Source organism: Bradyrhizobium sp. 63_E2_N1_3, assembly GCF_052076005.1.
Lineage (GTDB): Bacteria > Pseudomonadota > Alphaproteobacteria > Rhizobiales > Xanthobacteraceae > Bradyrhizobium > Bradyrhizobium barranii.
Genome location: NZ_CP197235.1, coordinates 3,855,260 through 3,966,916, shown reverse-complemented (window position 1 = coordinate 3,966,916; position 111,657 = coordinate 3,855,260). Strand labels below are relative to the sequence as shown.

Sequence of the window (111,657 nt, the reverse complement as noted above, 5' to 3'; positions counted from 1 at the left end):
CCCGATCAGCCATTGCGCCAGATAGAGACTGCCGCCGTCACGCTCGGACAGGCCGAGCACGGCGGTGAGCTTTGCCTTGCGTACGGCGTCGCGCAGCCGCTCGGCCTGCGGACTGTCATAGGACAGCGAGTTGTCGAAGTAGCGCTGCACGAAGCCGCGGCCGATCGCCCAGGCCGGCGAGTCCATCCAGATATGCCAGGGGTAGCCGGGGATGAAGGCCTCGGGAAAGGCGATCAGCTTGGCGCCCTTCTCGGCGGCGTCCCCGATCAGCGCGATCGACTTGTCGATCGAGGCGTCGAGATCCAGCCAGGCGGGCGCCGCCTGCACCACCGCGACCTTGTATTTCGGATGTTCGATGCCCATTCCCGCCTCCATTGCCGGTTGATCGGAAGCCACGTCCGATGCAGTCTATTTGGCCAAGCCACCCGGCCGGGCGCTCGACCGCAGTGGAACAAAAACTCGACTGGCCGGGATCGCCGACGGGTACGGGACTTGCCTTCGGTCTGGCTGGATCTGCGCCAACATGCGGTTTTGCTGGATGTGACAGGGAGGCTTGCCGATGCCAATCCAGTTCACGACAGACGGCAGCCCCGGCTACCGCCGGCTGGCGCTGTGGCAGGACATCGTCTGCGACGTCTTCGTCGGGCTCGACTGCAAGTCCGACCTCGGCAGCGCCTTTCGCGGCTCGGTCACGCAGGCCCCGCTCGGCAGGGCCGTGTGCTCCGAGGTCTGCTCCGACCGCCAGCACGTGTTCCGGACGCCGTCCCGCATCGCGCGTTCGGATCAGGATTTTGTCCTGGTCGCACTCGGCAATCGCGGCGACGGAGGCGTGGTGCAGGACGGCCGCGAGACCGTGATCCATCCCGGCGAGTTCGCGCTCTACGACACGACGCGTCCCTATGAGCTGAAGTTCAACCACGCCTTCGCGCAGACCATCTTCAAGGTGCCGCGCGAAATGTTGCAGCGCCGGCTCGGCGCCACCGAGACGCTCACCGCGATGTCGTTCGGCGCCGATGTGCCGCTCGAACGGCTCGCCTATGATTTCATCTTCAGGCTTTGCCAGAGCGCGGACCGACTTACCCCGGACAACGCTGCGGCGTTGTCGGAGCAGGCCGTCGATCTGCTCGCGATGGCGCTGAGCGAACGGCTTGGCAAGACATCGCTGCCGTCCTCCACCCATCGCTCCGCCCTGCTCTATCGCTTGAAGGCCCACATCCGCACTCACCTAGCGGATCCCGACCTCTCGCTGTCGGAGGCCGCTGCTGCACTCGGCATCTCGCCACGCTATGTGAACGATCTCCTCGCCGACGAGGATACCTCGTTCCAGCGCCACGTGCTTGCCGAGCGTCTGGCCCAATGCCGGCGTGACCTCGCCTCGCCCGTGCTGGCCCATCGCCACGTCAGCGAGATCGCCTTCGCCTGGGGCTTCAACGACCTCTCGCATTTCGGCCGCGTTTTCCGCGAGCATTTCGGAATGTCGCCACGCGACTTCAGGCAGAGCCAGTTGCGGCACTGACATCCAGCCAGCTATCACCTTGAGCCTTCGCTGCAGGCGAAGGCAAGGCTCGTCAATTCCAGATTGCCTTGTCCAGCTGCGCGCATCAGGCTGGCGTGCATGAGGACTCACGCCACCATAAGCGGCTCGGAGCTATTGCTGGGTGTGATCGCGATCAGGCTCGCGGTGCTGGTCCTGGTGGGCTGGGGCCTGACGCTGCTGCCGCGGCAGGCGCGTGACGGCGAAGCTGCCTGCTTCCCCTCGCCCGCAACCAGGGTCGAGGTTCAGTCATCGGTGAAGTCGCCCGGCGCGCGCCTTGCCGATGCAGCATTCGATGACATGCGCCTGCACGACTAGGCCATTCCCGAGCAAGGCCGGTATGTGAGCGCGTGATAGGACGCGGCCCGCGCTTGCATTACCATCGCACCCCAAGGCCGCACCGATCAACCAGCGGCCAGCCGAGGAGCATATCGATGGAATACCGACGCTTGGGCCGATCCGGCCTCATGGTGCCCGCTTTGAGCCTGGGAACGGGCACCTTCGGCGGCGTCGGCCGCCTTGCTGCATGGGGTACAACGGACGCGACCGAGGCGCGGCGCCTTCTGGATATCTGCCTCGATGCCGGGGTGTCGATGTTCGACACCGCCAACGTCTATTCCCTCGGCGAATCCGAGCGCGTCCTCGGCGAGGCCATCAAGGGTCGCCGCGACAAGGTTCTGATCTCGACCAAGGCCACCTTCCGCTTCGGCGATGGACCCAACGACATCGGCTCGTCACGGCAGCATCTGCTCGCGGCCATCGACGGTTCGCTGAGCCGGCTCGGCACCGATTACATCGACCTGTTCCAGCTTCACGGCTTCGACGCGTTCACCCCGCCTGAAGAGGTGCTTGCGACTCTCGACGTGCTCGTGCGCGCCGGCAAGATCCGCTATGTCGGCGTCTCCAACTTTTCGGGCTGGCACCTGATGAAGTCGCTCTCGGTTGCCGACAAGCATGGCTTCCCACGCTATGTCGCCAATCAGACCTACTATTCCCTGATCGGGCGCGACTACGAATGGGAGCTGATGCCGCTCGGCGTGGACCAGGGGCTCGGCGCGGTGGTCTGGTCGCCGCTCGGATGGGGGCGCCTCACCGGAAAAATCCGACGGGGTCAACCGAAGCCCGAGGTCAGTCGCCTGCCCAAGACCGCCGATTTCGGCCCGCCCGTGCCCGATGAGCACGTCTATCGCGTGGTCGAGGCGATCGACGAGGTCGCCAAGGAAACGGGCAAGAGCGTCTCGCAGATCGCGCTGAACTGGCTGCTCCAGCGTCCGACGGTCTCGACGCTGATCATCGGCGCGCGCAACGAGACGCAGCTGCGCGAAAATCTCGGCGCGGTTGGGTGGACGTTGACCAAGGACCAGATCGCAAAGCTCGATGCCGCGAGCAAGGTGACCTTGCCCTATCCCTACTGGCACCAGCGCACCACCTTCACCGACCGCAATCCGCCGGCGGTGTAGGGACGGCTAACTGCCCGACCGCTCGGCTCCCCGAGCCCTCGCGAGAGCGGTCCCGACCCGTTTTCCTGTGCCGGAAGGCCTGCTTCCGGCACAGGAACTGTCCGGGTCCTGCCGGGTTGCGATCCATCCTGCAATTTCCTAATCCGGGGATGAATCACGGCTCCAATCAGGCTCGCCTCCATCATGTCGTCTGCCCCGATCGAGCATGCCGACGGCCTGCCGCAGCCGCTGCGCAACCAGGCGGTGCTGACGATTGCGCTCGGCATCATCATGGCGGTCGTCGACAGCGCCATCGCCAACGTGGCGCTGCCGACGATCGCAGCCGACCTCGATGCGAGCCCGGCCTTCTCGATCTGGATCGTCAATGGCTACCAGCTCGCGATCACGATCTCGCTGCTGCCGCTGGCGTCGCTCGGCGAGATCGTCGGCTATCGCCGCGTCTATCTGGCCGGGCTCGTCCTGTTCACGCTCGCATCCGCCTTCTGCGCGCTCGCGCATACGCTGCCGCTGCTGACGATCGCGCGCATCATCCAGGGTTTTGGCGCCGCCGGCATCATGAGCGTCAACGCGGCACTGGTGCGCTTCACCTACCCGCGCAGCCAGCTCGGCCGCGGCATCGGGATCAACGCGCTCGTCGTCGCCTTCTCGGCCGCGGTCGGCCCGACGCTCGCCGCGGGAATCCTGGCGGTCGGAACCTGGCCCTGGCTGTTCGCCATTAACGTCCCGCTCGGTGCAGTGACGCTGGTGCTCGGCCTGCGCAGCCTGCCGCACACAAAACCCGCCGGCCGTTCCTTCGACTGGCAGAGCGCAGGGCTGTCCGCGATCACCTTCGGCGTCGGCATCGCGGCCGTCGACAGCGTCGGTCATGGCGAGGCCGCCATCACCTGTCTCGTTCAATTCGCCATCGCCATCGTCGCGGGCGCGCTGCTGATCTACCGCGAAACCCACATGACCTCGCCGCTCTTGCCGGTCGACCTGTTGCGCATCCCGGTGTTCGCGCTGTCGATTGCGACCTCGATCGCCTCGTTCTGCGGGCAGATGCTGGCCTTCGTCGCTATCCCCTTCTACCTCCAGAGCCGCTTCGGTTATTCGGCGGTGCATATGGGACTTCTGATCACGCCATGGCCGATCGCGGTGGCGTTCGCAGCCCCGCTCGCCGGCCGCCTGGTCGAGCATTATCCGGCCGGCCTGCTGGGCGGCATCGGGCTCACGCTGTTTGCCTGCGGCCTCGGCGCACTCGCCTTCCTGCCTGCAAGCCCGACGCCGCTCGACGTGATCTGGCGGATGGCGCTGGCGGGGGCCGGCTTCGGCCTGTTCCAGACCCCCAACAACCGCACCATGATCGCGGCCGCCCCGCGCGAGCGCGCCGGCGGCGCCAGCGGCATGCTGGGCACGGCGCGCCTGCTCGGCCAGACCACCGGCGCGGCGCTGGTGGCGCTGCTGCTCGGCCGCTATCCGACCGAGGGAACCAGGATCGCGCTCCTTGTCGGCGTCGGATTTGCGCTGTGCGGTGCAGTGCTGAGCATGCTGCGGCTGTCGCCCGCGGGCGCGCGCGGCGCCGAGCACGTCCGGGTACAGGACGACCAACGCCTGCGCGGCGAATAGCTCACGTCCAGGTTCAGCTGTCCTCACGCGCAACTTGTGCGTGGCTTAACTATCTGGACCAATGACGTATTGCCTGCGCTTCATTGACGCGGGGAATAAGGGGCATTTCATGCGTTCATTTGGAATTGTGGCGCTCAGCGTCATGCTGGGCGGCTGCGCGTCTGTCACGCGGGGCACGACCGAAAACATCAGCATCTCATCGACACCGTCGGGCGTGGAAGCCGTCGTCAGCGGAATGGAAGTTCCGACCACCTGCACGACGCCGTGCTCCGTGGTCGTCAAGCGGAACGCCGACATTTCGATCACCTTCCAGAAGGAAGGCTATGAACCGCAGATCGTGCCGCTCAGCCGGGACATACCGACCTCCGGGGCCGCCGGCTTCGCCGGAAATCTTTTGCTCGGCGGTGTCGTCGGCATGGGCGTCGATGCTGCCACCGGGGCGGCAACCGATCACAAGCCAAACCCTGTCATCGCGACCATGCAGCCGTCAGCTCCTGCCCGCGCGCGGCCACCCGCGCCGAAGAAGCCGCGGCCGCCGGCGGCGCCTGCGCCTGACACCGGCACCTAGCGCCTCGCAACGGCCACGCAAACAAAAAGGCCGGCTTTTCAGCCGGCCTTTTCATTTCATATCGCTCGCAATCAAGCCTTGACCAGCGGGCCCTTCGAGGTCGGCCCCTTCGAACCGCCGGAGCCACCACCGCCCGGCTTGGACTTGCCCGGCGGACGCTTGCGGGCGCCGGGCAGCTTCTCCTGCTTCGGCGTGATCGGACCGTCGAGGAACTCGAACCCGATCTTGTCCTTGGTCTCGTCGGCCTCGTCCTTGACCAGGACGACGCGGACGTGGCCGCCACCCTTGAGCTTGCCGAACAGCACCTCGTCAGCCAGCGGCTTCTTGATGTGCTCCTGGATGACGCGGGCCATGGGCCGTGCGCCCATCTGCTCGTCGTATCCATGCTGGACCAGCCAGGTCTTGGCGGGCTCGGACAGTTCGATGGTGACGTCGCGATCGCCGAGCTGCGCCTCGAGCTGAAGCACGAACTTCTCCACGACCGTGCCGATCACCTCGACGCTGAGATGGCCGAACGAGACGATGGCATCGAGACGGTTGCGGAATTCCGGCGCGAACTGCCGGTTGATCGCCTCGTGGTCGTCGCCTTCTCGCTTCGAGCGGGTGAAGCCGAACGCCTGCTTGGCGAGATCCGAAGCACCCGCATTCGTGGTCATGATCAGGATCACGTTGCGGAAGTTGACCTGCTTGCCGTTATGGTCGGTGAGTCGGCCGTGATCCATGATCTGGAGCAGCACGTTGTAGAGGTCGGGATGCGCCTTCTCGATTTCGTCGAGCAGAACCACGCAATGCGGATGCTGATCGACGCCGTCAGTGAGCAGGCCGCCCTGGTCGAAGCCGACATAGCCGGGAGGCGCGCCGATCAGGCGCGACACGGTATGCCGCTCCATGTATTCGGACATGTCGAAGCGCAGCAGCTCGACGCCGAGCGACGCCGCGAGCTGCTTTGCGACTTCGGTCTTGCCGACGCCGGTCGGACCCGAGAACAAATAGCAGCCGATCGGCTTCTCCGGCTCGCGCAAACCGGCACGCGCCAGCTTGATCGATGCGGCAAGCGACTCGATGGCCTTGTCCTGGCCGAACACGGTGCGCTTCAGGGTCTGCTCGAGATGCTTGAGCACCTCGGCATCGTCCTTCGACACGCTCTTCGGCGGGATCCGCGCCATCGAGGCGATCGTGGTCTCGATCTCCTTGATGCCGATCGTCTTCTTGCGCTTGTTCTCGGCCACCAGCATCTGCGCCGCGCCGGACTCGTCGATCACGTCGATCGCCTTGTCGGGCAGCTTGCGGTCGTGGATGTAGCGCGAGGAGAGCTGCACCGCAGCCTCGATCGCCTCGTTGGTGTACTTCAGCCGGTGGTAGTCCTCGAAGTAAGGCTTGAGGCCCTTGAGGATCGCGATCGCGTCCTCGACCGTCGGCTCGTTGATGTCGATCTTCTGGAAGCGCCGCACCAGCGCGCGGTCCTTCTCGAAGTGCTGGCGGTATTCCTTGTAGGTGGTCGAGCCCATGCAGCGGATCGTGCCCGAGGCAAGCGCCGGCTTGAGCAGGTTCGACGCATCCATCGCCCCGCCCGACGTCGCGCCCGCACCGATCACGGTGTGGATCTCGTCGATGAACAGGATGGCGTTGGGATGAGCTTCGAGCTCCTTCAGCACCTGCTTCAGGCGCTCCTCGAAGTCGCCACGATAGCGCGTGCCCGCGAGCAGTGTGCCCATGTCGAGCGAGAACACGGTCGCAGCCGCAAGAACCTCCGGCACCTCGCTGTCGACGATGCGCTTGGCGAGGCCCTCCGCGATCGCGGTCTTGCCGACGCCGGCCTCGCCCACGAACAGCGGGTTGTTCTTCTGCCGGCGGCACAGCACCTGGATCGCTCGGTTGATCTCGGAATTGCGTCCGATCACCGGATCGATCTTGCCGTCGCGCGCCTTCTTGTTGAGGTTGACGCAATAGGTCTCGAGCGCTTCGCCCTTCTTCTTGGCGTCCTCGGTACCCTTTGCCTCGGTCTCTTCGTCGACGCCGCGCACCGGCCGCGCCTCGGAGACGCCCGGCCGCTTGGCGATGCCGTGGCTGATGTAGTTGACGGCGTCATAGCGCGTCATGTCCTGCTCCTGCAGGAAGTACGCGGCATGGCTCTCGCGCTCGGCGAAGATCGCGATCAGCACGTTGGCGCCGGTCACCTCTTCGCGACCGGACGACTGCACATGGATCACCGCGCGCTGGATCACGCGCTGGAAACCGGCGGTCGGCTTGGCGTCGTCGGCGCCATCCGTCACCAGATTCTCGAATTCGGTTTCAAGGTAATTGACGAGGCTCGTGCGGAGCTTGTCGAGATCGACGCTACAGGCGCGCATGACGGCGGCTGCATCGGAGTCGTCGATCAGGGAGAGCAAGAGATGCTCGAGCGTCGCGTATTGGTGATGACGCTCGTTTGCGATCGCCAGCGCACGATGCAGGGATTGTTCAAGGCTTTGGGAAAAAGTCGGCATTCGCGTCCTCTATGGCCCCCACCATCATGATCGCCATCGCCCGGTCAGGCAACAACAACCTTTGTCACATATAGTTATACAAGACCGCGGCGAAAGACCGGTTCCGCGACTCAAATGGGCATTACGCGCCCACGGCATGCTCGATGCAAAACCCGTTCCGATTTGGGCAGAACTACCCATTTGGGCAGGATTGACGCCGCTGATTTTCGCGGGATCACGCAGCAGGATGTGCTGCCATCACATACCGCGCAACCAGAACCGATCTAAATAACTCTGGATGTGAACGCGCAGTTATTTCTTTTCCATCACGCATTGCAGCGGATGCTGGTGCTTGCGGGCGAAGTCCATCACCTGCGTCACCTTGGTCTCGGCGATCTCGTAGGTGAATACGCCGCACTCGCCGATGCCGTGATGATGGACATGCAGCATGATCTTGGTCGCGGCCTCGATGTCCTTCTGGAAGAACTTCTCCAGCACATGGACGACGAATTCCATCGGCGTGTAGTCGTCGTTCAGGATCAGCACACGATACAGGTTCGGCCGTTTGGTCTTCGGCTTGACCTTGGTGATGACAGACGTATTCGGCCCCGTCGGTCCGCCCGAACGGTTCTCGTCATTGCTCATACGAGGAGCGTGGGCAGCGGCTTGCGCGGACAGGTCTAGTCTGAAAGTCAGGTGCGGCATGGCTCAGGCGTTCAAATTCCCCACGGAAGCGAGTGACGGTCAGCCGCGCGGCCCCGCCCTTCGGAGCTTTGCACGGGCGCGCCGCCTTGTTGGATCACCGCTTCCAACCGGTCCGGTCAAGCCCGGCTCGATTGTAGGGAATATGGGCCCGCCCCCGGCTCGCCGCAAGCGTGCAACGGTCTGGCCAATATGGTCGAGGCAGTCCCGATTCCCGGTCCGGCGATCCTGACCAAGGTTAGTCAATCCGGACCGATTTGACAAAAGTTTCGGCCGGCACCGTTTAGAACATCTTCACCGGGAATCCGGCCGTTAAGCGGCAGCGGCGGTTTCGCGGGATACCTCCGGTTTTCTACGGTCCAATCGAGCTGCCGTTCAATCGCGTGGCCCCTGGTGCGCATGCGCGTCGCCATGCTGCTCGACAACGCCGGCTCGATGGCCCAGGACGGCAAGATGTCGGCGATGCCGACGGCCGCGAAGAACCTGGTCGATCAGCTCAGTGGCCTCGTGCTCCTCGCCGGCGGTCTCGATGCGCAGAATCGCTGGTGGTACAGCAATGCCTCGCAGATCGACACGCGACGGAAGAAGCTGCGCGACGACGCCAAGGCGAACGGCATCGACACGTTCTGTCCGGTGATGTCGGCGAGTCAGACCGTGTGGGGTTGACGTCGGTACGTCGCTGTCGAAGCTGCGCGTGGCGCGCTGAACCGGATCTTTGTCGCGACAACAAAAAAACCCGGCTGAACCAGCCGGGCTTTTCGATTCCAGGAGTTCCAGAGGACGTTAGTTGGCAGCCGGGGTGAACTTCGAAACGATGGTCTCGACCGGCTTGAACGCCTGCTTGGCGAGGTCGCTGTAGAGGCCGGCGATCTTCTGCGATTCCGCAACGAAGGTCTCGTAGCTGGAACGGGCGAAGTCGGTCTGCGCTTCCACGGCCTTGTCCAGCGACTTCACGCCGGAAAGCTTCTCGACGAAGGACTTGGTGTCTTCAAACGACTTCTTGGTGTAGTCGCCATACGCGCTGGCGATCGCCTGGAGGCCATGCTGCATCGAGGTCGCGGAAGCAACGCACTGCTCGAACTGCTCTTTCCCGTAGCTCTGAAAGTCTTCAACCTTGAACATTTCGGAATCCTTTTTCCCTGGCTTTGGTCCGGAAGCCCCGGCTCCCTGACTCCGCCCAAAAATAGTGCAACGCACAAAAAAGTCAAGAATCTTGTGCGACGCACAAAATTAGATGCAAATCGCTGAGATTCCCGGGGTTTCCCGCAATGGTTCCTTAAGCTTTTGGAAACCGCGGACCCCTACCCTGATTCCCTGGACGTGTTCAGCTTCCGCGAATGGTCAAAAGCCGTTCGAGAACATCACCTTAGCCAGAACAGCGGCTCAGGCCCAACGTTTCCCGCAGCGAACACCAGCGGAGAGACAGCCTGAGCAGGTAATGATCCCGGGTCGAGTGGGCACAATTTCGCCTCACGGGCCGGTGATCAAGTCAGAAACGGGGACGGGGTTTCATGCTTCGTAAAAACTTGTCTTCCTCGCGCTTGGCGCGGGTTGGCGTTTTCGGGCTTCTTACGGTCACCGCCGTAGTCATCTTCACCGATGCTGCCGAGGCACGGCGTCACCGGCGCAATTACGCGCACCACCGGGTGCAGCGCGATGTGTCCGACAGCTCCAGCCCGAAATTCGCATCGATCATCGTCGACGGCAATTCCGGCTCCGTGCTCCAGGCAACGAGCCCAGACGGAATCCGCCACCCCGCCTCGCTCACCAAGATCATGACGCTCTATCTGCTGTTCGAGCGCCTCGAGTCCGGCAGGATGAAGCTCGACACCGAGATGCCGGTGTCGCAGCACGCCGCCGATCAGGATCCGACCAAGCTGAACCTGCGTGCCGGCCAGACCATCCGCGTCGAGGACGCGATCAAGGGCCTCGTCACCCGCTCCGCCAACGATGCGGCCGTCGTGATCGCGGAAGCGATCGGCGGCGACGAGGACGACTTCGCCCAGATGATGACGCGCAAGGCGCGCTCGCTCGGCATGTCCAAGACGGTCTACCGCAACGCCAACGGCCTTCCCAACGACGAGCAGGTCACGACCGCGCGCGACCAGGCCACGCTCGGCCGCGCCATCCAGGAGCGCTTCCCGCGCTACTATCGCTATTTCGCGACCTCGACGTTCAATTGGCGCGGACAGTCGATCCGCAACCATAACCACCTGCTCGGCAGCGTCGAGGGCGTGGACGGCATCAAGACCGGCTACACCCGCGCCTCCGGCTTCAACCTCGTGACCTCGATGCGTCGCGGCAACCGCCACCTGATCGGCGTGGTGCTCGGCGGCCGCAGCGGCGGCTCGCGCGACGCCACCATGCGCAACCTGCTCGCGGAGAACCTCGAGAAGGGCGCCACCACCCACACCGTCGTCGCTGTCACCGAGCGCAACGGCGCAGATGCCAATACCGACGTCGCCGATGCATCGGAGACCCCGGCCCGCCCCGCTCCGCAGGTCCAGCAGGCCGCGGCCGCCCCTGCCCCCGAGACGGCCCCGCAGCGTCTCGCCTCGCGCCTGTCGGCGCTGGCGGCCGCGACCGCCGCGATGCCGCCGGCTCAAGCCAGGCCTGACACCAGCAAGCCCGAGGTTCGGCCAACTGAATCCAGGATCGAGCCCGCGCCGCTCACAAATGGCGTGATCTCCAGCCAGCCGCTCTCCATCATCCCCGGCTCGTCCGAGCCGATGAAGCCGGTCCGGGTGAAGACGGTTCAGGTCAAGGCCGGCACCGTGAAGGTCGCCTCCGCCGCCCCGGCTCAGGTCGCACCGCAGGTCACGAGCACGATTGCGGCCCGCTCCGACGTCGCGGAGACCTCCGGCGCCGTCGTCGCCCGCGCCGATCTCATCAACAAGCCCGAGATGGCGAGCCAGCCGGAAGCGCCGAAGGCCGAGCTCGCCCGCACCGAGATGCCCCGTCAGCCGGCGGGCTTCGGCACCGGCAACGGCATCCTCGGCGTGCTGCCGGCCGCAACGGCCACCGCGCCCACACCGGCTGCTGCGAAGCTCGCTTCGGCCGATCCTGTGCCGCAGCCGATCCAGATGAGCGCCACCACCAAGCCGGTCGTCACCCATAGCGGCTGGATCGTCCAAGTCGGCGCACTCGAGAGCGAGAACGAAGCCCAGCAGCGCATCGACGCCGCCCGCAGCTCCGCCCGCGGCCTGCTCAGCAAGGCCGACCCGTTCACCGAGCCGGTCCTCGCCAAGGACAATCGCAAGCTTTACCGGGCCCGTTTCGCCGGGCTCGAGCGGGACCAGGCCGAAGCCGTCTGCCGCGCCCTGAAGCGCGCCGACATCTCCTGCATCACCGTCCGCAACTGATCTGTCGTACCGCTCCAATCAAAATGCCCGCGCCTTGCGCGGGCATTTTTGTTTGGGGGATGCGGCGATGCCAGTTCCGCGACAACCTCTCGTCAAGGATTTACGGTTAAAACTTTACTCAAGGGATCGACCACGCCGACAAAGGCGGGCATCGGGGCGACGGCAGACAGAGCAAGCGGAGCTTACGCGGTACGGGCGTTTGTAGCGTAGTGCCGGAGTTAGCCGTTATGCGTGCGAAGCAGAGTATCCTTGGCCTCGTTCACACGGGCAGCGAGATACGTCGAGCCCCCCTGGTCGGGATGGAGTTTCTTCATCAGGGACTTGTGCGCCCGGCTGATGTCGTCGCGCCCCGCGCCCGGCTGCAGGCCAAGGATCTGATAGGCTTCCTCCGCCGTCATTTTGCCGCTCGGCGCCGTGCGGCGCTGCCGCCCTGCCGCATCGCCCTGCGCGTTCTGACGCCAAGCGGGAAACCGGCGGTCCAGATAGCTTTCAAGTAGGGCCACGCTCTCGGCGTCGAACGCCGGAGCCATCGCCAGCAGGCCAGCGAGATCGAACTCCTGGAGATCGCGCCCGGCGTGAGGACCGGCGACGATCTGGCCGGCGAGCTGCCCCGAATCGTGGTCGAGCCGCATGTCCAGGAATTGCGAGCGTACGCGCGAGGCCTGTCCGGCCGGGCGCGTTGCGCCACCGCCGAACAGCCCGCCGATATTGCCGAAGCCGGCATTCGCCAGCGGCGTCCAGCCCAGGAGCCCGGCGCCGAAAATCCCGAGCGGGATCGCCACCGCCAGCTCGCCCCGCAGGCCAGTGAACGCTGCGACCGCGAGCGCCACCACGCCGCCACCGAACTTGATGGTGCGCGCCAGCACCGCCGGATTGGCGGAGCGGAACATCTGGAGCAGCAGATAAAGCGTGATAACGGCGATGGCGCCGGCGATCAGGGTCATGGCCGGAATATAGTCGCCCTCACGGCAAAATGCATGGCGTCCGTCTCCGACGCGGGCCGCTACTTCATCTGCCCGATCAGCTTGGCCGCACCGCTCGCACTCTTGGCGAGTTTCAACAGCGCCTCCCGGCCGCCGGCGGCATAAGCCGCGGCCGCGCGCAGCAGCTCGCGAAGCTGCGCCGCCGCGCCGGGATCGAACCGGCACCAGGCCCCGCCGGTCAGCCGCGCGATCTCGCGAAAGGCCTGCTCGGCCACGGCGTCGGCGCCTTCCTGAAACACGAACACGGGGACCTTGAGCATGCCGAGCTCGCCGGCCTTGGCGCAGAGCTCGTCGACCTTCTCCTCCATGGCATCGCCGACGAAAACGACCGCACGCACGCCCGAAGCGACCGCCTCGCGCCGCACGTCGCTCAGCACCTTGCCGATCTGGGTGTCGCCGCCGCGACAGTCGATCTTGCTCATCAGCGTCGCGAGCTTCGCGCTGTCGGAGATCCAGCCCGTGGCGCGACACTCGTTCAAGCCGCGATAGTAGACGAGCCGGATGTCGAGGCTGCCGATCGCTGCGGCCTCGCGGAACATGTCCGCCTGGAGCGCGCAGGCCATGTCCCAGGTCGGCTGCCGGCTCATTGTCGCATCCAGCGCAAAAATCAGCCGCCCCTTCGCGCCGGGGGCATGCGGCGACAGCGCACGCGCCTTGGCGACGAACGCGGCGATGTCCTCCGCGGTGCTGGCTTGAGGCAGCGTGCCGCCGGTTTGGCTCGAGACGGCATCACGGCCACGCGGTTTGACGGGTTCGCCGGACATCCCTGCTCGCTTCTTGCGTGAGCGGCTAATGTGGATAGCGCCTGCGGCCCGGTCAATGTGCAAAGCCTCCGCGGGCGGATGCCGGCGGAGGCTTTGCGGGTCGTGCAGACGATCGGAGCGGTGTCGGTGTCAGCCTATGTCGGTGTCAGCTCTTGGCAGGCGCCATCAGAGCAACCGGACCGGGCTCCAGGATATTGGGCGGGGCCGAGCGCGTATCGACGGGCGCCACGGCGCTGTCGCCGTCGCTCAGGAACTTGTCGAGCATGCTCTGGATCGAGTTCTTCGCCGCATCCGGACCGGTGTCGCGCATGTCGTTGTGCTGGAATTCGGTCTTCACGACCTGGATGCCGGCCTTCTCGCATTCCTCGTCGGTCGGGATGACACCCGCGTCGGTCTTGAACTGCGGATCCTGCGAACGGAACGACAGGATCTTGAACTTGCCGGCAGTGACGAAGGGCACGCGCAGATTGTCGAGCGTGACGACCTTCTTGACCTCATCGGGATACTGCTTGGCGAAATACATCGTGATGTCGCCGCCCATGGAGTGGCCGACCATCGTCACCCTGTCGTAATCGGCGTTGGGCTGAACCTTCTTCATCTCCTGCATGGCGAGATGGATGTTGGCAACGCCGCGCAGGATCTGCGGCAACCGGCCGACATAGAGCTCACCGGGCTTGGTCACCATGGGAGGATCGGTCGGCAAATCATGCTGCGGGCTTACGACCATATAGCCGCGCGCCGCGAAGATGTTGGCGAGGAAGCCGTACTCGGTATTCTTGACGGTGTTGCCGTGATTGATCACGGCAACCGGCAGCGTGATCATGCCGGCATTGGCCTGCATTTCCTTGTCGCGGCGGACCGCGATATCGACAGGCACCGGACGGTTGTCGCGCGAGGCGTCGTAGAAGGTGACGGTCTCGTGCCTGATCGCCCACTTGCTCGCCGTGACATAGGCGACGCCGAAGAGGGCACTAACCGAAACCAGAACGGCAATTCCACGCTTCATTTTCGTCCTCAGCCTCAGGCTCTTGCGGCCTGAATCCCTGTTGAAAATCGTGTTCTTCCGGGGCTCTTCGGCCCCTGGTCGCCTATTCCCTAATATATGTCACAGCCGCGTGACAGGAAGCTTAAATATTGTGAACCTTCAGCCCTTTCATTGTGCGGCGCACGCGTTTCTTGGGCATCCCGTTCTCAGGCGGCTACGTCAGGTGCAGGCTACCATCCGACGCAACCGGTCTCGATTGGCTTCAATTTCACGGTAAACACAGGGTGAAACGGCCAAGCCCGCACTCAGTTCCGGCGGGAACCGGCAGCTTCAATCGGCTGGAAGTAGCGATATACCGCCACCTCAGGCGCCGAGGATGTCGTGGACCTCGAGCGGCTTGTCGACCTGGCTGAACCACTCGGCGCGATTTGCCGCACGGCGGCGGCCGCGTTCGTCGAGCGGCAGCTTGAGCTGGCGGAGCAGGCCCGTCACCTCTTCCCTCGCGGTGAGATGGCCAAGGTTGGGCCGCATGCCGAGCGTGGCCTCGTCGATCTCATCGAGCGCGGTCAGGCCGCGCGGAAAAAATTCGCGATAGACGACGCGCTCGGCGAAGCCGTCGACGTAGCGGAAGCCGAGCCGTAGCGACAAATCCTTGAGGCCCTCGGCGACGAGCTGCTTGTTGCGGGAGCCGAGCATCGACAGGCGGTTGCGCACGACGATCCAATCGGTGCTGGAGCCGTCGAGCTGGCGCCGCTTGCGCCTGACATCCCGCACCATCTCGGCATAGTGGCTCTCGCCCGTCACTGCGTAGTTGGCGGGATCGACGGTGCCGAGCACGTCGAAATCGAGGAAGCTGTCGTTGATCGGCGTGACCAGCGTGTCGGCCATCGAGTGCGCCAAGCGCATCAGATAGCTGTCGGTGCCCGGCGTATCGATGACGATGAAGTCGAAATTGCTTTCGACCGCCGAGACCGCCTCCATGAACTGCTGGAACTCGGAATTCTCGTTCTCGGCGATCTGCATGGTCTCGCCGAGCTTGATGCAGCGATGCACCGGCAGCTCGAGGCCGAGGCCGGTGCGGCGCGCCCAGGCGGAACGGTTGCCGATGTAGCGGGTAAAGCTCTGCTGACGGCAGTCGAGGTCGATCGTGGCGACGCGCTGGCCGGCCTTCAGCAGCGCGACCGCGATGTGCAGGGCGGTGGTCGACTTGCCGGAGCCGCCTTTTTCGTTGCCGAGCACGACGACATGCGCCGAGCCGGATTGGCCTTGGCTAGCCTGCACAAGCATAGCGATCCTCAACACCCCTGATGAATATCTTCGAGTTGGCCGCGTCTGCGGTCAAGTGAAATGCGTGACAGTAAATGCAAATCGCAGCGCGCCGTGTTCGAAATGAATCACGGCACCATCTCTCGCTTGTGATTCAGCCATGTCGCGACATCGTGCGCGGCCTCGCGCGGGATGCTGTGCCGCATCCGAATGCATGGCGTCCACGATCGGCGCTTGTTAAGGTTAGCCGGCCGGGCGCCGGGACGCGCCCGCTTCCCATTCCCAACCCCGTCGAGTCCTGATGTCACGAAGCCCCTTGATCGCCCGCACGGTCCCCGCCTTGCGACGCGCCGTCGACAATCTTCGCAAGCGAAAGGCCACGATCGCGCTGGTCCCGACCATGGGGGCGCTCCATGACGGACATGTGTCGCTGGTGCGCCTCGCCAGGCGGCGCGCGAGTCGCGTCGTGGTGTCGATCTTCGTCAACCCGACCCAGTTCGCGCCGACCGAGGACTTTGGTGCCTATCCGCGCACCTGGAAGTCCGATCTCGCCAAGCTCGCCGCCGAGGACGTCGACATCGTCTGGCACCCCGGCGCCGAGGCGATGTATCCGGACGGCTTTGCGACCCGCATCGTGCCGGAGGGGCCGGCGCTGGCCGGCCTCGAGGACCGCTTCAGGCCGCACTTCTTCGGCGGCGTCGCCACCGTCGTCGGCAAGCTGTTCACGCAATGCCGGCCGGATGTCGCAATCTTCGGCGAGAAGGACTTTCAGCAACTGCGGGTGGTGACGCAGATGGCGCGCGACCTCGACCTCGGCGTCAAGGTGACCGGCTCCCGCACCGTGCGCGAGCGCGACGGGCTCGCGATGTCTTCGCGCAACGTCTATCTCTCGCCGGAGGAGCGGCAGACCGCGACCACGTTGTACCGCGCCATGAAGGACAGCGCCGGGCGCATCCGCGCCGGCGAAGCGATCGCATCCGCGATGGCGCGCGGCGCCGGGATGATCACGTCGGCCGGCTTTGCGCTCGACTATTTCGAGGCGCGCCATGCCGAGACGCTGGCGCAGGTCACCTCGCGCAAGGACGGCCCGTTGCGGATCCTGGTGGCGGCCAAGCTCGGCACGACCCGGCTGATCGACAATATCGCGGTGTAACCGCCAGGGTCGATCTTGCGCGTTGCCTCGCCCGGATGGATGATCGGGGCGAGGAAACGAGCCGACCGGCAGGGGCATGTCATTCATCCGCACGATGATCGTGAACGGCGTGCTGGCGCTTGTCGCCGCGACTGCCGCCCAGGCACAACAGCGCCCGCCGATCGGCCTCTACGGGTCGCCGCCGGATGCGATGATCTTCTACGTCGCCCATGGCGCCGCCGGGGCCTGCGGACCGGGCTGCTCCGACTGGATCGCCGCCGAGGGCACGGTGCAATGGGACAGCTACAAGCGGCTGATCGCAATTCTCGATCGCCAGGCGGGACACAAGCTGCCGCTCGTCATCCATAGCCGGGGCGGCTCCAACCTCAATGTTGCGGTCAGCATGGGCCGCATCCTGCGCGACCGCGGCCTGGATGCCACCGCCGGCGCGACCGAGGTCGAGGCCTGCGCCGGCAAACCGGAGGCGGATTGTTTTGCGCTGAAGCGCCCAGGCGGGCCGCTCGACGCCAAGGTATCCTTGCCGGATCCGGCGTGCGATTTCGCGTGCGTCCTCATGCTCGCCGGCGGGGTGCATCGCAGCCTCCCGCAAGGTGCGACGGTGGTGCTGGCCGGCCGCTCCATCCGCAATCGCCGCGCGCCCAACGTGGCGCCCGAACAGCGCGAGAGCCTGACGGCGATCTTTGGCGAGCAGTATCGCAAGTACCTGCACGAGATGGGCGTCGAGCCCGAGCTGGTCGACATCATCGACGCCATCGGCGAAGGCGGACGTCCGGTCGTGATGCCGTCCTCCGACTGGGCGCGGCTGCACATCGTCACGCCGCCATGAGCGGCCGCGTCAGAGCAGTCCGAGATCGCGCAGCTCGCGTCGCATCGGCTCCGGCATCGCCGCGATCGAGCCGGCGGCCGACTTGCCGAGATCGGGCGGCACGGAATCGTCGCTGAGGTAGCGCCAGCCCTGGAACGGCCGCATCGGCCGCGGCGATACCGAGATCACCTTCGGCTGCATCACGATCCGGCAACGGCCGATGCCGTCCTTGTCGCGGAACGGCTCGATGCCGATGATCTTTTCACGCGCGGCGATCTCGCCCTTGATCACCCAGTAGAGCGATCCGCCCGCCAGGATCTCGGCGTCGCGCTTGGGCACCATGCGGGTGATGTGGATGTGATGTTGCGGCAGACCCTTCTTCTTGGCGGTCTGCATCCGTTCGGCGACCCACCCCTTCAATTCCTTGACGGAGTCGCAGCCGACGGCGAGCTTGATCAGATGTAGCGGCATGGCCCCAGCATTAGCCGGGCCGCCACGCATTTGGAATGCCGAACTATTCGTTATCCGCAGCCGCAGGAGCCGCGGCTGGGGGGGCCGGCGGGGCGAGCGGAACCGGTGCTGCGGCCGGCGCACGCGCGGCCTTCGGCGCCGGCGGCTTCTTCGCAGCCGGCGCCGCAGGAGCAGCAGCCTGCGCCGAGGTCGGAGCGGACGCGCGCGGCGCCGAGGCTGCGCCTCCGGCAGGCGCCGCCTGTCGCACCGCCGCCGTGGGCGGCTCCGGATTCATGATGCTCACCGGCGGCGTCGAAGACGCGCTCGGGAACTCCGCATTGGTCGGCCTGCCCGTCGGCATCGATGGCGGCATCCCGGCAAGCGCCGCGGTGGCCGGCATCGCCGGGGCCGTTGCGGGCGCGTTCCAGCCCGGCGCATAGCGTGCGACCAGCGTGTCGTAGAGATGGGAATCCATGTTGGCGGCGACCCGCTGCTGATCGGTCAGCGAGCGGAAGGCGGGGCAGTCGAACTGCGTGCAGCCGTCGCGCGCAACCAGCACCTGCGCGACGAAGCCGTAGCGATCGCGCTCGAGCGCCTTGCGCAGCACCTTCACGTCCAGCGTCAGGCTCTTCTCGGCGGTCGCGGCATCGCCGAGCGCGGTGAGCCGGTCGATCCGTGCGGCGGTGTAGGAGACCGCCGCAGCCGCCGCGTCAGGCGAGCCGAACAGCGCCTTCTCGCAACCAATCGCCACGGCATTGCCGGCGAGATCGTCGAGACAGGACAGCGCCGGCAGGCTGGCGACGACCGCGCTCTGCGCGCGCGCCTCGCCGGGCGGCGCCTCCTCCGCCGGACCATAGACGCGCACGGTGGCAGCCACGGCGATGGCAATGGAAAGCAGCGTGATGACGGTCAGCGCGCCGTTGGCAACCGACCTTTCGGCGCGCACCAGCGTAATCAGGAGAATCAGGCCGAGGAGGCCGGCGGCTACCAGGATCATCCACATCGGAAAGGCCTGTGGGCGCGAGATTTGGTCGAACGAAGTGGCCCATGCCCAGTTCATGCGCGACGTCCCTCACGCGAGCAAAGAGCGAATGGTCAAAGCGAGCCCCCGCGAGTCGGCAACTGCCCCCGGTTCACCATGTCGAGGCGAAGGGGGCCTTTTGACGGCGAGCGAAGCAAATTCCTTCGCGATGTCAACGCGCGGCACCGTCATCCGTCAGGATTGGGCGAGCTGGCTTTCCTTGGCGACGCGCTCGAACGCTTCAGTCGAACTCTTGATGCGGTACTGGCAGTCGTCGCCATCCGTCGGCAGCAGGCGGATGATCTCGTATGAGCCACTCGCAGCCGGGCGCGCGACGTTGCTGGCAGTGAACAGTACGCGCGTTCCCACGGGGAATTTATGCTTCAACGCCCATCTCCATGACTCAAACAGCGCCGGCCGTGCCCAGGGTCCCACTGCGTCGGACCGGCTGAAAACCCGGCGTGACATATAGCACGCAATGCGGCGTTTTGGCCAGCGGTATACAGGCATGGCAAATAGGCCGATCCGGCAGTATTTTCAGGACGATAGTGCGGGAACCGGTGAGTGGAGGATACCGCTGGAACCGGCTCCCTCAGGCGGTGTGGGGCAGATGCCCCTCCGGGCTTGCCTGGTCCACGGCCTTGGGCAGTTCCTGGGCCAGAATCTGGCCGAGCTGATCGACCGGGATGTTGTAGCGCGCCGCAAGCTGCCGAACCGTGTCGCTGCCGAGCACCGCGCGGAGCTGGTCGGCCGAGATCGGCAGGTTCTGGCCGTTGCCGAGCCAGGATTTGACCTGGTCACCGAAGCCGGACTGCTGGAGCTTCGCGACGATTGCGCTGAGGCCGCCCTGATTGTTGCTGCCGAGCACCTCGTTCAACACCGCCGGCAGGACCGCGGCGCCGAGCTGGCCGAGCGCGCTGCGAAGCGCCGGATTGTTTTCCAGCGAGTCCAGAATTCCCATGCCCCTGCCCTCTCCCAAGCGGTCCTTCCGCCGCGATTGAGCGCCGCCAGCCTGCACATCGTCAAGCGGCGCCCGATCACATTCGCGGGTTAGACGTTCTCGAATTTCTCGATGACGAGCGTTTCGGCGATCCCGTCACGGGTCCATTCCTGGAACGCCGGCAGCGCCATCATCGTGTCCATGTAGGCTCTGGTCTCCGGCGTGACCTCGATCGCGTAGGTGCGGAAACGGTGCACGACCGGGGCGTACATCGCATCCGCCGCACCGAAGCGGCCGAACAGGAACGGTCCCTTGGCACCGTAGCGCGCCCGGCACTCCCGCCAGATCTCCTGCACGCGCGCGATGTTGGCCCTGGCGTCCGCCGACAGCGTCACGGCGCCCACGGGGCGGTGCAGGTTCATGCCGCATTCGTTGCGCAAGGCCATGAAGCCGGAATGCATCTCGGCGCACACCGAACGGGCGTGTGCGCGGGCGGCGACATCGTCGGGCCACAGCTTCACGTCCGGATAGCGCTCGGCGATGTACTCGATGATGCTGAGCGAATCCCACACCGTGATGTCGCCGTCGACCAGCACCGGCACCTTGCCGGCGCGGCTGAAGGACAGGATCCGATCCTTGTCCGCGGGATTATCCGTGTAGAGCGGAATGACGGTCTCGACGAACGGGATGTCATTGGCGCGCAGTGCGAGCCATGGCCGCATCGACCATGACGAGTAGTTCTTGTTTCCGATCGCGAGCTTGAGCGCTGCCATGTCGCTGGTCCTTCCCTAGGTCCTTTGGATGCGGCTGCTTTTAGCGCCATCGCCTGCTGCCAATCAATCGTTGCCGCACCCGGCCGCGCGTGGCAATCGTTGCGATCTTCGTGAGGAGTGAGACATGGGCAGGCATTGGGTCGACATCACGGCCGTCGGCTTCTTCATCATCGAATGGCTGGTCTATGCCCTGACGCTGGAGCACTCGGCCTATGGCCGCGACAGCCTGTCGGCGCGCATGAACCGCTATCGCGAGGTCTGGGTCCGCCGCCTGCTCGACCGCGACACCCGTATGGTCGACATGCAGATCATGGCCTCGCTCCAGAATGGCACCGCCTTCTTCGCTTCCACCAGCCTGTTCGCGCTCGGCGGCGCACTGGCATTGCTGCATGCCACCAACGACGCCATCACGATCCTGAGCAAGCTGCCGATCGACCTCAGCACCTCGCCCGCAATGTGGGAGCTGAAATGCGTCGGCCTCGTGCTGATCTGCGTCTACGCCTTCTTCAAATTCGCCTGGGCCTATCGCCTGTTCAACTATGTCGCGATCCTGTTTGGCGGCATGCCGCCGGCTGACCGGCGCGACACGCCCGAGGCCGAGGCCCACGTCATCCGCACCTCGCGCCTGTTCGAATCCGCCGGCCGCCACTTCAACCGCGGCCAGCGCGCCTTCTTCTTCGCACTCGGCTATCTCGGCTGGTTCGTCAGCCCCTGGGTGCTGTTCGTGACCACGGCGGCGGTGGTGATCGTCACCTGGCGAAGGCAGTTCGCATCGAGCGCATGGGCGGCGATGGCGCCGGAGGAGATGGATGGTGCGGAGACGCGGAAGCGCGGCTATTGAGGCATCTGCTGCGCGCGAGCGAAGGGCGGCACGCGTTTTCTCCACACCGTCACTGCGAGCGCAGCGAGCACTCCAGGATCTTTTCACGGTGACAGTCCGGATTGCTTCGCTACGTTCGCAATGACGACGCGACTAGCTCCGTCATCCCAAGGCGCGAGGCTCGCCCACTCGGCGATATCCCGGCCTACTTCCTGCGCATCGTCCCGGACCGGCAATCGAATCTGGCCACAGGCCGATCCATCTGCCAGAGCTCCACGTCGCGACCGTCGACGAGCCTCTCCGCGGAGCTGATCGCGGCTTCATCATCGATGCAATCCATGTGAATCATTCTGATGGGACGATCGTGTAGTCCCACGATCAATGCACGGTAAGCGGACATTTTTGTCTCCAGGCAAGGCGCGATAGCACGCGCGGGCCGGAAGAATGGCGCTGACGGCATTTGAATGCGATGGGGAGTGCATCGTCTGTTTATAAGCGCGGCGTAAGTTTCCGGCAGCGCGCGGCCGAGGCCGGTCCTATGCCGATCCTATGCAACCGCGATCGCGCCAATCTCGAAATCATACAGCCTCCGGCACCATATCCGCTCCGTCGCGCAAGCTCGCGCGGCGTAGCGAACTGGTGAAATGATGTCGAACTCAGGGGTCAGCGACAGGATCATCGATCCGATGATGGCCATCGCGAACTGCTCGACGCGGCAACGCATCGTCGTGGTCGGCGCGAAGAGCATGGAATTAGTGATTGAGCTGCATCGTCGCGGATATCTGCTGGCGGCTGCTGCAGGTAATTGCGGCCGGCCGGCAGGTCAATATGAAGTCGCGCTCGTGGATTGGCGGCGACGCACGCTTCACGCACTCGATGCGACAGTGGATTGGCTCGACGATTTCCTGAGCCCCCGCGCCGTGCTGGTGATCTGGCTCGACGCGCAGAAGGCAGCTGCGAAGGACACTCTTCGTGCCGCAGTGACGAAGCGCGGCTTCGTCGTCCTGCAAGGCGCCGAGCATCCATGTGGCAGCGTGCTTCTGGCGCGGCGCTCGGAGGCCATCCCCCTTCGGCAGGCCGCGTGAACATCCACCCGAACTCATGGATTTGATCCGATGCCAAAATCGAAAATTCGACGTGCCGTCATTCGCGAGTGGATGGCTCTCGCGCCGGCGCAGCGAGGCTCCGCCGAGCAGGCCGGCGCCTTTGCACGGCGCACCATCGAAAGACATAGCTTGCCACGCAGCCGGAGAACGCCGCACGCCGTGATCATGGCATGGCTGAAGCCGCGAACCGGGAGGCCTTAGCTCGCAGGATGGGTACGAGCCGCCTACCCTCCGCCAAAATCCCGCGGCGAGAACGGCAGGTCCAAGATCTTCCATTCACCATACTTGTCGGGCGGCAGCATCTTGTAGGGCTGGCAGGCCTGGAGCGCGGCGGTCGCGGATTTCACGATGGCCACGCCCTTCGCGGATGGCGGAGCTTCGATCAGGATCGGCGGGCGGGCCAGCGTGCCGTCGGTGGCGAACACCGTGCGCAGCTTGATGTTGACGTTGTCGGTCGGGTCGACCCCGGCCGGCAGTTTGGCGCAGCTCTTCAGGTGGCGACGCAGCGCGGCGATGACCTCGGGTGGCAGCTTGGCTGCGATCGAATCCTTGGCATCGCCGCCATCGTCCTTGGGGGCGTCTTTCGGCAGCTCCGGCGGCAATTCCGGCGGCAAGCCCAGCATGACGCCGTACTTGACCGTCACGTCAGGCTCCGGCGCCTGATAGGCCGGCGGCGCCGCTTGCGGCTGCTGCATCGCTTGTGGCGGCGGCTGTTGCGACGGCGGCTGCGGCATCACCTGGGGCGGCGGTTGTTGCTGGGGTTGCGGAGGCGGCTGTTGTGACGGCTGCGGCTGTTGAGGCTGCGGCTGCACATTGGCCTCCCGCTGCTTCGGTGCCTGCGAGGGTTGCGGCTGCGGCTGTTTCTGCTGCGGTTCAGGCGAGGCCTGCGGTGACGGCGACGGCGCCGCGGCCTGCTGCTTGGTCGCAGGCTTCGGCGCGGGTTCCGCCTTGTCCTTGTCGGTGAAATCCAGCTTCGGCAGTTTCAGGTCCGGCAGCGGCTCCGGCGGCTTCTCCTTCGCCTGCTCCTGAGCCTGCTCCTGAGCCTTCTCCTCGGCCTTGGCCTCCTCCTCCTTCACCTGCTCCGGCGTGACGATGTCCACCGAAACAGTCTCGGGCACCGCGGCGTGAAACGGATGGACTTCGCTGATCAGGATGATCAGCGCCACCAGCGTCAGATGCGCGACCGCCGACGCTGCAATGTCCGTCCGTATGATCTTCCGCAGTTCCATCGATCGATCTTGGGTTGCCACGCCGGTCCTAGCATACAGCGGCCCCCTCTCAATCCCATTTTGGCGCGAAGCCGAAATCGGTCAGGCGGCCCTTGGGATTTGCCAGCGCGGCGATCTGGGCCATCTCGTCGTCCGAGAGCTCGAAATCGAAAATATCGATGTTTTCCGACAGACGTTCGACGCGCGAGGTGCGCGGGATCGCAGCGACATTCTGTTGCACCAGCCAGCGCAGGCAGATTTGTGCCGGCGTCTTGCGATGCGCGCGCCCGAGCCCGGCGAGCGTCTGGTCGGCCTTGACGCGCCCCCTGGCGATCGGGCTGTAGGCGACCAGTGCGAGGCCATGCTGGTCGCAGGTTGCCCTCACCTTCGTCTGGTCGAGATAAGGATGATATTCGACCTGGTTGCAGACGAGTGGCTCCGGCGACAGCGCCACCGCCTGCTCGGTCAGCGCCACGGTGAAATTGGAAACGCCGATGTGGCGGGTCAGGCCCATGCGCTTGGCATGCGACAGCGCACCCAGCGTCTCCTCCAGCGGCACGTGCGAATTGGGCCAGTGCAGCAACAGGAGATCGACGGAGGAGAGCCGCATCCGGGCGAGGCTCTCCTTGACCGAGCGTTCGAGATCATGGGGCGCGAAATGGTTGGTCCAGACCTTTGTCGTGAGGAAGATGTCGTCGCGGCGCACGCCTGAGCCGCGCAGGCCGTCGCCGACCTCGCGCTCATTGTCGTAGACCTGCGCAGTGTCGATGTGGCGATAGCCGAGCCGCAGCGCCTGCTCGACCACGCGGCCGCAAGCGCGCCCGCCCAGCTCCCAGGTCCCGAGCCCGATCGCCGGTATCCTTGCGCCATTGGCCTCGACGAACAGCATGAGGAATCCTCTCTGTTGCGATCGCCTCAAAACATCATCCGGGCGCCATTATGGACCCGGCCCGTGACACTGCCAACGGACGACGCCGGCGCCGGCGCCGGGCCGGATATTCAGGGCAATGCTAACGGGAGGTTCGCGCCCGGCCTTGACGTCAGGCTTTGGCGAGCGCCTGGAATACGGTGTCCGGCGCATGCGCGATCACGGCGAGCAGCGCGCGGGCGGGTCCTCGCGGGGCGCGCTTGCCCTGCTCCCAGTTGCGGATGGTCTCGACGGGAACGCCGAGCTTGGCGGCGAACTCCATCTGGGTGAGACAGGCGCGACGGCGCAGAGCGCGCACCGCAAGCGAGCTGGCATCTTCGCCAGGGGCGGCATTGGCCGCCGGCTGGACCGGCAACGGCTGGACTGGAAACGGCTGGACCGGAAGCTCCTGCCCATCCCGCAACTCGACGACCCGTCCGTCCGCCTTCAGCCGCAACCGCATGTTCATTCCCCCAAGCACGGGCAATGATGCGGCAGGTCGCTTAAGTTCGGATTAAAGATGATGGTGGGCGAAGACGGTCTCGTGCCCCGGACGCAGCGCAGCGCGCAGCGGTGCGCTGCTGAGCCGGGGCCCATTTCGCCACCACGTGCCGTGCTGCTTTCTGGGTCCCGGTTCTGCGCAGCAACGCGAAGGGCGTTGCAGCGCGCCCGGAACACGCGAGGGCATAGCGCGCCTTACCTCAACCCGAACCACAGCGTCGCGATGCCGAGGAAGGAGAAGAAGCCGACGACGTCGGTCACCGTCGTGACGAACGTGCCTGACGCGACCGCCGGATCGGCCCTGACACGTTCGAGCGCCATCGGGATCAGGATGCCGCCGAGCGCGCCCGCGACGAGGTTGCAGATGATCGCAAGCCCGATGACGATGCCGAGGCCCGGGATCTTGAACCAGGCCACCGCCGCGATGCCCGTGATCAAGGCGAAGGCAAGGCCGTTCACGAGCCCGACCAGGCCTTCGCGCATCACCACCCGCCAGGCGTTGGAGGAGCCGAGCTCGCGCGTCGCAAGCGCGCGCACCGCGACCGTCATGGTCTGGGTCGCGGCATTGCCGCCCTGGCTCGCGACGATCGGCGCCAGCACGGCAAGCGCGACCATCTTCTCGAGCTGCCCCTCGAACAGGCCGAGCACCGAGGATGCAAGAAAGGCGGTGGCGAGATTGACCAGCAGCCAGTTGAACCGCGCGCGCGCAATGGTGAACACGGTGTCGGAGAGTTCTTCGTCGCTGTTGACGCCGCCGAGCGCCTTGAGGTCTTCGTCCGCCTCCTCCTCGATCACGTCCACGACGTCGTCGACGGTGATGACGCCGACCAGGCGATCCTGGGTGTCGAGCACCGGGGCCGCGACGAGATTGTACTTGCCGAACATGCGCGCCACCTCCTCCTGGTCCTCCAGGACGGAGACGCGACGGCGATCCTCGTCGGTCAGCTCGGCAAGCGCGACCGGGCGGCGGGCGCGGAGCAGGACGTCGAGCGAGACCGCACCCTGCCAGTGCTGGTCCTTGTCCACGACGTAGATCTCGTAGAAGCGGTCGGGCAGATCCGGCGTCTCGCGCATGTAGTCGATCGCCTGCCCGACGGTGAAATCCTGCGGCACCGCGATGAACTCGGTCTGCATCCGGCGGCCGGCGGAATTTTCGGGATAAAGCAGGCTGCGCTCGAGCGCGACGCGCTCCTGCAACGGCAGCTTCTCGAGGATTTCCTCCTGCTCCGCCTCGTCGAGGGTTTCCAGCAGCTCGACCGCGTCGTCGGATTCGAGCTCGCGGACGCCTTCCGCGACGGTCTCCGGCGGCAGCTCCTCGAGGATCTCCTCGCGCACGCCCTCGTCGAGTTCGTTCAGCGCCGAGAAGTCGAAGTCGCGCCCGGTCAGCTCGACTAGGCGAACGCGGTGGTCGGGCGCGAGAGCTCCGATCAGATCGCCGAGATCGGCCTCGTGCAGCTCGGCGACGCAGGCGCGCAGCGCGGCGCTGTCGCCGGCCTCGATCGCATGGGCAATCTCCTCGACGAATTCATGACGAATTTCGCCGTCTTCATTGCGCATCGGAACGTGGTCGAGTACCGAGGCCTCGGCGGATGGGGCACCGTCCATATGTTCATCCATGGCGCGCCTCGCCGTTTGACAGGTTGGAACGAGTGGTCTGAGCTGACGGTCAGGCAATACCCACAAGCGAACTGCGAGCGCAATGGCAAAGATGCTTCGGCTGAAATGGATGTCGATCTCGGTGGGTGCGGTCTTCGCGGGGCTCACCGGCATCGCCGCTTCGGAGGCCGCGGACTGCCCGCGCAAGGACGCGCTCGGCACCTCGCGCGTTCTGAGCGTCGACGCCAAGACCACGCCGCGCGTGGGCCTGAAGAGCTTTCCGCAGACGCTGCCGCTCGCCGATCACGAGGTCGTGCTGACCTTCGACGATGGCCCGCATCCGCCGACGACGTCGAAGGTGCTGGCGGCGCTGGCGCAGGAATGCGTGCGCGCGACCTTCTTCCTGATCGGCCTGCACGCCTCCGAACATCCTGACATGGTCAAGCGCATTGCCCGCGAGGGCCATACCATCGGCCACCACACCTGGTCGCACCCGTTCATGGCGCGGATCCCACTCGAGAAGGCGAAGAGCGAGATCGACCGCGGCATCGCAGCCGACGAGATGGCGCTCAAAGGCGTGTCGACGGCGACGCCCTCGACGCCGTTCTTCCGCTTCCCCTATTTCGAGGGGACGCCAGCGCAGCTCGACCTGCTCCAGTCACGCGGCGTCGTCGTGTTCGGGGCCGACCTCTGGGCCAGCGACTGGAACGAGATGACGCCGGAGCAGGAATTGAAGCTCGTCACCGAGCGCCTCGCCGCCGCCGGCAAGGGCATCATCCTCTTCCACGACCCCAAGGCACGCACGGCCGCGATCATGCCGGCCTTCCTGCGGTACCTCAGGGACAACGGCTATCGCGTCGTTCACGTCGTGCCGGCGGGCACGTCACAGAAGAGCGCCGATGCGCATTGATGCCGTAATGTCACGGCGGTGCAAAATGGGGTGATTTGGGCCCTATTAACAGTCTGTTCATGCTACGGCATGCAAGGATGTAGAGGGTATTGCGCCTGAACCGTTTCTGGGCGTCTCCGACCAATTAAGGCGGCAGTCGCGTAAGGAGGCAGACGAGGTTCATGATCGGAAGTAGCGTTGTTGTTCGGACGCGATCGTGGATCGTCCTATGTCTGGGGCTGTTGGTCGTCGGTTCACCGGCGGCCCTTGCGGCGGACTGTCCCGGCCATCCGGACGCGCTCGGGACCTCCCGCACCCTCGTGGTCGACCCGCGCGAGCATCCGCGCATCGGCACCATGCAGTACCGCGAAACGCTGCCGCTGAAAGACCACGAAGTCGTCCTGACCTTCGACGACGGTCCGCTGCCGAAATATTCGAACCAGATCCTCAAGATGCTCGACGACGAGTGCATCAAGGCGACCTTCTTCATCATCGGCGAGCAGGCCAGGGCGAACCCGGAAGGCGTGCGCAAGCTGATTGCCGCGGGCCACACTGTCGGCACGCACAGCATGAACCATCCGCTGACGTTCGACCGGATGCCGCTCGACAAGGCCGAGGCGCAGATCAACGGCGGCATCGAGTGGACCTCGGCCGCGATGACCGATTCGTCCAAGCTCGCTCCGTTCTTCCGCATTCCCGGCCTGATGCGCGCCGAAGGCGTCGAGAATCTCCTGATCTCGCGCGGCATCCAGGTCTGGAGCGCCGACTTCCCCGCCGACGACTGGCGCCATGTGTCGTCCGACCGCGTCTACCAGCTCGCGATCCAGCGGCTGGAGGCCAAGGGCAAGGGCATCCTGCTGCTGCACGACATCCAGGCCCGCACGGTGGCGGCGCTGCCGAAGATCATCCGCGACCTCAAGGCGCGCGGCTATCGCATCGTGCATGTGGTGCCCGCGACCGCCGACCGGCCGGCGACGCCGACCACGCCGGTGGAATGGCTGCTGCATCCGCCGACCGAAACCGTGCCGATCGCCCGCTGGCCGTCCGTGCCGAACTTCGTGTTCGCTCAGACCAAGACGCTGCCGGCGCCCTCGCTTGCCGACCTCAACGCGCAGACCGAGCATCAGCCGCTGCTGCCGCGCAAGACGATGGCGCTGGCGAATGTCGCGGCCACCCTGCCCGTGCCCGACCGCGATCTCTTTGCCATCCCCGAGGGCTCGGTCGAGGTCCTGCTGTCGACGACCTTGTCGCGGCGCGCCGCGATGCGGCTGGCAATGGCGGCCGAGACGCCCCATGCGGCCAAGGGCAAGGCCGGCAAGTCGCGCGGACATCGGACCGCACATACGGCGCCGGCCGGAGCGAAGCACACCGCGCAGGCTACGGGCACCGCCCCCAAGAGCATTGCCCCCAAGAGCACGGCGCCCAAGGGCGCCACACCGCGGAGTTCCGCGACGCATCCGACCCGCGTCGCCAGCCTGAAGAAGCGCGCGCAGTAAGCTCTACTGGCGCATGATGTTGGCGACACAGAGCAGCACGATCAGCGCCAGGAAGAACAGGTCCATATAGGACTTGAGCTCGCCGTCGCGGCGCAGCCGGCCAACGTCGGCCACGACCTGCTTGCGCGCGTTCGTTGCGCCCGAACCGTCATTGATCGGAGCCTGCAGGCGCTTGGTCTCCGCCTCGAGCTTCTCGATCTTCTGGAAGAAATAGAACGCACGCAGCGTCGAGGCCGCGCGCATGCCGGCATAGACCAGCACCAGGATCGCGAGGATCGCCCGGTTCTGGTATTTCTCCATGAAATTCAGGCTGAAATAGACCATCGCCATGAAGGCGAAGTTCGTCACGAAGCGGTAGACGAAGCTAAGAAAGACCATGCTGGCTCCAGCCCTGAGCGGTGCGATCCGTCTACGCCATCTTTATTTCGACAAAGATACGATCGCCGGCCGCCTTTTAGCCACGCGCGTTCATAATGCAAGCGAGAGTACCGGGGCCTGCGTGTTCCACGTAGACGCGAGGTTGCCAGCTGCGCGATGGAGATTCGCCGGAAGCTACGGTACATTGGCACAGCCACCGCATGTGGGGTCTGCCGATGCCGAAGAAGGGAATCACGGGCCACGACGACTGGGTGCTGACCGAGGCCCTGGCGACCGCGCTCGTCGCGCTGGAGCAGCTCGAACCAAAACACCAGCCGAGCGCGCATATGGACGACATCCGCAAGATGCTGGCGAACGGCAAGGAGCCGTCGGCGGTGAGCCTGCACCTCGCCCAAGCCAAATGCCGCCTGTTTCCGGACACGGACCCGCTCGAGATCTACCGGGAATACGGGATCGGCGACGAATACGGCTAAGTCCGTCGCGCCGGTCCTTCGAGCGCGCTGCTGCCTGGAGCTGAGCGGCAGCCAATCGCTACAACGATCATCCACCTCAATGTTCGCGTGAATTTGAGCTGAGCCGCGAAACGACTTGACGACGGCGCCGCCAACGAATGTAATGTTATAACATTACATATCCGGTCCCAATGCCCATCCCCACGCGTCACCGCCCTATCCCCTTGAAAAGGCTCTTCGATCTCCATGCAAAAACTCCCCGTCACCGTCTTGTCCGGCTTCCTCGGGGCTGGAAAGACCACTTTGCTGAACCACGTCCTGAACAACCGGCACGGCCTGAAGGTGGCGGTGATCGTCAACGACATGAGCGAGGTGAACATCGATGCGGATCTGGTTCGCGATGGCGGTGCGAACCTGTCCCGGACTGACGAGAAGCTCGTCGAGATGACGAATGGCTGCATCTGCTGCACATTGCGAGACGACCTCCTGAAGGAGGTGCGCGCCCTCGCAGACAATGGCCGCTTCGATTATCTCTTGATCGAATCCACCGGCATCTCCGAACCGCTGCCGGTTGCGGCGACCTTCGATTTCCGTTCCGAAGACGGCGAAAGCCTCTCCGATGTGGCGCGTCTCGACACCATGGTGACCGTGGTCGACGCCGTGAACCTGCTCAAGGACTATTCGTCGACGGATTTTCTCGATCAGCGCGGCGAAGCGCTTGAGAACGACAAGCGCACGCTGGTCGATCTCCTCGTCGAGCAGATCGAATTCGCCGACGTCATCGTTCTCAACAAGGTCGATGACGCCTCGCCCGCACAACGCGAGGCAGCGCGAAAGATCATTCGCGCGCTCAATCCGGAAGCGGACCTGATCGAAGCCAACCACAGCCGGGTCGCCTTCGATCGCATTCTCGACACGGGCCGATTCGACTTCGAGCGGGCGCAGCAGCATCCGCTCTGGTTCAAGGAGCTCTACGGCTTTGCCGATCACGTGCCGGAGACCGAGGAATACGGCGTGACGAACTTCGTCTATCGCGCACGCCGGCCGTTCGATCCCGAAAAGTTCGACAAGTTCGTCAGGGAGCCCTGGCCCGGCGTCATTCGCGCCAAGGGACATTTCTGGCTGGCAACGCGCCCGCAATGGCTTGGCGAGATCAGCCAGGCTGGCACGATCACGCGCACGCAGGCGCTTGGCTTCTGGTGGGCGGCCGTACCCGCGGAACGATGGCCGGATGACCCGTCCTGGCGGAAACAGCTGCGCGCGAACTGGAACGATATCTATGGCGATCGTCGCCAGGAAATCGTGTTCATCGGCACGGGCATGGATGAGAGCTCGCTGCGCGCGCGCCTGGACGCCTGCCTCGTCCAGGGAAAGCCTGCCATGAACGTCTCGGAATGGGCGAAGCTCGCAGACCCCTTCCCGATCTGGCGCCGCGCGGATGAAATCGCCCAGGCGGACCACCAATGACCAAAATCGTTCGATTCGTTCCGAAATCCGAACTCGAGCGGCAGCGCCTCATTCGCGAGGCGCGCGCAATCTACGACAGCATATTCCCGCCGGTCACTTTGACCGGCGGACAAGCTGATGATCGCTTGGACCAACGAGCACCGCGCGAGGCAGTCGCCGAAATCCAGCCAAAACAGCGATAAGGATGAAGGTGGTGCGCTCGGAGGGCGCACGCAGTCCTTCCCGGCTCAGCCGCCATATTGCTGCTTCATGTATTTCAGGTAGTTGCCGAGGTGGTGCTGCCAGAAATAGTCCAGCTTCTGGCATCCCGGCGTCCCATCGGTCGGGTTGCCGCCCGGGTTGGCAAAGAGCGGCAGCAGCGCGCCGACGTCAGCATAGTTCAGCGAGGCCTGAATCTGGTCGAGGATCTGTTGGATCAAGTCCGAGATCGTTGATCCCGTGATCGGTGCGTCGGTTGTCGCGCCGAGATCGGCGGCGGTCAAATGGATCGTCTCGGATGTCAGTCTCCGAGAAAGACTCTCGACCCGTTGCTTGAGCCGCCTCACCGCATCGTCGCGAACGCGATTGACCGCGCTCTCACCGTCGGTGACCACGCTGCCGAGCGCGATCGTTGCTTCAGGATTGGGACTGCCGCCGAACCCACGCAGCGGATTTGGCGTGTTGAGGTCTGATATCCACTCCAGGGCAAACGGTGCCTGCGGCACCCAGTCCTGCGTCGACGTCACGGCCCAACCGTATCCGTCGACGGCGGCAAGCCGCGCGTAATCGTATGCGTAATGGTCGTTGCCGGCCTTGGCAGGCGCGAAGGTATAGGTCTTGTAGGCCGGCCCCTTAAAGACATTCGTCGAGTGCCGGACCAGCGAGGTCAGCAGCGTGGCGATCGAGGCACCCTGGCTGTGCCCGGTGATGTAGACGTCGTTGCCCTGCTCCGCGAGCAGCCCCAAGGTCACGAACAACGGGCTATCGGTGGTGAACAGCATGAGCAGCAAACTCAGAGCGAAGCCCGAATGCACACCGCCTTTCACCGCACTGTCACCCTCATCGCGGGCAAGATAGAACGGCAGCGAGATCGGACCGAGCTTCACGTCAAAGCGCGCGTTGATCAGGGGGAACAGCAAGTCGGCCAACACGCTGGCCGCACTTGCGACCGTGCCGCGCACTGCGATCGCGTATTGGGTGGTGTCACTCTGGTTCTGCCAGACCTGCCAGTAATTATCCAATAGCGTGGCACTCGTCGGGGTGAGGTCCTTGCGGATCGCCCAATTTGAGCTTGGATCTGGCACGGAGGGCACGCCGCAGGTTGCCACCGCTTCGGTCAGCGATGGCGTGCCCGCGTAGGCACGCTGCGCCATCTCAAGCAGAAGTTGCGCCTCCGCGAATTGGAATCCCGACTTGAGCGTCATGCTGCCCTCCTTGCAAAGGCGCTCGACTCCAGCCGCCCGTGTTCGGACCCGGAAGCCAGCGACCGATATTTCGTGTCTCTCGGAGTTCATCAATTATAAGATGTGATATCGTAGAAACGCAATAAGAAGGTGTCGATCGACCAGCGCCCCTGGCAGACTACGTCCGGGAACAATTGCGTGAGCAGGGAGGATCCCGCGGGGTGGCCGGTGTTCCAGGCTTTGCCCGCTCCAACTCATTCCAACCGGACGACATGAGGCATCTGCGGATTCATCGGCCACAGGTTTCGATGATCACGCCGGAGGAAGTCTATAATTTCAGTTTCGACACAATCGATTGGGGACCGCCGCCGCACCAGGCTGCCGTGGTCAATCTCGGCAAATCAGATTGGCTGAATAGATTCGCTCAGACGCATCTCGTCCGATGCAGCCAGTTTCGTCTGATGTTCTATGATCAGATCGTCGACTTGATCTGCGAGGGCATTTCGGCAGAAACAGGCCCCTACCCCGGCTAAAGCGGCGCGATCCGCCGTTTGGTGCGTTCGGAGGGCGGTCGCATTTATTGAAGTTTCAATGGCTTGCGGAAATGGGCAAAGAGTTCAGGTGGATCTCCAGCTGATAGGTGCTTTTTCCAGTCGATTGACCGAGCCTCACAATAGCTTGCGGGACTTCAGCTTGCGGGACTTCGCCGCGCAGCGTAACTTTCAACTCCACGTAGCTCATTCGAAAGTGATCTGACGGGTTCGGCCTAGCGGGAGATAGCGATGGCGGATGTCCCATGGCACCTTTCCGGCGACTACTTCGAGAATTGCAGTTGCAGCATCGTGTGTCCCTGCCTCGTGTCGGCGGCTCCCCCGCTGACCGCGCGACCGACCGAGGGCTTCTGTAACGTACCGCTGATCTTCCACGTCGAGAGCGGCCGCTACGGCAACATCGAGCTCGATGGACTCAATGTCCTGGTCATCCTCCACGCGCCGGGGATCATGGCAGACGGAGATTGGTCGGTGGCCGCCTATATCGACCAGCGCGCCAACGATGAGCAGACCGAGGCTCTAGCTGCGATCTTCACTGGCGCCGCCGGTGGTCCGATGGCTGCGTTCACACCGCTGATCAGCAAGAACCTGGGGGTTCGCAAGGTCCCGATCACATTCCGAATCGAGGGCAAGACGCGGTCCGCGGAAATCCCTGATATTCTGCACATGTCCGTCGACCCGTTGCCGACCATGCATCCGAGCGGGGAAATGTGGGCCAACATCGGCCATCCAGTCAGCCCCGACAGGATGGTCATGGCAGTCGGCGCCGCCGGTAATACGTTCAGCGATCATGGCATGCGCTGGGACAATTCCGGCAAGAACGGCCTCTATGCGCCGATCCGCTGGTCGAACCAGGCGTGATGCAACTCCTGATCCGGCCTTGCGAGAAGGCCGGCAACACTTATCGCAAATGACCGACGGCCCCCTGGAAACCGTGCTGCGGCGCGATCGCTTGATCGTCGGCGGCGCGATCGGGATCATTGTCGCACTGGCATGGGCCTATGTGCTCTGGCTCGCCAAGGACATGGACATGGGCGGCATGGACATGACCGGGTTCCGCATGATCCCGGCCGGGATCGGAATCATGTTGCCGGCGAGCGAGCCATGGCGAGCGATCGAGTTCGCGTATGTGTTGCTGATGTGGGTGGTGATGATGGTCGGAATGATGGCCCCCTCGGCAGCACCCATGATCCTCATGTACACCCGCGTGGGTCGACAGGGGAAAGCGCAGGGCAAGCCGTTCGCTGCGACCGGCTGGTTTGCGGCCGGTTATCTCCTCGCCTGGGGCGGCTTTTCGCTGGCAGCAACCCTACTCCAATGGGCGATCGAGCGGGCGGTCCTGCTGGATTCCCGGATGACGATCGCCAGCAATCTGCTCAGTGCAATCGTGCTGATCGCGGCGGGAGTCTATCAATGGACACCGCTCAAGGACGTCTGCCTCGCCCAATGCCAGTCGCCATTTCTGTTCCTGATGCGCCACGGCGGCTTTCGCAACGACCTGCGAGGCTGCCTGCTGCTGGGGCTCCGGCACGGAGGCTATTGTGTCGGCTGCTGCTGGGTCTTGATGGCGCTTTTGTTCGTAGGCGGGGTGATGAACGTGCTTTGGATTGGGCTTTTGGCCCTGCTCGTCCTGTTGGAGAAACTTACGCCGATCGGACGATGGATCGCGCGCGCCGCCGGCATTGCGTGTGCGGCCGCCGGCGTCTGGCTACTGGTGACGTTGCCACGGTGATGAGCAACCTGCGTGATGTTCAGTACGCGTGCCCTGTTGCAAACGGCGATCACGCCGAGCCGCCAGCCCTACACTCGAACCGTCAGGCGGGGACGGCCGAACGGCGAAGACCTGGGCTGCCAGAGCCGGTCTCTCCATCGATCGGCTTTCGAGGTTGGTGCGCTCGGAGGGCGTTCGCATTTTGCGTAATTTCAATGATTTACCAGAAGGCACTTCGACAAAGGTGCATTTCCTCCGCTCAAGTACCTTTCAGCGCAACGGTTCGAGCATCAGCCCGGTCACTGTTGGCCGCCGGTTTCGAGCTGTTGCGAAACGGCCTCTGCACAAAGTGCAACAGGTGCGGCCCCACAACTGGGTCCTCCTTTGTGTGGGGTCGACGTGTGGGGTCGGCGAAAGTTGTCCACCCCGCATACCATTGTGTCCATTGCGCTCAGTTTCGAATGTCCATTCGGAGTGAGCCGCTGCAGAAGAGCGAAAGCCCACCGACTCGGTGGGCTTTTTGCTGCACTAGCAAAAATGAGGATCGCTGATGGACGAGGGGGCTCGACGAAATTGCGGTGGGTTCTACGCAGCTGTGGGAACCCGGCCCCGCTGCACGCGGGCACTTAATGACGGCATTTTACTAGCATCATGCAGGTAAAACACAATGCGATCCATTTTCTGGAAGTCTTTTCAAATCCTTACGGCGCATTCTATGCGCATTTCCGCGGTGGACCTTCGCGTGCTTGACCTTATGCGAACCGGGCACTCGAAGAACTCGAAGCCGAGCAGGAGCGTTGTGCTCCACGCTGGAATTTGGCACTGGCCGGATTCGATTTTGGCACTGGCCTTCCCACTCAGCGCACTGCCCGATCAATCCAACGGTAGAACCCGCCCCTGAAGGATCAATGCTAACCCTCCGCCTGTGCGTATTGCAGCGGAAGATGAGTCCATTGCAGATAAGAACGAGTCCCTCTGCCGTCGAATGAGCGAGGACCATGCCGCCGCTAATGCGGCTCCTCCGGATGGCGGCGGCGCGGTGTAGTGGGCCATCAGCTTGAGGTGGGCGCTGAGGTTCCTGGGCGGGTATGGCGCGATCTCATAGTAGTGCCGCACGCCAGCTTCCGCCGCGAACGGTTTGAGGACGCTGGAATGCAAAATCGCCTCCGGCTGGACTTTACGTAGGCCTTCAGCCCATTTGAAACGATTGCCGAACCATCCTGGTTCGCGCTCGTCGTGCTTTCGCCCGAGAGGATCCGGCTTGAGCTTCAGATATCACTCGTCGACCTTGATACCGTAACCGTCCGAGGTTGTCCCGTCCGTCAGGTTCGTTCCTTGCTGCGTGGACGATCCATTCGAGCGCGATATCCGAGAGACGGGCCTCGTTTTCCGGGTATCCTCTTCCGTCGTTCACGGCGCCGGAAACGGCCGGAGGTTATCCACGCGACGCGAAGGCCGACCCAACGAGGCCCTATGTGATGTGGCCTGGCACGCAATACGAGCATTTGATGCTGCCGGCCCGCTGATCTCGCGATCCTGCATCCGCGCCAGTACGGTTCTGTGCGGGGCGCGCGCGATGAAACGCGCGTCCCCTATCGATCCTGCTGCGCCGCATGAGTCCGCTTGTGGCCCTTCGCGACAAATTGCAGCGCCACGCAATCTCGGTTGCGAACGAGGTGTCGCAGAAGTTGACGGACAGCCGTTATTGCAGAACACGACGCTTGAGACCCGAAGTCGCGGTCCCGGATGGTCCGGGCTGCCCATTCACAGCCGTGTCCCACATCGAGCTTCGCCCTTGCTCGGCCCGAGACGAGCGTTTCAATGCGACATGATCACCCAGCAAGGTGGCCGCCCGATGATAGTCTTGGTCGCGCCGCCCCAGACCCATTCGCTCAACCGATAATGACCGTAGGCCCCCATGACCAAGAGATCCGCGCCTCTAACTTTGACCTCCGCCTCGAGTATCTTTCCGACGGAACTGCCATCAATCCGCACCGTTTCGAAGCTTGCGCTAATGCCATGTTCGGCCAGATGGCGGACCACTGCCGCACCCGACTGCTGCTCCGCCAGGGTGTTGCCATCGGTCGCTGTGATGATCTGCACATCGCGAGCACGGCGCAGCATCGACAGGGCATCGCCAACGACTCTTGCAGCCGGCGCGCTATGGTCCCAGGCAACGATAATCCGGTCGAAGTTGACAGGCAGCTCGGCGGCGAGTTCTTCCGGGCACAACAAAATCGGTCGACCTGATTGAAAAATCAATCCCTCGATGACCCTTTCCGCTTGGTCATCGTCCGGCTTGACCGGAACAATCGACAAATCCTTCGGGCGTGCGCATAGCGCAAGGTGTTTCGGGGCATCCCCCGCTCTCAAATGCGCAACCCTCTGTACGTTGCGTACCCCGACCTCGGCGACGGCGGTATCGAACGCTTTCAATAAGCCTTGCGCATCCGTAGTGCTTCTGACCTCATCGGGGAAATCGGCCGAGATCATGACTTGCGGCCGAACAGAGACATCCTCTTCGACAACCAGCGCAGTGATCTCGGCGTCGAAACTCGCCGCCACATTAACGCATTTCGCGATCGCTGCAATTAATCTTGGGCTTGGGTTCCCAATGAGCGGCAAAAGCATATCCTTGATAGCCATTAGCGCTTCTCCGAGAATAGCCGTATTCTAGCTGATCCCAATGTCGCCTATTTGACGCAGGTCAACCCTTGCCCGACTTCGTGTATATGGTCGCCTGCGGCGAAGTCTATGCCAGCAATCGGTGCGATTTTTGAGCGCCCGCCTACACAAAAGCAGAACTTCACTGGGTAGCGCGAGGCGCTGACCGCACTGGAGCTACCAGTATCTATCGAGAGTCTGCAGCCCGAATTTCATGCCTCTCACTCCATACAAGCATTCCGATGCGATCTGCTGTAACCCGGGATCGAATACTGAAGGCGCGGCCGCCGGGACTGCCGTCCTAGCTTTCCAAAAGGGATTGTTTGTTGCCGCGCATGAGTCCGGAATTGGCGCCATGACCGGACATGCCGCCCCGCTCCACTGCGATCGCCTTGCGGGGCCTCCTCATGCTCCGGTGGGATTGAAAACCGGGCTGGTGCGTTGGCGCGCGATGCGTATGCTGCGCTCGGTCAGGTCACGCAACTGCACGAACATCATCGCAGTCATCAATGCGTCGTTGAACGCATCAGACCAGCAGGCGCGGCCCGATGAATCGCAGAAAGCTTGGCAACACCTTCCAGACGATCGGCGCCGAAGTTGTTTCTCCCGGTGCACACGTCATGCACACGCCGCCCTTGAACCGATTGAAAAACTTGAACTCTCGCTCCAATCCCATGATTGGACGGCACAGGTTTGCGCGCATCGCACGGAAGAATTCCATGCGATGCGGTCCCTGAATTCTTGCAGGGTCTCACGCCGCCTTCGCGGCTTTGTCTGCCGGGGCGGTGTCCATGGCGCGCATGTAGAGATCGAGCAGTGACTCGCGCTCGTCGCGCTCGTCCTGGTCCTGCTTGCGCAGCTTGATGATCTCCTTGAGGATCTTGACGTCGAAGCCCTCGCCTTTGGCTTCCGAAAAGACTTCCTTCTTCTGCTCGTTCAACTCCTGCAGCTCGGTGTCCAGGTTCTCGATCCGCTCGACGAAGGAACGAATTTTTCCGCCGGGAATGGTGATGTCTGACATGGTGCCTCCTTGCCTGAATGAGGCCGTGAAAATGAGAGCAAAGAGATAACCAATCTCTTAACCTGGGTCGGTTCGAAAGCAGCTAGTCAGGGTATTGATCAGCTCGGGAACCCTATCGCGTGCCCCTCCTCGCGGTAGCCTGCGAACTCCGCCCGGTTCGGTGATCTACCGAGCCTCGGACCGGATCTAGGTCAGGCCGTTGCCAACAATTCGCAAGACCTCTGCCTCATCGCCTCGTTTTCAAGATAGACGGTCCCGTTTGCGACCGACCCGCGCGATATCTCAGGGATCTTTGACGAAGCCGACCACGGGAAATATCCCTCGCTGGACCGTCTTCACCTTCCACCGGGCTTCAGTCCGCTCCGATCGGTACGTTGTATCAACGCTTGGAGACCATACGTTCGAAGTTCAACCGTACTGCGGTCTCGAAGAGCTCCTGTCCGTCGCCATCAGCATGCTCGCTGTAGCTGCAAAGACCAAGACATCGAGCTTGTGAAGCGATGCAAGCTCACTGGGTACGCTCCCGCCTCATTAGGTCAACCTCGCTGGCGCGCACCCTTTGCTTGCGGGCTTCCTCATCATGACCGGCCTTTCCGCCTCCAAATAACTCAGCCATTTTTGCGCTACATCAAGGCCGGCGCGAGCGGGCGGAGCACAATTTCGGATATTTCTTCAACCTGTGGGAGAGAGCAGATGAGCCTTCCGAGATTGTGGACCACCAGCCAGGAACCTGCGTTCGACCCGTTCAGGGCCATGCGACGCGAAGTGGAAGACGCGCTTCGCGCTTTCAATCAGGGTTCGTCCTCTCCCAGTATTGGGGCAGGCGAGCCGGCAATCAATGTGGCTGAAACGAAGGATGCCTTCGAAGTGACCGCCGAACTTCCCGGCGTGGACGAGAAAGATATCAAGGTCAGCCTGGACGGCAACCAGCTAGTCATCTCCGGCGAGAAAAAGGCGGAGAGCACGAAAGACGAAAAGAACTGGCATGTCGAGGAGCGCAGCTACGGCTCCTTCTATCGATCGATGTCTCTGCCTTTCGAGCCGGAAGACGGAGCCGTCGAAGCTCATTTCGACAAGGGCGTGCTGCATCTCGCTATCAACAAGCCCGCCAAGGCCGTGAAGACCACCAAGACCATCGATATCAAGACAGGAGCTCCACCGAGCGCGAACCCAGTATCGGATAAGGCCACGGCGCCCGGCAAGGCTGCCTAGTCCTGTACAGTCTTCGTAACAAACCGGAGAGCCGGACCATGCGGTCTCCGGGGTTTGTCATTCCCGTTCTTCCGATGTTGTGATGAGATCCGCGGCGGGCTGCGCTGTCGGTCTGAAAGAGCCGCCTGCTGCGCTTCTACGATACGACGAGAGCTCCGATGAAAAGCAAGTTCACTCGATTGACGAGCCCGAGCAGGGGTGGTCGAGATTGCGTATTTCACGGACGTCCCGGCCCACACCGAGCCAGCGCGTAAGTCTTTCGACCAAGCCTCCCGCGACGGAGCGCAGAGTTGACGCCTCAAAGCCTTCAGCGCAACGGATCGGCTTGCCGTCGAGGCCATCATCGACACCACGGTACGCCTGGTGAAGTGCGCGAGCCTCGAGAAGGCCGCCGGCACCGGCATCCAGGTTGCCCGCAAGCTCTGGACGATGACCGCCTCCGAGCTGCGCCATGCTGATAATCACATGCTGCTGCTCGGGCGCAAGACTGCGATGGAGCGCGTCGCCACCTCCCTGCTGGAGATGGATCGGCGCCTCGCCGTCGCCGGCATGATGGCGCTGCCGATGTGCCGCCGCGACATCGGCGACTATCTCGGCCTCACGCTCGAGACCGTGTCGCGTGCGCTGGCGCAGCTTCACGTCCAGGGCATTCTCGGCTTTTCCCGTGCCTGCCAGATCGTGCTGCGCAACCGCCAGCGCTTGCACACTCTCGATGCCTGATCGCTCAAGTTACGGGCGCGGTCTATTATCCGCTGAGCGGCCTGTTGCCGCTTCTCACGCCACTGGTTGCGATCGCGTCTAGAGCCTGCGGAAGCCGCCTGTTGCGCCCCCTTAGCGGACGGCGCACACTGGCACTAAATCCGCCAGGTACGACTGCACGATGCATTACAAGCCGTAACGGAAATGCGACATGTACGCGATGGTTCTCTCCGCCCGCGGCGCGCCGTTGACGTTCCAGCAACGCCCCGATCCGATCCCCGCCCCCCGCGAGGTCCGCGTCAAGGTCAGTGCCTGCGGCGTATGCAGGACCGACCTGCACGTCGTGGACGGCGAGCTTCCCGGAATTCCCTATCCAATCATCCCGGGGCATGAAGTCGTCGGCCGAATCGATGCGATAGGCGCGGGCGTAGACGAGCTGAAGCTGGGCATGCGTGTAGGTGTTCCCTGGCTCGGCCACACCTGCGGCCAATGTTTCTATTGCCGCGCGGACAAGGAAAATCTCTGCGATCGTCCCAAATTCACCGGCTACACCCGCGACGGCGGCTTTGCTAGTCATCTCGTTGCCGATGCCAGATTTTGCTTTCCGCTTGGCGAGCGCGGCGATGACGCAGCCCTTTCGCCTCTGCTCTGCGCCGGACTAATCGGCTGGCGATCCTTGGCAATGGCAGGCGATGGCAAGACGCTCGGCATCTATGGCTTCGGCGCTGCCGGCCATATCGTGGCGCAGGTGGCGCGTGCACAGGGGCGGACCGTCTACGCCTTCACCCGTGGCGACGACCAGGACGCACAGCGACTTGCGCTTTCCCTCGGCACAGACTGGGCCGGCGCCTCGGAGGACATTCCGCCGACCGAGCTCGATGCCGCCATCATCTACGCACCGGTCGGGGCATTAGTGCCGCTTGCCTTGCGCTCGGTGCGCAAGGGCGGGCGCGTTGTGTGCGCCGGCATTCACATGTCCGACGTTCCGACGTTCCCCTACCATATTCTCTGGGGTGAACGGCAGATCGTATCAGTTGCTAACCTGACCCGAAAGGACGGCATCGATTTTCTCGCCGCCGCGGCGAGGACCAACATTCAGACCTACACGACGGTATTTCCGCTCTCGCAGGCCAATGAAGCGCTCGCCTGTCTGAGGGAAGGCAAGCTCGTTGGCGCAGCCGTTTTGCGCCCCTGACCGCCGCGTCTACTGCCCAAGCACGTAAGAGCCCGGCGCGTCATCCAAAGGCGCGCTTTTTTCTGCCGCGCCCGCCGGCAAGGAGGCCGGAACGGGCTGACCGGAATGCGCGGCGAGAAATCGCGTCCACTCGGTCCACCATGATCCCTCGTGAGACGGCGCGCGCTTGATCCATTCGTCCGGGCCGAGATAGGGATCATGGGCCTTCCTGGCGAGCACCCGGTAGCTATGCCCTTCCTCGCTTGGTGGCGCGACGATGCCGGCATTGTGGCCGCCACTCGTCAGGACGTAGGTGATGTCTGCATCGGCAAGGAAATTGATCTTGTAGGTCGATTTCCAGGGCGCGACATGGTCGCGCAACGTACCGACGACAAACATCGGCATATGGAGATCCGAGAGAGCGACCGGCCTGCCGTTGACCTGGTAGCGCCCCTCGGCGAGATCATTGTTGAGGAACAGCCGCCGCAGATAGTCGGAATGCATTTGATAAGGCATGCGCGTGGCGTCGGCATTCCACGACATCAGCTCGCTCGGTGCGGCGCGCTCTCCGACCAGATAATCCCGCACGACGCGCGACCAGAGCAGGTCGTTGGTCCGCAACATCTGAAAGGCCCCGGCCATCTGTGCCGTTCCGAGCAGCCCCTGCCGCCACATCATATCCTCGAGGAACGATACCTGGCTTTCATTGATGAACAAGGTGAGCTCGCCAGCTTCCGTGAAATCGGTCTGCGCCGCGAGCAGTGTCGCTGTTCGCAGGCAGTCGGGTCGCTCGCGAGCCAGTCTGGCTGCCGCAATCGACAACAGCGTGCCGCCGAGGCAATACCCCGCGGCGTGAATGGCCTGTCCAGGCCGAAGCGAGTTGATGGCGGCGATGGCAGCATCCACGCCGAACTCGCGGTAGTCTTCGAGGCTGAAATTGCGATACTCAGGCGTTGGGTTCTTCCATGAGATCATGAAGACGGTGAAACCGCTTTCGACCAGATAGCGGACGAGAGAATTGCGCGGCGACAGATCGAGAATGTAGTACTTCATGATCCAGGCAGGCACGATCAGAACGGGTTCGGGCCGCACGGTCGGCGTCGTCGGAGAATATTGGATGAGCTCGATCAGCTCGTTGCGATAGACAACTTTGCCGGGTGTGATCGCAACATCCTTACCCGCGACGTAAGTCTGATCGCTCCTCAGCCTTGCACTGGCGAGCAGAGCCTGCCAATCCTCGGCAAAATTGTGCAGGCCGTAGACGAAATTGCCTCCGCCGGTCTCCATGATCTTGCGCAGAACCTCGGGATTGCTAATGGCGAAGTTCGTCGGAGCCACCGTATCCAGGCATTGGCGAAGCGCGAAGTCGGCGATTGCCGCGTTCGAATGGGCCAGTCCGTGAATACCGATCGTCGTCGAATGCCACCATTGTTGGGTCAGCAGGAAAGCCTGGGCCAGGAGATTGAAGGACGGCAGCTCCCAATCTGAGCCCGTGAAACGACGGTCGTTCTCCGGCGGCCTGATCACTGACCAAGGCTGGAATATCGCATGCCTCGGCACCATAGCATCGACAAGATCAGACGCATTCTGGATCGCCCGGCCGGCAAGACTGGCCTGCTTACCGGGTGAGGCCAGGAGGTGCAGTTGCCAGTCGGCAAAAGCCAGGGCCAGCGCTGCCGGCGAGATGCCGCCCGTAAAGCGCGCCAGCGCCGCGTGGAAGGATCGGTCGATGGCATCGACGGCTGCATCGGACCCGGACGGCTGCGCTGGCACCATTGCCTCAGTAACCGGGGGCTCGACGGGGACCTGGTCAGAATTCGAAGCTATGGGAATGCGGCTGACGGATGCTGGAGGCGACATGGTGAACTCCTTTGGCCCCCGCAACCTAACCACGTTGTCCGAGACCGAATTGAGCTGCATCAACCCCGAGATCGAGCTGCCTCTTACCTTCCTGGCCAAGTGATCAACAGGCCGGCGAGCCCTTCGATGATCGAGCAGCCTAGCGGGACTAAGGCTTTGGGGGTGGCCTGTTCGGCTTCATCGCACCGTCGGCGGCAATGTTGGCGACGATAATTGCTATCGCGGTCGCTTATTTTGTCTCGGCGGAGATTGCCAAGGGCCTGGCGGTTTCAAGTCCGTAAGACCCGGAGGTGAACGGCTCGGGTGAGTTGGAAGCGTTGACGGTCAGTGACCTGTCCACGCTCAAATCATGTACTGGCCGCCATTGATCGACAGCGTCGACCCGGTGATGAATCCCGCCTCTTCTGCTGCCAAAAACAGGACAGCGCGCGCAATCTCTTCCGGTCGGCCGAGACGGCCGACCGGAATCTGCGGCAGGATGCTCTTCTCCAGAATATCCTGCGGCACGGCATCCAGCATCTCGGTATGGATATAGCCGGGGCAGACGGCGTTTACCGTGATTCCGAGACGCGCCGTTTCCAGCGCCAGCGCCTTGGTGAATCCAAGCTCGCCGGCTTTGGCCGCGGAGTAGTTTGTCTGGCCGAACTGGCCTTTCTGTCCGTTGATCGACGAGACATTGATGATTCGGCCATACCGTCTTGCGCGCATGCCGTCGATCACCTGTCGACACATGTTGAACACACCGTCGAGATTGGTGCGGATCACGGCATCCCATTGCGGCTGGGTCATCTTATGAAACGTGGCGTCACGAACGATGCCGGCATTGTTGACAAGAATGTCGATTGGCCCGACTGACGCCTCAACGGCCTTCACTCCGGTAGCGCAAGCGTCGAAATCACCGATATCCCATTGATGGGCTGAGATGCCTGTTCGGCTCGCGAAGGCTTTGGCGGCCTCAGCATTTCCGGCGTAGGTCGCCGCTACGAGGCAACCCTCGGCCTGAAGCGCTTGAGATATGGCGGCGCCAATGCCTCTGGTACCGCCAGTTACCAATGCCACCCGCGCCATATCTAGAACTCCCGCCCTATGGTCAAAACGATACCCGGGGCGCCGGCTACCGCTTTGACGTGCGTCAAGGCTCTCGATGTCGACCTGTGCTGCTCTTCAGCCCGATCGGAACGGGAGGCACGCATGTTCAAGGACTTACTGGTGCATATTCCTACGGAGCGTTCACCGCGGCCTGCCATCGACGCTTCTGTTTCTCTTGCAATGAGTGCTTCGGCACATCTGGATGCAATTGCAACAGGATATGCTTCGACGAACGTGCCGTTTCTTGCGGAAGGCGGCGCAGCCATCGCATCGTCCCTGCAATTCGAGTATGAACGTGCGCTGGAGCGAGCCGAGGCAGCGCTGCGCGTCTTCGAGGTCGAGGCGAAGAACGCCCGGATCAACTATGGAAGGTACGCACTGAACGGAACTCTCGCCGACGCGGTTGCGAAAGCTGGTGCAGCGGCGCGCCTCTATGATCTGACGATCGTGTCACAAGGCGACCCCGAGGGCGACACGTTTGACAACCGGCTTCCGAAGGAACTGCTCTTGCAGGCGGGTGGGCCCCTGCTGTTCATTCCCTATACTTCCCGGGGTGCGTTCAAGGCGGCACGCGTCGGCATCTGCTGGGACGGCAGCCGCCTTGCCGCCCGCGCCTTGCGGGACGCGATGCCATTTATCACCGACGCAGCCGCTCTGACGACCATCACCCTCAATGCATCCGAGGTACCGCCTTATGCATCGCCCGAACGCCTCCTGACACATCTCGCGCGGAAGGGCTTGCCGGCGAAGGCCGTATCGCTTCAGGCGGACCGTAGCGATCTGCAAGCGAGCATCCTGTCGATCGCTGCGGATGAAAGCCTCGACCTGCTGATCATGGGCGGTTACGGCCACTCTCGACTTCAGGAAACGGTATTCGGCGGGGTCACGCGGGAAATGTTCCGCAGTATGACAGTTCCAGTCATGATGTCGCACTGATGGAGCACTACGTGAGGACGCATCTCGGAACTGGACGTGCCGTGGCAGGCGCCATGCTCGTTGCGGGTTTGTTTTTCTCCCCTAACCCAACCGCAGCTTCGAGCGTCGAGCAAGGCCGACGTCTTGCGCTGCTGTATTGTGCGAAGTGCCACTCGACTGACAAGGTCAGCCCAAGCCCCCTCAAGATTGCTCCACCGTTCAGAACGTTACACGAGCGATATCCGATCGAGATGCTGCAGGAGGCCTTGGCCGAGGGCATCGTCACTGGGCATCCGGCGATGCCGGAATTTCAATTCGATTCCGACCAGGTCGGCGATTTCATGGCGTTCCTGAAGACGTTGGAGCAATGAGCTATCAGACGTGCGCGATCGACAGAAGCCTTGGTCAAAATTGGTCGGACATCGTCCCGGGCTGCCTTGCCGTAACGCGCGGCGAGCGATCGATCAACACGCCGGTCCACGAAGACGGGGGACCACTTATCTTTCTGCTGCTTCACGTGGAAGACGTCACCGGTCAGATTGTCCGCCGACAATAACGCTCGATCCTTGGAGACCCTCGCATGTCGAAAGCATTCAGATTGTCGTCCGCCACGATTTGCGCGCTTGCGATCGTGACACCGGCCGCAGCGGCGGACGCGGATCATGGCAAGGACATCGCAAAACGTTGGTGCGCCGCGTGCCATCTCGTCGAGAGCGGCCAGACGAAAGCCTCCGACCAGGCGCCGCCGTTCTCCACCTTCGCGAAGATGCCCGATTTCGACCAAAACAAGCTCGCTTTCCTTCTACTCGCACCGCATCCGAACATGCCGACGCTATCGCTGAACCGGACGGAAATCGCGGATCTCGCGGACTACGTCCGCACACTCAAGTAGGGCACGGCCCACCGCCGCCGCCAAGGTTCGAAGCCCGCGTTGAGATGGGTCAATGCGGAACTTCCGATGCACTGATAGAGTCGAAAGCGTGCCGAGCGGCGCGAGCGCGCTCAGGTGCCGTTCTTCGACAGATAGTACTTTGATAGTCGGCCGCGCTCCTCGGGTTGCCGCCCCAGCCAATCGCGGTCCCGATGATGTGATCGTGGGATCGACCTCGTCCTTCCTGCCGAAGCGGTTGACCGTCCCGCCCAAGGATCCGAAGGTTTCGAGCGCGGCCCGCGCCTTCGTCTGCGAAGCCTGATCCCAGCCCGGCGCCTCGAGCTTACCGACGCTCGTTTGCGTCGCCGCGAAGCCGTTGAAAAACAGGATATCCAGGACGTGCCGGCACCCTGCCCCTCGGCACCAAGCTTCCTGCAGATCATCAAGCGGCCGCGGTTTTCCACCGGCGAGCTCCGGCAATTCCTGGCGTCAAGCCACCGCCGGCCCGGCCCCGATCAGGCAATGCCGAATCCGAGGCTCACTGAGTACAAGATCGAAGCGATTGTCGCATACCTGGAAGCGTTACGGGCGGACCGGTCTCGCCGGCACTCGCGCTCCGTGCTGAAGGACAGGCTGCCGGTTGATCTGTCGCAAATCGGTCTCCTCGGCGAGTCCTATCTTCCCTTCGCCGCGACAAAGAAGTCCCATTGATGAACGCTATTCCACCCGGCCACGCCAAGCTCAAATCCCGCCGTGTCAATCTCGACACCGGCCGGGAGAACGTCGTTGTGATTTCCCGCCGGTCTACGGCGCTGCGGCCGGACCTGTTTCGAGGCTTTTCCAGGGTCGAGCTGCGCAGCGACTCGAAGACGCAACTGGCGACAGTGCTTCTCACCGATGACGACAGCCTGGTCGGGCCCGACGAGCTTGGCATGGCGGAACCTGCGTTTCGGCGCTTTGGGCAGCCGGCAGGCAGCTATATTGCGGTGACCCCTGCCCCCTCCCCGCCAAACCTGGACGCGGTTCGCGCCAAGATTCAGGGCAAGACGCTCGAGCCTCCCGAAATCGGCGCAATTGTCGACGATCTCGCGCATTACCGCTATTCGGATATGGAAATCGCCGCGTTTCTCGTCAGCTCTGCCAATTTCATGACATCCGGAGAGCTGATCGCGCTCACAGAGGCCATGGCCAAGGCCGGGACGCAACTCAGATGGAATGCTAGGACCGTCGTCGACAAGCATTGCATTGGCGGCATTCCCGGCAATCGCACGTCCATGATCGTGGTCCCGATTGTAGCCGCGCACGGGCTGACAATCCCGAAGACGTCGTCGCGCGCTATCACGTCGCCTGCTGGAACGGCCGACACTATGGAGGTGCTGACCCGGGTCGACCTTAGCGTTGAAGCAATGAAGGAAGTCGTCGCGTCATGCAATGGCTGCCTCGCATGGGGCGGGCACGTCAATCTGTCGCCGGCGGACGATATCCTGATCAGCGTCGAGCGACCGCTGGCGCTGGATACGCACGAGCAGATGGTTGCATCCATCATGTCGAAGAAGCTGGCCGCCGGCTCGACGCATCTTCTCATCGACCTTCCGGTGGGACCCAACGCCAAGCTTACGACTGCATCGCAGGCTATGCGACTTCGCAAGCTGTTTCAGTTCGTCGGCGATCGTTTTGGCCGTTACCACCGATGGACGGCAGCCCATCGGCAGCGGTATCGGCCCGGCGCTTGAGGCACAGGACGTGATGGCAGTCCTCGCTAATGAGCCCCAGGCCCCGCGCGATCTTCGTGAGAAGTCGCTACGCCTTGCCGCCCACCTTCTAGAACACGACCCAGACTTGCGGGGAGGCGCTGGCTATGCACGTGCAAGCGAGCTTCTGGAGAGCGGCGCGGCGCTTCGACAGATGGTGAAGATCATCGAGGCCCAGGGCCCTGCGCCTTCCGCGAGCGAAATCGGTAGCCTTACCATCGACATTCACGCCGCAAGAGATGGTGTCGTCTCAGCGATCGATTGCTTGCGCCTTAACCGGCTGGCGCGGACGGCAGGTGCCCCGCTCGACAAGGGCGCAGGCATCAAATTGTTCAAGAAGATTGGCAATCGGGTCGAGCAAGGAGAGCCGCTCTATCGCATTCACGCGTTCGAGCCCTCGGGGTTTGACCTTGCTGTCGGCATGGCTCAGCTTGACTCTGCTTACCGGATCGAACCGCAAGCCGGGGCGACACCATGATCCGGAGTGCAGTTTAATGGCTGCCCACTTCCACCCATTTCGGGCCTCGGCTCGCTGAAATTCTCGGTATTGTTGGCCATGAAATCATCTTGCATCGATTTCCCGATGGGGAGCTGCGGGCAACCGTCGGCCCGGCGGCAACCACCACGATAGTCTGTTGCTCGCTCTATCAACCCAACGAAAAGCTGATTGCGCTTCTGCTTGCTGCGGAGGCCTTGCGGCGCAACGGTGCCAAGCGGCTCGTGCTCGTTTCGCCTTATCTCGGCTACATGCGCCAGGATGCGGCGTTCCATCCGGGTGAGGCGATTAGTCAGCGCGCGATCGGCACTCTTCTGGCGAACAACTTCGATCGCGTTGTCACGCTTGATGCACATCTCCATCGCGCGCCGAGCCTCACGGGCATCTTTCCTGGAATTGAGGCCGATAATCTGTCCGCCGCTCCCGCTATCGAGGCACTGCTTCGCGGCGAGGCGGTTGCTGCCACGACAGTCGTGGTCGGCCCCGATGCAGAATCGCGCCCATGGGTGGCAGGTATCGCCGGCCGTCTCGGACTCCCCTACAGCGTGGCGCAGAAGGTCCGCCAGAGTGATCAATCGGTGCAGGTGTCGTTTCCCGATCCTGCGCTGTTCCCTGGTCGTCCAGCGCTGTTCATCGACGACATTGTGTCGTCCGGTGGGACGCTTACCGCCTGTGCGGAAGCTCTTGCCGCGTTAGGAGCCTCTTCTATCGAGGCCATCATCGTCCACGCCCTATTTCCGCCGGCGCTTATGACAGCGTTCGGTCGCGCCGGCATCCGTTCCGTCCGATCCACCAACAGCGTACCGCATCCAACCAACGCCGTCAGCCTTCACTATCTTCTCGCTCGCGCATTGCGGCGGGAAGTTGTTGGCATTCCGGAGACTAGGAGCACCCCGTGAGCGTCACCATCCAGTTTTGCGGCGCCGCCCGCACCGTTACCGGCTCCTGCTACCTCTTTGTTACGCCGAAGGGACGATTCCTGGTCGATTGCGGGCTGTTCCAGGGACCGAAAACGTTGAAAGCCCTGAACTATGGTGCGTTCCCATTTCGGCCCGAGGACGTCGATGCCCTGTTGCTGACGCACGCCCACATCGACCACAGCGGGCTCCTGCCGAAGCTCAAGCGCGATGGCTTTTCAGGCCAGATCCTGGCGACGCGCGGCACCATCGACCTCTGCTCCTACATGCTTCCCGACGCAGGCAACATCCAGGAAACGGAGGTTGCCGCCCTGAACCGCCGAAGCGCCGTCCGAGGGCGGGCCGCGGTCACGCCCATCTACACGCAAGCAGATGCGATTGCGACGCTCGATGCCTTCCGGCCGGTCGAATACCAGGCGTGGTATACTGTGATACCGGGCGTCCGCGCCCGCTACTGGAATGCCGGCCATTTGCTTGGCTCGGCTTCGATCGAGCTGGAATTCGCCGATCAAGGCAGAAACAGAGGGCCGTTGCGTGTCTTGATGTCGGGTGACATCGGACCAGATGCCAAACTGCTGGAGCCAGATCCAGACGGCCCGACCAGCCTCGATTACGTGCTTTGCGAGTCGACCTACGGCGATAGCGATCGCCCGCCCACAACCCACGCACTGCGCCGCTCGCATCTCGCCCAGGAGGTGCGCGATGCCGCCAGCAGACGCGGCGCACTGCTGATTCCTGCTTTCGCGGTTGAACGGACCCAGGAGCTGCTCGTCGACCTGACTGACTTGATGGCCCGCGGCGAGATTCCGACCGCACCGATCTTCCTCGACTCGCCTTTGGCGATCCGCGCAACAGAGGTCTTCCGAAATAATGCGGCCAGCCTCGACCCAGCCGTCGATCTCGATAGGCTTCTTACCTCCAATCAGCTGCACTTCACGGAAACCGTCGACGAGAGCAAGTCGATCGCCAGGCTCTCCGGCTTTCACATCATCATTGCCGCAAGCGGGATGTGCGATGCCGGCCGCATCCGCCATCATCTGAAGCGATGGTTGTGGCGCAGGGAGGGCACGGTCCTGCTCGCGGGATTCCAAGCCCGGGGCACCCTAGGCCGCTTCCTGCGCGACGGCGCGGAAGCGGTAAGGATCCAGGGCGAGGAAATCAGGGTTGCCGCGAGAATTCGGTACATCGATGAATACTCTGGGCACGCCGACGGCCCGGAACTTGCGCGCTGGATAGCCGCGCGGCGTCCCATTCATCGCGGCCTGTTCATCGTGCACGGTGAAGAGCACGCGCTCGGAGGTCTTCTAAACCGGATCGCCGAGCGAACTGTTCCAACCGCGCAGATTTTCACGCCGATGCTGGACGATGTCTACGAACTGTCGACTGCTGCACCGACGCCGATCGACGTCGCTCGCCGCCGCAGGCTCGCTCCCGATGCGGTCGTCAACCTTGATTGGCACAACGATATGTCCAGACTTCTTCTCGATATCAATGACCAGATCGAGGCCGCCGCGGACGATCGATCACGCGGCGTCATCATCCGGAAATTGCGCAAAGCGCTTGAAGCGGTATGAGGAGCGCTCGCTGATGCTAGTCTAGAATTTGCGCGAAACGTTGAAGAAAGATTTGGTCAGAACAATCTTATCCGAGGCGCGGCTAGGCCGGTGAACCAGGTCAACGAGGTGGCGAAGCCGATGAGAACCGTAATGCCCGTGGCACTGACCATGACTTGAGCAAGCACGCCGTCAGATACAGTCCTGAGAAAGGTATAAGCCGCAAGCGACAGCAGGACTCCCACACAGTAAACCTCGAGCGAATTCTCTCCGCAACGAACGGCCCCCAACAGCACGCGCGACCGTAAAGCGGCCCAATGCGTCGGCACAAGATTGGTGACACAGACCGCAAGCGCAAGGAAGTGTAGAAGCCGCAGCGGATCAAGATCCGACTTGTCTATTGGATAGATCACGCCTTTCAGGAACCGAGGAACTGCGACCTCAAGAGCCGGACTGATCCAACTCATTGTAACAGCCAGTGACCAAATCAAGTATGCGACTGACAGCGTGATCACCGGACGTGACGTCACGAATGACATTAGCCGCCAGCGCCCTACCACCACCCACCATCCACCGAGCGTAACGAGGAATTGCCAGGCGAACGGGTTGAAATACCAGTCGTTCGTCGGCCATCCTCGAAGGTTCCAGCTGTATATCTGAACCAGGCCGTACAGCAGGGCCGAGGCGGCCAAGGTGGCATTTGGCCATCTGAGCAAAAGCAACAGCCACGGTGCAAACAGCAAATGAAATAGCACGAAGGTCGGCAGCACATCCGTATTGACGGGCCGGTATTGCAGGATCGCCGCACGCGACAGCGCTTCTCCCGGCTGCTGCAGGACGATCGCCACATTTGCGTCGTCTGCGAGGCCGGCATCCATCCAATGAACGGCGACGACCAGAAAGAGCGTCAACAGCAGAAATGCCGCATAAATCTCACAGCTTCGTCGAACCGTATGACAGATCGTCGCCCAAGACCCGGTGCTTCGGAACACGTGACCATATGCCATCGTGCACGTCAGTCCTGAGACAAACATGAAGACTTCAGTGGTGTCGCTGAATCCATAATGGCTCAACGTAAGCCAGCTACAGATATTCCCCGGGATATGGTTGATGAAGACGAACCAGAGTGCAATCCCTCTGCAGGCATCGAGCCGGATGTCCCGGTCTGGCATATTGTCGAGTGGGCCCATCGCGATTGTTCGAAATATCCCTGCCCGGCTGATCTTATTCCCGTGAGGCTTCCCCCGGCTCTCTAAGGCAGCTTTCCAGCGCCGTGAGCATCTGCATCCGGCCAACGATCCCCACAACCCGTCTCTTGCGGAGCACGGGTACCTGCGAGATCTGATACACATCCATTTCCTTGACTACCGCATCGATCGTGGCGTTCTCATCGACGCAAACGGGATGACGGCTCATTACTTCCTCGACCCGCAGTCCCCTCGTTCGCTCACGAGCGAGCTCGCCTTCCTGCCTCCCCAGTAGCCATTCGAGCCAAAACCCCTCGGGATAGTTGACGCCCAACTCGCGACGATGGAGGAAGTCGCCTTCGGCAATGATGCCGACCAAAGTCCCGTCATCATTGAGAACTGGCAGGCCGCGCTGATTGGTCTCGAGCAGCAGATGGAGAGCCTCCAGCAGCGGCGCTTCCGGCTTCACAGTTGCGAACGAGGTCCGCATGATATCTGACGCCAGCATTGCTTCTCTCCATGGGAACCGTGCCTCGGCCTCTCTTGATTGCGGTATTGAACAGCCATCGTCGAGAAGGCGCGTTGCGACCTAGTGGGCCATCAGCAGGCAAGCCTGGGCCTGCTGTAGGAGGCGCTGCGTCATGCCGCCAAAGATCCATTCGCCCAACCGGCTGTGTCCATAGCCTCCGGTCACGACGAGGTCAGCGCCGACGTCCGAAGCCGCGCGAATGAGATAGCCAGCATCCGGCTCCGCCGTATGCACACGAACTTCATGCTCGCAACTCACGCCGTGCTTTCTGAGATAGTTGGCCACATCCCGCACCCGGCCATGCGCCGCGTCCTGTTCGTCCGATGTGCAGATTTCGGCGATCGTGACCCTCGACGCTCGGGTCAAGAACGGCAACGCCTCACGAACCGCAAGGCGCGCTTCCCGAGTATCCTTCCACCCGATCACGATGCGATCGCCGGCCAGTTCCGTCACACCGTCCGGCACCGAAAGCGTGGGACGGCCCATCCGCAGCATGGCGCCGGCGGAATCGAGATAGCGGGGATGATTAGTCCAGAGCTGCTTGCGCTTGACGACGATAAGGTCAGCAGCCCTGGCCTGCTCGACCAGAAACTCGGTCGGAAATGCGATTGCCGAGCGCCATTCCACCTTTTCACTCGGCAGGCGGACAATCCGCCTGAACCACGCCTCTTTGGCCGAGAGCCGCGCTCGTATGCGTTCGAGGTCCTCGGCCGTTGTTTGCTCGATGATGACGCCCTCGGCCACGAACGGGGGCTCTATTGCGACCGCCGAGATACCGAGAATGGACGCCCCAAATCCGCGCGCGATGCTTTCCGCGACGGCAATCTGTCCTTCTTCCTGCTGCTCAGGATCGACGTAGACCATGACGTTGGCAAAAAACATGTCCGAGCTCCGATAGCTGAGGCGATGGCCCTTTATCCTGCATCGGGCCAGTTCCAGGTTTGATGCACATCAAGCGAGTATGACCGCCCGCTCAGGCATTGCTGTCGTTGGAAGCGCCTCACGCGGACTTCTTCCACGCGAGCGACCTGCCCTTATTCGTCCCGCAAGTGCTTTTCGATGTCGCCGACCGGGTGCCTGGTGAGGTCCTTGGCAAGCTCCGCCACGATCCGTCGCTTTACATCAGGATGGAAATCCGACCGAAGCGCCGCCAGCGTTCGAGGCGGCGCGACGATGATCAATGCGGTCGACGGCTCGCCGCGCACAACACGCTCTGCAGCAGCCGCCACTTGCTTCACAAAGCGGCGCTCCTCGAGCTCATGCCAGTCGGTCATCTCTACGGCGCTTCTTTGCCCCGACTGCGAGGATTTACTCACCCGGCCAGGCCTATCGCTCCCTTGGTCGTGTGCCGCCGGATTTTGATCTTCAAAGACGGCTTCCACCTTCAGATTCGGGAACTTCTCGTTGCCTTCGTTTCGGAAGAATAGCGCCTTTCGTCCGTCGCCGACAAACACCACGGCGCGATGCGGTATCTTGGTCATTAGGATCTCCTCCCTCAAAGGTCGATAATCCTGACCGCTCGGCAGGTCCTGTCGCTTGATCCCGATCAATCTCGACCGCCCGCAATCCGGCAAGATGCCGACAAATCGAAACCAGGGAGGTAGTCATGCAGGCACGAGACGTGATGGTTTCCCCCGCTATAACCGTCGACGCAAACGCCACAGTCCGCGAGGTCGCGCAACTTCTGCTTGCTCGACGCATCAGCGCGGTGCCCGTCGTCGATGCTGATAACAAGATCCTCGGAATCGTGACTGAAAGCGATCTGATGCATCGAGCCGAAGCCGGTACCGAACGCCCTTACTCCTGGTGGCTGCGTCCTTTGACCGGCGACGCCCAACTGGCAACCGACTACGTCAAATCGCACGCGGTCAAGGTCGACGACATAATGACGCGCGACGTCGTAACCGCGGCTCCCGAGACGCCGCTGCACGAGATCGCAATGCTTCTCGAAAACAATCAGATCAGACGTGTGCCAATCGTCGACCAGAAAGGCCAGCTTGTGGGAATCGTTAGCCGGGCCAACCTGCTTCAGGCGATCGCAAGCGCTAGGCCGAAGCTCGAAGTGTCGCTCTCCGATGCATCCATCAGGAAGAGGTTTCTCGAGGAGCTCAAGAAGCAGTCTTGGGCGCATACGTTCAACCTGAACGCAACGGTACGGAACGGGGTCGTCGACCTCTGGGGCTTCGCACCATCCGTGGCCGAACGCACATCCATCCGCGTAGCGGCCGAGGCTATTCCGGGTGTCGTGACGGTGAATGATCACCTGCTTGAGACACCGGTCTTCGTCTATTGACGCGAGGTAGACACTCAGGTTTGCAAAACGAGGTATACATGGCACATTTTGTCGTCCGCTTCATTAAGGATGTATTTGGCGACCAAGGCCAGCCTTGCGAGGCGTGCCAGCGCACGATCGACGTTGACGCGCGCGACGCGGCGGAAGCGGCGTTGCTGGCGAAGCGGACATTCTGCGAAGGGCGCTCGATTCGAGACTGGTCACTTCACGCTGATCGAATCGATGTAGAGCCGGCCGACTTTCCTTCTTGAGTGACGTTCGCAGGGCGCTCCGACCGCCTCCGCATCCCCACAAGCAGATGGCGAAACATCCCCTCGGGCCTACTGTCGAGGCTTGGACTTCTCTTCAACCGATGCGACACGCTTGCGAAGCAAGTATGACCGTGTCTGCGAAACTCGCAACGCATTGATGACCGCGGGCGAAATTGCGCAACCGACCGAGAGCGGCGTCGTTCAATCCGAACAGACGCTCGTAGTCGCGGCGGCTGATTTGAACGAGCGCTCCGTCCTGCAGCTCTTGCAGCCTCTCCTCCAAATTGGGCAACGTAGATCTAGAGCGCATGATCCTAGATCATCCCTATTCTCGTTGCGCACTGGGCGAGATCATTTAGCTGACCTGTTGGAGACGGTGCGATGTCTATTTCCCGACAAACCGGCTCCCATTCCACCGTAGCAAGCTGCTGTTGCCATTTGCATCAACGATTTCGAGGACGGCCTGATCGTGAAAGGACGACAACCGAACGTCATGGGCATGAACGGCAAGCACACGACGATACCGGCAGGTGGTCGAGACGTAGACTTCGTGCAGGCATCCAGCGGCACCGCAATAAGCCGTCCGATTGCGGCAGCGAAAATCGTCGAAATGGAGAGCTAAGAACTGCGCGCTCGGAACCGTGAGGTAAAGAGCAAACCGCTGAGCCGCGGCTACTGAACCTCCGCACGTGGCATCCCATTTTCGCACGTCCGCTCGAATTTCAGGAGGCAGCATTTGAAGGTGCGCGGGGTTCCAAGGGTCCTGCGCCGTCCCGCCATGGGAGAGCGCCGGCAGCCGAAGCGCGAACAAAGCAACAAGAGAGCATGCAACTACCGAGGCGATTGTGATTGGCTTCACTGCCCACAACTCCTCAAGCCGTTTCGGAAAAATTTAGCCTCCAATGCGGCGAACGGATTGAGCGAGATCAAGTGAGAGCTGGTGGCGACCTGCGGAGAGGCCGTTGAAGCCCCCGACGGCATCCCTCTCTTGGACGGTAAGTGGATCGTGCTCAGTTGATGCAAATCAACCCACCAAGCCTCTGAGGGAGTAAGCAAACTCTGCAATCGCGGGACACTTCGGCTGCCCCGGCGACAGAGGACCTCCGTCATGCAACTCCGGCAGGCGACTCTCCGTCCGAGCCCCTTTCGGAGCGGGGTCGGCGCTCTTCTCGCGCTCGCATTCAGTTTCCTGCCCTCAGTGTCAATGGCGGAAGACGACGTGAAGCTAAGCGCGGCGCAGGCTCAGAATCTCGGAGTCCGGGTTACGCATCCGGTATCGAGCCGTACGGACCAAACGCTGCCCTATCCGGCCCAGATCGTGATTCCAACGCCGCAATTGTGGATCGTCAGCGCCCCCGTTGCCGGGATGGTCTCCAATCTGGCTGTCGCTCGCGGAGATCGCGTCAACGCCGGCCGGCCAATCGTTACGCTGGAAAGCCCAAGCTTCGTTTCGCAGCAACGCGAGTATCTGCAAGCGGTCGCGCAAGAAGTTCTCGCCGCCCAGCAACTCAAGCGCAACGCCGACCTGTTTGAAGGCAAGGCGGTGCCGCAACGTGTGCTGGAGGCGAGCCAGACCGAGGCGCGGCAGGCGAGCGTCGCGGTCGCGGAGCGGCGTCAAATGCTGCGACTGAGTGGACTGTCCGACGAGGCGCTTTCGCGGCTAACCAACGAAGCCGCGATCAGCGCGACGCTGACCGTCATCGCACCGCGGGCGGCCTCCGTAGTCGACATCGCGGTTTCGCCAGGCCAGCGGCTCGAGCAGTCCGCACCGCTCGTCAAGCTCGCGCAGCTATCGTCGCTCTGGGTCGAAATCGCAATTCCAGCGGCCAACATCCGTGCGATCCGCGCCGGTGCGAAGATTGAAATCGAAGGCTATGCCATGCCGGGCAAGGTCGTGCTGGTCTCCGAGACCACGGACGCGGCAACTCAGACCATTTTGGTGCGCGCGGAAATCACCAACAACGGGGAGCTGCATCCTGGCCAGACGGCTGCAGCGCGCATCGGCTTCCTCTCTGCCGGCGAAAGCGCCTGGGAGATTCCTTATAGCGGGCTGGTCCGCCGCGGCGAGCTGACTTCAGTCTTCGTGGCCATCGACGGTGGCTTCCGTCTCGTTCCGGTCGCCCTGCTCGCGGAAGATCAGGACCACGTCGTGGTATCCGGCCCCATCACGGACAAGAACGAGATCGCCATCGGCGGTATTTCGGCGCTTCGCGGCATTCTCTCTGGGTTAGGACCATAGATGCTCCCGCGCCTCGTCGCATTTGCGCTTTCGCAGAGGCTGTTCGTCGTCCTGAGCGTGCTGCTGTTGATCGGTGCAGGCGCCGTGTTTCTGCCAAGCCTGCCGATCGACGCCTTTCCGGACGTATCGCCGGTTCAGGTGAAGGTAATCATGAAGGCTCCGGGCCTCACTCCCGAGGAGGTCGAGCAGCGCATCACGGTTCCCATCGAGCTGGAGCTGCTCGGACTCCCCAACAAGAATATTCTGCGCTCGACCACCAAATATGCGCTGGCCGACATTACCGTCGATTTCGAGGACGGCACCAACATTTACTGGGCGCGTAACCAGGTCTCTGAACGCCTGGCAAACATCTCGCGCGATTTCCCGGACGGCGTGAGCGGCGGGCTTGCGCCGATCACGAGCCCGTTGGGCGAAATGTTTATGTTCACCATCGACAGCCCCGAACTCTCGCTCACGGAGCGGAGGACCCTGCTCGACTGGGTGATCCGCCCGGCCTTGCGCACCGTTCCTGGCGTTGCTGACGTCAACGCGCTCGGTGGCTATGTGCGCGCGTTCGAGATCGTGCCGCGCAACGATGCACTCGCTGCGCGCAGCATTTCGTCAGATTCGTTTCGCCGCGCTATCGAGGCCAACAGCCGTAATGACGGCGCGGGCCGCGTGAACCAGGGCGAAGACAGCGCGCTGGTCCGCGTCGAAGGCAGCATCCGCGGTGTCGACGATATCCGTTCCATCGTCGTTGATACCCGCGACGGCATCCCGATCCGGGTCAGCGACGTGGCCCACGTCAGGATCGGCGCGCTGACCCGCTACGGGGCGGTCACGGCCGACGGCCGCGGCGAGACCGTCGAAGGGCTTGTGCTCGGCCTGCGCGGCGCCAATGCAGGCCAACTCGTCCGCGACATCCGCGTACGCCTCGCGGAGTTGCAACCATCGCTGCCCAAGAGCGTCTCGATCAACGTGTTTTACGACCGCAGCCACTTGGTCAACCGAGCCGTCGGCACTGTGGTGCGGGCGCTCGGCGAAGCCACTGTGCTCGTAATCGTGCTTCTGCTGCTGTTCCTAGGTAACTGGCGTGCCTCGCTTGTGATCGCGCTCAGCCTGCCGCTCGCCATCGTTATCGCGTTGATCGCGATGCGGGCGGTCGGGATGTCGGCCAATTTGATGAGTCTCGGCGGCCTTGCAATCGCGATTGGAATGCTGATCGATGCACTCGTGGTCGTGGTCGAGAACATCGTCGGCAATCTCAGCAAGCACAATCCCGACAGAGCCACGCCGCTGATCCACATCGTGTTCCGCTCGGTTTGCGAAGTCCTGCAACCCGTCGCCTCCGGCGTGCTGATCATTATAATTGTGTTCGTGCCGCTCCTGACCCTGCAGGGACTGGAGGGAAAGCTCTTTGTTCCCGTAGCGCTTGCAATCATTTTCGCCCTGGCTGGTTCGCTGCTGCTTGCGCTCACCGTCGTTCCAGTCGCGACCTCCTTCATGCTCAAGTCCGCCTCGCATGGCGATCCCCTCCTGATCCGGGCCGCGCAGAGCGTCTACGTGCCTGCTCTGGATTGGGCGTTGAACAATGAGCGAAAGGTCATCGCGGCAGCGCTGATCGGCTTGATCGCCGCGGGCTTTGCCTACACGAAACTAGGCAAGACCTTCATGCCGACCATGGACGAGGGCGACGTCATTGTCAGCGTGGAGACGCTTCCTTCCGTTAACCTGGACGAATCGCTCGCCATCAATGCCAGGCTGCAATCCGCGCTGTTGAAGGTTCCGGACGTTGCCGGCATCATCGCACGGACCGGCTCGGATGAGCTCGGCCTCGATCCCATGGGTCCCAATCAAACCGATACGTTTCTCGTGCTCAAGCCGGCGGCAGAGAGGCAGACTACGGACAGAGAAGCCCTGCTGCAGAAGCTTCGCGAGGTTTTGGCCGGCTTTCCCGGCATCTCGCTCAGCTTCACCCAGCCGATCGATATGCGCGTGCAGGAGATGATCAGCGGTGTACGCGGCGACGTCGCGGTCAAGATCTTCGGCCCGGACATCGTCAGACTCAATGAGATCGCGGCGAAACTGTCGTCCATCCTGTCCGGCATCGATGGTGCCGAAGACGTCTACACCACGCTCAACGAAGGCGCCCAATACTACACTGTAGCCGTGAACCGGATGGAGGCCGGCCGCCTCGGCCTGTCGGTCGACTCCATTGCGAATTCGCTGCGCACCCAGATCGAGGGCCGCACCATCGGGACGGCGCTCGAGGAGGGACGCCGCACGCCGATCCTGGTCCGCGGCAGCGAGACTACTCGGGAGGCGCCGACTCTACTCGCAAGCCTGCCATTGACGCTCTCGTCCGGGCAGCACGTCGCGCTGTCGCAGGTCGCCCGCATCCAGCGCGTCGACGGGCCCGTGAAGATCGACCGGGAAAACGGCGAGCGTATCAGCGTGGTTCGCGCCAATGTCCGCGGCCGCGACATGGTCGGATTTGTCCAGGCAGCTCAACAGAAGGTTGCCGCCGGCCTTCCGCTGCCAGACGGCTATCGGCTGGCCTGGGGCGGCCAGTTTGAGAACCAGCAGCGCGCCGCCGCGCGGCTCTCTGTCGTGGTGCCGGTGGCCATCGGCCTGATCTTCGTGCTGCTGTTCACCACATTCGGCTCGGTCCGCCACGCCCTACTGGTGTTGGTCAACATCCCCTTCGCGCTGATTGGCGGCGTGTTCGCGCTGGTCTCGAGCGGCGAATATCTGTCTGTTCCGGCGTCGGTCGGACTCATCGCGCTGCTCGGCATAGCCGTGCTGAACGGAGTCGTGCTGGTCTCCCATTTCAACCAGCTCCGTGCTCACGGCCTGAGCGAGGGGCGCGTCGTCGTCGAAGGCGCCATGCGAAGACTGCGGCCCGTTCTAATGACGGCCAGTATCACGGCGCTCGGATTGATCCCGCTGTTGTTCGCCTCGGGTCCGGGATCTGAAGTGCAGCGACCGCTGGCCATCGTCGTGATCGGGGGCCTGGTCTCGTCAACACTGCTGACGCTGATCCTGCTGCCGATCCTGTATCGCCGCTACGGCGGCGCTGCGAAGGGGGCCAAATGACGAGCGTGTCCGTCTGCCTCACGCTGATCCTGCCGCGCCAGTTTCGCGACGAGCTGTTCGACTATCTCGGCGAACAGACCGATCTGGTGAGGGGTTTCACGGCCTCCGATGCCGCCGGACACGGCAACGGCGTGCGGCTCCAAAGCACGGCGGAGCGCGTCAAAGGGCACGCCGATCAGGTCATCGTATGGATTGTCCTACCACGGAACGATGCCGAGCGCCTGCGCGACCGGGTTCGGGCTTCGTTCACCGGCACCAACCTCGTCTATTGGATCCTGCCCGTGGCGGAATTCGGCACGATCGACTAACCAACATCGCCAAGCTGCTCACTCCGCGGCCACGGCTTCGTAAATATCGTCCTCTTGGGCCGTATGCATGCGCACCAGCGTTTCGATCGCCTCGATCACACGCTGGGCATCTCGAATAAGATAGCGGTCGATCTTTTCCGACGGCAGGTCGGCCGCGATCCGTGCGAGCAGCCGCGCAAGGTGCAGGATCTCACGATGCGCGCGGCTCATGGCAGAGAGGCCGTGGCGTTCGCGCAGCACCTCCGCAATCTTCGGATAGACGCAGCCCTCGTCCTCGCGCTCGTGCTTCACTACACTGCCCTGAACGAGGCGATCAGCCTCTTCGATCAAGGCCGCGGCGGCGTCTGGCGGCACATCGTCGATCGCATCGACGATCTTGCGCAGTCGGTCGAGATCCCTGAACAGCGCCTGATGGTCGTGATGCAGTGCCAGGCCCTGCTCTGCGGATATCCGGCGACCGGGGCTCCCGTGGGCTGGAGTGAGTGCCCGCAGCGCGTTCAGGATGACGGCAACATCGATCACCTCCTGCACGATCGCCGCCGGCACGGGATCCAGCCAGCCAACGGTAGCGGCCACCATGGCAGCTATCGACAATCCCATGCCAATAATGACGCTTTGGAGAGCGATACGCCGTGCCCGCTGCGCAATTATGATCGCTTCGCCGACGCGATCAAGCCGATCGGTAAGGATGACCACATCCGCCGCCTCGGACGAGGCGCTCGCGCCGCGTGCGCCGAGCGCGACCCCGATATCGGCCACGGCCAGTGCCGGGGCGTCATTGATGCCATCACCGACCATGATGGTCGGATGCAGCCGCTGTTCAGTGCGCACCGCCTCGACCTTGTCCGAGGGAACGCGGTCAGCCAGCACGGCATCGAGGTCGAGCGCTGCTCCGATTGCCTGCGCCGCTGCGGCACGATCGCCTGTGACCATCACCATTCGCACGATGCCCGCATCGCGCAGCAGCCGGATCGCTCGCGGCGTATCAGCCCGCAGCTCGTCGGCCAGCAGCAGCGCACCGATCGGAAGGCCGTCCACGGCGACAAAGACGATCAGCGCCGAGCGCCACGATGCGCGCCGGATTGCCCGCAGCTCCCACGGCGACAGCTCGGCATGTGAGCGAAGCAACTCTCGCGAGCCCGCGGTTACCCGGCGGCCGTCGATCAGACCGGACAAACCGGTGCCCATGGTTTCTTTGACCTGTTCGGGCGCTTTGAGCTTGAGGCCGCGATCGACGGCCGCAGAGACGACGGTCTTGGCGAGGACGTGATGTGAGGCCTGCTCAAGCGAGGCCCCAAGCGTGAGGACCTCGTCCGGATTTTCCCCCGGAGCGACTTCAACCGAAAGCAGCCGCGCACCTCCCACCGTGAGAGTGCCGGTTTTGTCGAAGAGCACGGTGCGCGCACGAGCCAGCGCCTCCAGTGCCCCTCCGCCCTTGACTAAGATGCCGCGACGGGCCGCTTGCGCTACGCCGGCGATGAAGGCGACAGGTGCGGCCAGAATCAGGGGGCAAGGCGTTGCCGCCACCAGCACAGCGAGGCTGCGGGTCAAATCACCGGAGATCCACCACGCCAGGAAGGCGATGACGAGCGTCACGGGAAGAAAGATCAGCGCATAGCGATCGGCCAACCGCACAAAGGGGGCCTTCGCAGTTTGCGCCGCCGTCACCATGCGCACAATACCAGCGTAGGTACTCTCGCCAGCCGGTGCGGTAACGGTCAACTCGAAGGTCTCACCCGCATTCAGCGAACCGGAAAGAACGGCGCTGCCGCGTGTCTTCTCGACCGGGATCGGCTCGCCCGTAACCGCGGACTCGTCGATGGTCGCCATGGCCGAACGGACGATGCCGTCGACTGGCACGATCTCGCCGGCCCGTACCAGGAGCTCTTCGCTGACCAAGACCGCCTCGATCGGAACCTCTTCGATCCGCTCGCCAGTCTTGCGATGTGCCCGGCGCGGCGCACGATCGACCAGTGACCGCAGGTCGTGCTCAGCCCGCGCGATCGCGATATCCTCCAGCACGTTGCCACCTGAATACATCAGCGCCACCACGGCGCCGGCAAGCGGCTGGCCGAGCGCCAATGCCGCGCTCATCGACAGGAGCGCAATCGCGTCCACTCCCAGTCGGCCGCCCAGCAAGTCCCTGACGATCGAGACCGCCAGTCCACCTATCACGGGTGCCGTGCCGATTGCCCATGCGAAATCGGCCAGATCAGGACGGCCGCCAGCTCGCGCAAGGATACCCGCGGTTAATCCCGCGATTGCGATTGCAACCAGAGTCCATCGTAGAACCCGCTCAAACGACATGATCTCATTCCAACACTACCTGCATCATTCTCTTCCGAAACAAGCTCCGTTGCTTGAGCAGAATCAATGACAAGTCTCGAACACTCGCCTCCAACGAACGCAGCCATTCGCAAGGCGCCGATGAGCTAGGTCAAAATCTTTCTGAGGGTTCTGGCAGATGCTCTCAAGAGGAAGACCACTGGGTCTCCGGTTTCACCCAAAGATGCTGTCTATTGTCCTTGAACGAATATTTTGGTCTCCTGGAGATACTCAGACCTCATCGCTGCGGAGATTGTTTCGGCTTAGTTGGTTCCTGAATTGACTTCGTGTAGTTTAGGACTGCCTCCGCATCGTCCCTGTTGAAGCGGAAGGTCGGCATGGAGGGATGAATGCTGCTATAGCCATCCTGTAATCGTTGCAGGAAGTCGCTGTCATAGAGTTTGGTTTCGCTGAAGCTGCGAAAGGGCGGTGCTTGCCTGTTGGAACTCGCGCCGGTCCTACCAACTGAGTGACAGCGGGCGCACAATTTTTGCAGCAACTCTTTGCCATGTTGCTGCTCCTCATCGCGCGCATGGGCGCAGGTGCTCGACCCGAGACCTATTGTCGAAAGCATCAGCAAGCATCGCATCATCGCAGTCGTTCCCGCGAAACGGCTCACCAACGCGAGGTAGCCTTGCCGTAGACATAGAGCGCAACCAACCCGACGGTCACCACCGTCGAGAAGATCAAGATATTTCGGTCCCACTCGACTCGATCCTTCTCGGCTCTTCTGAAAGCGAGAGCCGTGAATAGGGCTTTCATGGCCAATCGGCGCATCGGAGCAGCCCTCCCAGTCCACACGATGTCACCGCCGTTCAAAGCCAGCTTGATGCAGCTCAAAGCATGAGCTCGGTTGGCGATAGGGCCCGCTATAGCGACAAGCATAACTGCCAAACAGCACCGCTCCCTCCGAGAGCGATTGGCGCAATTGCCCTCAGGCGTATGGCAGGCCGACTGCGCCCAGGCTTGGCGGCCCGCTTCTTCGATACTTGACCTGCCTCAAAACGCGCACGCTAGTTCGGGGCTAAACTAGTCCAAATCGGAGGCGACCAATGGACGAAACGTTCAGGCGGAAAATCCTTCGGCTTCTGGATCAGCACCGGACGACGAGGATCGCTACCCTACGATCTGACGGCTGGCCCCAGGTGACCACTGTCGGCTACGCCAATGATGGGCTCGTCATCTATTTCCTTTGCGGAGCGGACAGCCAGAAGGCAGCTAACCTAGCGAGGGACGATCGGGTCTCGCTAACGGTGGATGACGATCCCGCGCAAGTGATGGACATCGCGGGCCTATCGATGGCGGCACGCGCGAAGCTCGTAACGAATCCCGCCGAATTCGAAAAAGCCCTGCACCTCCTGATCTCGCGGTATCCGAACCAGAAGGGCCTTGATCTCCCCATGCCGAACACTTCGGAGGTCTGCGTCTTCCGCCTGACACCCACGATTGTCTCCCTGCTCGACTACTCAAAGGGATTTGGACATACCGACCTGATCGCGTGCTAAAGAGCCGCATCCTGCGCTAAGGGCGAGTGCGCTCGGTCATTCTGCTTTCCTTCGCCAGAACAGCTGATCGGCAGGCGGTTTTGGCGATGAGATGCCCGCCGGCGCTCGCGCGGTTGCTGTGAGTGCCCCAACCGCGAGTTGAGACGGAACATGTTCCGCAGCATGCGAGTCAACATCAGCCTCGTGATCCTGATCGCGCTATTAGCGTTGTTGCTCGTCCGCGTGCACAAGGCGGACGGATCTAAACTTGCTGCAGACAGCGCGTTGGAAGGACGTCGCCTCGCGGAAGCATGGTGCAAGCCGTGTCATGCAATCGAACCGCACATGCCTGGAATGTCGGATCAGGCACCGGGCTTCGCGTCAATCGCAAACAGGCATGGAACGACGGCACTTTCGCTGAAAGTGTTCCTGAAGACCAGCCACCAGAACATGCCGAACCTCGTCATCGCGCCCGATCAGGCCGACGCTCTCGCGAATTACATCCTTGGCCTAAAGACTCAAGACTAGAACGCTGATCGGCACGACCATGACCCTAAGCTCAGGTCTTAGCGAGCCCGGTCGGCTTGCACGGTCTCGAAGAACGCAACGATCGCATCGATCTGGTATTCGACGAGCTTTGGCTTAAGCATTGCCTGGTTCGGGCCTACGCGACGGTGGTTTGACGTCAATAGCTCTCGGAGATCGTTGGCTGAAAAAGATGGCCGGCTGGCAATTTCGCTGAAGCTCGGCGCGGGAAAGCGAAAGGCTGGTTTTTCCCTTGAAGCATCCGAGATGACGTGACAGAGGCCGCAGGTCCCGAGAGCGAGCGCGCGCCCCTGCGCGATCTGATCCGCGAACAGCTGATCGCTGAACGGCGAGTTGACCGGCACCTGAATGGTGATCGAACCGAATCCACCGGCGCGGTGGCAGGCATTGCATCCGTTCGTGAGATCCGAGTAAGCCTTGGCGAAAGCTGCACCATCCTTCTGTTGAATCGCGCGATCCAGAGCTTGCAGCTGTTCGGTAGTTTGGGACGAGCGCAAGCCTTCGGAGGGAGGCGGCGTTGCCTTCCGCAAGCTTGCCTGGATTTGCCGAAGCTCATAATTCGCCAAGTCCCAGTTGCCTAGCTTTCCGGCCGACCATAATTTGATGTGTTGGAATTGTAGCGCGATCATAAGGTCGGATAGTTGGGTCGACGTGCTGCCAGCCGACAAGTTCACCTGTGCTCCCGCATTAAATTGCGGGAGCATGGCGACAATCGCGGCGACCATCAGCGTCCGAAACTTCATGCCAGCGCTCGAGATGATGAGGCGATGCATTAACCAAGGACATCGAACGATTTCCTTGTCGATCCGCTCAAGCGGAACTGATCAGACGAGCAGGTTCGTAAAGAATGGTTCGGTGATCCCAGCGACTGACGGCTCTGTCCCGTCAGAAACGACGGCGGTGACAAATTCGCTCTTGCAGTTCCAGCAGCGCCAGAGCTCTTGGGCCTCCTGAGCATTGACGCGTTCGTGCCACTTGAGGTGTGCTAACCTGGAACCGCAGCGAGGGCATTTTTCATCATGCGATGTTGAGACCGGTGCCATATAGAACCTCCCTCGTGTCCGGTGCGCAGCATGCGATCTTGGCGGTATTGCGAAATGATCTAGATCAACGATTTGCTCGTTCTTCCGGCAGCTGACGTGGAGGCGACCTTTGAGTTGCGCCTCGGCGAAATTGCGGATGATCATAGAGTCCCCTTACGGCGATTGGAGCATGCGACATCCGTTGTTGAGCTGGATCAATGCGGACCCGAGGAATTGGGGTTTGTAAGCATGCCGACCTCCTCTTCAGAAGCCCGGGGTTGATTTGCATTTCGCTCCGCGACGTCGACAGAAGAGCCACGATGTCCAGCAAAATTCATGCCGACGATCTGACCGCGGTTGTGCGCTACGCGCTCGAAACCACCCGTGCCACGATTGTCTGTCCTTTCCACGATCGGGTTATCATCCGCGTCGGCGACGATGCCGCCGAGAGCCATGCCTTTGAGCGGGCGAAAAGAATCATCAAGAGCGATGGCGAGTTCTGGGCGTCGGACGTCCTCGGGGAAGAATTCGGCCGTCAACTCGGCGCCGCCACAGATGGCCGATGCCCGGAGTGCGATCGGAGAGATCCCGGCACCTGAAGACACGGCCCGGACTTGACTCGCGGTCTTCACTCACCACGGTGCCGGACGATCCAACAGACCTGTTCGCGCTGCGCAATTCCATCTGCTCGCCCGCGCCGCCCATCCCAGCGAACAACAAAGTCGGATCGAGGCGGAGGGCTCCGCGCAAACCGTGGTCGCAACCAGCCGGATCGCCAGTGCGGTACGGGCGAGAACGAACAAGAGCGACAGCCACGATTAGATTAGATGATCTAGGCTTCGACGTATGGGACGGCGAAGTTGTCGCACATTGAGGTGAACACTTGTTTTGCTTCAGCACTCTCGAAGCAAAAATGCGTCCCTTTGTCGCCACGGTCTATCCACCAGTCGATTTGTCGTCCTCGTGCAATGCGGAACGCTTCTGCACGCAATTGATCTAATTGCCTTCCGTAGGCCCGAACAATCACACAATCTGCCATTTGGACGCTCCATCAACTAGCTAACCCCACTGGGCGTCAATTCTTTTTGGCGTTTGCCTTGAAGCATTTTAATCAAAAATCAAGCGGTCCTTGACTGCACTTCTAGTGCCGTTCAGCTTCGGACTCTTGCTCCATCCGCAAGATGCGCGCTCGTAGCGCGTCGAAGGTTTCTTCAGCAGCCTCGCTAAACAGCGGATCCTCATGATTCGTTGAGGCCGAAGCGATCTCAGTCCAATCTGAAGGCTTTAGAACCCTAAGGGCGGCGGGGAAGAAATCGCGGTCTTCGATCATGATGTGACGCCGCTCGCTCTCTATGAAATCGCGAACGATGTTGTCCACATTTTGCCGAAGAATCTCCCGATCCGCCAGAACACTGTCGATCGCCTGAGCGACGCGGCGCAAACGCTGGGTCCCTTTTTGGTGCTCAAGCGTTAGATCGCCAACCCTTGCCGCCGCGGCTGGATCTCGAAGCTTTAGCTTGGCAAAGACCAATTCTTCTTGGGGATGATGATACAGCTCCGGATAGAGCTCGAAGTAGCTGATGATCGCGCGAATGACCTCATAGTCGGGGTGGCCCCCGCGATCGAAAATCTCAAGCTCGCGCTCAAGCACGGCGAGCAGCATCTCAATGTTGCGGTGTTCCCGGGATAGACGCTCAATGATCATTGCGACCTCCAATGGACCATTGAATGATGGAAGCTATCTTGAAAGCGATCCCAGTTTCTTGCGCTAGATCAAACACGGACGACCGGCCGTTGCGTCGTCTGGGACGACATACTGCTTTCTCGAGGGTCGAGGTAGCCGCGGACCGCGGCAAGACCGAATGCGCCTGACGGCACACGAGGTCTCGACGTCTGCACCGTGAGCTCGCGCTCTCATTGATGGCGCGACGGCATATCTGGGCACAGCACGAGCTTTCCTTCCAGACCGCCCGCTTCCAGACGCCGGTGCGCCTCAGCAACTTCAGCGAAGGAGATTCGCTCGGCAACGCGTGGCTGAATGGCGCGAGCCGCCAACATTTCGAAGAGCCGCGCCAAATCTTCGCGGAACCAGGCCGGATGTCGCGCCCGCATCAAATTGATCGAGTAGAAGTAGACCCGCCTGCCGCCGGACAACCACCCCAATACATACAGGCGCGCCGTCCACGTCAAGATGCTGAACAGGCTATGGTGCGCCTGTACACCCGCCGTGTAGCCGTAGGCACAGAGCATGCCGCCCCGCTTGAGTGCCGCCAACGAGCGGCGACAGCCATCCTCTCCAATTCCGTCGAACACGACATCGAACCCGCCTGGCACGACCTTCGTAAAGTCTTCGCGCTGGTAATCGATCGGCGTGCCGCCCAGTTCGCGCACCAATGCGGCGTGATCCCCACGCGCCGTGCCCCACAGCTCAAGCCCCGCCATCCTGCCGAGCGTGAGCAGCGCCTGGCCGACAGCGCCAGCCGCGCCATGCACGAGGACGCGCTGCCCCTGCTTCACGCGGGCCGCGCGGTGTAGGAGTTGGTAGGCGGTTGTCCAGCTTAGGATCAAGGCGGCCGCCTCCGCCACGTCCACGCCTGGTGGCACGCGGGTCGCCTCCCCGGCCCGGAGGGTTCGGTAGGCGGCATTCGAGCCCACCACGGTCATGTCAGCTACTCGGTCGCCAAGCTTGAAGCCCGTCACTTCCGGTCCCAGCTGATCGATTTCCCCGACAACGTCGTAGCCCAGCACGAAAGGCGGCTTGAGAGAAATCGTTTGCGGATAAAGGTGACGCCGGATCACCACATCGGTGAACACGACGCTCGACGCAAGCACGTGAACTCGCACCTCGCCTCGGCCGGCCGTTGGAAGAGGAGCGTCGACCACCTCCAACCCGTCAGGATCGCCGAAGTACCTGATCTGAACAACCCGATTGCGCAGCTCTACCACAGCCGATTTCCTTGGCTCATGGGGCATTCCGCGGCCGCTCAGGCCGACCTCGGTAGCGCTAAATCATCGCCCGTAAGCCTGCTGTGGTATTGAGGGGGATCAATGCGTCAGCCCAGCTTTCCTTCTCGTCACCAGAACCGCTTGGTTTGACCGTTTACAGATTTTGCTCCTTCGCGAACTTACCCCTAACGAAAGCCCGCTTTGCGTTAAGATCCGCCCTTCCCGGAAGTCGCATTCTGCCCCAAAGCGGCCCTGCACCCTGTCGTAGTGTGTGCCGGGTGCGTAGGCGAAAGCCGGGACCAGAGGATCAATATCACTCGTGCCGAATTTAATGAAGAAAGGCTAAGCGTTTCGGAGGAGGTTCGAAATGTACACGCGCGTTTTAGGACTCACGATAACTGCTCTCATCCTGACGTACGGCGTTGTCGGTGCGATTGCACAGGACCGAATGACACCCCAGCCAGATCAGCAACAAATGCAGTCGCATCCCAGCGGCCAGGCAGGCGCGAGCACGATGGGGCAAGGCGGCATGATGGGGCACGGAATGATGGAAGGACGTATGATGGGGCGCGGCATGATGGGCGGGAGCGCGATGGGATCACCTTTTATGATGCGTATGATGTTTGCTCTGATGGACGCCGATGGCGATGGGACCATCTCACTGCAGGAGTTTCAGGCAGCTCACGAACGGATTTTCAAGGCAATGGATAGCAATAAGGATGGCAAGCTGGCCCTGGAGGAGATGCAAGCGTTTATACATGGGACCAGGTGATCGGCTCCGCGCGGATGGCGCGTTGTCGCGTCCGCCATCCGCCCGAAGAAACGAGCCTTAAGCTGTCAGGTCCGTGATCCGCATAATCGCGACCACATTATTGCACGCCTGTTCCTTCGTGCCTTGTTGCAGGTCCAGACAAAATTCTTCTTGCCTTAAAGGTCTTTCCCTCCGCTCAAGCCGAAGCTCCCCTTCGGTAATATGGCGGACCATAGCATTCATCATCGGGGACCCATAGTCTTCGACCGCGGCTGCACAATGATATCGCACATTCTTAAAACCTGGGATCAGGAATGGTGTCTCGCGTTCACATTCACGCACCACGACACCTGGCCAAGGGCGTCGTATCCAGCGCGCAGAGTTCGCGGTGAACGGTGGTGCGAGACCGAAAAGAGAACGGTCTCTAAGGGAGCATTCCCGCCGAAGCACCAGTGCTGCTCGGTTGCCCCGTACGGTGATTTCGGCACGTCCCGCTTCAAGGGCAGCGACATTCCACGTCACCTGACGCATCCGGGAAACAGGTGGGTCCGCACAAAGATACGACTGCCATGCACTCCCGAAGTGGGACTGCGGCTCATTAGCGGAGTTGGGCCCATCGCCGGCGTGCGGGTCCCTCCCAACGTCCGCTTTGCGCTAGTCATGGTGCGCCTCGCTGCGCAATCCTGCTTCCGCCGGCAATTCGGTCGCTTGGATGTACGACGACGCGATCCCCCGCGGTCAGTCCAGACACCACCTCGGCGAACCGGTTATTGCGGTGACCAATATCAACTGGCTTGGCCCGCGCACGACCGTTCTCATCGGCAAAAACGGCCCACTGATCACCCTTTCGGAATAGGGCGCTTACCGGCACGGTCAGGACGTCCTGAGCGCTCCAAGTGGTCACGTGGACCGCGACACGGTAATCGTGACCTAGTTGCGACCAAGCCTGCGGCGGGTCATCGAAATCGACGGTTACCCGGACCCGCTGTTCCTCAATCCCTAGCGCCGAGACCTTCAGGAAGCCAGCGGGGTCCACACGCACGACCTTCCCCTTAATGGGCTGCCCGCCCCAGCCGTCGATTCGGACCGGCGCGCCCACCTTGATCTGGACGGCGTCCGTCGAGAGCAGGTCCGCCACCACCTCCAGATCAAGAGGATTGCCGATGTCGACGAGGGGCGTCCCAGGCAGGACCGTCGCCTCGCTGTCCTGGATGATCTTCAGCACCCTTCCGCTCGCCGGCGCGAGCACCCTGACGCAGCACGTTAGCTCCGCCGATGGGGAGGCATTGGCCGGGTCCATCAACCGCGCCGCGAGGCTGGTGCGCACCGCGCGACGCATGTCGACCTGAGCCTTGGCACTCGCCAAAGCGGCCTCGTTCGTGGCCACATCGAACTTCGCCTTGTCGAATGCTTGGGTGGAGATGGTCTGCGTCCGCGAGAGCGTCTGCGCCCGCTGGAATTCAGTCCGCGAGAAATCCAGGGCAGCTTCGATCCGCTGCACCTCGGCCTCTTGCTGCTGGATGGCGGCGTCCGCAGCCAAGACCTCGGCTTGAAGCTGGTCCCGCGACCGGACGTCGATGAAGCCGGGTAGCGTCGGCTGCATTAGGGCAATGACGGTCTGGTTGGCGACCACCTCGTCGCCGACGTGAAGCGAAGGTCCCTTCTCGCCGAGCGGATGCGAAATTCTAAGTACCTTCCCAGCGATGGGCGCCGAGACGGTGTAGATGTGGCGGACATGGGTCTTGCCGTCGTCGTCCGCCGTGACTTCGATCGGGCCCTTTGCGACGGTGGCGAGATCGACGAGAACCGGCCGGGGCCAGGCGAACCAGGCCAGCCCTCCCGCGATCGCGGCTAGGGCTGCAGCGCCGATAATACGTTTGGTCCAGTCTGCCGGCATGGCTAGTCCCTCGTCTTGAGGACCGCGACGAGGTCCAGTTTGTCGATCCGTTCGCGAATGACCGCTGCGGAAGCGATCGCAGCCAGTACCACCACGCACGTGGCGACGACATAGGTCGAATGCTCGACCACCAGCCGGACACGCATCAGTTCGCCGGCGAGGTTCGTCTTCATGACCCACGCTAGCCCGTAGCCCATCACCCAACCGGGTGGCTGGGCGACCAGCGTCAGAATGGCGAGCTCGAGCAGGAGAATTCGCAGCACCTCACCGCGAGTGAAGCCGAGCACGCGCAAGCTTGCCAGCTCCCGCGCCCGTTCTGATAGCGAGATCCGGGCGTTGTTGTAGACGACGCCGAACGCGATCACGGCGGCAAGCCCGGTGTAGATGCTCGCCATCGTCGTGACGAGCAGCGCGACGGTCTTACGGAAGTTTGCCAGCGACACGCGCTGCAGTGCCACGCCGCCGACCGTCGGCATGGACTTTACCGCCGCGTAGAAGTCCTCCTTTCTTTTCTCGTCGAGGCTGAGGTTCACGCTGTTCACGACGGGCGCCTCACGCATCAGCTTGCGGAGCGCCTCGATGTCCATCATCCCCCTGATGCCGAAGTAGTCCTCGACGGTCGCCACGATCGGAATCGTCACGGTGCGTCGGGCGCCCTCCAGCAGATCGACCTCGACGGTATCGCCGACCCCCACCCCGAGGATGTGACCGAGCATGCTGGAGATCGCGAGACCCGTCTCCGGAAGCACGACCGGTCGAAGGTCGACGTCGATGAGGCGCCGCAGATCGGCATCGGCGGGCCGGCCGCTGATCGTGACCCGCCGTTCGACGTTGCCATAACGGATCCGGACGGGCACCTCGCGGAATGGCTCGGCGGCGAGAACGCCCGGGAGCCTGTTCACTTGCTCCACCACGTTCTTGATCCGCTTCTCGGAAAAGCCGATGGTCGCGTCCTGCCGGTCAGCGAGGAAGTAGGTCACGTCGATCAGTTGCTCCATCGTGTCCCGCGTGAACAGCGAGACGACCAGGATCGCGGTGGCCAGTGCCATCCCAAGTGCCGTGAAGGCCGCCCGGACCGGATGCCGCGCGATGTTGCGGACCATCATCAACGTCGGTTGCGACACGATCCGGTCGAGCTGGATGCTCGACGGAAGCAGCCGCCGATAGACCAGAGGGGCCGGCGGTTGCATGGCGACCGCCGGCGGCAGCTTCACCACCTCGCGCAGCGCCCGCAGCGCGCCGACGGCGGCGGCGGCCGCGCTGAGGGCGCCGGCCGTGACGTACAGATCCGGCGCCTTCGCGAAAACTAGGAATGGGAAGTGAAAGAAGTCTCCGAACAGCGCGGTGATCCGTAATCCGAGCCAAGTCCCGGTAACGCTGCCCAAAACGATCCCCGTCGCGACAATGAGGGCGACGAACTTGAAATAGTGCAGAACGATGCTGCTGTCGGCGTAGCCTATCGCCTTAAGAAGACCGATCTGCTCGCGCTCGAGCGCGACCAGCCGGCTCAAGGTGAGATTGACCAGGAAGGCGGAGACCAGAAGGAAGATCGGCGGCAGCGTGCGGCTCATGTTGTTGAGCATGTCGAGTTCATGATCGAGCCACGCGTGCGAGGTCTGGTCCTTCCGGCCGTGGGCCCCCTGCCCGCCGTAGGGATCGAGCAAGTCGTCGAGCCGCGAGATCACCTCGCGCTCCGAAGCGCCGGGCTGCAGCTTGACAGAAACCGCGGAGAAGGCACCGTCGAGATCGTAGACGCTGGCGAGCGCCTTTTCGGACGTCCAGACGATCGCGTAGCGGCGATCGTCCGGCATAAGGTCGCCCGGTCCGACCGTGTAGACGAACTCGGGGGACAGCGCGATGCCGACGATGACGAGCTCGCGCTTCCTGCCGTTCAGGATGGCCGCGAGCCGCGCCCCCTCCGAGAAGCCGTGAGCCCGGGCGAACGGCTCGTTGACAACGACTTCCTCCGTCCGTCCCGGCTCCGGAAGCCGCCCGGAGCGCATGTAGAGCCGATTGAGATGCGGCTCGTTGTTGTCGGGCAGCGAGACGAACTGCCCGCTGGCGGGCTCGGAGAAGCCGGGAATGTCCAGCAGCGCTAGCTTGGCAATGCGCGCATCGACGGCGGCGACGCCGGGGATCTCGCCTATCCTGTCGGCGAGCGCCTTGGGCGCCCGCTTCGCCTGAGCGAACACGTCGCCGAAGCCGTAACGTTCATAGTACGCGATCCGCGTCTCTTCGAGAGACCGATGCGATCCGACCGCGAGCACCAGGGTCGCAACGCCCCCTCCGACGACCAGCGCGACGGCGAGCACCTGGGCCCAGAGCCGCCTGACGTCCCGAAGCAGCTTGATGTCGAGCGCAGTCATATCGTCACCAGGTGAGCTTGGCGGCTTCGCGTCGGGTCTCGTTCTTCCGGACCCTAGAAATCCGGCCGTCGGCGAAGAACAGCACCCTGTCGGCGACCTGCTGGATGCTCGCGTTGTGTGTAATGATGACGGTGGTGGTCCCGAGCTGCCGGTTGACCCCGAGCAGCGCCTCGATGACGCGAATGCCGGTCTTGGAGTCCAGCGCCCCGGTTGGCTCGTCGCAAAGCAGCACCGCGGGGCGCTTCGCGATCGCACGCGCTATGGCGACGCGCTGCTGCTCGCCGCCGGATAGCTGGGCGGGAAAGTGATGCATCCGCTCTTCGAGTCCGACGAGCGCGAGGGCGTCGGCGGGTCGCATCGGGTCGTTGGCAACCTCGGTGACCAGTGCAACGTTTTCATACGCGGTGAGGCTTGGCACCAAATTGTAGAACTGGAAGACGAAGCCGACGTGGTCGCGGCGATACTTCGTGAGCTCGCGCTCCTCAAGATCCGTCAGGTCCTGATCGCGAAAGAACAGCCTGCCGCTGGTCGGCCGGTCGAGACCGCCCATGATGTTGAGCAATGTCGTCTTGCCGCTACCCGAAGGCCCGAGCAGCACGACCACTTCTCTCTCGGCGATTTCGAGGTCGACGTTGTTGAGGGCATGCACCATCACCTCGCCCGAGCCGTAGGTCTTGGTGAGTGCCTTGGCGATGAAGACCGGCTCGCTCATCGACTTCCTCTCGAGCTAACCGTCCGACGGCATCTCCCGCGTGAAGGTCAGCCGTGACGATGGCCGCGGGAAGAGCCATGACCGAACAGCCGCCCAAGACGGGGAATGAACGCCGGTACATCTGCTGCGTACCTCGGGTAGGCCTCGCCGAACTCGGTCCGAGCCTCAAGCTCCTCGTCGCGTGCCAGCTTTACATACATGACGGTCAACACCGGAAACATCGCGAGCGTGAGGATCGTCGGCCACTGCAGCAGGAAGCCGAACATCACCAGGATGAAACCGACGTACTGCGGGTGCCGGACGTAGCTGTATGGGCCGCTGGTCGCCAGGCTGCGGGTCTGCTGCGCGTCGTACAAAACCCTCCAGGCGGCCGAGATCAGAATGAAGCCGGCGGCGATGAAGACGAAACTTAGGATGTGGAACGGTCCCGCGTGCGGATTTGCCTTCCAGCCGAACATCACCTCCAGCAGGTGGCCAGCGTCATGCGAGAACCAGTCAACATTCGGGTAATGCGACTGCAGCCAGCCCGAAAGGAAGTAGATGGTGAGCGGAAAGCCGTACATCTCCACGAACAGCGCGACCAGAAACGCGCTGAAGGCGCCGAACGAGCGCCAGTCGTGGGAGGTCTGCGGCTTGAAGAAGCTGTAGGCAAACAGGATGAAGACCGCCGAATTGAGGATGACGAGGCTCCAGAGGCCGTACGCGGGGGCGGCATCGTGCATCAGTTGCCTCTCCCATCACTCGATCGAACGTCGCCGTGATGATGGCCGTGTCCTCCGTGCATGAAGAGGTGCATGAGTGGGCAGGCGAGGAGCGGCAGCCAGAGCAGCAACCCGAGCACGTGAGCCCTGTGTTCGGTGAACAGGAGCGCGCCGGCGATGACCAGGAATCCTACCAGGACCAAGCCGGCCTTGGCTTTGGTTGACATGCCCTTTTGAGGGCGCCCTCCGTACCCGGAATGATCCTGTACCGACATTCGCAGCTCCTGTGGTTCATAGGAGCATAGGAGCGCCGTTGCCATCATTGTTGAGGCAGATCAACGGCTCGTAGTCTCAATTGCCGTCCATCCGCATGGAGCCCATCCGACGGCCCTGCATCATCGGCATCATGCCCATCTGCGGCGCGAGCAGTTCGTCGGCAGCCTTCTGCTGCTCTTCGGAAAACGTGGCGACTAGGTCCGAAAGCGCCGACTTCATCGACCGGATTCCTTCCAGTCGCGCCGCGAGCCACTTTTCCTGCAACGTAAGCTTTTCGACGAGACCTGGCGACCCGGCGCTCTGTTGAGACATCATCGAGCCGCGCATGTCTCCCAGTGTTTTGGCGTTGGTCCGCAGCGCGTCGGCGAACGCATTCCAGGCGGACTGCTGTGCGTCGGTTATCTTGAGCTCCGTCCGGAGGAACGCGATCCGGCCCTCCACGTGATCAATCGTCTCCATGCCGCCCATTCCGTCGCCGCCAGACTGCCGCATCATGCTCATCATCCGCATCATGTCGGACATGGGCATATTGCCGTCCGTCATGCTCATCATGCCGCCGCCCATGCCCTGCGAGGGGCCCGTACTGCGCGGCGTCTCCGGAGGAGCAGTCGACTTGGCCGCCGGCGCCTCTTTTTGATCCGGATGATGGGCCGGATGGTCGGCAGGTGATTGAGCGAGTGCGGGGCAGCTCAGGGCGGTAAGCAGCAGCGCTATGGCCAGCGTCGGGATTCGCATCGCCCTCTCCTTCGGGTCGGCATTCGATGCAATAATGCCGATCTGGATCGAAGCCGACTTGATGCAAGTCAACCAAGGCTGGCCGCAGGGAGCTTACAAGATCTATTCGTTGTGGTGGCTCGACACGGGCCTCGCGCGAAACCTCGCAATCGATCCGGAGGACCGAACATGATCATGAAGGAGTTCTTGGCGACCCTCGGCGTTCTTTCTCTGCTGGCCGTTCCTGCGATGGCGCAGACCACTGACACGGAAAAGAGCGGTCATCACTACCAGGGCGGCCCTAAGACCGAGGTTCCGCACCACATGGGCGAAAAGAAAGGACAGTAGTTGTCTGGGCTCCGCTTGCGATGGTAGCCGTGCCATCACGATCGCAGCCCCATTCATCGACGAACTCACACGTCGTAAGTTCAATCAGCCGATCGCCTGCTTGCCGACGAAGCGCATAAAGAGCCTTTGGCCATCGGCCCGCAAGAGGGCTGCTAATTAAGTAAGCAGCCCTCGTCGAACTGAACCCGCGAATCCGTTCAAAGCAGGAGCATCTCGTTGTCCGCCACCCTGGTGGCGAGGCGGCGGAAGACAACACAGGTCGGGCAGCGTGGCCCATTATCCTACTATCCTACGTCTGTTGTTTCGGTCGTTGCGCTCCCTCTCCTCCTCAACTCCTCCTGGAGTTGAGTGACAACTGCCGGTTCAGTGGGAAAACAGCACGGGAATCGGCGGCTTCGTCAGGATGCTTCGGGTCGCGCCTCCCAATATGAACTCACGAAGACGCGAATGGCCGTAAGCGCCCATGACGAGGAGATCTGCTCTAAGGGAGACTATCTGCGTTCCGAGAACGTCGCCAATTGCCCTTCCAGCGGCATCCGCCTCCTCGACGATCACATCGATTCCATGCCGCGACAGGTTTTTGGCAAGTTCGGACGACGAGCGCCGGCTCGGAAGCGCTTTCTCGTTGGTCACCGTAAGGATGTACACTTTGCGCGCCTTCTCCAGGATCGGGATGGCATCGGATACCGCGCGTGCAGCCGCGCGGCTGAAATCCCACGCAATAAGCACCCTGTTCAGCTCGATGGGCCCGGACGACGCGACTTCCGGGACCACCAGGGTCGGCCGCCCCGCCCCGAAGATGATGTCCTCGGCGTACCATTGGTCATAGAATTCCGGCACCGGCACAATCGTCAGGTCGCGGAGCCGCGCATATTCTATCAAAAGGTCCGGCACTTCGGATGTCAGACAACGCTCGAGAACGATCTCGTGCGGCACCCCGGCTTTCTGAGCGGCCGCCTCAAAGGCCGCCAGCAGATCCTCCGCATTCCTTTTGCTTTTGTGTGCTTCGCTGGCCACGACTGCCCCGAGATTGCCAGCGCCGGCCAGGAAGCTACCGGGGACTTGGACGTGAGCTTCACATGAGATCGCGGCGATATGGGCGCCAAGAAGTGACGACAGCGACAAGGCGCGATCGATCACCGAAACCGGGGTCGGATCAGGATAGCTAGTGAGGGTGAGCAAAACGTCCCTGATGGCCATCAGGCGTCTCCGGAAATGCAATTTCTTCCTTCAAGGTAACCGCGAGAGGTCCGAACAGCTTGATCTAGGTCAGAGCAGCAACTCCCAACGCGACATTCTGATGCGGCATTGACCTCGCTCACGCCTCCCGATTGACCCAGATCAAGCGACTGCGCGTAGGGTCCGCTCATATGAGTTCCAAGTTCGATTGTCGCTCGTAATGATGAAAATGAAAACACCGACGCAAGTTGCAATCACGCCTCCGGCAGGTTTGCGACGGCGGCTGGGATTGCCGCTTCTCGTCCTCTACGGGACGGGGGTCACCGTGGGGGCTGGAATCTACGTTTTGATCGGCGCTGTGGCGGGCCACGCGGGAGTCTACTCCTCGTGGGCGTTCGCATTGGCGGCCGCGGTTATGGCACTTACTGGCGCCTCGTATGCCGAGCTCGCTACCCGCTATCCCGTTAGTGCCGGCGAAGCCGCCTACGTCCGGGCTGCATTCAATTCTCGGCTTCTATCGACCGCGGTCGGCTCGCTAAGGCTCGCCACCGGCATCATTTCGGCTGCCGCTGTCACTCTTGGCGGTGCTGGTTACATGGGGCGGTTGATCGAGCTGCCCACGCCATTGATTGCTGTGGCGATCGTCGTGGCTTTGGGCCTCGTCGCGGCCTGGGGCATTCTCGAATCCGTGATGCTCGCCGGATTGCTGACAATGATCGAGACGGGCGGACTGGTGTGGATCATCGGGTCGGCCATACATTCGGGCGTCTCGTTCAGCCCTGCACTCTTCGCGCCGCCCCCACTCGACGCCGGCGTCCTCTCTGGGATCACCTTTGCCAGCCTGCTCGCATTCTTCGCTTTCGTCGGCTTCGAGGATCTCGCCAACGTCGTCGAAGAAGCCAAGAGCCCACAACGAAATATCCCGCGGGCCATGGCACTCACACTGCTGATCACATCCGTGCTCTACCTCCTGATTGCGGCGATTTCGGTCAGCGCCGTGCCCCCGAGCATCCTAGCGACGTCAACGGCGCCGCTGAGCCTCGTGTTCAGCGCCGTGGCGGGCATAAGCCCGACCACTTTCAACGTGATCGCGGTCGTGTCGACGCTGAACACCATTCTCGCGCAGATCACCATGACGGCGCGTGTCGTCTATGGCATGGCACAGCAAGGCGATCTGCCCAGCATAGCGGCCCGTGTCCATTCGCGGACCGGGACACCGCTGATAGCCACGGGTCTCATCATGCTGGCCGTCGCGGCTCTCGCGCTACTACTTCCGCTGGAACGCTTGGCGGAAATCACGTCCCTTGCGACGCTGACGATCTTCGCGCTCGTCAACCTGTCTCTGCTCCGAATTCGATCACCACACACCCGATCGGATGCTGCACTCGCGCGCGTGCCGCTATGGATACCCTTACTCGGACTCGTCACGTGCGTGCTGATGATGGGCAGCACACTTTTCACCCCGTAGCGCAACACCAATGAGAACGAACAGTCAGGCTCGTCTAATGCGTCAAGGTTCGCAATTGCCCGATCGAGGGGTGAGTCCGACCATTCTGATAGTGGTCATCGTATTGGGCCTTGCCGTCTGCGCGTTCATGGCAAAGCCTTTCCTGGGCGCTCTCGTCTGGTCAACGACGCTCGGAGTCTTGTTCGCGCCATTCGATATCGCCATCAGCAAGCACTTCAGATCCCGTAGCCTTTCGTCGTTAATCACGGTTATGGTAACCGCCTGCATTGTGGTCGTTCCCGCCATCCTGGTAGCGGGAACCTTGCTCAACGAAGCTGTCAGAAGCGCGGCAGGAATTATTTTTGGCTTTTGCGAATGAGTTAGGGTCAGTCGTCTTTGAGCAACTTCCAAGGCTCGACCCCGAGGCCATTTGCAATCCGCGCCACGTTGTCGATCGACACATTTCTTTCGGAACGTTCAACCCCGCTGAGATAGGTCCTGTTCAACCCACTCTCGTGCGCAAGCGCCTCCTGACTCAGACCACGCACAGCCCGAAGGCGACGCATGTTCTTCGCAAGGATGTCTCGTAAGGGCCCTTTGTGTGTCCGTTTCACAGGAACACATCGGCCAAATTGACGCCTTTAAGACGACCGCTTTTAAGTTACATTCGACATTGGAAATTGCTATCATCGCAAAAGGCGGATGGGGCTCAACGGGCGGACGACGTGAACCTATTCGACAGGATCAGTAGAGGCGTTCTTGGATTTGGAGGACGGCGACGACGTTCTCGCTCGCCGGTCATATAGCGCTGGCTATCGGCTCATCGAAACGGGCGAGGTCGTCTGCGCGGTCAAGCTACCCGCCGCACTAGCTGAATCAGCAATTCCTGGGCGATCGAAGACCTCGATTGTCCTAACACCGGCGGGACAAGTCGAAGCATCGTCGGGCGCGGGTACAGCGACTGAACAAGTCGACAGTCTTGTTGCTCGGACTGTCGCCGACGACAACCTCCGTATGGAAGAAGCTACCTCCGCAGAATTGGAAGCTCTGCTTCATCGCCTAGAATGTTCCGTGGGCCTGGTAAAGCGAGCTATTGCACGGTTGACGCAGCTCTGAGGGCTTCCGAACCCGGATGGCTCGGAAAATAAGTCGTGAAGGAATATCTGACGGGCCGCTGATGCGAGGTGCTTGTTCTTCCGATGAGAGGCTAAATCGACCATTCGACCGCCCCTTCTCAGCAAGGTTCGGAGACTTGCAGCACGATAATGCCGAACGAACCTGCGGACGAGTTTACGCAGAACATTGAGTGGCCTAGGTGCGCGTTGGCGACAAGCATTGTACCCATGGCGATAACTCTTGGATGTGCAGACAACCACTTAGCCGCCCTTAGGCGACAGTGCTTTTATCTTGCCTTACTAATCGGTCGTCTGGTGTGCTTCATCTGACCCATTCTCGCTTCCTCTCTCTGCTGTGACAAGGTCCTGGCATCGACGCCCCAACCGCAAAATTTGGCCGCACCGCGAGCGTCCTGGAGAACGATACTTGGCTGAAAGACAAGAAATCCGAGCTCGGAAGACCGCCTATTGGAGCCTTGGAAACTGCGCGAACCGACGAGGATTCTCACGTCGGCCGAGTGATTTCCTTGGGCCGAAGCCGTCGAATTCGATCAAAGAAGCTGGCGTCCTGGAGACCAAAAAGGGCTCCCGCGCGATGTGCGGGAGCCCAAGACTTTGACCTAGTCGACAGGATTCCAGAGGAGGAAGAAGCCGCCGTCACTGCCCAGGCCGACCGTTCGGCCAAGGTTGGCGCAGAGCTTACGGACCCCAAGGCCGGGTGCTGCGAGTGACAGACTGACGTAGTCCGTTCCGCGGCTCTCGCCGCTCAGAATCCGACCGGACCCGACCTCGACCCCTTGGGTGAAGATGCGGAAATCTGCTGGAGTATCGCCGGACTTATCGCGGTTGGGCACGATGTCGATATCGGCGCAGATAGGCAGGAATTTGAGCTGGCCCCTGAAGCCGCCGTGAGTTGTGCGGGTGACGAATCCGATCGCGGTCATGGTCTGTCTCCTTCAATGCCGCAGGGCCGATGCCCTGCGATGGCGAGACCGTCATGGCGGCCGGCCCGCATCCGAACCCTTGGGGCGAAGCGCAGCGGCGCACCCGAGCTCGCTCCTTTTTTTGCAGCGAAGCGGCCGCGAGGAGCCGGCTTGCCGGCGGAGAAAAAGGAAGCGTGCGCGGGTTTCGGATGGGAGACGGCTGCCATAGGTCGTAGCGCCATAAGCAGGGAATCGTCCTCTTCGGACGAAGGAGCCAGGCGTTGCCGCAGAGCGCTGTTCACCCACACAAACGGCGCTTGGGCCACGCTTCGACGTACGCGTTCCCTCTCGAGTCTGCCGCGATCCAGAGCCAATTATCTCACCGGGCATGCGGCTCGGTTTCGCATCCGAGGCGTGGTTCGGGAGCCGGCCCTCAAGCCGAATCCAGCGCGATCAGTCGGCCGCGCAGATGGCGATTGAGTTTGCGAACCGCCCGACGAAAACGCACCCGAAAGCTCCATTAGTTCGTAACACGGCGCCTCAAACCGGCTTTAAATTGCGCCATGAATCCGTATCTGCGCGCCTCCTTTTTGGGGAGAAAAATGTTCTTCTCCCTCCCCTTGAAAGCGGCGCAAGCAACGCAAAAAGCCCCGCCTCCGCGGAGGCGGGGCCGATGATCCCCGGCGTCAGTCGCCGCTGCGGCGCGACCAGATCAGGGTGAAATCCGCCTCGCCTTCGACCTTGACCAGCGAGGCGTAGATCGGAGCCGGGAAGCTCGGATCGTCGAGCTTGACCGAGAGATATTCGCGATCGCTGTCGCGAACCGTCTTCTTCCAAGCGGCGCCGAATTCGGTGCTCCCTGCGAAAATGCGGTAGTCCGGAGCCTTGTCGTTGTCCTTCTCGGAGGCCACGAACTTGGCCTTGATGTTCAGCGTCAGCGTCTTAATCGAGCCGGTGTAGCCGTTATCCGAAGCGGTGAAAGTGCCGATGGTCGCCATGGTCATCTCCGTCTGTTTGTTGTTCGGGCCGCGCCCATCGCAGCCTCGATGGCGATCCTTGGCCCGGGGAGCGATCGGCCCGCAGCCACCAGGCCCGCAGCGCCAGCGGAGGACGGCGAAAGCCTGCTTTTTTGTCTTCCGCGAGGAATGCCGCCACTTGGCGGCAGGGGAAAAAAGCAGGCGTGAGCTGTTGCGGGAAGGCGATCGAGGCTCTTGCCGTCCCTCGGGCCTGATCAGCCAATCGAGGGTGCGTTGGACGCGAGCCCATGACCGAACTGACGGCGATGACCATGGCTGCCACCGCCCATCACAGCATTGAAAAACGGCGGGATCGATCAGAAAGAAAGCCAAATTCTGCGCATCAAACGCAAAGACGATGCACCAGACAGAACAAGCAAATCCGAACGTGTTTTCGCATCAGGAAACGACGGCGCCGGCCAGAATTATTCGCCCGATAGCGCTCTCGACACGCGAGCTCCGGACACGATCAATGTCCGCAGCTTGCTCGCCTCGCCGCTGAAGAAAGAGGTGCGCCAGAGCCTCGCGGGCCGCTGCAAACTGTGCAGACCTCAGAGGAACGCCATCGCGGATCCAGCGGCGGCACTCAAGGTGACGACGACGAGCGGCGGGGCGCGCCAAGCGACCAGCAGAACGAAGCCGACAAGCGTGATGCCGAAATCCCGCGGCCCATGCACGGTCGTCGTCCATACCGGATCGTAGAGCGCGGCGCCCAGCACGCCGACCACGGCTGCGTTGACGCCGCGCATCATCGCCTGCGCGCCGGCGCGCTTCCGGAACGAGTCCCAGAACGGCAGGGTGCCCAGCAGAATCAGGATCCCGGGCAGGAAGATGCCGACGAGGCCGAGCCCCGCGCCGGCAAGCCCGTGCGGCTCCGGAGACACCACTGTGCCGAGGTAGGCCGCGAAGGTGAAGAGCGGGCCCGGCACCGCCTGGGCGGCGCCGTAGCCGGCGAGGAATACATCGTCGCTCAACCAACCCGGCGTGACGAAGGCTTCGCGGAGGAGTGGGAGCACGACATGGCCGCCGCCGAAGACGAGCGCGCCGGAGCGGTAGAAGGCGTCGAACAGGGCGACGCCCGTGGATCCCGTCAGGCTGCGCAGCGCGGGGAGCCCCACCAGCAGGACGAAAAACATCCCGAGAGTGATCAGGCCGACGGTTCGTGACACGGGAATCTCAACGTGTCCGGACGGCGCCGGCGCCTCGCTGCGGCACAACCACAGACCGGCGAGGCCGCCGAGCACGATCGCTCCGATCTGGGCGACCGACGCGATGCTGAAGAGGATGATCAGCGCCGCCACAACCGCGATCGATGCGCGCTCGCGGTCGGGACAGAGGTTGCGCGCCATGCCCCACACCGCCTGCGCCACGATGGCGACCGCGGTCAGCTTCAGTCCGTGCAACAGACCGGCGCCGACCGGTCCGCTCAGCGCGCCGGCGCCGTAGGCGAAGAGGACGAGGATCGCGGCCGACGGTAGGGTGAAGCCGGTCCAGGCGGCGAGCGCGCCCAGGTAGCCTGCCCGCATCAGACCGATTGAGAAACCGACCTGGCTGCTGGCAGGGCCCGGCAGGAATTGGCAAAGCCCGACCAGATCGGCGTAGGCATGCTCGTCGATCCACTTCCGCCGCACGACGAACTCTTCGCGGAAGTAGCCGATGTGGGCGATCGGGCCGCCGAAGCAGGTCAGACCAAGCTTCAGGAAGATACGCAGGACCTCCAGCGGCGAGCCGGCCGGAGATTTCTGGACAGCGGAGATGTCAGTCGACGAATTCAAGCTCACGGACGTTTGATCCGATCCCGGGTATTTGCTTATCGGAATTCGATAAACGATGTCGCTCGGGCTGGCTAGTCGCTGATGCGCTTTACGCGCGGCGACGTGGGGGACCATATCGTTTCATCCAAAATCGATCGCGGACCTCCGTAGTGGCGTCGAAAAGCGACGCAGCAGCAGAGAGTCCAAAGATCAACTTTCGCGAAATTTTAGGGTTGTTCGATTTTCGAGTTTTGCAACAATATCGGCCCTTAGCGGACATGCCGATCCGTCCGCTGGATGTCTGCTTTCGGGAGTAAACCAGATATAGCAAAGGGAAGCCGTCACTTCCGCTAATGACTCGAAGCGGGAAATGTATTTGTCACCTAATCGCGGCGTGCAGGTGCGTTCAAGCAACGACTTCGATGATGCCCATCATGCCCTTGTCTTCGTGATCGACTGCATGACAATGGTACACAAATCGACCGACGATCACTGGATCGGTGAACGGAATGACGACCTTGAGCGCGCCGGGCCCTTGGTCCGTTGCCGGCGGTACTGAAAAAGTGTCGCGCAGGCTATCATCGCGCCAGGAAACGCCGCCTACTTCCGTCACCAGGAACGGTGTCTGGTGAATGTGGAAGCTGTGATACTGCTGATCCGTGTTGATCACCGTCCATTCTTCCGTATCGCCGAGCTTGACGGTTTGGTCGGTGCGCGCCTCGTCGACGACGCGGCTGTCAATCATGAATACCTTACGGTCGGCGGTTCGCGAATAAGATAGCGTCCGGCGCCGTGCAATCGCCGCGGCGCGAACGTCGTTTATCCATTGCGGCCCAGTGACCCGCTGGCGCAAGATATCATCCTCGATCGCCGCACTCTGCGACGAACCGCTGGAATGGATGACTGCCAGTTGCCTCACCGGTTCCGGCGGCCGCCAGGCTTCGTTCTGAAAAGAAATGGTTCGCATCGGGTATTCCCCTGCGGGCGGACCGATGACAATGGCGTCAATCCGTTCGCCGGGACCAATGAAAAATTCGGTCATCTTGCGTGGCTGCGACAAGGCGTGCCCATCGGTTGCCACGACGTAAAGCGGCATGCCCTCAATACGCAATTTGTAGAAATCCGACGCTCCGATGTGCGCAATGCGCCAAAACTGCATTTCGCCGGCGCGCATGGAGATGGCGGGATTGATCTGACCATTGATCGAAACTATTTCGCTTTCGTCGTCACACTTGAAGTGCTTGATCAGAAGGAAGCGCTCCGGCAATCGGTGCAGCAGCGGGAAAAGTTCGTCAATGCCATCGACGACCAGAGCACCGGACATGCCGCCAATGATTTGATTATTGACGAACCCGTGCGCATGGGGGTGGTACCAGAACAAGCCCGGACTTTGCCGGCCGGACGCCGGAATGCGCACCTGGTATTGGAATGTTTCGCCGGGTTGAACGTGGACGAATACGTTATCGCTGTTGGCTTGCGGCGAGACGCTCATGCCGTGAAAGTGCAGGTTCGACGCGGTGCCGACACCGGCACAAATAGGACCCAGATAACCAGGGCGATCGAGCTCGGAGTTCAAATTGTTACGGAAAGAGATCCGCAGCGTGTCGCCCAGGCGTGCGCGTAGCGTTGGCGGCACATAAGCACCATTGTAGAGCAGTCCGGTAAACGCGCGATCGCCGAGCTGCACCGGTCCGGGCGCTGCCGCAATCGTCATATCGAGCACGCCGTTGACGCTGTGCATCTCGGGCGGCTGGATGAGCGGCTCGGGCGTTGGCGCTCTAGGCTGCGAACGCGCCCCCGGCATCGATGGGCCAAGCGATAGCAGACCTCCGGCCGCGGCCGTGGCGCCAAAGAAACGACCGGCGGTCTTGATGAACAGGCGGCGGTCGAGCGTCGAGGACTGGCGCATTGCATCCCTCATCCCGGGCATGGCTACCGCCAGACGATATTAGGTATCCTCTATCGGGCCAAATTGCGTCCCGCCATCTGTGGGTCGGCCGGATGGCGGTAGCCGATTAGAATGTGTGGCGACTTACCATTTTGTCACGGCTTCTTGCAGCCTCCCATCGCAATTTGCCCGGAGAACGCCCGAGGCGGACAGCTGGAACTTCTGGTTATGGCCCATCAGCGAAGTGACGACACTCCTCACTGAGGTCCGCTTAGTGGGGCGGAGCGGACTGAATTTGCTCACTCTGAGTTCTTCGCTCTTTGACCCCTAGCGGTCGTCGCGGGTGCCCTTGTTGTGCTAGCTTTTGCCGAGGGTACGCGCTGGCCAGCGAGTACCTCCCTATGACTCAGCCTTAAATCCCCGCCTCCTCTTGGTTTTTTCCTTGGAGGCGGTTTTTTTTGCCGCAAGCAAACAAGGGAGGCCACGAAGGCCGCCGCGCTTTAAGTGCTCAAAAACAGCCTCGCCAGCTATACCTGATTGTGTTCGCGAGAATTTGCGAGCGTGGCAGAGGAACAACCATGTCAGCGCTCTCGTTAACGCCGCTAACGAGAGGAGGCCCATAATGAAGCTTGCCGCAATTCTGGTTCTCGGTTCGCTCGTCATGAGCTCAGCAGCGAGAGCAGATCAACCCGGACCTGACTGGATGCCGATGGAGCAAGTGAAGGCTAAGCTCATGGAGTCGGGTTATTCGCAGATCACTAAGCTTGAAGCCGACGACGGCCAGTGGGAGGGCGAAGGCATCAAGAACGGACAGAAGATGGAATTTCATGCCGACCCTAAGACCGGCGTCATCGTGCGCGAAAAGCCGGACCACTAACCCTTGAGATCATGCGAGGCGGGTTGCCAATTGTGCTTAACGACGGGACACAATTCACTTCGGAAACAACTTGTCCCGAATGTAGCGCGAAGTCGGCGTCAGCTGGATTCCTCGTGGCCTGCACCAGACCGCCCGTCGATCTCCTTCTTGTCGCCGATCTTCGGGGGCCCGGACGCGTTCTTGGCTAAGAAGATCGCGTCACTCATCTTGCGACCGGACTGACGGTTCTTTGCCTTCACTTCTCTCCAGAGCTTCACCGGCCCGAGCTTAAGCTTCGGCAGTTCTTCCCTGATCTCTCGGCGAAGGCACTTCGTTTCGCTCTCACCTGCACGCTTGCGACCGCCCGGAAACATCCAAAGCCTATCGCGCCGTCGTCTGACCAGGAGCACACGCCCCTTCTTCGCGACAACAAGTTTTGAAGATTTCGCCATTTCGCTTCGAATCAATTTGGCAGATCGGCACCAGTCTAGCCCGGCTGCTTCGACCTGCAATGATGAGCGTCAGCCCGCCCCCGTAGTATCACGGAGCAACCCCACAGGTCGTGGCCCTGTGTTCAGGTGCCGCTATCCTTACGCAACATGCTCGAAATCTTCGACATCCTCCAAGAGCCCAAGTTCTGGGGCGCGATGGCCTTTGGACTGGCTCCGATCGTCATTGGCATCATCATCTTGTGGTCAAGCCGATGAAAGTCGCCAGCGACACCTTTCATTCCCGTCCCGGCAGCAATGGGTAGATTTTCCCCGGTGGCCCTGCGGATGTCGTTGTTGGTCCATCAGCGACCTCGGAGATTGTCCGCCCTTGGGCCGCTGTTGGGGAATAACCGGACATCAGTCGGCCAGCCGCTTGATGAGTACATGCCCTTCTGTAATGGGCCCGATGATGTCAAGCCTCCCGAGTGAATGTCACGCCGCCGAGCTCATGCTTCTGTCCGTGGTCAACGCCTGGCCGCCACATCATGCTGTCAGAGGGAGCGGTGAGCCTATCTAGATACGCGTGGTCCGTCAGAAGACGGCCACTGGGCGTGTAACGGCTTCACCGGATCCACCGTCCCGGCGACGGGACTTCGGGCACCAGGCTCAGTTCAGCCCGGTTGCATTCCAACTCTTCTCCTCGTGTTCTATGCTGCGATCGGGCCCGCGTCGGTCCATCGGTAGGTTGTGCCGTCGACCCAGATTCGATGCAGGATCACTGCGAGCTTGCGTGCCAAGGCGACTTTTGCGCGCTTCGAGCCTCGCCGCTTGGCGACGTCCATCCCCCAGCGCTTGAGTTTTGAGAATCGCGTGATGCGCGATAGCAGAACGTTGGCGGCCTCATACAACACCGTACGCACTATCTCGTCGCCGGCCAGCGTGATCCCGCCCGTGACGTCCTTTTCTCCCGATTGGTATTTCTTTGGCGTGAGCCCGAACAGCGCGCCTGCCGCCTTCGATTTTACAATGCGATGAGGATCATCAATCGCCGATTTGTAGGTAATCGCCACTAGGGGACCAACACCTGGCACTGTCATGAGCCGGCGACAGACCGCATCGTCACGCACCGTTGCCAGCACAGCTTTGTGTAGCCTTCCGTACTCTGCCTTCAAGGCCGATCGTGCCGAAAGCATCGCTATGGCAATGCGTTCCAATGTCGCCTGACCCGCAACCAACTCTCGGATCCGCGCTTCGAAATTCTTCCGCGTCACCGGGCCAACCTTCAGCCCAAAGCCACGCAAAATCCCGCGGATACTTAACTCCACATCGATAAGTCGCCCAAGAAGCTGCTTGCGCGCAACCAGCAGCGCTCGGATCTCTTGAGCCCCTATCGACTTTGCGTGCACCGCGCGGAACCATCCCATCCGGATCAACTGGGCAATTCCGCGTGCATCCTTGCGATCCGTCTTCACTGTCATCGCCGACAATGCTGCCTTCACATGCCGTGTTTCCAGCAGAACCGTCTCGAATCCTGCTCTTTGCAGCCCCGCATGCAGCCATTGCGACAGTGGCCCAGCCTCCAGCCCGATCCGATTCACTGCAAAGCCAAGCGTCTCGAAAAATTCGACTAAGGCGTCGGGTTCGCTTGCGACCTTCGCCTCCTTCAGGATCTTACCCTGGGAATCCACAACGCATACGCTCGACAGTTCCAACGACACGTCAATTCCGGCATAATTCTCCACGGCTGTCCTCCGTCTCCAGATGCTTGGGGCCGACTCAAGTCGTGACCCCGTTTCATCATCTATCGGGGGACAGCCACCATCATGCCCCCTTGCACGGAGCAGGGCCCATTACGGCATCTAGCATGGTCACGACAAATCAACGCAGTCGACCTCAGATGAGCAAGCCGATCAAAGAACTGAAGAAGCAGGCCAGGCAGGTCAAGGTAGAGGCGGGTTCTACTGGCTGCTGTCGATCGGGATGCTCGATAGCGCCGTCAGGATGGGCTTTCTTACCTTCCTGCCATTTCTACTGATCGAAAAGGGAGCGACACTTCCCACCAGAGGTCTCGCTTTGGCGCTTGTCTTCATCGGCGGACCTGCCGGCAAGTTCGCTTGCGGCTGGCTTGGCGAAAGAGTGGGCACCCGGCGCACCGTCCTATTCACCGAGATTGCCACCGCGATTCTTATTCTCGGCGTTCTGGTCCTGCCGCTCGTCCCTGCCGTCCTGCCCGGCCTGGGGGTGATGCTCAACGGCGCATCATCAGTGCTGTACGGCACGGTTCCTGAGTTGATCGCGCCACATCGCACCGAACGCGCGTTCGCCTTATTTTATACCGGCACCATCGGCGCGAGCGCCGGCGCCCCGATTCTCTACGGTTTTCTTGGGGATGGGTTCGGAGCCACAACGGCGACGGCCGCCACCGCGATCACGGCGCTCGCGATCTGCCCGTTCATGATCGCGCTTTCAAGGCACCTGAGCGATGCCGGAACCGGTGTGGCAGGGCTAGCCGTTCGAACCGCTCAGAAGTCGAGAGCAGACAATCTCTAGGATCGGCCAAATCTGGGCCTGAGCCCATCACAGCAGCTGCCATGGAGATGTTACGGGATTGTCTGCTTATGAGCCTTGCGATCAAGCGCCATCAACCAGCGCACTCGCGCGTTCCAGGAGATGTTCGAACGCGCGGATCAGTCGAGCAACTCCGCAACGATCCGCTCTGCTTCAAGATAGTCCAACGCCAGGTAGTGAGCCCCCGCCTTCTTTAGAAACGCGCCATGGTCTTCGCGGATATGCCCCGCAGCAAGCAATCCCACGACCGTACATCCCGCCGCCGTTGCCGCCGTCACTCCGCTCGGGCTGTCTTCAATAACAATACAGGAGCTCGGCGGAATTCCGATGCTGGCCGAAGCGTGGAGAAAGATGTCGGGGTAAGGCTTGCCCCGTTCAACGTTGGAAGCACTGAACACTCGCCCATCGAAAAGAGACGTCATGTTCAGAACGTCAAGGCAGAGGGCGAGCCTGTCCGGCGAGGAAGACGATGCGATACATCGCGGTACATCATCAAATCTTGCAATGAATTCGCGCACACCGGCGATCGGAAGCAGTGATTGCCTGAAACGATCCAGCGTGCGGGCCTGATACTGGTCGCTGAACGAGAGAGGCAGCGTTCTGCCGACGGTCTTCTCGATTTCAGCGATAATTTCGCTGAAGCGCTTGCCCAGATAGGCACGGTAGGAGTCCTCGACCGTCGTCGGCACGCCGAGCTCGGTCACGATTTCGGCAAGCACAGTGTTGGCCAGAACTTCGCTGTCAGCGACAACGCCGTCGAAGTCGAAAATGAGCGCTTTGGCCATTCACTGTACTCGCGAGCACATGGTTAGGGGTAAATGATCGCCTTGATGATCCCGTCGCGGCGCGCAACCTGCTGTTCGAAGGCTGCCGGCGTCTGGTCCAGCGAAAACCGATGCGTTGCGAGCGGAGCGAGTTTAACGTGACCACTCTCTGCGAGAGCAATCGCCCGTGGATAGACCTCCGGCATGCGACGCGAAAATTTGATCGACAGGCCCTTGCGGCGCGATTCTGCACCGCTCAGCACATACTGATTATTCTCCGGGATTCCGACGATGACGAGCCGGCCACCAATGCGGGCACTGCGCGCGGCATGCTCGAATCCGTGCGAGGAGTCCGTCGCCTCGATGACAAGGTCTGCGCCGCGGCCGTTAGTAAAGCTGACAGCTTCTTCAGGACTGCCGCAGCCTACGTCAGCGCCAAGATCACAAGCGAGATCCGCTCGTGCCTTGACCGGATCGACCGCGATGATCTTGCTGACGCCAGCGAAGCGCGCCAACTGAATCAGCAGTAAACCGACCGGGCCACAGCCAACCACCGCGACCGTTTCCATCAATCGGGGGCGTGCGAGGTCGATGGCGTGGATTGCAACGCCAAGCGTTTCCAGGATGGCCGCGCCTGCCGGGCCGATGCTGTCAGGCACGATATGCAGCGCGGACGTCGGCACGCAGATGAACTCGGCCATCGCGCCGTTGTTCGGAGCGTACCCGAGAAACCGCACATTTGGGCACAGATTGGTATGGCCGCGGTGACACCATTCGCAACGGCCGCAGGAAATCGAAGGGTCTATGGCGAACAGCGCATCCGCCGGCAAGCCTGCTCGTTTCGCACTCTCCGAAGTTAGCGTGCCGGAAAATTCGTGACCAAGCACGAACGGATTGATCCGGGTCGGACCGGTCGTCCCGCCCTCAAGATACGAGTGCAAATCGCTGCCACACACGCCTACGGCCTTGACTCGCACGATGACCTCGTCCGCGGCCGGCGTTGGCGTCGGAATTTCAGTGACGCGAATATCGCGAACATCGTGGAGCACCGCTGCGCGCATGTTCAAAGCCCTAATTCCTGCATGTTTCCGGCATCGCCGCCCTTCGCGATGCCAGTACTATACATATGTATCTTTGGCTTTACAAATGTTCTCGCTGGGCGATTTTACGTAGTGCTGACGATAGATGGCGCGTCGCTCTTCCAATCCCGAGCGCCAGCCGGCACTGGGCTCAAGCATAATCATGTCGGGCCGATCGCTCGCGTCGCTTAACCCGCCGCCGCTCGCCTGGCGCGCCAGCCGCGCGGCACCGAGCGCCGGCCCCAGCAAGGCCAGTGGCGGCAGCAGCAGGGGGCGGTCGATTGCGGTCGCGATGAGTTGCCCCCAAAACCGGCTCCGCGCGCCTCCTCCAACAAGTGCGATCGTCCCGATCGATGCGCCGGCCTCGGTCAGCGCATCGTGGCAGTCGGCTATCGCAAAGGCGACGCCTTCAAGTACAGCGCGGCCAATGTGCAACGGCCCCGCCGTGCCACGCAGATTCGACAGCGTTGCGGTGGCGAGCGGATCGTCATGCGGCGTCCGCTCGCCACCAAGATAGGGCGAGAACACCGGCACATCAGCCGGCGACAAATCCGCGACTTCGATCTCGGCGAGGAAACGCTCGATCGAGACGACGCCGAGGATACCGGCAACCCAGTTCAGCGCGCTCGCCGCGCTCAGGACGCAGCCGTGTTGGCCGAACAAGTCAGGCACTGCATGCCTGTGGGTATGCATACCCTGGCCGCGTGCAGGCACGAAACGATCGTTGGCGACGAAGTAGACCCCTGACGTCCCAAGGCTGATGTATGCGTCGCCGGCGCAAACCACACCGGCACCGATAGCACCTGCCATGTTGTCACCTGCACCGCCCGCAATCGGAAGATTGGTGCGCAGGCCGAACCGCCGTGCCAACTCAGGCCGCAGCGTGCCGCCAACCGCCCCGCTCTCGACGAGTTCCGGCAGCAGATCGGTGCTGATGCCACAGGCTTCCGCAAGCTGCGGCGACCATGTTCCGGCCTGCGTGTCCATCAACAGCGTGGCCGATGAATCTGCGCGATCGGAAATCGCCTCGCCCGTCAGGCACAGGCGCACATAGTCCTTCGTCAGCAGAATGCAACGCGTACGCTTCAAGGCTTCGGGCTCGTGGCGCGACAGCCAGAGGATTTTTGGGGCCGAAAAGCCCGGCATCGGCCGCGCACCGGCAATGCCGGCAAAATCCGTCACTTTTACGTCGAGCTCCGCGCATTCGGCGCCGGCTCGACCGTCGTTCCAGAGCGGTGCCGGCCGGATCGGCCGCCCGGCGGCATCGATCAGGGCAACACCGAGCATCTGACCGGATAGTCCGAGCGCGGCCACACCGGACATCAGTTTTGGATGTTCGGCGGCGAGATGGTCGAGCACGGCGGCCGAGGCCGACCACCAGGCATCCGGTTGCTGCTCGGACCAAAGCGGGTGTGGATGATCGATCGGCAGCGGCGCGACCGCGCTCGCCTGCTCGCGGTCCTCGGCATCGACGATGATCGCCTTTACGGCTGACGTACCGATGTCGAGTCCCAGAAACAGACTCATTTCTGCTTACCGATCAGCTTGAGCGCTCCGGCAGCCGCCTTCTCGTCGGTGACCAGCACCTTGCCGATCTTTCCCTGTAACGCAGCCGCGATGACGGGCGCCTTGTTGGTGCCCCCCGCGATCAGCATCACGGTCGGTGTCTTTGCAAGCTTTTCGATCGGCAGAGCGATGGCGCGGGAATTGATGCCGTGATTGATCTGCCGGCCCGATTGATCAAGATATTGTCCTAGCACGTCGCCGACCGCCCCGGCCGCACGCAGATCCTCGATACCTACATCCGGCGGAAGGCCGTGCCGCACCAGAAGGGAGCGCGGCGTGAGGTCGCCCAAGCTGAGCAACGCAAGATCGAGGTTGCTGACGCGCTCCAGAACCTCCGCATAAACGTCCTGTGCCATGAGCGTGTCGCGCGATCGCTTGCTGCTTGCGTAGATCGGAGCGGCCAGATAACTGCATTTTGCGTGCAGTCGGCGCGCCAGCTCGCCTGCGATTTCGAACGTATTGAGCTCGAGCCCTCGCGAGAGGCCCCCCATCATCGAGACGACCCAGAGCTCTGGGTATTCCGCAGGCGTGATGTGGCGGATCGTTTCACGCAGGGTCGCGCCCCAGCCAATGCCGATCGTGCGCGGAAGCTTATCCTCCAGAAATTTCGATAGGTAACTCCCGGCCGCCATACCAATCAGGCTCGCGACGAGTTCAGGGTTTTCTGGGCTCGGAATCACCACCGCGTCGTCGAGCCCGCACCGTTCGCGCAACTGATGTTCCAGTTCGGTGCAGCTCGCAAACTCTGAATTCAGCCTAATGCTGACGATGCCGGAGTGCCGTGCCTCCGACAGCATGCGATTGACCCGCGCCCGCGTCAGCCCGAGCCGCTCGCCGATCTCGGCCTGGGTCAAATTCTCCATGTAATAGAGCCATGCAATCCGCAAAACAGTCTGGTCACTCAAAGCGCAATCTCCTGGAGCAAAGTCAGAAGCTCATCGTGAATGTGACCATTTGTGGCAATCTTCTGCAAATCGTCAAATTGAGAATCGACACCCGCGATCGTCGTCACGCGCCCGTTTGCCGCGCGCAGCAGCGGCATGGCCGCGGCATGCGAGACGAGATCTGACTTGAGCGAGACGAATGCGTCGAGCCGGCCGGCCGCGATCCAGGCCATTTCGAGCGCACCGGAAACAACAATGCGGACGCCCCGGACTACCGAACCGAGCCGCTCGATGATGGCGGCGGCGGCCCGCACTTCGTCGGGTTGAAAATGCGAGGTGAGGATTACTGATACGACCGCATCGGACAGCGACCGTGTTTCCGACACTCCCGCTGGCTCGCCATTGATGGTCGCAATCGCACCACGCACATAACGGCCGCTAATACCAGACAGCGGCGACTCGACTAACCCGACCAGCGCCTCCCCACCGTCGTGATAGGCCGCGCTGACCGAAAACCAAGGCAAGCCGGCTGCGTAGTTTACGGTACCGTCGAGGGGATCGATGATCCAGCGCGACGCCTTTGCGTCGCCGCTAAAGCCTGCCTCCTCCGACAGGATTGCCGAGCGGGGCGTCAGCGCCCGGAGCCCGTCAATCACAATCTTTTCTGCCGCTAGATCGGCGTCGGTGACGATATCGCGCAGTTCCTTGCGTGTGGTCGCGCGCGGACCGTGCTGCATCTCGACCAGCGTCTCGGCCGCCCGGATTACAATTGGCTCGGCACCGTGCATCAACGCCATCAATTCGGATTCGACAGCCATTTCAGATTGCCTTTGCTCCTCGCGTTCCGTCCTCGACCACAAAGGTCGCGAGTCGCCGCACGCCGCTCTTGATATCCTTGACGTTGTCGACTGCCTCGAAACCCACCGTGCAGGTCTTCTCGTCGAGTTCGACCGTGGCATAGCCGCGCTTGTCGCCCTGCGCAAAAGCAAGACTTGGATTATCCGCGAGCGCCTTGCGTGTCGTTGTCTCACCCGGCCCTTCCGATGTGATGGACGTACCGACAAATTCGGTCGCGACCGTCGGCTCCTCGGGGCGGGTGAAATCGCGCTTCATGCTGCCGGCGAAGAAGGCATGTCGATCACCGCCGATCACGATCGGATTGCGCGTCTTGTGCGCGACGAGCGCATCGACCAGCCGTCGGCGGGCGCTGGGATAACCGTCCCAGCCATCCATCCAGTAGCGGTCACCGTCGTCAGCGCGGCGCCGGTCCTCAGCCATCAAGGTTTGCTGCGCGACGACGGTCCAGCGCGCACGGCAATCAGAAAGGCGACTATCGAACCATCTTTCCTGAGCCTGCCCCAGCATGGTGCGCGCTTCTTCGACCCGCTCCGAACAAGGTGGGGTCCAGGTCGGCCGTCCGCCGTTTACACAGGCAGGGGCCGACCGGTACTGCCGGTCGTCGAGCAACAACACGTCCATTACGTCGCCGAAACGGTAATGCGCGTAGATCGTCGCGTCCGCTCCGCGCGGCCGCGCCGAGGCCGGCAGTGGCATGTGCTCGTAATAGGCCTGGTACGCAGCAGCACGGATCTTCAGGAACTGGACGGCGTCGCGCACCGTGTAGGAGCGGTCATTCGCGTAATCGTCGGTGACCTCGTGATCATCCCAGATCGACAGAAACGGAAAGGCCGCGTGAGCCGCCTGGAGATCGGCATCGCCCTTGTATAGCGCATAACGATTACGGTACTCGGCTAGCGTCGTCGGAATTCCGACGTCGTGCTTGCGCACATGCCGTGCCCCCCAGGATCGTTCGTAGATATAATCGCCGAGGTGCACGACCAGATCGAGATCGCGCGTGGCCATGTCACGATACGCGCTAAAAAAGCCCTGCTCGTATTGCTGGCAGGAGGCGAAGGCGAAACGGACGCGCGCCCTGTGCCCGGCCGGCGCCGTACGAGTGCGCCCTACTGGGCTGACCGCCGTGCCGGCGCGGAAGCGATACCAGTAGACCCGATCGGGCTGCAGTCCCCTCACCTCGGCATGGACGGAATGCGCGAGTTCCGACGTCGCGCGCTCGGCGCCACGCGCAACGATGCGTGAGAACTTCTCGTCCTCGGCCACCTGCCATTCGACCTCGACCGAGGTATCGGGCATGCCACCCTCTTCGAGGGGGTGCGGCGCCAGTCGCGTCCACAGCATGACTCGGTCCTCGCGCGGGCAGCCGGAGGCGACCCCGAGCGTATAGGGATCGGAGCTGAAGGTGACAGGTGCGCCGCGCACGATCCCGAAGGGAGCCGCAAACGCGACGCCCGCCAGCGATGCAATGAGAAAATGCCGGCGCGGAATTCCCGTCATGACGCGGCGGGAACTGCCACGCGCTTGCGCCTGATATCGACGGCGAGATCCGGCCGGTCGGTCGTGATCTGCCGCACGGGCTGCGCCAGCCAGTAGCCGATATCCTCCGGCGTATTGGTGACCCACGCACCGAGCCTGGCCGTGCCTAGGATGTCCAGCGCCAGCGGCAATGCCGGCGTCAGCAGCGCCTTCTCAATCGCCACGATGCAGTCGCGGATTTTCGCAAGCCGCTCCAGCGCCGGCCTAATCCCGCCCATGATCTCCGCCGAGCGGCGGTCGAGCGACACCAGCACGCGCGCGTCCGGCGACAGCCGTCGCACTGTCTCGACCACCTCGGGGACGAAGCAGGTGATGACCGTCCGTCGCTCAAGATCGCGCCGCCGGATCTCCTCGATAATCTTAGCCTCGAGTCCGCGGTAGGCGTTACCCAACGCGTCGGTCTTGATCTCGATATGCAGTTCGAGCGAGGTCGAAGCATAGATATCGAGCACGGAAGACAGCGTCGGGATGCACTCGTCACCGGCGTCGCGTAGCCGCGTCGAGGTCAGCCGGTTCAGGCTACGCTCGCCGACCGGACCGGAATCATGCGTGGTGCGGTCGAGCACGGGATCGTGGATCACAACGATGCCACCGTCCGAGCTCTGGTGGACGTCGAACTCGACCGCGTCGACGTCAACGTCGCACAGCTTGCGGAAGCCGAGCAGGCTGTTCTCGGGCCACAGATCGCGTCCGCCCCGATGTCCGGCGATGAAGACCATTGTATCTCCTCACTTGCTGCTATCGACGAGGCCTTTGAGGAACCAGCGCTGCAATAGCAGGATTACCAGTGTCGGCGGCAGCATGGTCAGGAGCGCGCCGCTCATGGCGACGTTCCAGGCCGGCTCGCTGTCGGAGCGCGGAATCAGGTTCTTCAGGGCAATGACTGCGGTCGCCATGTCCTTGTCGGTCGTGAACAGGAGCGGCCAAAGATATTGATTCCAGCCGAACAGGAACAGAATGATCGCGAGCGCCACCATGTTCGGCACCGAGAGCGGCAGCAGGATGCTCCAGAAGAAGCGCAACGGCGAGGCACCGTCGAGCGTCGCGGCCTCGCAGAGCTCGTCGGGCACGGTCAGGAAGAACTGGCGAAACAGAAACGTTGCGGTCGCCGAGGCAATCAGCGGCAAGATCAAGCCTGGATAGGTGTTGACCATATTCCATTCGAGCTCGATCGTGATTTCGTGGCCGCTGATCCAGCGCCAGAGATCGGCAAGATGCAAGGTATCAGCGAGCCATTGCAGCGGCAGCGCCGCGTTGGCCACCGCCTCGAAGGTCGGCACGATCCGCACCTCGATTGGCAGCATGAGCGAGACGAAGATCAGCCAGAACGCCAACATCCGGAAACGGAAGCGGAAATAGGTGATGGCGAAAGCCGAAAGCAAGGACACCGCGATTTTGCCGGCGGTGATGCCGAGCGCCACCACCACCGAATTGACGAAAGTGCGGCTGAAATTCGCTTTCGCCCAGGCCACCTGCAGATTTGCGAGGAACTGATCGCCCGGCAGCCAGGGCAGCGGCACCTTTTGTACTTCACTGATCGAGAGCGAACCCGCGACAAAGGCGAAATAGAGTGGCACGCACACCATCAACGCGCCAGCGATGAGTATCGCGTGGCAGACGAAGTTGAGGACAGGTGCACGCTCGACCATCTCAGACCCCGTAATTGACCTTGCGGTCGAAATAGCGGAACTGCAGCAGCGTGCAAAGCAGCGCAAAGCTCATCAACAGCACCGACTGCGCCGCAGAGGAACCGAGGTCAAGATTGACGAAGCCGTCGACAAAGACCTTGTAGACGAGGATATTGGTGGCGCCCGCCGGTCCACCTTTGGTGACGGCATCGATGATGGCGAAGGTTTCGAAGAAGCCGTAGATGAAGTTCATCACGGCGAGAAAGAACACGGTCGGTCCGAGCATCGGCAAACCGATCGAGACAAAGCGCCGGATCGGCCCGGCGCCGTCGACCGCCGCGGCCTCCATCAGCGATACCGGTACAGCGAGCAACCCCACAACCAGGAAAATGTAATCGTAGCAGATATGCTTCCAGGAGGCGGCGAGCGTCACCAAAATCAGCGCATGGTTTGGATTGAGGTTCGGGTCCCAGGCGATCCCAAGCGCATGCAGGATCTGAGCGAATGGGCCGACCGCCGGATTGAACAGAAAGGCCCAGAGAATGCCGGCGATTGCAGGTGCAATCGCATAGGGCAAAAGAATAATAGTGCGATAAATCGGGCGGCCGCGAATGATGCGGTCGGTGGCAAAGGCGAGCACCAGTGCCACCAGCAGCGTTAGCAAGTTCTGCCCGACGGTGAACTGAAACGTCACCCACATCGACTGGCGGTAGTCGTCGCTGGCGAACAACGCCTTGAAATTATCAAACCAAACGAACTGGACTGTTGTACCAAAGGGATCAGCGAGCAGAACCGATTGCGTCAGCGCCCGCAGTGACGGGATGAAGAAGAAGAACAGCAGGATCAAGAATTGCGGCAGCAGCAGCAAGGTTGGAAGGCCCGGCCCCTCGCCAAAATTCGCCCGCTTTAACCCGGGCTCGTGCGCGCGCCGCGCTTTCTTGCGGCGCGCGGATGCCGGGTCGGAACCGCGCAACGTCGGCTCGGCGGCCCCCGCGGAACGCAATCGTGCCTGCCCAGCCACGTCATGCCATGTCGTTGATGAACGTACGCCGCCAGAAGTCACTCGAGATTTTTCCCCGCATTGAGCTTCTCGAACTGACGGAGGATCTCATTGCCACGCTTGACCGCGTCGTCCATCGCCTGCTGAGGTTGCTTCTGGCCCGCAAAGACCGCCTCCACCTCCTTTTGCTGCGCTAGCATGGTCTGCACGAAATTGCCGAAACGGAAGCCGCGTGAGTTCTCGTTGGGTGTACCGCGCGATAATTGTAGCACGGCAATCTCTCGAGTCGGATGGTCCTTGTAATGGCCTCGCTCGCGCGCCAACTCGTAGGCGCGATTGGTCGCGGGAACGTAGCCGGTCGCGCCATGCCACCACACCTGTGTCTCCGGCTGGGCAATGAAGTTGAGGAAGGCCGCCACTGCCTCGTAACGCTCCAGCGTATGGCCCTTCATCACCCAGATCGCGCCGCCGCCGATGGTGCTGTTGAGCGGCGGATTGATGTCGCTCTCATGCGGCAGGAACGTAGCGCTCCAGTTGATGGTAGCGTTACGCTCGATATTGCCGTGCGACGCGGTCGAGTTGACGAATGTCGAACACCGGCCGGATGTGAACAATTGCTCGGGGCTAAAGCCCTGCCCCGCAATTTGCATGATGCCGTCGTCGAGCCACTTCTTCAGGCGCGCGACTTGGGAGACCACTTTGGTTTTGTTGTAGACGAACTCCGTGCCAAGCCCGTCAAAGCCGTTGGCAAGCGTGCCGTACGGCTGATTGTTGATGGCGCTGTAGTTCTCCAAGAGGCTCCAGTAAAAATCGCCGGGCAGCACGGTGCCGCACTCGCTGATGCCCTTAGCCTTGATGGCGTAGAGCTGCTTTTCCAGCTCCTGCCAGGTGCCAGCCGGCTTGTCGAAACCCGCCTTCTGGAAATGATCCTTATTGTACCAGAATATCGGCGTGGATGAGTTGAACGGCAGGGCCGACATCCGCCCCTTGTAGCTCCAGAAGCTCGCCACCGGTTTGATGAAGTCGGCGGAATCGATCTTGTAGCCCTGCTTCTCCAGGAGGTCCTGCACTGGTACGACCGCCTCCGACAACAACATGGTAAGGTAGCCACGCTCGGCGATCTGAACCATTTCCGGCGGCCGCTTGGCGCGGTAGGCGGCGATGACGCCATTGGTTACCTCATCGTAATTGCCCTTGGCGACCGCGACGACCGTGTACTTGTCCTGCGACTTGTTAAACCTCTCGACGAGCTCGTTGAGCCGATCACCCAGTACACCACTCATCGCGTGCCACCACTGCACCTCTATCCGCGCAGCTTTCGCCGAGGGGGCCAACGCCAAAACCGTGAACAAAACGGCGATGAACATTGCGCGTTTCATGGTTGGTCCTCCCTGTCAAAGCCCGGTCAGCTTGCCGGCCTCGGCGCCCATTGAGCATTTGTATTTGTATAATGACATATGTCCCGGCGCGATGAAAGGGGGCAGATTTGTTTCACCGCACACGCGTCATCCGCGGACTAGGCGCGCGCCTTCAGCCGAAGGCGGCCAGGCTATGGCCGCCGACAAGCTATTCTGTCGCGCCACAAATGATTTATTTTGGGAACAGCTTGTCCCGAATGTAGCGCGAGGTCGCCGTAAGTCGGATCCCGCGCGGCTTTCGCCAGGCAACCTTGTCGATCTCTTTCTTGTCACCAATCTTCAATGGACCTGAGGCTTTCTTTGCGACGAAGATGGCGTCGCTCATCCTTCGACCGGTCTCCCGGTTCTTGCCTTTCACCTCCTTCCACAGTTTGAGCTCGCCAAGTTTGAGCTTGGGCAACTCTTCGCGGATTTCACGGTGAAGGCACTTCCTTTCACTTTCCCCGTCTTGCTTACGGCCGCCCGGAAACATCCAGAGCTTGTCACGCCGTCGCCTGACGAGCAGGATCCGCCCTTTCTTCGCCGCAACCAGTTTTGAAGACTTTGTCATATCAGTCAGCCAACTCGATCAGAACCGGTTGATGATCGGACGCATCGGTCTGGCCATTGACGTCCACGCGCCTGATTCGATCAACCAGATCTTCCGTCACGAAGATGAAGTCGCGGCAATCGGGGCCATCTGTCCATTGCGCGTGATCATACAGCCCGCAGGTTGGAGATCGCGGCACGCCGGGCCGACCAGCTGTCCAGGCATCGCGATAGTTGAGGCCAGGCCGGATGGACCGGTCAATCATCGCGTGCTGCGGATCGGTGACGTCAAAATTGAAATCTCCGCACATCAGGCTCGATGCCGCGACCGTCTGGCTTTCATAGGGCTCGTCGGGCCGTCTGGTGGGCGCCTTCGGACCGGTCGACGCGTCCTCCTGCAAGTCGAGCAGGCGCGTGATCTGCGCCTCGCGCTGCGCGACCGAATGATATTCGAGATGCGTGTTGACGATACGTACACCGCGGAAGGAGGCCTGAACCGTCACCTCCAGCGCGTGGCGCCGCATACTGCGCACGCTCCCCGCGCCCGGCCACGGCAGGATGTGGTTGTTGATCTGCACGACTGGCATGCGCGACAGGGTCATGTTGCCGAAGCGATGCAACTGCCCGGCCTGATCGACGGTTTCGATCGCGGGCCGGAATATCGGCAGGTAGCCCGGCAGCAGCGCTGCGAGCTCCGCGCTCTGATCACCTCCCCCGTCATGCTTGACGAAATTCGAGCTTACCTCCTGGAAACAGAAGACGTCGGCATCCATCGTTTCCCTGGCAATCGCGACGATCCTCGCCAGATCGGTCACGCCGTCGCAGCCCTTGCCGCATTGAATGTTCCAGGTGAGAAGGCGCATCAACGAATGCCTGCACGCATGAAAGATTGAACGAACTGCCGCTGGAAGAGCAGGAACGCGATCAGCAGCGGCGCCATGGTCATCACCGTTGCCGCGGTGATGACCGACCAGTCCACGCCGGTCTCCGGCGCGCCGAATACAGCGAGGCCAACGGTGAGCGGCCGCGCTTCGACCGAGTTCGTCACGATAAGCGGCCATAGAAAATTGTTCCAGTGGTAGCTGACCGAGACGAGACCGAACGCTACGTAGGTCGGACGTGCCAGTGGCACGTAGACCCGCCACAGGATTCCCAGCGGCCCCGCGCCCTCGACCCGGGCGGCCTCGACCAGCTCCTGAGGGACGCTTTTGAAGGTCTGCCGCAGCAGGAAAATGCCAAAGGCGCTGGCAAGATAAGGCAGCGCAATCGCGGGAATTGTGTCCAGCAGACCAAGCTTGGCAATCGCGCGATAATTCTCGACGATCAGCACGTCGGGCATGATCATCAGCTGGAGCAGAACGAGCGCGAATGCGATGCCGCTGCCCCTGAACTTGAAGCGCGCAAAGGCATAGGCCGCGAGCGTCGAGAGAATGAGCTGCCCGATCAGGACCAGGGTAACAAGGACAATCGTGTTGAGGTAATAGCGGGCGAATGGTGCCTGCTTCCAGGCGCGCGCAAAATTCTCCAGCGTCCATGGCGCGGAGAGGCTGAACGACGTCGCATAGGCGGCCGGATGCAGCGCGCTCCAGAAGGCATAGGCCAATGGCGCGAGCCAGATTAGAGCCAGGACCCAGGCAGCGACGGCCTCGACGGGATGTGTCCGGCCTCTCATTGGTAGTGGATCCTGCGATCGAAATAACCGAACTTGACCAGTGCAACGGCACTCAGCAGCACCAGGAGCACCACCGTCAACGTCGCAGCGTAGGACGAATCCTGGAACGTGAATGCGACTTCATAGATGTAGTACAGCAGCAGCGTGCTGGCGTTGTTCGGACCACCCTTGGTCATGATGACGAGCTGATCCACCAGCTTGAACGAGTTGATCACCGCGTTGATCGCCACGAACAACGTGGTCGGCATCAGCAAGGGAAACGTGATCCGGCGGAAGGAGTACCAGCGGCTCGCACCTTCGATGGAAGCAGCTTCCTCGAGGTCTGGTGAAAGTTGCTGAAGGGCTGCGAGGTAGAAGATCATGAAGAATCCGGCCTCCTTCCAGATCACCATCACGATCAGGCAGCCCATCACCGTAGAGGGATCGCCAAGCCAGTTCCAACCACCGAGACCGAAAAGGCCGCGCAACTGATCGAGCAGGCCGTAATCCGGGGTGTAGAAGAACAGCCAGATGTTGGCGACGGCGATCATCGGCAGCACCGTCGGGGTGAAATAGGCCAAACGCAGGAAACCGCGGCCGCGCATGTTCCGATTGACCCAGATCGCCATTAGCAAGGCCAGAGCGATTGACGCGGGAATGGTGCCGAGCGCGAACCAGAAATTGTTGACCAGCGCCTTCCAGAAGATCGGGTCGGCTGCCATGGCCTGATAGCTGTCGAGGCCGACAAAGACCTCGGTGCCGTTGCGGCGCGTGATGAACAGCGAATTCCGGATCGTCGCCAGGATCGGGTAATGGGTGAACGCCACCAGCAACACCACCGCCGGCAACAACAAAAGCCAGGCGTTTACGGCATTCCACCACGCCTGCGATCCAGCGCGGCGTGGTGCAATCGGCGATGATACGGCGGTGTCGGTCATTCGTCAGGCGGTGGGATGGCGGCGAACCACTATCCCACCATTGTCCTTACTTGTAGGTTCGCAAGACGCGATCGGCCTGCTGCTGGGCGGCAGCGAGCGCCTCCTGCGGCTTCTGCGTGCCGGTGACCGCCGCCTGCACGGCATCATTGACGAATTTGTAGATGCGACCGTTCTCGTGGACGGAGAGCTCGGGCACCGCATGCTCGAGCTGATCGCGCGCGACGGTCGCCTGGGGGAAGCCCTTGGCATAGTCCTGCATCGCACTGGTCTTGTAGGCGGCAGGCGACACGGCGACATAGCCGGTCTTCATGCTCCATTCCGCCGCGCGGTCGGGTGCAGTCATCCACTGGATGAACTTGACGGCCGCCTTCTGCTGCTCGGGCGAGGCGCTCTTGAAAATGTAGAAGCTGCCGCCTCCGGTCGGCGATCCGCGCTGCTCTTTGGCCGGAAGCATGGCCACACCAAACGGGAATTTCGCGGCATCCTTGACGGCGGTCAGATTGCCGGTGGTATGCCACATCATCGCCGTCTTGCCTTCGAGAAAGTCCGTGCGCAGCGTGGCCCAGTCGACGCTGCCCGTCGGCATGACATTGTGCTTGCGCGACAGGTCGACCCAGTAATCGAGCGCGGCGACAGTCTTCGGCGCAGTCAGGTAGACCTCGTTGCCGGGCTCGTTCATCATCTTCTGGCCATTCTCGATGGCCAGCGCCTGCAGCATCCAGTAGCCGTAGCCGGTCGAGGGAATCTCGACGCCCCAGCGCGTGGTGTTGCCTGAGCCGTCCTTCTTGATCAGCTTCTTCGACATCTCGACCATTTCGTCCCAGGATGCCGGTGCCTTCTCCGGATCAAGGCCGGCCTCCTTGAAGGCGTCCTTGTTCCAGTACAGCACGATAGTCGAGCGCTGGAACGGGATGCTCCAGGTCTTGCTGTCGATCTGGCCGTTGGCCATGAAGGCCGGATAGAATTCCTTGAACCAGGCCTTGTCACTGACGAGACCGTCGAGCGGCACGATCGCGTTCTCGTCCATCAGCGTAAACACGTCGGTGGACAGCAGCACCGACAGTTGCGGCGGCTGGCCGCCCTTCATCGCCGTCATCGCCTTGGTCATCGTATCCGTATAGTTGCCGGCATAGACCGCCGTCACCTTGATATCCGGATTGTCCTTCTCGAAGCGCGAGACCATGTCGTCGACGATCTTGGTGACGGGCCCACCGACCGCGACCGGATAGTACATCGTCAGATCCACCGCGGCCGCCGGGCTGACGGCGCCCATGGACAATGCAGCGAACGCGGCTGCCATTAACATCGTGCGTCGAGCAAACATCTTGGTCTCCTTCGTTATCTGTCTTGGCCGTTCTGAAGCCACCGCTCTCAACGGTCGGAGGCTGCCAGCCGCCCCTCTCTGAAAATGTGCTCCAGCCGGACTTCCGTGGTGGAATCGAACCGGTGTTCGTGCCCCGCGTCCCACGCGATCGCGACGTTTTCGCCCGGTTGAACCTTGCTGAAACCGTCAAGCCGCACCGAGATGGGCTGCCCGTCGATCTCGCACAGTACGATGCTGTCCGCGCCGAGATGCTCGACGGCCTTGACGCGCACGACACGATCACCACCCGCGACCATGCGGATGTGCTCCGGCCGGATGCCGATGAGCCGATCGCCCTGCCGCACGAGATTCATCGGCGGCGTGCCGATGAAACGCGCCGTGAACGCCGTTGCGGGGCGGTTGTAGAGATCCTCCGGCGAACCATTCTGCTCGATGCGACCGTCGCGCATCAGCACGACCCGGTCGGCCATCGTCATGGCTTCCGTCTGGTCATGGGTCACGTAGACCATGGTCATGCCAAGGCGCTGCTGCAGCGCGCGGATCTCGGTTCGCATCTCGTGGCGCAGCTTGGCGTCTAGATTCGAGAGCGGTTCGTCCATGAGACAGACCCGCGCTTCCGCGATGATCGCCCGTCCTAGCGCCACGCGCTGGCGCTGGCCCCCGGACAATTGCGAAGGCTTGCGCTCGAGCAGATGGCTTAGCCCGACGATGTCGGCCACACGCTTGAGCCGTTCGTCCCGCTCGGCGCGCGATACGCGCCGCACGCGCAGGCCGAACACGATATTCTCGGCCACGCTCAAATGCGGAAACAGCGCATAGGACTGGAAGACCATGGAGATCTTCCGCTGCGCAGGGGTGAGATGCGTGACGTCGACGCCGCCAATGGTGATCGTGCCCGCATCGGCTGCTTCGAGCCCCGCAATCAAGCGAAGCGTAGTGGACTTGCCGCATCCGGAAGGCCCGAGCAGCACCAGCAGCGAGCCCTCGTCCGCCGTCAGACTGACGTCATCGACAGCGCGCAGCGCGCCCCAGAACTTGGAGACGTGGCTCAGCGTGATCGCCGACATGGCCGATTCGCTCTCGATTGCGGTGATCTGTGCAAAATGTCGCCGCGCAAACGCGATGCGTTCTGCTCGCGCGGAGCAGCGCAAGGTCGGTCACGACACGCAGACCGATCCATCCGTGTCTCTCCCCATGACCACGCAACATTCATCGGCGAAGCGCATATTTTGTTCATATGAACATAGTATGACAGCATATGAAATAGAAATTTGCGCCCGGGATGTTCGAATGATACTTTCGGTGGGCACGGAGAGCCCATGCTCAGCACCCCCACCGAACGCCAGGCCCACATTCTCGAGATTGTGCGAGGCGAAGGTTTCGCCTCGATCGAGCATCTTGCGACGCGGTTCGACGTGACGCAGCAAACCATTCGGCGCGTCGTAAATGCGCTCTGCGACCAGGGGCTGCTCCGGCGGATCCACGGCGGCGTCAGCCTCCCCGTGCAAAATCAGAACCTCGCCTATGGCAGCAGGCAGGGATTGAACGCCGACGCCAAACAGCGCATCGCGCGAGCGACCGCGAAACTTATTCCCGATGGCGCGTCGCTGATGATCGGGCTCGGCACGACGCCCGAATATGTCGCGCAGGCACTCTCCCGCCGCGGCGATCTCAGAGTGATCACCAATAGCCTGAACGTCGCCGCGGCGTTCGCACACAATCCAGACGTGGAAATCACGATCGCGGGCGGTACGCTCCGCTCCCTCGACCGCGATATCGTCGGCGAAGCCGCCGCACGTTTCTTTTCGGGCTTTCGCGCCGATTTCGGAATATTCGGCGTCGGCGGAGTTGATCAGGACGGAACGCTGCTCGATTTCCATGTGGATGAAGTCAAAGCTCGGCAATCCATAGCGGCCAACGCGCGAACGGTTGTACTGGTGGCCGACATCACCAAGTTTGGGCGCAATGCGACAGTTCGAGGCGGCCACCTCGACGACTGCCATCATCTCGTTATCAATGATCGGTTGCCAGCGGCGTTCCAGCCGATCGCCGACAGATATGGCGGTCTAATCCACGCGGCGAACGACGCGCGCACGCTCGATGCGGCGGGCGTCCTTCGCTAAGGCAAATTCCTATATGGTTGGGCCGATGGCATGCGCGCCGGACTGAGCCGGCTTAAGCATGATCTTCTCGACATTTCGCCTGACAGCGCCATTCGGCGAGGAGTTACGCATCTCGGCTGACGCCGACCAGATCGTTTACGCGCTCGGAGAGTCTGTGTCCGATTTTGCTGACGCTGATAAGCGTGCGACGAGCTGTCTCGTTCTAGCCGTCGCCATCATCCAAGGAGCGCCGTCTCCCGAACTATGACAAGCCCCGAGGCTGTCCGATTGACGGGTAATGCTGAAGATGGGCCTGTTCCTCACCACAGATCGGCACGATCTTCTCAAAACGGATCGTGTTGCGGCTACCGACATGAAGGCATTGCAGCTCGGCGCGATCTTCCCGCGGCGACTCGTTACAAGTCCCTTATGGCATCAGTGAAACGGTTGCGCGGTGCCCTCGCAAGGAATGGGTCAAGAGAAAATGATCTCTTTCCTTGCTTTCGACTTTATTGCCCCACGAAAGAGCTTTTTCTTCTTCCGCTAGCCCATCGTTCTCCAGACTTTCTTTGGCTTCACTAGAGTGAACGTCATAGACGCAGTTAAATGAGGCCGCGCGGCACGCTCCCTCCTCCACTTTTGATTTCGCAGTCACCCATCCTGGACAGCGAGAAGCCGGCTAACATCGCAGTCGGGAGATGGTCATGCCGCGGCGACCAGCCAAAGTCACACAGGCAGATATTGCTCGCGCGATCCGCGCCGCTAAAGAAGCTGGCGCGAGCGCGGTCATAGTTGATGCAGAAGGCACTATTCGGATCTCGCTAACAACGAATGCCTCCGGTCCCCAACCGGCGGATGATACTGACCCGGTATGGACACCTTTTGAAGCATTACGGCTTCACCTGAAGCGCACCGAAAGCGGGTGAAACGCACCTTATGCAATTGATGCGGAGTCACCGCATCGCTAGACTCCAGGCATTGGTCCACGGAGACGCCAATGCTTGGGACGGAAAGACGCGACCCCCGCGCGCCCGGGGATCGCCGGATGTACCTCTACTTCAACTATTCCGAGTCCGGCTCACTGCGCTGGTACGTGAAAGTCAGCAGTAAGGGCCGAAGGATCGGGATCGCCGAGGAATACGGAACGTCAGCGTTCGACGCCGCCTATGAGGCAGGCGTTGCGGCGCTGGGAGGAGTTCTGCGCATGCGTCGCGTCAAAGGCATGGCGAAGCCGGACCAGCCGGAACGTCGCTACCTGCACGTCGACGTAAGCCAACGTGGTCAAGTCAGGTACTACGTGCAACTGCGCAACCGGCTGCCGAAGATCCGGATCAAGGCCGAGTACGGCACGACTGAGTTCGGCGACGAGGTTGATGCCGCGGTTGCAGCCCAGATCGCGCTGTATGGCGACGGGAGCGATTACATCAACGCGCAGAAGCAGCGCAACGAGGAGCGCCCTGCTCTACCGAAGACACCGGCGCGCCCTGGTACACTGCGCTGGTACTGGAACGGCTACAAGCAAAGCGATCACTGGCTCGGCGATCTCAGCGTCGGTCACGAGGGCCTTGCGGAGTCCACCCGGCTCCAGCGTACCGGACTGATCGAGTCGCTCCTGCCCGAGAATGGCGAGAAGCCGTTCGCGGTGCTGACGCGCAAAGTCATCCGAGCCGAGATGAAGGCGCGCACCCCCTCGCAGGCGGGCAATCTGCTATCGGCGGTTCGGGGCATGATGCGCTGGATGATCGACGAAGGACATCTCGACGAGGACGACGATCCGACCATCGGCCTGAAGTCCGGCAAGGCAAAAGCGAGCCGCGAGACTGGCGGTTTTCTGCCCTGGACCGAGGACGACATGGCCCGCTACCGCGCGAACTGGCCGCTGGGCACTGAAGCCCGGCTCATGTTCGACATCCTGCACTACACGTTCCTGCGGCTGGGAGACGCCCACCGTTTCGGGCCACCTCACCTGCGGCAGATCGTTCGGAAAATGGCAGTGCAGATCGCCACAGAGAAGAGTCGGGGCAATACCACCGTCACGGTGCCCGTCCATCCGGAGTTCGCCGAGAGTCTGAGGGCAGCGCGCGCGGCAAACATCGTCGGCGCCGAGGTATTCACCGGGAAACTCGTCCGCGGCCGGGTTCTGCCGATGAACAAGAAGGCCTGGGCGGCCAAGTTCAAGAAATATGCAGTCCTGGCCGGCGTGAACGAGCCGAAGAAGAGCTGCCATGGCGTCCGCAAGGCTCGGGCCGAAGTGGCCGCCTACGCCGACTGCACCGAGAGCCAGATGATGGCCATGTTCGGCTGGACCGACCCCAAAATGCCCGCGCACTACATCGCTCAGGCGAATCGAGAGAGGCTCGGGATCACCGGGATGGAGAAGATCGTCACCTTCGACCGGAGCCAGTCACTCGATAACTGGCCAGGAGTGCCGCGGGCGAACAACGCGCGAACGAGGGACGGGAACGGAGTGGTAACATTCCCGGGTAACACCCAGAAAAAAGCCTAATCATTTCAATGTGAAATGTGGGTTTATGGTGCGCTCGGAGGGACTCGAACCCCCACGATTTTACTCACTGCCACCTCAAGGCAGCGCGTCTACCAATTCCGCCACGAGCGCTTTGGGGATGCCGGCTTAGGGCTTGAGGCCTGCCGGATCAACGGCGCCGATCTAACAAATCCATCAGAGGGGTACAAGCCTGCAAAGGCCCAGAATTCCACAAGCTTGGCAGGAAAAATCCGGACCCCTGCCCGGATCGGCCCTATCGAGGGCCCCGGCCCTGCCGGCTACCCCGGGCCGCTACCGCGTGCCCGGGCCGCTAACGCGTGCCCGTCGTGCGCGGCAGCATCTGCTTGACCTCGACCGCGATCCGGTTGCGGTCGACCAGCACGACGCCGGAGGCGACCGGCAGATTGTTGGCGAGAACCTTGACCTCGTCGGCCTCGGTTGCGTCCAGCTCGATGATGGCGCCGCGGGAAAGACGTAATACTTGATGGATCGGCATGGTGGTCGTCCCGAGGACGACCATGAGATCCACGGTGACTTTATCGAGAGTGGGCACTGTCAGGACCGCCGCAACTTGGGACTTAAGCCAAAGGACTTGGCATTTGCTCCCCAGATGATCACCACGTTATGGTTAGCCAATGGTTAATTCGCCTCAAAACCCCCGCCAAGACCTCGATTTGACGTCGTTTTCCGCGTCCACCGGCGAGCCCGTGGAGTGGCGGATCTCGGACGCGCCGGTGCCCTATCCGGAGGCCGTGGCCGCCATGGAGGCGCGAGTCGCTCAGATCGCCGCCGGCGAGGCGCCCGAGCTGGTCTGGCTGCTCGAGCACCCCCCGCTCTACACCTCCGGCACCTCGGGCAAGGAAACCGACCTGCTCGATCCCCGCTTCCCGACCTTTGCCACTGGGCGCGGCGGGCAGCTGACCTATCACGGGCCCGGCCAGCGGGTGGCCTATGTCATGCTCGACCTCAAGCGGCGCCGGCCGGACGTCCGGGCCTATGTCGCGAGCCTGGAGGAATTGATCCTGCGGACGCTCGCCGCCTTCAACGTCCGCGGCGAGCGGCGCGAGGACCGGGTCGGCGTCTGGGTGAAGCGGCCCGACAAGGGGCCCGAGCACGAGGACAAGATCGCCGCGATCGGCGTCCGGCTGAAGCGCTGGGTCTCGTTCCACGGCATCGCCATCAATGTCGAGCCGGAGCTGTCCCATT

Annotated in this window: 109 protein-coding genes, 1 tRNA gene and 3 pseudogenes (2 of these 113 only partly in view); 46 read left to right on the top strand and 67 right to left on the bottom strand. The window is 62.2% G+C overall.

Annotation, left to right across the window (positions count from 1 at the left end):
* A protein-coding gene (locus AB7531_RS18705; protein ID WP_063982771.1) for a carbon-nitrogen hydrolase family protein crosses the window boundary here: on the bottom strand, positions 1-363 show its start. 654 nt of this gene lie to the left of the window's left edge; the window shows 363 of its 1,017 coding nt (coding positions 1-363); its start codon is at positions 361-363; the stop codon falls past the left edge of the window.
* Positions 364-559: 196 nt separating this feature from the next.
* On the opposite strand from AB7531_RS18705, the gene AB7531_RS18700 reads away from it, so the two are divergent.
* From AB7531_RS18700 to AB7531_RS18680, 5 genes are all read left to right on the top strand, one after another.
* Positions 560-1,516 carry a helix-turn-helix domain-containing protein gene (locus tag AB7531_RS18700; protein WP_063982770.1) on the top strand — a complete coding sequence of 319 codons (957 nt, stop codon included), beginning with the start codon at positions 560-562 and terminating at the stop codon, positions 1,514-1,516.
* A 99-nt stretch (positions 1,517-1,615) separates the two neighbouring features.
* On the top strand, positions 1,616-1,852 hold the full coding sequence (locus AB7531_RS18695; RefSeq protein WP_063982769.1) for a hypothetical protein: 237 nt from the start codon (positions 1,616-1,618) through the stop codon (positions 1,850-1,852).
* A gap of 116 nt (positions 1,853-1,968) precedes the next feature.
* Positions 1,969-2,994, top strand: a complete 1,026-nt coding sequence (locus AB7531_RS18690; RefSeq protein WP_063982768.1) for an aldo/keto reductase — start codon at positions 1,969-1,971, stop codon at positions 2,992-2,994.
* 183 nt (positions 2,995-3,177) lie between these two features.
* Positions 3,178-4,599, top strand: a complete 1,422-nt coding sequence (locus AB7531_RS18685) for an MFS transporter (RefSeq protein WP_063982767.1) — start codon at positions 3,178-3,180, stop codon at positions 4,597-4,599.
* Between the two features lie 109 nt (positions 4,600-4,708).
* The gene (locus AB7531_RS18680; protein ID WP_063982766.1) at positions 4,709-5,167 is read left to right on the top strand and encodes a PEGA domain-containing protein; all 459 of its coding nucleotides are present in this window, start codon (positions 4,709-4,711) and stop codon (positions 5,165-5,167) included.
* A gap of 71 nt (positions 5,168-5,238) precedes the next feature.
* Here AB7531_RS18680 and clpA read toward each other — a convergent pair whose 3' ends face one another.
* Both clpA and clpS read right to left on the bottom strand, forming a co-directional pair.
* Complete coding sequence (gene clpA / locus AB7531_RS18675; protein WP_014494656.1) at positions 5,239-7,653, bottom strand: ATP-dependent Clp protease ATP-binding subunit ClpA; 2,415 nt, start codon at positions 7,651-7,653, stop codon at positions 5,239-5,241.
* Between the two features lie 291 nt (positions 7,654-7,944).
* Complete coding sequence (clpS, locus tag AB7531_RS18670; protein WP_014494655.1) at positions 7,945-8,277, bottom strand: ATP-dependent Clp protease adapter ClpS; 333 nt, start codon at positions 8,275-8,277, stop codon at positions 7,945-7,947.
* A gap of 450 nt (positions 8,278-8,727) precedes the next feature.
* On the opposite strand from clpS, the gene AB7531_RS18665 reads away from it, so the two are divergent.
* Positions 8,728-9,000, top strand: a complete 273-nt coding sequence (locus tag AB7531_RS18665; RefSeq protein ID WP_084795099.1) for a hypothetical protein — start codon at positions 8,728-8,730, stop codon at positions 8,998-9,000.
* Between the two features lie 117 nt (positions 9,001-9,117).
* On the opposite strand, the gene AB7531_RS18660 is transcribed toward AB7531_RS18665, so the two are convergent.
* Positions 9,118-9,456 (bottom strand): phasin family protein, encoded by a 339-nt coding sequence (locus AB7531_RS18660; RefSeq protein WP_014494653.1) that lies wholly within the window; start codon positions 9,454-9,456, stop codon positions 9,118-9,120.
* A 389-nt stretch (positions 9,457-9,845) separates the two neighbouring features.
* Here AB7531_RS18660 and AB7531_RS18655 point away from each other — a divergent pair, with 389 nt between their 5' ends.
* Complete coding sequence (locus AB7531_RS18655) at positions 9,846-11,696, top strand: D-alanyl-D-alanine carboxypeptidase (RefSeq protein ID WP_231142133.1); 1,851 nt, start codon at positions 9,846-9,848, stop codon at positions 11,694-11,696.
* 218 nt (positions 11,697-11,914) lie between these two features.
* Here the strand turns inward: AB7531_RS18655 and AB7531_RS18650 are convergent, their stop codons facing one another.
* The 4 genes from AB7531_RS18650 to AB7531_RS18635 form a co-directional block, all read right to left on the bottom strand.
* A complete protein-coding gene (locus AB7531_RS18650; RefSeq protein ID WP_063982763.1) occupies positions 11,915-12,640 on the bottom strand; it encodes a DnaJ domain-containing protein in 726 nt (241 codons plus the stop codon).
* 59 nt (positions 12,641-12,699) lie between these two features.
* Complete coding sequence (locus AB7531_RS18645) at positions 12,700-13,443, bottom strand: hypothetical protein (RefSeq protein WP_063982762.1); 744 nt, start codon at positions 13,441-13,443, stop codon at positions 12,700-12,702.
* A gap of 145 nt (positions 13,444-13,588) precedes the next feature.
* On the bottom strand, positions 13,589-14,449 hold the full coding sequence (locus AB7531_RS18640) for an alpha/beta fold hydrolase (RefSeq protein WP_063982761.1): 861 nt from the start codon (positions 14,447-14,449) through the stop codon (positions 13,589-13,591).
* Positions 14,450-14,791: 342 nt separating this feature from the next.
* On the bottom strand, positions 14,792-15,715 hold the full coding sequence (locus AB7531_RS18635; RefSeq protein WP_063982760.1) for a division plane positioning ATPase MipZ: 924 nt from the start codon (positions 15,713-15,715) through the stop codon (positions 14,792-14,794).
* Between the two features lie 280 nt (positions 15,716-15,995).
* On the opposite strand from AB7531_RS18635, the gene panC reads away from it, so the two are divergent.
* Together panC and AB7531_RS18625 are read left to right on the top strand one after the other, a co-directional pair.
* Positions 15,996-16,847: a pantoate--beta-alanine ligase gene (gene panC / locus AB7531_RS18630; RefSeq protein ID WP_063982759.1), complete on the top strand. Its 852-nt coding sequence runs from the start codon at positions 15,996-15,998 to the stop codon at positions 16,845-16,847.
* 76 nt (positions 16,848-16,923) lie between these two features.
* Positions 16,924-17,673, top strand: coding sequence for a hypothetical protein (locus tag AB7531_RS18625; RefSeq protein WP_084795098.1), 750 nt, complete (start codon positions 16,924-16,926; stop codon positions 17,671-17,673).
* Positions 17,674-17,682: 9 nt separating this feature from the next.
* Here AB7531_RS18625 and AB7531_RS18620 read toward each other — a convergent pair whose 3' ends face one another.
* From AB7531_RS18620 to AB7531_RS18600, 5 genes are all read right to left on the bottom strand, one after another.
* A complete protein-coding gene (locus AB7531_RS18620; RefSeq protein WP_028155001.1) occupies positions 17,683-18,123 on the bottom strand; it encodes a DUF1489 family protein in 441 nt (146 codons plus the stop codon).
* 43 nt (positions 18,124-18,166) lie between these two features.
* Positions 18,167-19,162, bottom strand: coding sequence for a hypothetical protein (locus tag AB7531_RS18615; RefSeq protein WP_063982758.1), 996 nt, complete (start codon positions 19,160-19,162; stop codon positions 18,167-18,169).
* Positions 19,163-19,318: 156 nt separating this feature from the next.
* Positions 19,319-19,510 carry a hypothetical protein gene (locus tag AB7531_RS18610; protein WP_014494643.1) on the bottom strand — a complete coding sequence of 64 codons (192 nt, stop codon included), beginning with the start codon at positions 19,508-19,510 and terminating at the stop codon, positions 19,319-19,321.
* Positions 19,511-19,715: 205 nt separating this feature from the next.
* Positions 19,716-20,084, bottom strand: a complete 369-nt coding sequence (locus tag AB7531_RS18605; protein ID WP_166342151.1) for a YidB family protein — start codon at positions 20,082-20,084, stop codon at positions 19,716-19,718.
* Between the two features lie 89 nt (positions 20,085-20,173).
* Positions 20,174-20,836, bottom strand: a complete 663-nt coding sequence (locus AB7531_RS18600) for a glutathione S-transferase family protein (protein WP_063982756.1) — start codon at positions 20,834-20,836, stop codon at positions 20,174-20,176.
* A 124-nt stretch (positions 20,837-20,960) separates the two neighbouring features.
* Between AB7531_RS18600 and AB7531_RS18595 the strand changes: the two genes are divergently transcribed.
* On the top strand, positions 20,961-21,677 hold the full coding sequence (locus AB7531_RS18595) for a DUF599 domain-containing protein (RefSeq protein WP_063982755.1): 717 nt from the start codon (positions 20,961-20,963) through the stop codon (positions 21,675-21,677).
* A 526-nt stretch (positions 21,678-22,203) separates the two neighbouring features.
* Here the strand turns inward: AB7531_RS18595 and AB7531_RS18590 are convergent.
* Positions 22,204-22,353, bottom strand: coding sequence for a hypothetical protein (locus AB7531_RS18590; RefSeq protein WP_187388028.1), 150 nt, complete (start codon positions 22,351-22,353; stop codon positions 22,204-22,206).
* Between AB7531_RS18590 and AB7531_RS18585 the strand changes: the two genes are divergently transcribed.
* On the top strand, positions 22,343-22,741 hold the full coding sequence (locus AB7531_RS18585; protein ID WP_135214881.1) for a hypothetical protein: 399 nt from the start codon (positions 22,343-22,345) through the stop codon (positions 22,739-22,741). The two genes, AB7531_RS18590 and AB7531_RS18585, sit on opposite strands and share 11 nt — an antisense overlap.
* Before the next feature lie 245 nt (positions 22,742-22,986).
* On the opposite strand, the gene AB7531_RS18580 is transcribed toward AB7531_RS18585, so the two are convergent.
* The 4 genes from AB7531_RS18580 to mgtE form a co-directional block, all read right to left on the bottom strand.
* On the bottom strand, positions 22,987-23,991 hold the full coding sequence (locus AB7531_RS18580; protein WP_063982753.1) for a hypothetical protein: 1,005 nt from the start codon (positions 23,989-23,991) through the stop codon (positions 22,987-22,989).
* A 49-nt stretch (positions 23,992-24,040) separates the two neighbouring features.
* Positions 24,041-24,859 (bottom strand): aldo/keto reductase, encoded by an 819-nt coding sequence (locus AB7531_RS18575; RefSeq protein ID WP_231142135.1) that lies wholly within the window; start codon positions 24,857-24,859, stop codon positions 24,041-24,043.
* A 151-nt stretch (positions 24,860-25,010) separates the two neighbouring features.
* Positions 25,011-25,346, bottom strand: coding sequence for a helix-turn-helix domain-containing protein (locus AB7531_RS18570; protein WP_063982751.1), 336 nt, complete (start codon positions 25,344-25,346; stop codon positions 25,011-25,013).
* A gap of 227 nt (positions 25,347-25,573) precedes the next feature.
* On the bottom strand, positions 25,574-26,995 hold the full coding sequence (gene mgtE / locus AB7531_RS18565; protein WP_028150524.1) for a magnesium transporter: 1,422 nt from the start codon (positions 26,993-26,995) through the stop codon (positions 25,574-25,576).
* An 82-nt stretch (positions 26,996-27,077) separates the two neighbouring features.
* Between mgtE and AB7531_RS18560 the strand changes: the two genes are divergently transcribed.
* Both AB7531_RS18560 and AB7531_RS18555 read left to right on the top strand, forming a co-directional pair.
* The gene (locus AB7531_RS18560; protein ID WP_175627363.1) at positions 27,078-27,884 is read left to right on the top strand and encodes a polysaccharide deacetylase family protein; all 807 of its coding nucleotides are present in this window, start codon (positions 27,078-27,080) and stop codon (positions 27,882-27,884) included.
* A gap of 161 nt (positions 27,885-28,045) precedes the next feature.
* Positions 28,046-29,359: a polysaccharide deacetylase family protein gene (locus tag AB7531_RS18555; protein WP_063982750.1), complete on the top strand. Its 1,314-nt coding sequence runs from the start codon at positions 28,046-28,048 to the stop codon at positions 29,357-29,359.
* A 3-nt stretch (positions 29,360-29,362) separates the two neighbouring features.
* On the opposite strand, the gene AB7531_RS18550 is transcribed toward AB7531_RS18555, so the two are convergent.
* The gene (locus AB7531_RS18550; RefSeq protein WP_063982749.1) at positions 29,363-29,737 is read right to left on the bottom strand and encodes a hypothetical protein; all 375 of its coding nucleotides are present in this window, start codon (positions 29,735-29,737) and stop codon (positions 29,363-29,365) included.
* A gap of 215 nt (positions 29,738-29,952) precedes the next feature.
* On the opposite strand from AB7531_RS18550, the gene AB7531_RS18545 reads away from it, so the two are divergent.
* From AB7531_RS18545 to AB7531_RS18535, 3 genes are all read left to right on the top strand, one after another.
* Positions 29,953-30,210 (top strand): hypothetical protein, encoded by a 258-nt coding sequence (locus tag AB7531_RS18545; protein WP_174770120.1) that lies wholly within the window; start codon positions 29,953-29,955, stop codon positions 30,208-30,210.
* 225 nt (positions 30,211-30,435) lie between these two features.
* Positions 30,436-31,656 carry a zinc metallochaperone GTPase ZigA gene (gene zigA, locus AB7531_RS18540; protein WP_063982748.1) on the top strand — a complete coding sequence of 407 codons (1,221 nt, stop codon included), beginning with the start codon at positions 30,436-30,438 and terminating at the stop codon, positions 31,654-31,656.
* Positions 31,653-31,838 (top strand): hypothetical protein, encoded by a 186-nt coding sequence (locus AB7531_RS18535; protein ID WP_063982747.1) that lies wholly within the window; start codon positions 31,653-31,655, stop codon positions 31,836-31,838. Before zigA ends, AB7531_RS18535 begins: the two co-directional genes overlap by 4 nt.
* Before the next feature lie 45 nt (positions 31,839-31,883).
* Here the strand turns inward: AB7531_RS18535 and AB7531_RS18530 are convergent, their stop codons facing one another.
* Entirely contained in the window at positions 31,884-33,059 is a 1,176-nt protein-coding gene (locus AB7531_RS18530) for a lipase family protein (RefSeq protein WP_063982746.1), read from the bottom strand.
* A 200-nt stretch (positions 33,060-33,259) separates the two neighbouring features.
* Here AB7531_RS18530 and AB7531_RS18525 point away from each other — a divergent pair, with 200 nt between their 5' ends.
* The 3 genes from AB7531_RS18525 (at position 33,260) to AB7531_RS18515 (ending at position 35,321) form a co-directional block, all read left to right on the top strand.
* Positions 33,260-33,571, top strand: a complete 312-nt coding sequence (locus AB7531_RS18525) for a hypothetical protein (protein ID WP_187388027.1) — start codon at positions 33,260-33,262, stop codon at positions 33,569-33,571.
* A gap of 249 nt (positions 33,572-33,820) precedes the next feature.
* Positions 33,821-34,450 carry a DUF1326 domain-containing protein gene (locus AB7531_RS18520; protein WP_063982744.1) on the top strand — a complete coding sequence of 210 codons (630 nt, stop codon included), beginning with the start codon at positions 33,821-33,823 and terminating at the stop codon, positions 34,448-34,450.
* A gap of 49 nt (positions 34,451-34,499) precedes the next feature.
* Positions 34,500-35,321: a DUF2182 domain-containing protein gene (locus AB7531_RS18515; RefSeq protein ID WP_231142137.1), complete on the top strand. Its 822-nt coding sequence runs from the start codon at positions 34,500-34,502 to the stop codon at positions 35,319-35,321.
* Between the two features lie 1,797 nt (positions 35,322-37,118).
* Here AB7531_RS18515 and AB7531_RS18510 read toward each other — a convergent pair.
* The 3 genes from AB7531_RS18510 to AB7531_RS18500 all read right to left on the bottom strand — a co-directional run bounded on the left by AB7531_RS18510 (position 37,119) and on the right by AB7531_RS18500 (position 38,985).
* Positions 37,119-37,946: a universal stress protein gene (locus tag AB7531_RS18510; protein WP_063982743.1), complete on the bottom strand. Its 828-nt coding sequence runs from the start codon at positions 37,944-37,946 to the stop codon at positions 37,119-37,121.
* A 544-nt stretch (positions 37,947-38,490) separates the two neighbouring features.
* On the bottom strand, positions 38,491-38,685 hold the full coding sequence (locus AB7531_RS18505) for a hypothetical protein (protein ID WP_063982742.1): 195 nt from the start codon (positions 38,683-38,685) through the stop codon (positions 38,491-38,493).
* Between the two features lie 30 nt (positions 38,686-38,715).
* Positions 38,716-38,985 (bottom strand): DUF2312 domain-containing protein, encoded by a 270-nt coding sequence (locus AB7531_RS18500; protein ID WP_063982741.1) that lies wholly within the window; start codon positions 38,983-38,985, stop codon positions 38,716-38,718.
* Between the two features lie 693 nt (positions 38,986-39,678).
* On the opposite strand from AB7531_RS18500, the gene AB7531_RS18495 reads away from it, so the two are divergent.
* The 3 genes and pseudogenes from AB7531_RS18495 to AB7531_RS18485 all read left to right on the top strand — a co-directional run bounded on the left by AB7531_RS18495 (position 39,679) and on the right by AB7531_RS18485 (position 42,091).
* On the top strand, positions 39,679-40,197 hold the full coding sequence (locus AB7531_RS18495) for an Hsp20/alpha crystallin family protein (RefSeq protein WP_085400515.1): 519 nt from the start codon (positions 39,679-39,681) through the stop codon (positions 40,195-40,197).
* 312 nt (positions 40,198-40,509) lie between these two features.
* Positions 40,510-40,917: pseudogene (locus tag AB7531_RS18490) on the top strand (helix-turn-helix domain-containing protein); the annotation flags it as partial.
* Positions 40,918-41,107: 190 nt separating this feature from the next.
* Entirely contained in the window at positions 41,108-42,091 is a 984-nt protein-coding gene (locus AB7531_RS18485) for a zinc-dependent alcohol dehydrogenase family protein (RefSeq protein WP_063982739.1), read from the top strand.
* A 9-nt stretch (positions 42,092-42,100) separates the two neighbouring features.
* On the opposite strand, the gene AB7531_RS18480 is transcribed toward AB7531_RS18485, so the two are convergent.
* Entirely contained in the window at positions 42,101-43,930 is a 1,830-nt protein-coding gene (locus tag AB7531_RS18480; RefSeq protein WP_063986313.1) for a PHA/PHB synthase family protein, read from the bottom strand.
* Between the two features lie 342 nt (positions 43,931-44,272).
* Positions 44,273-44,998, bottom strand: coding sequence for an acetoacetyl-CoA reductase (phbB, locus tag AB7531_RS18475; RefSeq protein ID WP_231143420.1), 726 nt, complete (start codon positions 44,996-44,998; stop codon positions 44,273-44,275).
* A gap of 123 nt (positions 44,999-45,121) precedes the next feature.
* On the opposite strand from phbB, the gene AB7531_RS18470 reads away from it, so the two are divergent.
* The 7 genes and pseudogenes from AB7531_RS18470 to AB7531_RS18440 all read left to right on the top strand — a co-directional run bounded on the left by AB7531_RS18470 (position 45,122) and on the right by AB7531_RS18440 (position 51,543).
* Positions 45,122-45,955 carry a universal stress protein gene (locus tag AB7531_RS18470; RefSeq protein ID WP_063982737.1) on the top strand — a complete coding sequence of 278 codons (834 nt, stop codon included), beginning with the start codon at positions 45,122-45,124 and terminating at the stop codon, positions 45,953-45,955.
* A gap of 53 nt (positions 45,956-46,008) precedes the next feature.
* Positions 46,009-46,305 (top strand): c-type cytochrome, encoded by a 297-nt coding sequence (locus tag AB7531_RS18465; protein ID WP_166106037.1) that lies wholly within the window; start codon positions 46,009-46,011, stop codon positions 46,303-46,305.
* A gap of 209 nt (positions 46,306-46,514) precedes the next feature.
* Positions 46,515-46,826, top strand: coding sequence for a c-type cytochrome (locus tag AB7531_RS18460; RefSeq protein ID WP_063982735.1), 312 nt, complete (start codon positions 46,515-46,517; stop codon positions 46,824-46,826).
* A gap of 336 nt (positions 46,827-47,162) precedes the next feature.
* Positions 47,163-47,516, top strand: a complete 354-nt coding sequence (locus AB7531_RS18455; protein WP_063982734.1) for a hypothetical protein — start codon at positions 47,163-47,165, stop codon at positions 47,514-47,516.
* A pseudogene (locus AB7531_RS18450) lies at positions 47,516-49,034 on the top strand (thymidine phosphorylase family protein). The gene AB7531_RS18455 and the pseudogene AB7531_RS18450 overlap by 1 nt, the downstream one beginning before the upstream one ends.
* 20 nt (positions 49,035-49,054) lie before the next feature.
* Complete coding sequence (locus tag AB7531_RS18445) at positions 49,055-49,951, top strand: ribose-phosphate diphosphokinase (protein ID WP_441280293.1); 897 nt, start codon at positions 49,055-49,057, stop codon at positions 49,949-49,951.
* Complete coding sequence (locus AB7531_RS18440; protein ID WP_063982733.1) at positions 49,948-51,543, top strand: MBL fold metallo-hydrolase RNA specificity domain-containing protein; 1,596 nt, start codon at positions 49,948-49,950, stop codon at positions 51,541-51,543. The genes AB7531_RS18445 and AB7531_RS18440 overlap by 4 nt, the downstream gene beginning before the upstream one ends.
* Positions 51,544-51,599: 56 nt before the next feature.
* Here AB7531_RS18440 and AB7531_RS18435 read toward each other — a convergent pair whose 3' ends face one another.
* The 4 genes from AB7531_RS18435 to AB7531_RS18420 form a co-directional block, all read right to left on the bottom strand.
* Entirely contained in the window at positions 51,600-52,712 is a 1,113-nt protein-coding gene (locus AB7531_RS18435) for an OpgC domain-containing protein (RefSeq protein WP_441280030.1), read from the bottom strand.
* 34 nt (positions 52,713-52,746) lie between these two features.
* Entirely contained in the window at positions 52,747-53,217 is a 471-nt protein-coding gene (locus AB7531_RS18430; protein ID WP_063982731.1) for a CBS domain-containing protein, read from the bottom strand.
* Positions 53,218-53,298: 81 nt separating this feature from the next.
* Positions 53,299-54,120, bottom strand: coding sequence for a universal stress protein (locus AB7531_RS18425; protein WP_441280029.1), 822 nt, complete (start codon positions 54,118-54,120; stop codon positions 53,299-53,301).
* A 152-nt stretch (positions 54,121-54,272) separates the two neighbouring features.
* Complete coding sequence (locus AB7531_RS18420) at positions 54,273-54,719, bottom strand: baeRF12 domain-containing protein (RefSeq protein WP_063986311.1); 447 nt, start codon at positions 54,717-54,719, stop codon at positions 54,273-54,275.
* Between the two features lie 125 nt (positions 54,720-54,844).
* Between AB7531_RS18420 and AB7531_RS18415 the strand changes: the two genes are divergently transcribed.
* The 5 genes from AB7531_RS18415 (at position 54,845) to AB7531_RS18395 (ending at position 61,404) form a co-directional block, all read left to right on the top strand.
* Positions 54,845-55,531: a CBS domain-containing protein gene (locus tag AB7531_RS18415; RefSeq protein ID WP_063982729.1), complete on the top strand. Its 687-nt coding sequence runs from the start codon at positions 54,845-54,847 to the stop codon at positions 55,529-55,531.
* Positions 55,532-55,569: 38 nt separating this feature from the next.
* The gene (locus tag AB7531_RS18410) at positions 55,570-55,782 is read left to right on the top strand and encodes a hypothetical protein (protein WP_063982728.1); all 213 of its coding nucleotides are present in this window, start codon (positions 55,570-55,572) and stop codon (positions 55,780-55,782) included.
* Between the two features lie 1,204 nt (positions 55,783-56,986).
* Positions 56,987-58,021: an efflux RND transporter periplasmic adaptor subunit gene (locus tag AB7531_RS18405; RefSeq protein ID WP_245328630.1), complete on the top strand. Its 1,035-nt coding sequence runs from the start codon at positions 56,987-56,989 to the stop codon at positions 58,019-58,021.
* Positions 58,022-61,096, top strand: a complete 3,075-nt coding sequence (locus AB7531_RS18400) for an efflux RND transporter permease subunit (protein ID WP_063982725.1) — start codon at positions 58,022-58,024, stop codon at positions 61,094-61,096.
* Entirely contained in the window at positions 61,093-61,404 is a 312-nt protein-coding gene (locus AB7531_RS18395; RefSeq protein WP_063982724.1) for a DUF3240 family protein, read from the top strand. Before AB7531_RS18400 ends, AB7531_RS18395 begins: the two co-directional genes overlap by 4 nt.
* A gap of 18 nt (positions 61,405-61,422) precedes the next feature.
* On the opposite strand, the gene AB7531_RS18390 is transcribed toward AB7531_RS18395, so the two are convergent.
* Positions 61,423-63,711, bottom strand: a complete 2,289-nt coding sequence (locus tag AB7531_RS18390) for a heavy metal translocating P-type ATPase (protein ID WP_063982723.1) — start codon at positions 63,709-63,711, stop codon at positions 61,423-61,425.
* 256 nt (positions 63,712-63,967) lie between these two features.
* Positions 63,968-64,318 carry a c-type cytochrome gene (locus AB7531_RS18385; RefSeq protein WP_245328648.1) on the bottom strand — a complete coding sequence of 117 codons (351 nt, stop codon included), beginning with the start codon at positions 64,316-64,318 and terminating at the stop codon, positions 63,968-63,970.
* Between the two features lie 463 nt (positions 64,319-64,781).
* Here AB7531_RS18385 and AB7531_RS18380 point away from each other — a divergent pair, with 463 nt between their 5' ends.
* Positions 64,782-65,234 (top strand): pyridoxamine 5'-phosphate oxidase family protein, encoded by a 453-nt coding sequence (locus AB7531_RS18380; protein ID WP_063982721.1) that lies wholly within the window; start codon positions 64,782-64,784, stop codon positions 65,232-65,234.
* Positions 65,235-65,384: 150 nt separating this feature from the next.
* Complete coding sequence (locus AB7531_RS18375; protein WP_063982720.1) at positions 65,385-65,741, top strand: c-type cytochrome; 357 nt, start codon at positions 65,385-65,387, stop codon at positions 65,739-65,741.
* 38 nt (positions 65,742-65,779) lie between these two features.
* Here the strand turns inward: AB7531_RS18375 and AB7531_RS18370 are convergent, their stop codons facing one another.
* Positions 65,780-66,502, bottom strand: coding sequence for a hypothetical protein (locus AB7531_RS18370; protein WP_063986310.1), 723 nt, complete (start codon positions 66,500-66,502; stop codon positions 65,780-65,782).
* A 599-nt stretch (positions 66,503-67,101) separates the two neighbouring features.
* On the opposite strand from AB7531_RS18370, the gene AB7531_RS18365 reads away from it, so the two are divergent.
* Positions 67,102-67,380, top strand: a complete 279-nt coding sequence (locus tag AB7531_RS18365; RefSeq protein WP_063982719.1) for a hypothetical protein — start codon at positions 67,102-67,104, stop codon at positions 67,378-67,380.
* A 233-nt stretch (positions 67,381-67,613) separates the two neighbouring features.
* Here the strand turns inward: AB7531_RS18365 and AB7531_RS18360 are convergent, their stop codons facing one another.
* From AB7531_RS18360 to AB7531_RS18350, 3 genes are all read right to left on the bottom strand, one after another.
* Positions 67,614-67,820: a hypothetical protein gene (locus tag AB7531_RS18360; protein WP_084795090.1), complete on the bottom strand. Its 207-nt coding sequence runs from the start codon at positions 67,818-67,820 to the stop codon at positions 67,614-67,616.
* Between the two features lie 102 nt (positions 67,821-67,922).
* Positions 67,923-68,486 (bottom strand): hemerythrin domain-containing protein, encoded by a 564-nt coding sequence (locus tag AB7531_RS18355; RefSeq protein ID WP_028153141.1) that lies wholly within the window; start codon positions 68,484-68,486, stop codon positions 67,923-67,925.
* Between the two features lie 209 nt (positions 68,487-68,695).
* Positions 68,696-69,727 carry a medium chain dehydrogenase/reductase family protein gene (locus AB7531_RS18350; protein ID WP_063986309.1) on the bottom strand — a complete coding sequence of 344 codons (1,032 nt, stop codon included), beginning with the start codon at positions 69,725-69,727 and terminating at the stop codon, positions 68,696-68,698.
* Positions 69,728-70,094: 367 nt separating this feature from the next.
* Here AB7531_RS18350 and AB7531_RS18345 point away from each other — a divergent pair, with 367 nt between their 5' ends.
* Positions 70,095-70,499: an EF-hand domain-containing protein gene (locus tag AB7531_RS18345; RefSeq protein ID WP_375790832.1), complete on the top strand. Its 405-nt coding sequence runs from the start codon at positions 70,095-70,097 to the stop codon at positions 70,497-70,499.
* 637 nt (positions 70,500-71,136) lie between these two features.
* Here the strand turns inward: AB7531_RS18345 and AB7531_RS18340 are convergent.
* From AB7531_RS18340 to AB7531_RS18315, 6 genes are all read right to left on the bottom strand, one after another.
* Positions 71,137-72,375, bottom strand: coding sequence for an efflux RND transporter periplasmic adaptor subunit (locus tag AB7531_RS18340; RefSeq protein WP_063982717.1), 1,239 nt, complete (start codon positions 72,373-72,375; stop codon positions 71,137-71,139).
* A 2-nt stretch (positions 72,376-72,377) separates the two neighbouring features.
* Positions 72,378-74,741 (bottom strand): ABC transporter permease, encoded by a 2,364-nt coding sequence (locus AB7531_RS18335; protein ID WP_441280028.1) that lies wholly within the window; start codon positions 74,739-74,741, stop codon positions 72,378-72,380.
* A 4-nt stretch (positions 74,742-74,745) separates the two neighbouring features.
* Positions 74,746-75,453, bottom strand: a complete 708-nt coding sequence (locus tag AB7531_RS18330) for an ABC transporter ATP-binding protein (protein ID WP_063982716.1) — start codon at positions 75,451-75,453, stop codon at positions 74,746-74,748.
* A 47-nt stretch (positions 75,454-75,500) separates the two neighbouring features.
* Entirely contained in the window at positions 75,501-76,175 is a 675-nt protein-coding gene (locus tag AB7531_RS18325; protein WP_063982715.1) for a methyltransferase family protein, read from the bottom strand.
* Positions 76,175-76,429, bottom strand: coding sequence for a DUF2933 domain-containing protein (locus AB7531_RS18320; RefSeq protein WP_063986308.1), 255 nt, complete (start codon positions 76,427-76,429; stop codon positions 76,175-76,177). Before AB7531_RS18320 ends, AB7531_RS18325 begins: the two co-directional genes overlap by 1 nt.
* 76 nt (positions 76,430-76,505) lie before the next feature.
* A complete protein-coding gene (locus tag AB7531_RS18315; RefSeq protein ID WP_063982714.1) occupies positions 76,506-77,165 on the bottom strand; it encodes a Spy/CpxP family protein refolding chaperone in 660 nt (219 codons plus the stop codon).
* A 168-nt stretch (positions 77,166-77,333) separates the two neighbouring features.
* Between AB7531_RS18315 and AB7531_RS18310 the strand changes: the two genes are divergently transcribed.
* Positions 77,334-77,492, top strand: a complete 159-nt coding sequence (locus AB7531_RS18310) for a hypothetical protein (RefSeq protein ID WP_187388025.1) — start codon at positions 77,334-77,336, stop codon at positions 77,490-77,492.
* 363 nt (positions 77,493-77,855) lie between these two features.
* Here AB7531_RS18310 and AB7531_RS18305 read toward each other — a convergent pair whose 3' ends face one another.
* The gene (locus AB7531_RS18305; RefSeq protein WP_063982713.1) at positions 77,856-78,692 is read right to left on the bottom strand and encodes a universal stress protein; all 837 of its coding nucleotides are present in this window, start codon (positions 78,690-78,692) and stop codon (positions 77,856-77,858) included.
* A gap of 199 nt (positions 78,693-78,891) precedes the next feature.
* Here AB7531_RS18305 and AB7531_RS18300 point away from each other — a divergent pair, with 199 nt between their 5' ends.
* Together AB7531_RS18300 and AB7531_RS18295 are read left to right on the top strand one after the other, a co-directional pair.
* Entirely contained in the window at positions 78,892-80,139 is a 1,248-nt protein-coding gene (locus AB7531_RS18300) for an APC family permease (protein WP_441280027.1), read from the top strand.
* Between the two features lie 37 nt (positions 80,140-80,176).
* Positions 80,177-80,497 (top strand): hypothetical protein, encoded by a 321-nt coding sequence (locus tag AB7531_RS18295; protein ID WP_187388024.1) that lies wholly within the window; start codon positions 80,177-80,179, stop codon positions 80,495-80,497.
* 7 nt (positions 80,498-80,504) lie between these two features.
* Here AB7531_RS18295 and AB7531_RS18290 read toward each other — a convergent pair whose 3' ends face one another.
* The 5 genes from AB7531_RS18290 to AB7531_RS18270 form a co-directional block, all read right to left on the bottom strand.
* A complete protein-coding gene (locus AB7531_RS18290) occupies positions 80,505-80,684 on the bottom strand; it encodes a helix-turn-helix domain-containing protein (protein ID WP_199877133.1) in 180 nt (59 codons plus the stop codon).
* Positions 80,685-81,853: 1,169 nt separating this feature from the next.
* Positions 81,854-82,177: a DUF736 domain-containing protein gene (locus tag AB7531_RS18285; RefSeq protein WP_063982711.1), complete on the bottom strand. Its 324-nt coding sequence runs from the start codon at positions 82,175-82,177 to the stop codon at positions 81,854-81,856.
* Between the two features lie 665 nt (positions 82,178-82,842).
* Entirely contained in the window at positions 82,843-83,154 is a 312-nt protein-coding gene (locus AB7531_RS18280) for a DUF736 domain-containing protein (RefSeq protein WP_063986306.1), read from the bottom strand.
* Between the two features lie 569 nt (positions 83,155-83,723).
* Positions 83,724-85,061: a chromate efflux transporter gene (gene chrA / locus AB7531_RS18275; protein ID WP_084795089.1), complete on the bottom strand. Its 1,338-nt coding sequence runs from the start codon at positions 85,059-85,061 to the stop codon at positions 83,724-83,726.
* Between the two features lie 271 nt (positions 85,062-85,332).
* A complete protein-coding gene (locus AB7531_RS18270; RefSeq protein WP_441280026.1) occupies positions 85,333-86,835 on the bottom strand; it encodes a multicopper oxidase family protein in 1,503 nt (500 codons plus the stop codon).
* Positions 86,836-87,436: 601 nt separating this feature from the next.
* Between AB7531_RS18270 and AB7531_RS18265 the strand changes: the two genes are divergently transcribed.
* Entirely contained in the window at positions 87,437-87,691 is a 255-nt protein-coding gene (locus AB7531_RS18265; protein ID WP_063982709.1) for a PepSY domain-containing protein, read from the top strand.
* Positions 87,692-87,745: 54 nt separating this feature from the next.
* On the opposite strand, the pseudogene AB7531_RS18260 reads toward AB7531_RS18265, so the two are convergent.
* Together AB7531_RS18260 and AB7531_RS18255 are read right to left on the bottom strand one after the other, a co-directional pair.
* A pseudogene (locus tag AB7531_RS18260) lies at positions 87,746-88,122 on the bottom strand (NUDIX hydrolase).
* 686 nt (positions 88,123-88,808) lie between these two features.
* A complete protein-coding gene (locus tag AB7531_RS18255) occupies positions 88,809-89,843 on the bottom strand; it encodes an IS110 family transposase (RefSeq protein WP_231142138.1) in 1,035 nt (344 codons plus the stop codon).
* 238 nt (positions 89,844-90,081) lie between these two features.
* Here AB7531_RS18255 and AB7531_RS18250 point away from each other — a divergent pair, with 238 nt between their 5' ends.
* On the top strand, positions 90,082-90,651 hold the full coding sequence (locus tag AB7531_RS18250) for an MFS transporter (RefSeq protein ID WP_371497972.1): 570 nt from the start codon (positions 90,082-90,084) through the stop codon (positions 90,649-90,651).
* Positions 90,652-90,788: 137 nt separating this feature from the next.
* On the opposite strand, the gene AB7531_RS18245 is transcribed toward AB7531_RS18250, so the two are convergent.
* From AB7531_RS18245 to AB7531_RS18170, 16 genes are all read right to left on the bottom strand, one after another.
* Positions 90,789-91,454: an HAD family hydrolase gene (locus tag AB7531_RS18245; RefSeq protein WP_063982699.1), complete on the bottom strand. Its 666-nt coding sequence runs from the start codon at positions 91,452-91,454 to the stop codon at positions 90,789-90,791.
* Positions 91,455-91,477: 23 nt separating this feature from the next.
* The gene (locus AB7531_RS18240) at positions 91,478-92,494 is read right to left on the bottom strand and encodes a zinc-dependent alcohol dehydrogenase (protein ID WP_063986302.1); all 1,017 of its coding nucleotides are present in this window, start codon (positions 92,492-92,494) and stop codon (positions 91,478-91,480) included.
* 57 nt (positions 92,495-92,551) lie between these two features.
* Positions 92,552-94,039, bottom strand: coding sequence for a xylulokinase (gene xylB, locus AB7531_RS18235; RefSeq protein WP_084795085.1), 1,488 nt, complete (start codon positions 94,037-94,039; stop codon positions 92,552-92,554).
* Entirely contained in the window at positions 94,036-94,941 is a 906-nt protein-coding gene (locus tag AB7531_RS18230; protein ID WP_084795363.1) for a sugar-binding transcriptional regulator, read from the bottom strand. Before AB7531_RS18230 ends, xylB begins: the two co-directional genes overlap by 4 nt.
* Before the next feature lie 38 nt (positions 94,942-94,979).
* Positions 94,980-95,780 (bottom strand): inositol monophosphatase family protein, encoded by an 801-nt coding sequence (locus AB7531_RS18225; protein WP_063982697.1) that lies wholly within the window; start codon positions 95,778-95,780, stop codon positions 94,980-94,982.
* Position 95,781: 1 nt separating this feature from the next.
* Positions 95,782-97,317 carry an alkaline phosphatase D family protein gene (locus AB7531_RS18220; RefSeq protein ID WP_341850523.1) on the bottom strand — a complete coding sequence of 512 codons (1,536 nt, stop codon included), beginning with the start codon at positions 97,315-97,317 and terminating at the stop codon, positions 95,782-95,784.
* Positions 97,314-98,075 (bottom strand): glycerophosphodiester phosphodiesterase family protein, encoded by a 762-nt coding sequence (locus AB7531_RS18215; protein WP_039151988.1) that lies wholly within the window; start codon positions 98,073-98,075, stop codon positions 97,314-97,316. The genes AB7531_RS18220 and AB7531_RS18215 overlap by 4 nt, the downstream gene beginning before the upstream one ends.
* A 9-nt stretch (positions 98,076-98,084) precedes the next feature.
* Positions 98,085-99,005 (bottom strand): ABC transporter permease subunit, encoded by a 921-nt coding sequence (locus AB7531_RS18210; protein ID WP_063982695.1) that lies wholly within the window; start codon positions 99,003-99,005, stop codon positions 98,085-98,087.
* 1 nt (position 99,006) lies between these two features.
* The gene (locus tag AB7531_RS18205) at positions 99,007-99,957 is read right to left on the bottom strand and encodes an ABC transporter permease subunit (RefSeq protein ID WP_441280292.1); all 951 of its coding nucleotides are present in this window, start codon (positions 99,955-99,957) and stop codon (positions 99,007-99,009) included.
* An 86-nt stretch (positions 99,958-100,043) separates the two neighbouring features.
* Positions 100,044-101,363: an extracellular solute-binding protein gene (locus AB7531_RS18200; protein ID WP_441280025.1), complete on the bottom strand. Its 1,320-nt coding sequence runs from the start codon at positions 101,361-101,363 to the stop codon at positions 100,044-100,046.
* A gap of 211 nt (positions 101,364-101,574) precedes the next feature.
* Complete coding sequence (locus AB7531_RS18195) at positions 101,575-101,952, bottom strand: NUDIX hydrolase (protein WP_063982693.1); 378 nt, start codon at positions 101,950-101,952, stop codon at positions 101,575-101,577.
* Position 101,953: 1 nt separating this feature from the next.
* Positions 101,954-102,793 carry an endonuclease/exonuclease/phosphatase family protein gene (locus AB7531_RS18190; protein WP_063982692.1) on the bottom strand — a complete coding sequence of 280 codons (840 nt, stop codon included), beginning with the start codon at positions 102,791-102,793 and terminating at the stop codon, positions 101,954-101,956.
* Positions 102,793-103,602 carry a carbohydrate ABC transporter permease gene (locus tag AB7531_RS18185; protein ID WP_063982691.1) on the bottom strand — a complete coding sequence of 270 codons (810 nt, stop codon included), beginning with the start codon at positions 103,600-103,602 and terminating at the stop codon, positions 102,793-102,795. Before AB7531_RS18185 ends, AB7531_RS18190 begins: the two co-directional genes overlap by 1 nt.
* Positions 103,599-104,519 (bottom strand): carbohydrate ABC transporter permease, encoded by a 921-nt coding sequence (locus AB7531_RS18180; protein ID WP_063982690.1) that lies wholly within the window; start codon positions 104,517-104,519, stop codon positions 103,599-103,601. The genes AB7531_RS18185 and AB7531_RS18180 overlap by 4 nt, the downstream gene beginning before the upstream one ends.
* A 46-nt stretch (positions 104,520-104,565) precedes the next feature.
* Positions 104,566-105,825 (bottom strand): ABC transporter substrate-binding protein, encoded by a 1,260-nt coding sequence (locus AB7531_RS18175; protein WP_084795083.1) that lies wholly within the window; start codon positions 105,823-105,825, stop codon positions 104,566-104,568.
* A 65-nt stretch (positions 105,826-105,890) separates the two neighbouring features.
* Positions 105,891-106,910, bottom strand: coding sequence for an ABC transporter ATP-binding protein (locus AB7531_RS18170; RefSeq protein WP_063986299.1), 1,020 nt, complete (start codon positions 106,908-106,910; stop codon positions 105,891-105,893).
* A 252-nt stretch (positions 106,911-107,162) separates the two neighbouring features.
* Here AB7531_RS18170 and AB7531_RS18165 point away from each other — a divergent pair, with 252 nt between their 5' ends.
* Entirely contained in the window at positions 107,163-107,966 is an 804-nt protein-coding gene (locus tag AB7531_RS18165; RefSeq protein WP_063982688.1) for a DeoR/GlpR family DNA-binding transcription regulator, read from the top strand.
* Between the two features lie 1,024 nt (positions 107,967-108,990).
* Complete coding sequence (locus AB7531_RS18160; protein WP_063982686.1) at positions 108,991-110,451, top strand: tyrosine-type recombinase/integrase; 1,461 nt, start codon at positions 108,991-108,993, stop codon at positions 110,449-110,451.
* A gap of 26 nt (positions 110,452-110,477) precedes the next feature.
* Here the strand turns inward: AB7531_RS18160 and AB7531_RS18155 are convergent.
* Positions 110,478-110,562 (bottom strand) — tRNA-Leu (locus AB7531_RS18155).
* A 199-nt stretch (positions 110,563-110,761) separates the two neighbouring features.
* Positions 110,762-111,004, bottom strand: a complete 243-nt coding sequence (locus tag AB7531_RS18150) for a FliM/FliN family flagellar motor switch protein (protein ID WP_015685538.1) — start codon at positions 111,002-111,004, stop codon at positions 110,762-110,764.
* A gap of 82 nt (positions 111,005-111,086) precedes the next feature.
* Here AB7531_RS18150 and lipB point away from each other — a divergent pair, with 82 nt between their 5' ends.
* Positions 111,087-111,657, top strand: the 5' portion of a protein-coding gene (gene lipB, locus AB7531_RS18145; RefSeq protein ID WP_063982685.1) for a lipoyl(octanoyl) transferase LipB. It continues 167 nt past the right edge of the window; only the first 571 of its 738 coding nucleotides appear in the window; the start codon lies at positions 111,087-111,089; its stop codon lies off the right edge, out of view.

What these genes read in the sequence shown, in the direction of transcription:
- AB7531_RS18700 (WP_063982770.1), top strand. Translation starts at nt 560, where the DNA reads ATGCCAATCCAGTTCACGACAGACGGCAGCCCCGGCTACCGCCGGCTG.
- AB7531_RS18695 (WP_063982769.1), top strand. Translation starts at nt 1,616, where the DNA reads ATGAGGACTCACGCCACCATAAGCGGCTCGGAGCTATTGCTGGGTGTG.
- AB7531_RS18690 (WP_063982768.1), top strand. Translation starts at nt 1,969, where the DNA reads ATGGAATACCGACGCTTGGGCCGATCCGGCCTCATGGTGCCCGCTTTG.
- AB7531_RS18685 (WP_063982767.1), top strand. Translation starts at nt 3,178, where the DNA reads ATGTCGTCTGCCCCGATCGAGCATGCCGACGGCCTGCCGCAGCCGCTG.
- AB7531_RS18680 (WP_063982766.1), top strand. Translation starts at nt 4,709, where the DNA reads ATGCGTTCATTTGGAATTGTGGCGCTCAGCGTCATGCTGGGCGGCTGC.
- clpA (WP_014494656.1), bottom strand. Translation starts at nt 7,653, where the DNA reads ATGCCGACTTTTTCCCAAAGCCTTGAACAATCCCTGCATCGTGCGCTG.
- clpS (WP_014494655.1), bottom strand. Translation starts at nt 8,277, where the DNA reads ATGAGCAATGACGAGAACCGTTCGGGCGGACCGACGGGGCCGAATACG.
- AB7531_RS18660 (WP_014494653.1), bottom strand. Translation starts at nt 9,456, where the DNA reads ATGTTCAAGGTTGAAGACTTTCAGAGCTACGGGAAAGAGCAGTTCGAG.
- AB7531_RS18655 (WP_231142133.1), top strand. Translation starts at nt 9,846, where the DNA reads ATGCTTCGTAAAAACTTGTCTTCCTCGCGCTTGGCGCGGGTTGGCGTT.
- AB7531_RS18650 (WP_063982763.1), bottom strand. Translation starts at nt 12,640, where the DNA reads ATGACCCTGATCGCCGGCGCCATCGCCGTTATCACGCTTTATCTGCTG.
- AB7531_RS18645 (WP_063982762.1), bottom strand. Translation starts at nt 13,443, where the DNA reads ATGTCCGGCGAACCCGTCAAACCGCGTGGCCGTGATGCCGTCTCGAGC.
- AB7531_RS18640 (WP_063982761.1), bottom strand. Translation starts at nt 14,449, where the DNA reads ATGAAGCGTGGAATTGCCGTTCTGGTTTCGGTTAGTGCCCTCTTCGGC.
- AB7531_RS18635 (WP_063982760.1), bottom strand. Translation starts at nt 15,715, where the DNA reads ATGCTTGTGCAGGCTAGCCAAGGCCAATCCGGCTCGGCGCATGTCGTC.
- panC (WP_063982759.1), top strand. Translation starts at nt 15,996, where the DNA reads ATGTCACGAAGCCCCTTGATCGCCCGCACGGTCCCCGCCTTGCGACGC.
- AB7531_RS18625 (WP_084795098.1), top strand. Translation starts at nt 16,924, where the DNA reads ATGTCATTCATCCGCACGATGATCGTGAACGGCGTGCTGGCGCTTGTC.
- AB7531_RS18620 (WP_028155001.1), bottom strand. Translation starts at nt 18,123, where the DNA reads ATGCCGCTACATCTGATCAAGCTCGCCGTCGGCTGCGACTCCGTCAAG.
- AB7531_RS18615 (WP_063982758.1), bottom strand. Translation starts at nt 19,162, where the DNA reads ATGAACTGGGCATGGGCCACTTCGTTCGACCAAATCTCGCGCCCACAG.
- AB7531_RS18605 (WP_166342151.1), bottom strand. Translation starts at nt 20,084, where the DNA reads ATGGGAATTCTGGACTCGCTGGAAAACAATCCGGCGCTTCGCAGCGCG.
- AB7531_RS18600 (WP_063982756.1), bottom strand. Translation starts at nt 20,836, where the DNA reads ATGGCAGCGCTCAAGCTCGCGATCGGAAACAAGAACTACTCGTCATGG.
- AB7531_RS18595 (WP_063982755.1), top strand. Translation starts at nt 20,961, where the DNA reads ATGGGCAGGCATTGGGTCGACATCACGGCCGTCGGCTTCTTCATCATC.
- AB7531_RS18585 (WP_135214881.1), top strand. Translation starts at nt 22,343, where the DNA reads ATGATGGCCATCGCGAACTGCTCGACGCGGCAACGCATCGTCGTGGTC.
- AB7531_RS18590 (WP_187388028.1), bottom strand. Translation starts at nt 22,353, where the DNA reads ATGGCCATCATCGGATCGATGATCCTGTCGCTGACCCCTGAGTTCGAC.
- AB7531_RS18580 (WP_063982753.1), bottom strand. Translation starts at nt 23,991, where the DNA reads ATGGAACTGCGGAAGATCATACGGACGGACATTGCAGCGTCGGCGGTC.
- AB7531_RS18575 (WP_231142135.1), bottom strand. Translation starts at nt 24,859, where the DNA reads ATGCTGTTCGTCGAGGCCAATGGCGCAAGGATACCGGCGATCGGGCTC.
- AB7531_RS18570 (WP_063982751.1), bottom strand. Translation starts at nt 25,346, where the DNA reads ATGAACATGCGGTTGCGGCTGAAGGCGGACGGACGGGTCGTCGAGTTG.
- mgtE (WP_028150524.1), bottom strand. Translation starts at nt 26,995, where the DNA reads ATGGATGAACATATGGACGGTGCCCCATCCGCCGAGGCCTCGGTACTC.
- AB7531_RS18560 (WP_175627363.1), top strand. Translation starts at nt 27,078, where the DNA reads ATGGCAAAGATGCTTCGGCTGAAATGGATGTCGATCTCGGTGGGTGCG.
- AB7531_RS18555 (WP_063982750.1), top strand. Translation starts at nt 28,046, where the DNA reads ATGATCGGAAGTAGCGTTGTTGTTCGGACGCGATCGTGGATCGTCCTA.
- AB7531_RS18550 (WP_063982749.1), bottom strand. Translation starts at nt 29,737, where the DNA reads ATGGTCTTTCTTAGCTTCGTCTACCGCTTCGTGACGAACTTCGCCTTC.
- AB7531_RS18545 (WP_174770120.1), top strand. Translation starts at nt 29,953, where the DNA reads ATGCCGAAGAAGGGAATCACGGGCCACGACGACTGGGTGCTGACCGAG.
- zigA (WP_063982748.1), top strand. Translation starts at nt 30,436, where the DNA reads ATGCAAAAACTCCCCGTCACCGTCTTGTCCGGCTTCCTCGGGGCTGGA.
- AB7531_RS18535 (WP_063982747.1), top strand. Translation starts at nt 31,653, where the DNA reads ATGACCAAAATCGTTCGATTCGTTCCGAAATCCGAACTCGAGCGGCAG.
- AB7531_RS18530 (WP_063982746.1), bottom strand. Translation starts at nt 33,059, where the DNA reads ATGACGCTCAAGTCGGGATTCCAATTCGCGGAGGCGCAACTTCTGCTT.
- AB7531_RS18520 (WP_063982744.1), top strand. Translation starts at nt 33,821, where the DNA reads ATGGCGGATGTCCCATGGCACCTTTCCGGCGACTACTTCGAGAATTGC.
- AB7531_RS18515 (WP_231142137.1), top strand. Translation starts at nt 34,500, where the DNA reads ATGACCGACGGCCCCCTGGAAACCGTGCTGCGGCGCGATCGCTTGATC.
- AB7531_RS18510 (WP_063982743.1), bottom strand. Translation starts at nt 37,946, where the DNA reads ATGGCTATCAAGGATATGCTTTTGCCGCTCATTGGGAACCCAAGCCCA.
- AB7531_RS18505 (WP_063982742.1), bottom strand. Translation starts at nt 38,685, where the DNA reads ATGGAATTCTTCCGTGCGATGCGCGCAAACCTGTGCCGTCCAATCATG.
- AB7531_RS18500 (WP_063982741.1), bottom strand. Translation starts at nt 38,985, where the DNA reads ATGTCAGACATCACCATTCCCGGCGGAAAAATTCGTTCCTTCGTCGAG.
- AB7531_RS18495 (WP_085400515.1), top strand. Translation starts at nt 39,679, where the DNA reads ATGAGCCTTCCGAGATTGTGGACCACCAGCCAGGAACCTGCGTTCGAC.
- AB7531_RS18485 (WP_063982739.1), top strand. Translation starts at nt 41,108, where the DNA reads ATGTACGCGATGGTTCTCTCCGCCCGCGGCGCGCCGTTGACGTTCCAG.
- AB7531_RS18480 (WP_063986313.1), bottom strand. Translation starts at nt 43,930, where the DNA reads ATGTCGCCTCCAGCATCCGTCAGCCGCATTCCCATAGCTTCGAATTCT.
- phbB (WP_231143420.1), bottom strand. Translation starts at nt 44,998, where the DNA reads ATGGCGCGGGTGGCATTGGTAACTGGCGGTACCAGAGGCATTGGCGCC.
- AB7531_RS18470 (WP_063982737.1), top strand. Translation starts at nt 45,122, where the DNA reads ATGTTCAAGGACTTACTGGTGCATATTCCTACGGAGCGTTCACCGCGG.
- AB7531_RS18465 (WP_166106037.1), top strand. Translation starts at nt 46,009, where the DNA reads ATGCTCGTTGCGGGTTTGTTTTTCTCCCCTAACCCAACCGCAGCTTCG.
- AB7531_RS18460 (WP_063982735.1), top strand. Translation starts at nt 46,515, where the DNA reads ATGTCGAAAGCATTCAGATTGTCGTCCGCCACGATTTGCGCGCTTGCG.
- AB7531_RS18435 (WP_441280030.1), bottom strand. Translation starts at nt 52,712, where the DNA reads ATGGGCCCACTCGACAATATGCCAGACCGGGACATCCGGCTCGATGCC.
- AB7531_RS18430 (WP_063982731.1), bottom strand. Translation starts at nt 53,217, where the DNA reads ATGCTGGCGTCAGATATCATGCGGACCTCGTTCGCAACTGTGAAGCCG.
- AB7531_RS18425 (WP_441280029.1), bottom strand. Translation starts at nt 54,120, where the DNA reads ATGTTTTTTGCCAACGTCATGGTCTACGTCGATCCTGAGCAGCAGGAA.
- AB7531_RS18420 (WP_063986311.1), bottom strand. Translation starts at nt 54,719, where the DNA reads ATGACCAAGATACCGCATCGCGCCGTGGTGTTTGTCGGCGACGGACGA.
- AB7531_RS18415 (WP_063982729.1), top strand. Translation starts at nt 54,845, where the DNA reads ATGCAGGCACGAGACGTGATGGTTTCCCCCGCTATAACCGTCGACGCA.
- AB7531_RS18410 (WP_063982728.1), top strand. Translation starts at nt 55,570, where the DNA reads ATGGCACATTTTGTCGTCCGCTTCATTAAGGATGTATTTGGCGACCAA.
- AB7531_RS18405 (WP_245328630.1), top strand. Translation starts at nt 56,987, where the DNA reads ATGGCGGAAGACGACGTGAAGCTAAGCGCGGCGCAGGCTCAGAATCTC.
- AB7531_RS18400 (WP_063982725.1), top strand. Translation starts at nt 58,022, where the DNA reads ATGCTCCCGCGCCTCGTCGCATTTGCGCTTTCGCAGAGGCTGTTCGTC.
- AB7531_RS18395 (WP_063982724.1), top strand. Translation starts at nt 61,093, where the DNA reads ATGACGAGCGTGTCCGTCTGCCTCACGCTGATCCTGCCGCGCCAGTTT.
- AB7531_RS18390 (WP_063982723.1), bottom strand. Translation starts at nt 63,711, where the DNA reads ATGTCGTTTGAGCGGGTTCTACGATGGACTCTGGTTGCAATCGCAATC.
- AB7531_RS18385 (WP_245328648.1), bottom strand. Translation starts at nt 64,318, where the DNA reads ATGCGATGCTTGCTGATGCTTTCGACAATAGGTCTCGGGTCGAGCACC.
- AB7531_RS18380 (WP_063982721.1), top strand. Translation starts at nt 64,782, where the DNA reads ATGGACGAAACGTTCAGGCGGAAAATCCTTCGGCTTCTGGATCAGCAC.
- AB7531_RS18375 (WP_063982720.1), top strand. Translation starts at nt 65,385, where the DNA reads ATGTTCCGCAGCATGCGAGTCAACATCAGCCTCGTGATCCTGATCGCG.
- AB7531_RS18370 (WP_063986310.1), bottom strand. Translation starts at nt 66,502, where the DNA reads ATGAAGTTTCGGACGCTGATGGTCGCCGCGATTGTCGCCATGCTCCCG.
- AB7531_RS18365 (WP_063982719.1), top strand. Translation starts at nt 67,102, where the DNA reads ATGTCCAGCAAAATTCATGCCGACGATCTGACCGCGGTTGTGCGCTAC.
- AB7531_RS18360 (WP_084795090.1), bottom strand. Translation starts at nt 67,820, where the DNA reads ATGGCAGATTGTGTGATTGTTCGGGCCTACGGAAGGCAATTAGATCAA.
- AB7531_RS18355 (WP_028153141.1), bottom strand. Translation starts at nt 68,486, where the DNA reads ATGATCATTGAGCGTCTATCCCGGGAACACCGCAACATTGAGATGCTG.
- AB7531_RS18345 (WP_375790832.1), top strand. Translation starts at nt 70,095, where the DNA reads ATGTACACGCGCGTTTTAGGACTCACGATAACTGCTCTCATCCTGACG.
- AB7531_RS18340 (WP_063982717.1), bottom strand. Translation starts at nt 72,375, where the DNA reads ATGCCGGCAGACTGGACCAAACGTATTATCGGCGCTGCAGCCCTAGCC.
- AB7531_RS18335 (WP_441280028.1), bottom strand. Translation starts at nt 74,741, where the DNA reads ATGACTGCGCTCGACATCAAGCTGCTTCGGGACGTCAGGCGGCTCTGG.
- AB7531_RS18330 (WP_063982716.1), bottom strand. Translation starts at nt 75,453, where the DNA reads ATGAGCGAGCCGGTCTTCATCGCCAAGGCACTCACCAAGACCTACGGC.
- AB7531_RS18325 (WP_063982715.1), bottom strand. Translation starts at nt 76,175, where the DNA reads ATGCACGATGCCGCCCCCGCGTACGGCCTCTGGAGCCTCGTCATCCTC.
- AB7531_RS18320 (WP_063986308.1), bottom strand. Translation starts at nt 76,429, where the DNA reads ATGTCGGTACAGGATCATTCCGGGTACGGAGGGCGCCCTCAAAAGGGC.
- AB7531_RS18315 (WP_063982714.1), bottom strand. Translation starts at nt 77,165, where the DNA reads ATGCGAATCCCGACGCTGGCCATAGCGCTGCTGCTTACCGCCCTGAGC.
- AB7531_RS18310 (WP_187388025.1), top strand. Translation starts at nt 77,334, where the DNA reads ATGATCATGAAGGAGTTCTTGGCGACCCTCGGCGTTCTTTCTCTGCTG.
- AB7531_RS18305 (WP_063982713.1), bottom strand. Translation starts at nt 78,692, where the DNA reads ATGGCCATCAGGGACGTTTTGCTCACCCTCACTAGCTATCCTGATCCG.
- AB7531_RS18300 (WP_441280027.1), top strand. Translation starts at nt 78,892, where the DNA reads ATGATGAAAATGAAAACACCGACGCAAGTTGCAATCACGCCTCCGGCA.
- AB7531_RS18295 (WP_187388024.1), top strand. Translation starts at nt 80,177, where the DNA reads ATGCGTCAAGGTTCGCAATTGCCCGATCGAGGGGTGAGTCCGACCATT.
- AB7531_RS18290 (WP_199877133.1), bottom strand. Translation starts at nt 80,684, where the DNA reads ATGCGTCGCCTTCGGGCTGTGCGTGGTCTGAGTCAGGAGGCGCTTGCG.
- AB7531_RS18285 (WP_063982711.1), bottom strand. Translation starts at nt 82,177, where the DNA reads ATGACCGCGATCGGATTCGTCACCCGCACAACTCACGGCGGCTTCAGG.
- AB7531_RS18280 (WP_063986306.1), bottom strand. Translation starts at nt 83,154, where the DNA reads ATGGCGACCATCGGCACTTTCACCGCTTCGGATAACGGCTACACCGGC.
- chrA (WP_084795089.1), bottom strand. Translation starts at nt 85,061, where the DNA reads ATGGTCCCCCACGTCGCCGCGCGTAAAGCGCATCAGCGACTAGCCAGC.
- AB7531_RS18270 (WP_441280026.1), bottom strand. Translation starts at nt 86,835, where the DNA reads ATGCGCCAGTCCTCGACGCTCGACCGCCGCCTGTTCATCAAGACCGCC.
- AB7531_RS18265 (WP_063982709.1), top strand. Translation starts at nt 87,437, where the DNA reads ATGAAGCTTGCCGCAATTCTGGTTCTCGGTTCGCTCGTCATGAGCTCA.
- AB7531_RS18250 (WP_371497972.1), top strand. Translation starts at nt 90,082, where the DNA reads ATGCTCGATAGCGCCGTCAGGATGGGCTTTCTTACCTTCCTGCCATTT.
- AB7531_RS18245 (WP_063982699.1), bottom strand. Translation starts at nt 91,454, where the DNA reads ATGGCCAAAGCGCTCATTTTCGACTTCGACGGCGTTGTCGCTGACAGC.
- AB7531_RS18240 (WP_063986302.1), bottom strand. Translation starts at nt 92,494, where the DNA reads ATGCGCGCAGCGGTGCTCCACGATGTTCGCGATATTCGCGTCACTGAA.
- xylB (WP_084795085.1), bottom strand. Translation starts at nt 94,039, where the DNA reads ATGAGTCTGTTTCTGGGACTCGACATCGGTACGTCAGCCGTAAAGGCG.
- AB7531_RS18230 (WP_084795363.1), bottom strand. Translation starts at nt 94,941, where the DNA reads ATGGAGAATTTGACCCAGGCCGAGATCGGCGAGCGGCTCGGGCTGACG.
- AB7531_RS18225 (WP_063982697.1), bottom strand. Translation starts at nt 95,780, where the DNA reads ATGGCTGTCGAATCCGAATTGATGGCGTTGATGCACGGTGCCGAGCCA.
- AB7531_RS18220 (WP_341850523.1), bottom strand. Translation starts at nt 97,317, where the DNA reads ATGACGGGAATTCCGCGCCGGCATTTTCTCATTGCATCGCTGGCGGGC.
- AB7531_RS18215 (WP_039151988.1), bottom strand. Translation starts at nt 98,075, where the DNA reads ATGGTCTTCATCGCCGGACATCGGGGCGGACGCGATCTGTGGCCCGAG.
- AB7531_RS18210 (WP_063982695.1), bottom strand. Translation starts at nt 99,005, where the DNA reads ATGGTCGAGCGTGCACCTGTCCTCAACTTCGTCTGCCACGCGATACTC.
- AB7531_RS18200 (WP_441280025.1), bottom strand. Translation starts at nt 101,363, where the DNA reads ATGAAACGCGCAATGTTCATCGCCGTTTTGTTCACGGTTTTGGCGTTG.
- AB7531_RS18195 (WP_063982693.1), bottom strand. Translation starts at nt 101,952, where the DNA reads ATGACAAAGTCTTCAAAACTGGTTGCGGCGAAGAAAGGGCGGATCCTG.
- AB7531_RS18190 (WP_063982692.1), bottom strand. Translation starts at nt 102,793, where the DNA reads ATGCGCCTTCTCACCTGGAACATTCAATGCGGCAAGGGCTGCGACGGC.
- AB7531_RS18185 (WP_063982691.1), bottom strand. Translation starts at nt 103,602, where the DNA reads ATGAGAGGCCGGACACATCCCGTCGAGGCCGTCGCTGCCTGGGTCCTG.
- AB7531_RS18180 (WP_063982690.1), bottom strand. Translation starts at nt 104,519, where the DNA reads ATGACCGACACCGCCGTATCATCGCCGATTGCACCACGCCGCGCTGGA.
- AB7531_RS18175 (WP_084795083.1), bottom strand. Translation starts at nt 105,825, where the DNA reads ATGTTAATGGCAGCCGCGTTCGCTGCATTGTCCATGGGCGCCGTCAGC.
- AB7531_RS18170 (WP_063986299.1), bottom strand. Translation starts at nt 106,910, where the DNA reads ATGTCGGCGATCACGCTGAGCCACGTCTCCAAGTTCTGGGGCGCGCTG.
- AB7531_RS18165 (WP_063982688.1), top strand. Translation starts at nt 107,163, where the DNA reads ATGCTCAGCACCCCCACCGAACGCCAGGCCCACATTCTCGAGATTGTG.
- AB7531_RS18160 (WP_063982686.1), top strand. Translation starts at nt 108,991, where the DNA reads ATGTACCTCTACTTCAACTATTCCGAGTCCGGCTCACTGCGCTGGTAC.